Genomic DNA, 98,591 nt, shown 5'->3' with positions numbered 1-98,591 from the left:
TGCTGACGTCTCCCGTTCCGTTGACGTCAACATGCTACGTGAACATAGACCAGTTAACAACGGAACAGGACACTAGGTGGTAGCGGTCAGCACACCTCTTCTGGTTTCGCCGCTGCTGACGCTATTGCGTCCAACTTGGTCGAGCCGTACGACGAACAAGTAAAGGCGACGGCTGATGGTCCGGCAGGCTACCCCTACTACATCGAGACAACGGATGGTCGTGTGTTCCAAGGACGTCTCGACGCAAGCGGCATGTTACCGCGCGTCCATACGGGCCACAGCGCCGACGACTATACGGTCTACTGGGGTGACGACGCAATCGCCAAGCAGAATGCGGCTTAACATGCCTAACAAACCGCTGAAGGTACGCTCGAACAGTACGCGTGACTCGGTCAAGCCAACTCAATTGAAGTCAATTACGTTTCGAGAGCTTTGGAACGCCTACCCGAGCAAAGATCCATACGACGATAAGACAGGTCAGTATGAGAACCAGTGTGCCATCCGCATGAGCGTGACCTTTCACAACATAGGAAGCGATATGAAGTCGTTTTCGCAGAAGGTCGTAAAGCCCATGCCTGGAAAGAAAGTGTTGGGCCGTCTCATGCTTAATGACAAGCCTACGGCAACCCGTGCTTATGAGCTTGCAGAGTGGTTGAAACTGCAACCTTTGTTAGGACTCGGCAAACCGGAGAACATTACTGGCGCAGATTGGCAGAGCAAAGTGAAAGGCCGAACGGGGATCATTTACTTCTTTGGTTACTGGCGACAAGACGGTGATTCTTCCGATAACCTTAGCGGCGGTCACATCGACTTGTGGAACAAGGACACGCTGACGCCCAACTGGGCGTCGTTTCTACGGTTCCGCGTTGGCATGTCATCAATGCCCAATCCGTTGTCCTGGCTTCGCGGTCGACGAGACAACGCGTTCTCCGATCTAGCCAACTCGAAAGAAATCCTTTTTTGGGAAGTGAAATGAAGCGTATCGGGCTTGCGACGTTGGGGTTCGTGTGGGGCTTGCTGGTCACATGGGTGTCAGGCTACACATTCAGCCACATGCACTGGCCAACGCCTCCCTCACATTCAACCGGCTGTAACGACCTGGAGCATTGTGGCTCTCATGCCGCCTTTTTCCTGACGACGCTAGGACTGCTACTGTGGCCTGCCATCGTGTTCTGCGCGTTGAACGCAGTCGCCTATAAGCGATGGTCGAATCGGAGATGGGGCACCGTATTTGCCGTTGTGACGCTATTCGTCGTGTTGCTCTATCTCGCTACCTACGCAGTACCTTCGTTGGGCCTCTTCGGCTGACGCCGACGACTATACGATAGTCACCTAGATCGTGTTGCGACGTGCCAGAGCGCTCCATACCACACGCGCTCAGGCCACCACCACACTAGGGCGAACGTGGAAACCACCACGTCGAAGAAGCTGTATCGCATCAAGGCGGTCATGGATATGCTCGGCATCTCCCGAACCACCGTCTACGGCCTCGTCGACAAGGGGAAGCTGAAACTGGTCAAGATCGGGGAGCGCTTCAGCGGTATCACCGCCGAAAGCGTCGACGCGATCATGGCCGGCACGGACGCAGCTTAACTCTCCCCTCTGGCGCTCGGACCCGAGCGCCGCCCTCCCGCCTCATCTCCCCCTGAGCCCACTCATAGCTCGACATTGCGCTTGACAACCCGCTTTGCCCAAAATACTGTATGGATAACCAGCTGTATAACCAACCAGTATTTGAGGCGGCAGCACGAAGCTCGGCGCTACCGTCGACACCACTGGTTGGTGGCTCCAGGTCCAGAGCGGCCTTTCATGGTAGCTACAGTGGTAGCCAGACCTGACATATCGACGAAAACACCCCGGAGAGCCTTATGCAACAAGGGTCCCTGTTTAAAGTGGAACATCTGGTCCGTATCGTCAACGACACCGATCGCCAAGTGCTGGCATGGCTGCGTGCGCAGGTTGGCGACGCCCGCGTCGAGCGCGCGGCGCGCCAGCTCGGGCATACACGCAAGCCTTTCCCGTCGGCGGTATGCCGGTACCTGGGCATGAGCGCGCCGGCCACGCTGCGCCAGGCGGAACGGCCGCGTGCCGCACGCGACTTCTCGGTCGGCGATCGCTACCTGTCGCTGATCCGCCAGCACCTCGCCGCGCATGCGGTCAGCCGATGAAATCGCCGAAATCGTATCGTCGGCGCGTCGCCGTGCGGCGGCCGTTCAGGGTGAACGCGGCGTGCCGGATCGGCCGGCGCGTGCCCCCGTCACGACCGCCCAGCCCGGTAGCCAACGCGCGGGCCCGCTCCACACCTGTCCCGCTTACGCGGCGGCCGCCGCGTCGCGTATCAGCTGGCCGAGCGTTTCGATCGCCGCTTCGTGTGCCGTGTCGAACACCCGCGTGCAGGCAAGCCGGATATACGCGTCAAAGCGGTCGGAGTTCGAAAAGATCGCGCCTGGCGCGATCCTTACCCCGCGTGCCAGCGCCGCATCGAACAATGCTTCGGAACGCACGCCGTCCGGCAACGCGATCCACAGCAGCATGCCGCCGGGCGGCCGGTTCATCCGCGTGCCGACCGGAAAATGGCGCGCGATCGCATCGATCGTCACATCGCGCTGCACGCGCAGTTGCTCGCGAAACCGGTGCAGGTGGCGATCGAACGCACCCGAGCCGACGAATTCGGCCGCGACGGCCTGCAGCAACGCGGCGTTGTGCCGGCTGTGCGCGAACTTGAGCATCTTCACGCGCGCGTGCCAGCGGCCCGCGCTCATCCAGCCGAGCCGCATCCCGGGCGCCAGCACCTTGTTGAACGACGGGCAATAGATCACCGTGCCGTCACGGTCCCATGCCTTCACGGGCTTCACCACCTGCGGCGCTTCCACGAGCTCGCGATAAGGCTCGTCCTCGATCACGGCCACCCCGCGGCGCGAGCACAGCGCGACCAGCGCGGCCTTGCGTTCGTCGGGCATCACACTGCCGAGCGGGTTCTGCAGATTCGGCACGACGACCACGGCCCGAATGTCCGGGTACGCGGTCAGCGCCACGTCGAGCGCTTCGATCGAGAGTCCGGTCGTCGGGCTGGCCGGGATCTCGAGCGCACGCAGGCCGAGGCTTTCGAGCAGCTGGATCAAGCCGAAAAAGGCCGGCGATTCGATCGCGATCGTGTCGCCGGCGCGTGCCACCGCGCGCAGCGCGAGATTCACGGCATCGACGCCGCCGCTCGTCGACATCACGTCGTCCGGCGACACGGCCACGCCGTACGACAGCGCGCGCTTTGCCATCGTCTGCCGGAATTCGGGCGACCCGCCAACCGGCCCCGCGTCGGTCAGCAGCGTCGGCTTGCGCCGCAGCAACCGGATCGCCAGCGTCTGCAGACGCTCGGCCGGATACAGCGTCGCCAGCGCGGACGCGCCGCCGAGATTCAGCGCATCGGGCATCGCATTCGCGCGATCGATCACGCGCGACACGCGTTCATGCAGTCCCGCGAAGGGCGGCTCGACGCTCAGCGGCGACCCGTCGCTTTCCGGCAGCGTATCGAGCACGGCGGCCGCGCGCCGCCGCACGAAATAGCCCGAGCGCGGCCGGGCTTCGCACCAGCCTGTATCCTCGAGCCGCCGAAATGCCTGGATCGCGGTCGACAGGCTCACGCCGTGCTGTGCCATGAATGCGCGTACGGACGGCATCCGGTCGCCGGGCGACAAGGTACCCGCCGCGATGATGCGGCGGTAATGCTCGGCGAGTCGTTCGTAAAGCGGCTCGCCGGCCATCGGCAACGGTGTTCGGAACGAGTCTGTGATGAGCGTCATGCGGGTCATCGTGCCCGCGCGCCCCAGCACACGCCAGATACAGATTCAGGGGAAACAGACCGATACAGAGGATCAAGATCGTCGCCTGCACCGTAACAGATTCCCGTCCCCTGAATCTGTCCTGCCGGCACGCGTTTCCTTAACCTGATTGCACGCTGTCGCCCCGCCGTCGCCGGGCCGCGCAACCAGGAAAAGGACTCGCCATGCGGACGCAAGAGATCCGGCTCGACGCCGGGCAAAGCCACTTTGCGTGGTTCGACAAGGACAGCCAGGTCATCGTGATCGACGGCGCGCTCGCGGTCACGTTGCGTCACGGCGGGCTCGACTGGTTACCCGATACGCCGCATTACGTTCGCCGCGTGCTCGACGAAGGCGAATGCCTGACGATCGAGACAGCCGGTCACGTGGCATTGTCCGCAGCCGGTGTCGGGCCGGTCGCCGCAACCGTCGCGGAACCCGAGGCTCGGTCCGGCGGGTTCTCGGTGTGGCGCGCATGGCTGCACCGGGTGTCCAGGCAGCTACTCGGCGAGCGGCAAGTGCGCGAGCAACCCTGACGCGGCGGCTCGCACCATCGCCGATATCGTCATGTGATCGCCGTGTCGCCCCCCCGGCAACGAGCGTGAACTTGTCCCGGCGCCGTCGCCGCGCCGGGTCGACTCGACCGAGCCGACAACTTCGCCCGCAGCAACCCCACCCAGCTACCGCCCCTTCCGCGTGCGCTCGATCCACTCGAACAACGCCATCCCGATCAACATCGCGACGACGAACGCGATGCCCTTGACCGACCCGAGTCCGATCGACACGATTGCCGGCCCCGGGCAGAACCCGGCAAGCCCCCAGCCGATGCCGAACACGGCACTCCCTGCGACGAGGCGCACGGTAATCGTCCGCACGGTCGGCCACTGGATCGGCAGGCCGAGCAACGACCGCGTCCGGCGCTTCGCCCAAGCGAACGCGAACACGGCAACGCCGATCGCGCCGGCCATCACGAACGCGAGCGACGGATCCCAGCGGCCTGCCAGGTCGAGAAAGCCGAGCACTTTCTGCGGATTGGCCATCCCCGACACGATGAGCCCGGCGCCGAACAGCAGCCCCGCCAGAAACGCGAATCCTGCCTGCATGTCAGCCTCCGATCACGTGCCGTCGCACGAATACGGTCGCAAACCCCGCGACCATGAACACCGCCGTCGCGACGATCGATCGCGCCGCACCACGCGACAGCCCGCAGACGCCGTGACCGCTCGTGCATCCGCCCGCATAGCGCGTACCGATCCCGACCAGCAGGCCGGCCGTCAGCAACTCGCCCCAGCCCGCATCGACCTGCGGCGCCGCGGCGACACCGGCGATACGCATCATCAGCGGCGCGGCGATCAGCCCGGCGACGAATGCGGCACGCCAGTCGCGCTCAGCTGCACCGGCCGTGAACAAGCCGCCGACGATGCCGCTGATCCCGGCGATCCGCCCGTTGAACGCAACGAGCCACGCCGCCGCAAGCCCGATCAGCACACCACCTGCAAGCGACAGCCACGGCGTGAAATGAAGCACATCAAGCTGCATGGCGCGCCCCCTTCGCGGCCGTGCCGCAGAACTGTTCGTACAGCACGCCCATCACCGCGATCACGGCCGGGCTGTCGAGCGAATAGTGGATGTTCTTGCCTTCGCGGCGCGTGCGGACCAATGCGTTGTCTCGCAACACGCCGAGCTGCTGCGACAGCGTCGGCTGGCGGATATCCAGCCGCGCCTCGAGATCGCTCACGCAGCGTTCGCCCTGCGACAGCTCGCACAGCAGCAGCAACCGGTCGGGATTGGACAGCACCTTGAGCAACGCGCATGCCGATTCGGCGGCGGCGCGCATCTGGTCGGGCTGGGGCAGCCCGGTGGAAGGGTCGGCATTCATGAGGGTGACGGAATACGATTAACGAATCTACATTATATACATTTATATAATGTAGATTCGTGCTTTCGTTCGGTGCCGTCAGAGGACGGCGCCATCGGCAATGGCCGCCCCCCCCCTGCCTCCACTATGCCTGCTCGCCGGCAATTGCCTCGGCTGCCGCCGCGCGCTTCGCGCCAGCCCGGACCGCGCCAAGCACCAGCATTGCGATCCCGGCGATCACGCACGGCACCGCGACGATTGCGAACGCGGTCGGCAGCGGCAGCCCCATCGCGAGCATCGCGCCGCCCGCCATCGAGCCGACGACGGATCCGCCGCGGCCGATTCCGTTCGCCCAGCTCACGCCCGTGGTCCGGCATTCGATCGGATAGAACGCGGCCGACAGCGCATTCGCGCCGACCTGCGAGCCCGACACGCAGAAGCCGGCCGCGAACACGGCCAGTGCCGCGCCCGCCGGCGACGCGGCCAGCACCCCGATCGCCGCGACGAACACGCCCGCCGCCGCATAGCTGCACGCGAGCACGCGATGCGGATCGAAGCGGTCCATCAGCCAGCCGAGCACGATCGCGCCGAGCGTGCCGCCGACCTGGAACATCGCGGTCACGCGCGCGGCCGTCTGCAGCGTCGCGCCGGTCGTGCGCAACAACGTGGGCAGCCAGCTCGACAGCAGGTAGATGACGAGCAGGCTCATGAAGAACGTCAGCCACAGCAGCAGCGTGCCGCGCAGCAGGTCGGCGGCGAACAGGCGGCCGAGCGGCGACCCGGCCGGCTTGCCGCGCGGCACGATGAACGACGCGTGCACGAGTTGCGGGGCCGGTGCGATGCACGCGAGCATCGCCGCGATTCGCTCGCGCGACGCGCCGGTGTTGACGAGGTAGCGCACCGATTCCGGCAGTCGCCACGCGAGCACCGGCAGGAGCAGCAGCGGCGCGGCACCGCCGACGACGAGCACCGCGCGCCAGCCGTCTCGTTCGATCAGCGACGCGGCCGCGAGCCCGCCGAGCGCCGAGCCGATCGTGAAGCCGCAGAACATCGTCGTGACGAGCAGCGAGCGCCGCCGCGCGGGGCAATACTCGGACGTCAGCGTGATCGCGTTCGGCATCGCGCCGCCGAGCCCGAGGCCCGTCACGAAGCGCCACGCGATCAGTTCGTTCAAGCCGCCCGCACTTGCCGACGCCGCACTCGCGATGCCGAAGCACGCGACACAGGCGAGCAGCAGGCGCTTGCGGCCGAACCGGTCACCGAACGGCCCGAACACGAGCGCGCCGGCCATCAGCCCGGCGAGCCCCGCGCCGAATACGGGCGCGAGCTGCGCGGGCGACAGCCCCCATTCCGCGCGAATGACCGGAGCGATGAATCCGATCGATGCCGTGTCGAAACCGTCGATCGCGACGATCAGGAAGCACAGCACGACGATCGCGACCTGAAACGGCGCAACGCGATGCCGGTCGATCCATTCGCTGACGTCGATGGACAGCGTATCGGCCATGATGATGTCTCCTCCATGAAGGCGGTCGCGCGCGATGTCGTTGGAACGCGCGCCGCCGGATCCGGGCTGAAGCGCGTCAGGCGACGGTCTTCAGGCAATCCTCCGCACGCCAGCCGTGCAGCCAGTCGAGCGCGTCGTAGAACTGCGCCTGCGTGCGTCCGACCCACAGCGCGTTGCGCACCTGCCGCTCGACGCCCTTCGCGTGATAGATCCGTCCCATCTCGCGCGCCGAATACAGCACGCGCGCGGTGCGCGGAATCCGCACGTGTTCGTACAGCGCGAACGCGGCCTCGAAGTCGCCATCGGTCCGCGCGACGGCCGCGCCGAGCGTCACCGCATCCTCGAGCGCCTGGCACGCGCCCTGCGCAATGTATTGCGTCATCGGATGGGCGGCGTCGCCGAGCACCGTCGCGCGGCCCGCGCTCCAGCGTTCGACCGGGTCGCGATCGGCGGTCGCCCAGCGCTTCCACGACGTCGGCCGGTCGAGCATCTGCTTCGGCAGCGGATGGATGCCGTCGAAGTACGACAGCACTTCCTCCTTGCTGCCGTCGCGCACGCCCCAGGTTTCCTGCTCGCGGCTGTGGAACGTGACGACGAGGTTGTATTGCCGTCCGCCCCGCAGCGGATAGTGGACGAGATGGCAATGCGGGCCAGCCCACACGACCGGCGCATTGATCTGCAGATCCTTCGGCATGTTGTCGACGTCGACGACCGCGCGGTACACGACGTGCCCCGTCACGCGATGCGCGTCGCCGATCAGCGCCTGCCGGATCGCGGACTTCACGCCGTCGCAGCCGATCACCGCGTCGGCGCGATAACGCTCGCCATGCTGGTCGATCACGGTCACGCCGTTGCCATCCTGCTCGAACCCGCACACCTGCGTGCTGGTCCGGAATTCGATCAGCGGATGATCCTTGACCGCCTCGTAGATCGACAGGTGGATGTCCGCGCGATGGATCACCGCATACGGGTTGCCGAAGCGCGCGCGATACGCAGCGCCCGTATCGATGCACGCGACTTCCCGCGCATCGACCGCATCCATCAGTTGCAGCCGGTCGGTGAACACCGCGCGCCCGCGCGCGGCTTCGCCGACGCCCAGCGCGTCGAGCGCATTGAACGCGTTCGCGGCGAGCTGGATGCCCGCGCCGATCTCGCCGATTTGCGCGGCCTGTTCGAGCAGCTTCACGCGAATGCCCTGGCGCGCGAGCGCCAGCGCCGTCGCGAGCCCGCCGATGCCGCCGCCGATCACGAGTACGCGTCGGCCTGTCATGTTTGTCTCGCCCATGTCTGTCTCCTCCTTCGTGTTACGCGACGTAGTCCGGTTGCCGCTGTGGCTGCGCCGCTTCGAACGCCGGCTCGCGTCGCGCGTGTTCATGAACCGCGAGGCTGCGCGGATATGCGCTCAGGTCGCAATCCATCCGCAGCGCGTTCGCGACCTGCGGCACGAGGCAGATGTCGGCGAGCGTCGGCGCCGCGCCGAAACACCACGGGCCCGTGCCCGCGCGTGCGAGCAGGCGCTCGGCGCCGGCCATGCCTTCCGCGATCCAGTGCCGGTACCACGCACGCTTCTGCTGCGGCGTGACCTGCAGTTCGCTGTCGAGGTAGCGCAGCACGCGCAGGTTGTTGACCGGATGGATGTCGCACGCGATCAGCGTCGCGAGTTCCAGCACGCGTGCGCGCTGCCGCGGTTCCAGCGGAATCAGCCGCGGCGCCGGATGAATCTGGTCGAGGTAATCGATGATCGCGAGCGACTGGCCGAGACGAAAATCGCCATCGACCAGCGCCGGCACCGACGCCGACGGATTCACCCGCGCGACGTAGCCAGCCTCGCGGTGCTCGTCCGTGCGGATGTTCACGGGCAGCGTGTTGTACGGCAGTCCTTTCAGCGCGAGCGCGATGCGTACCCGATAGGATGTCGAACTGTTGAAGAAGCTATGCAGTTGCACGATGTGACCTTTCGAGGAAATCGAAGAACGCGCTTCAGACCACGCGCACGGCCAATTCGCCGAGACGCTCGACGCCGACCTTCATCACGTCGCCCTTGACCACCGGGCCGACGCCTTCCGGCGTGCCGGTGAAGATCACGTCGCCCGGTTCGAGGCGGAAGAACTTCGACAGGTCGGCCACCGTTTCCGCGACCGACCAGATCAGGTGCGACACGTCGCTCTTCTGCTTCGTCGCGCCGTTGACCGTCAGCCACAGGCCGGCCTGCTCGAAATGACCGACCTCGCTCGCCGGATGCACGGGGCCGATCGGCGCGGAACGGTCGAACGCCTTGCCGATTTCCCACGGACGGCCCATCTCGCGCATCTTCATCTGCAGGTCGCGGCGCGTCATGTCGAGGCCGACGGCATAACCCCAAACGTGCTCGAGCGCGCGCTCGAGCGGAATGTCGGAACCGCCCTTGCCGATCACCGCGACGAGTTCGGCTTCGTAGTGGTAGTTCTGCGTTTGCGACGGATACGCCAAATCGAGCGTTTCGTCGTAGGCAACCGGCACGATCGAATCGGCCGGCTTGCAAAAGAAGAACGGCGGTTCGCGATCGGGATCGAAGCCCATTTCGCGCGCATGGGCCGCGTAGTTGCGGCCGACGCAGTACACGCGGCGTACCGCGAAGCGGGCGTCGCTGCCGGCGACGGGAAGCGCCACCGGCGCTTCGGGCGGGAAAACATAAGTCATGAACGGCTCCAGCGTAGGCATGAAGGAAGGACCGCGCGCCGCCTTCGCGGCGCACCGGACGAATCGGGGATATCGGGAGAATCGGGCCAATCGGGCCAATCGGCGGCGTCAGTCGCGCGCTTCGCGCAACAGGTTCAGCGCGGACAGCACCGGCCGGTCGGAATAGCTGAACAGCACGCTGTCGGACGAGGCCGCCAGCCGCAACCGCGCCCATGACGGCGCGACGAAGATGTCGTGCGGCTCGAATGCGAACGCGTCGCCGCCGATGTACGCGGTGCCGCTACCTTCGACGACGCAGTAGATCGTCGCGTCGGTGCTGCGATACGTGCGGCCGTCGAAACCGGCCGGCAGGAACTGCATGAAGGTCGCGATCGTCGGCATCGGCCAGCCGCCCGTCGCGGGATTGACGTAGCGCAGCTTCACGCCGTCCCACGCGTCGAGTTCGCCGTTGCGGTACACCGCGTCAAGGGCCTCGCGGGTGCGTGCATACGGATAGCTGAACACCGGCGACGTCGGATCGCTCGCGCGATGGCGCACCGGCACCATGTTGTGGCCGAAGCGCGCGAAGCTGTCGCCTTCCGCGCGGCTGACGGGCTGCTCGGCTTCCGGGTAGTTCTCCGCGAAGCCTGCGTCGAGGTTCCCGACCAGCGGGATGTCGAGCCCGTCGAGCCACACGACCGGCTCGCCGCCGTCTTCCGCCGACGGGTTGCCGTGGTCGTGCCACGCCCACGACGGCGTGATGATGAAGTCGCCCGGATGCATCGTCGTGCGCTCGCCGTTCACCGCGGTCCACGCGCCCTTGCCCTCGATGATGAAGCGCAGCGCCGACTGCGTATGCCGGTGGCTCGGCGCGATCTCGCCCGGCAGGATCAGTTGCAGGCCCGCGTACAGGCTCGGCGTCATGCTCGACTTGCCGGGCAGCCCCGGGTTCTCCAGCACCAGCACGCGGCGCACGGCTTCTTCCGCGCTGATCACGCCGCCGGCCTGCATCACCAGGTCGCGCACCTGCGCGTACTTCCAGATCGCGGCCTGCGCGGCCGGCTGCGGCGCTTTCGGCACGAGGTTGTGCAGCGACTCCCACAACGGCGCGAGGCGCTGTTCGGCGATCCGTGCGTAATAGTCGGCGCGCGACGTATCCGGGTGTCGGCTGGTCATGATGTCTCCTTGGTGCGGCCGATCGCGGTCGGCGCTGTGTCGGGTCGGGGACCGCGTGCTTCGGTCCGTCAGCGCATTTATATTCGACGCAGACATACCCGGTAAAATGGCGAAATCATCTAGTCCATATTATTTTTGATATACCTTCCGACACGGAGCACGCGATGGACTGGACCTACCGGCTGCGATTGCGGCACCTCCAGGTGCTGCTGAGCCTGGCCAGCACGGGCAACCTGAGCCAGTCGGCGGCGGCGCTCGCGACCACCCAGCCCGCGCTGTCGAAATGGCTGAAGGAACTGGAAGAAGACGTCGGGCTGCCGCTGTTCGAACGGCACGCGCGCGGCCTGCGGCCGACGGCCTACGGCAATGCGCTGATCGAGCACGCGCGCCGCGTGGAGGCGCAGCTCGACGTCGCGCGTGACGACATGGCCGCGTTGCGTGAAGGCGGCAGCGGCCTGGTCACGATCGGCACGTCGGGTGTCGCGGCGGCCGATACCGTGCCGCTCGCGGTATCGCAGTTGCTGAAGCGGATGCCGCGCGCGCAGGTGCGGCTCGCGGAGAGCACGATGAACCAGCTGATGCCGCAACTCGCGCGCGGCGAACTCGACATCGTCGTCGGCCGCTCGGGCTCCGCGTCCGTCGATCCGCATCTGCACGCCGAAGCGCTGTACGTCGATCCGGTGGTGTTCGTCGCGCGGCCCGATCATCCGCTCGTCGGCGCGGCCGCTGTCGGCTGGGACGAGGTGCTGGCCCACTCGTGGATCGTCTGGCCGTCCGGCACACCGGTGCACAACGCGCTGCAGGTCGCGCTGACGGCCGCCGGCCGCGTGCAGCCGCCGCATTGCGTCGAATCGAATTCGTCGATCCTGAACCTCACGCTGCTGAACAACACCGACCTGCTGGGCGTCGCGTCGCATCGTGCCGCGCGGCGCTTCGAGCAACTGAACGCGATCCGCATCCTGCCGATGCGGCTCGAGGGACAGGGCGCGGTGTCGATGTACTGGCATCCGGACAGCGCGAATCGCGCGGCCGTGGCGGCCGCGATCGAGTGCCTGCGTGCCTGTGCGGCGCCGCAGGTGGGCGGATGGGAGAAAGTGAAGGTGGAATGAGCGGCGCGGCGGCCCGGCATGAACCGGGCCGTTTCACCGTGGCGCGTCAGGGGCCGTCGCAGGACACCGTGTCGTCCAGCATCAGCGTGCCGACCCGCGCGGGCACGAGCGGCGTGCGCGGGACCGGTGGCGTCCAGCCGAACAACGCCTGCGCGGCCGCACCGCACACGCGGCCCTGGCATGCGCCCATTCCGCAGCGCGTCTGCAGCTTCGCGGCCGTCCAGCCCGGCGCCGGCGCGACCGCGTCGAAGCGCACGTCCTCGCATCGGCACAGCAGCGTATCGGGCTGCGCGAGCCGGCGGATCGGCTCGCGGATCGCGAAGCGTTCGCGCACCGCGTCCGCGAATGCCTGCCAGCGCGCGCGCTGCGCAATCAGCCCGGCCATCGGTGCCGTCTGCCCGGTGGCCGCGCAGCCGGCGATCTCGCCTTCGACCATCGCCAGTTCGCTGCCGCCGACACCCGTGCACTCGCCTGCGGCGAAACAGCCGTCGCGGCTCGTGCGCTGGTGCGCGTCGACCACGACCGCGCCGTTCTCGATCCGGCAGCCGAGGTGGCTCGGCAGCACGGTGTTCGGCACGAGGCCAAAACCGCACGCGAGCCGGTCGCAGTCGACCTCGATTTCACGCTCGCCCTGCCGGATCCGCACGCGTTCGAGCCGCTTGTCGCCGAACGCTTCGACGACGTGTGCGCCGGGCCGATAGGCGGCCGTGACGAGCTTCGCGGCCTGCGCGAGTTTCGACGGCCAGCGCCACAACCCCGCGCCGAAACCGGCAACATCGCTCCACGCAGCCTGTTCGAGCACGTGCGACACCTGCGCGCCGGCCTGACGGGCCGTCGCCGCGCTCGCGAGCAGCAGCGGGCCGCTGCCGGCGATCACCGTGCGCTGCCCGCGCACGTCGAGACCGTACTTGATCAGCGCCTGCAGGCCGCCCGCGCCGGTCACGCCCGGCAGCGTCCAGCCGGGGAACGGCAGCAGCAGCTCGCGCGCGCCGCAGCACACGATCAGGGTGCGGAATTCGAGCAGGAACCCGCGCTCGTCGTCCTCCAGCAGCAGCGTGCCCGGCTGCGTCTCGGCGACGATGCGCGTGCCCGCCAGATGCGTGACGTTCGGCTGACGCAGCACGGCAAGGCGTTCCGCCGCGGCCGCCACCGGCGTCGCGGCCGCCGCCTGGCGCCAGATCTGCCCGCCCGCGCGCGGGTTGTCGTCGACGATCGCGATCGTCGCGCCGCTTCGTGCGGCGGCCCGCGCGGCCGACAATCCGGCCGGGCCCGCGCCGACGATGGCGACGTCGACGCTGAGTCGTTCCTGTTTCATCGCGTGCGCTCCACCCGCATCCCGTCGCGGCACAGCGTCTGGCAAGCCAGACGACGGCGGCCGTCGATCGTCATCCTGCACTCCTGGCAGATGCCCATACCGCAAAACGGCGCGCGCGCCGCACCCGTGCACGACACGCGCGTCGTGTCGTCGCCGCTCGCCGCGACGGCGGCCGCGACGGTCGCGCCGTCGGCCACCGTCAGCGCGCGGCCGTCCAGATGAATGATCATGAAGAAAGCGCTCCGGCTACGGGGGACGTCGTCAGGAAACGTCCCGGCAAATACGGTTCGATGTCGATGGGCGGCCGTTCGCCGGTCATCAGCGCGGCGACGAGCCGCGCACTGCCCGGCGCGGTCGTCACGCCGAGCCCTTCGTGCCCGACCGCGAGCCATACGCCCGGCCGCGCCGGATGCTCGCCGAGCAACGGCAGACCGTCGGGGCTCGCCGAACGGAAGCCCGTCCATGCGCGAATTCCGTTCAGGTCTGCCAGATCCGGCAGGTACCCGGCCGCGCGGCGCAGCATGCGCGCGAGGACCGGCGGCTCGACGCGCGTGTCCTCGGTGTCGAACTGGCGCGACGAGCCGATCAGCAGTTGGCCGGTAGGCCGCGGCTGGACGTTGAATGCGACCGACGTGCCGTCGCTCGCGTGGGCGCTCGCCGCATAGCCGAGCTCGACGAGCTGGTGCGACACCTGGCCCGGGTAGCGATCGGTGATGAGCAGATGACCCTTCTTCGGGCGCAGCGGCAATTCGGGCAGCAGCGTGCGCGCGGCGACGCCGTTCGCGACGACGACGCGCTCCGCGCGCAGCGTGTCGCCGCTCGCGAGCGTCACGCTCGGGCCGTCGACCGCCACCGCGCAATCGCGCCGCAACGTGATGCCCGGCGCGCGCTGCAACAGCCAGCTCGCGGCGACGGGCGCATAGAGAATCGCGTCGCCGGGGATCTTCAGCGCGCCGCCGAGGCCCGCGCGCAGCATCGGCTCCAGCCCCGCGAGCGTCGCCGCGTCGATCAGCTCGCCCGCCACGCCGTGCGCGGCGAGCGTCGCCTGCTTGGTGCGCGCGAGGTCCATCTCGTGCGCATCGGCCGCGAGCCACAGCGTGCCGCAGTTGCGGTAAGCGCAGCCTTCGGGCATCTCGCCAGCGAGCGCGCGCCACAATTCGATCGAGTAATGGCTCAGTGCGAGCTCCGCCGCGTTGTCGTCCATCGCGACGAGGTGCCCCATGCCGGCGCCGGTCGCACCGCCGCTCGCGTCGTCGACGACAAGCACGCGCAGCCCGCGCTGCGCGAGCTCATGCGCACACGCCGCGCCGACGATGCCGGCGCCGATCACGACGACGTCGGTCCGGGTCTCGCTCACGACACGATGCCCCAGCCGAACGGATCGTCTTCCTCGATCAGCAGCGTCGCTTCCGCGCTCAGGTGCGCGCTGCCGCGAATCGTCGGCACGATGCCGCCGTCGGCCTGCGCGTAGCTCGCCTGGAACACGCTGCCGATCACGCTCGCCTGCCGCCACACGACGCCCGGTTCGAGCTTGCCGTCGGCCGCGAGGCACGCGAGCTTCGCGCTCGTGCCGGTGCCGCACGGGGAACGGTCGTACGCATGGCCCGGGCACAGCACGAAGCTGCGGCTGTCGTGCTCGGGATCGTCCGCGAACAGTTCGATATGGTCGATCTCGCCGCCGTTCGCGCCGGTGATGCCCGCGCGTTCGAGCCCTGCACGCACCGCGGACGAATAGGCGGTCAGCGCCGCCACGTTGTCGCCGGCCACGCGCTGGCCGTGATCGCTGATCAGGAAGAACCAGTTGCCGCCCCACGCAATGTCGCCCTTCACGGGACCGTAACCGGGCACATCGACGTCGACGGCCTTCGCATGGCGGTACGCGAGCACGTTGCGCACGCTGACCGACAGGTCATCGTGCAGCGTCGCCTCGACGGTGCCGACCGGCGTTTCGATCTGGTGCACGCCCGGCTCGATGCGGCCCATGTGATGCAGCGTGCGCACGACGCCGATCGTGCCGTGCCCGCACATTCCGAGGTAACCGCTGTTGTTGAAGAAGATCACGCCGGCCGCGGCCTCCGGCGACACGGGTTCGCACAGCAGCGCGCCGACCAGCACATCGCTGCCGCGCGGCTCGAGAATGCATGCGGTGCGATAGCGATCGTGCTCGCGGGCGAGCACGTCGCGGCGCTCGGCCATCGTGCCGTTGCCGAGCGAGGGGAAGCCGGACACGACGAGCCGCGTGGGTTCGCCGCCCGTGTGCGAATCGATGATCTGGATGCGCTTCATCATGAGCCGTCCGAAGTGGGGAAAGGAGCATAGCTTCCTCCGTCACGCGTCCATTCGCTTGTGGCTTTTCGATGAGGACGGCGACGAAATCGGCATAGTCCGGAACGCGTTTCGCGACCCTTGCGGCCACTGTGCCGATTTCGTCATTTTGCTCCGCGATACGGCTCAAGCGTGATGGGTGTTTGCACGGCGATACTGGTTGCACGTCGACGCGCCTGTCGTCGGCCGATACGAAGCAGGAGATTGCAGTGAGCCGAAACGCCATCCAGCTGACCGGAGTTTTCCCCGCCCTCAGCAACCGGTTCGTACCGGGCGCTTCCATCGCTTTCGACGCCGCGCACCGCGCCGAACGGAACCGCGCGAACCGCTGACCGATTTCCCCCCGGCGGTGCGACGGCCTCCCCCCGTCGCATCGCCACTTCCGTGTCCGGCATGGCCGGCACGGGCCCGTTCGCCGCGGCGCCAGCCTGCGCCGCACTTGAACTGGCCCCGGCCCGCCCCGGCGGCCGTTCGAACCGGTCGCACGCCGGCCGGCAGGTGTTGCGCCACGGCTCGTCGGAGCGCGGCGCAAGCCACGCCTGCCCCGATATTTCCCAGGAGACAAACCTATGCCAGGTCAAGGCAACACACACCCGTCCGTCCCGCTTTCCCGCTCCGTGCCCGCCGACGGCGGTCACGGCAAGTTCAAGAAGCAGCTGTCGCTGACCGACCTGACGTTCATCGGCCTCGGTGCAATCTTCGGTTCGGGGTGGCTGTTCGCCGCGAGTCACGTGTCGACGATCGCCGGCCCGGCCGGCATCTTCTCGTGGCTGCTCGGCGGCTTCGCGGTGCTGCTGCTCGGCATCGTCTACTGCGAGCTCGGCGCCGCGCTGCCGCGTGCGGGCGGCGTGGTTCGCTACCCGGTGTTCTCGCACGGCCCGCTGCTCGGCTACCTGATGGGCTTCATCACGCTGATCGCGTTCTCGAGCCTGATCGCGATCGAAGTGGTCGCCGCGCGCCAGTATGCTGCAGCGTGGTTCCCGGGCCTCACCAAGGCGGGATCGAGCGACCCGACGACGATCGGCTGGCTCGTGCAGGCCGCGCTCCTGTGCTTCTTCTTTTATCTGAACTATTCGAGCGTGAAGACGTTCGCGAAGGCGAACAACATCATCAGCATTTTCAAGTTCATCGTGCCGCTGTCGGTGATCGCGGTGCTGTTCACGTTCTTCAAGCCCGCCAACCTCACCGCGCACGGTTTCGCGCCGTTCGGCATGCCGGGCATCGAGATGGCCGTGTCGGCCGGCGGCATCATCTTCGCGTATCTCGGCCTCACGCCGATCGTGTCGGTCGCGAGCGAAGTGCGGAATCCGCAGCGCACGATCCCGATCGCGCTGATCCTCTCGATCCTCCTGTCCACGCTGATCTACGTGCTGCTGCAGCTCGCGTTCATCGGCAGCATCCCGACCGACATGCTGGCCGCCGGCTGGCACGACGTGAGCAAGGCCTTCTCGCTGCCGTACCGCGACATCGCGCTCGCGCTCGGCGTGGGCTGGCTCGCGGTGATGGTGGTCGCCGACGCGATGATCTCGCCGAGCGGCTGCGGCAACATCTACATGAACGCGACGCCGCGCGTCGTCTACGGCTGGGCGAAGACGGGCACGTTCTTCAAGGTGTTCACGCGCGTCGACGAGGCATCGGGCATCCCGCGTGCGGGCCTGTGGCTCACGTTCGGCCTCGCGATCTTCTGGACCATGCCGTTCCCGTCGTGGGAAGCGCTGATCAACATCGTGTCCGCCGCGCTGGTGCTGAGCTATGCGGTCGCGCCCGTGTCGGTCGCCGCGCTGCGCCGCACCGCGCCCGGCCTGCCGCGGCCGTTCCGCGCGGTGGCGTTCGGCATCACCGGCCCCGCGTCGTTCGTGATCGCCGCGCTGATCGTCTACTGGTCGGGCTGGGGCACGGTGTCCTGGCTGCTCGGCCTGCAGATCGTCATGTTCGTCATCTATCTCGCGTGCCGCCGCTGGGTGCCGACCGCGCACCTGAGCCTCGCCGAGCAGGTGCGTTCGTCCGCGTGGCTGATCGCGTTCTATGCGGCCATGATCGTGCTGTCGTACTTCGGCGGCTTCGGCGGCACGGGCCAGCTCGCGCATCCGTACGACACGGTCGTCGTCGCGGCCGTCGCGCTTGTCATCTATTACTGGGGCGCCAACACCGGCATCCGTTCCGACAAGCTGCAGCTCGACGACGACGAAGACTGACACACCCGCGTTCCCCATTTCACTCCGGCCGGGTGCACCACGCCCGGCCCCGCATTTTCCGAGGAAAACCCATGCAACTCACAGGTCAGCTCCTGATCGGCCAGTCGGCCATCGCCGGACAGAACGGCACCCTTCACGCGATCGCCGCCGCGACCGGCGAACCGCTCGAACCCGCGTTCGGCGGCGCGAGCCTGCACGACCTGGAGACGGCCTGCGCGCTCGCCGACGAAGCCTTCGACACGTATCGCGAGACGCGCCCCGAGCAGCGCGCCGCGTTTCTCGATGCGATCGGCCGCAACATCATGGCGCTCGGGGACGACCTGATCGAGCGCTGCGTCACCGAAACGGGCCTGCCGCGCGCACGCATCGAAGGCGAACGCGGGCGCACGGTCGGCCAGCTCGCGCTGTTCGCGTCGCTCGTGCGCGACGGCGGTTACGTCGACGCGCGCATCGATCCGGCCCGCCCGGACCGCAAGCCGCTGCCGCGCGTCGACCTGCGCCTGCGCAACGTCGCGATCGGGCCGGTTGCCGTATTCGGCGCGTCGAACTTCCCGCTCGCGTTCTCGGTCGCGGGCGGCGATACCGCGTCGGCACTCGCCGCCGGCTGCCCGGTGATCGTCAAGGCGCACTCCGCGCATCCGGGCACGTCCGAGCTTGTCGGCCGCGCGATCCAGCAGGCCGTGCGCGAATGCGGGCTGCCGGCCGGCGTGTTCTCGCTGCTGTTCGACGCGTCGCGCGAAATCGGCCAGGCGCTCGTCGCCGATCCGCGCGTCAAGGCCGTCGGTTTCACCGGCTCGCGCCGCGGCGGCGTCGCGCTGATGAACATCGCCGCCGCGCGCCACGAGCCGATTCCGGTCTATGCGGAAATGAGCTCGATCAACCCGGTGCTGCTGTTCCCGGCCGCGCTCGACGCGCGCCACGACGCGATCGCGCCGCAGTTCGTCGCATCGCTCACCCTCGGCGCCGGCCAGTTCTGCACCAACCCGGGCCTCGTGCTCGCGGTCGACGGCCCGGCGCTGCGCGCGTTCGAAGCCGCGGCGGCCACTGCCGTGCAGGCGAGCGCCGCGCAGACGATGCTGACGCCGCACATCCACGCGAGCTATGCGCAAGGCGTGACCGCGCTGAGCACGCACGACGCGGTCGAACTGCTGGCGCAAGGCATGGAAGGCAGCCGCTACCAGGCGCGCGCGGCGCTGTTCGCGACCTCGGCGGACGCATTCATCGCCCACCCCGAACTGCGCGACGAAGTGTTCGGCCCCGCGTCGCTCATCGTGCGCTGCCCCGATGCCGACACGCTGCACCGCGTGCTGAAATCGCTCGAAGGCCAGTTGACGATCGCCGCGCATCTCGCCGACGGCGACGCCGCGCTGTTCGCCGCGCTGCGCCCGACGCTCGAGCGCAAGGCCGGCCGCATTCTCGTCAACGGCTTCGGCACGGGCGTCGAGGTCGGTCATGCGATGGTGCACGGCGGCCCGTTCCCGGCCACGTCCGACACGCGCACGACGTCGGTCGGCGCACGCGCAATCGAGCGTTTCCTGCGCCCCGTTTCGTACCAGGACGTGCCGGACGCGCTGCTGCCCGACGCCATCCGCAACGGCAACCCGCTGAACGTGCCGCAACGCATCGACGGCGTGCCCGCACCGCGGGAAGCGCGCGATGTCTGAGCCGCTCGCCGAAGTCGTCCTGTCGCTCGATGAGGTCCATGCGCTCGCGCTGCGGGTGCTGACGCACCACGGGATGTCCGATGCGCACGCGCGGGCGATCGCGCGTGTGATCACGCAGGGCCAGCGCGACGAGTGTCACTCGCACGGCGTGTACCGGCTGCTCGTGTGCGTGCGCTCGCTGAAGAAGGGCAAGGTCGACCCGCAAGCCGTGCCGACGTTGCGCCGGCTATCGTCGTCGATCGTCGCGGTCGACGCCCATCGCGGCTTCTCGCTGCTGAGCTTCGAAACCGGCCTGCCGGTGCTCGTCGAGATGGCCAAGCAGCACGGGATCGCCGCGATGGCGATCAACCACTGCTACCACTTCTCGGCGCTGTGGCCCGAGGTCGAGGCGATCGCCGCCGAGGGGCTCGTCGGCATCGCGATGAACCCGAGCCACAGCTGGGTCGCGCCGGAAGGCGGCCGCGAGCCGGTGTTCGGCACGAACCCGATCGCGTTCGCATGGCCGCGCCCGGACGGCGTGCCGTTCGTATTCGATTTCGCGACGAGCGCGATCGCGCGCGGCGACATCGAGCTGCATGCAAAACAGGGCAAGGCGATCCCGCCGCACTGGGCGATCGGCCCCGACGGCCAGCCGACCACCGATCCGAAGGCCGCGCTGCAGGGCGCGATGCGCACGTTCGGCGGGCACAAGGGCTCGGCGCTCGCGGCGATGGTCGAGCTGCTCGGCGGCGCGCTGATCGGCGACATGACGAGCCAGGAGTCGATGGACTTCGACGAAGGCGTCGGCGCGACGCCGTGCCACGGCGAGCTCGTGATCGCGTTCGACCCGAAAGTGTTCCTCGGCGACGACCTCGACGCGGGCCTCGCACGCGGCGAGCGGATGTTCGCGTCGATCACCGGACAAGGCGCGCGGCTGCCGTCGCAACGGCGCTTCGACGCCCGCGCGCGCAGCATCGCGCACGGCGTGCGGATTCCGAAGGCCTTGTACGACGAAATCCTGACGCTGCTCGACTGACGCACGATCGCGAGGCGCGGCGCCATCGCCGGCAGGACGGGCGATGACGCCGTCGTCCGGTTCGACCGGCGTGTCCCGCGCCCGCATCCTGGCGCCCCACCCGGCGCCCGCTCGCCCGCGCCTGCGGGCGCCGCACGCCCGGCGGCTGTGGGATAATCGTCGGGTTTGCCCAGGGCGCAGCTCAAGAGGTTGTTCGCACGGGCGCGCGAGAGGCCTCTATTCCCGTGCCTCCACCCTTTTCCGCGATATTTCTTCAGCCATCATCATGCCCACATACCGTTCCAAAACCTCCACCGCCGGCCGCAACATGGCAGGTGCGCGCTCGCTGTGGCGCGCCACCGGCATGAAAGACGACGATTTCTCGAAACCGATCATCGCGGTCGTCAACTCGTTCACGCAGTTCGTGCCCGGGCACGTGCACCTGAAGGATCTCGGCCAGCTCGTCGCGCGCGAGATCGAGGCCGCCGGCGGCGTCGCGAAGGAATTCAACACGATCGCGGTCGACGACGGCATCGCGATGGGCCATGACGGCATGCTCTATTCGCTGCCGAGCCGCGACATCATCGCCGACTCGGTCGAGTACATGGTGAACGCGCACTGCGCGGACGCGATGGTGTGCATCTCGAACTGCGACAAGATCACGCCGGGGATGCTGATGGCCGCGATGCGCCTCAACATCCCGGTGATCTTCGTGTCGGGCGGCCCGATGGAAGCCGGCAAGACGCGCCTCGCGAACCCGATCACCAAGACCGTCGAACTGAAGAAGCTCGACCTCGTCGACGCGATGGTGATCGCGGCCGACCAGTCGTATTCGGATGCCGACGTCGCCGAAGTCGAGCGCTCGGCCTGCCCGACCTGCGGCTCGTGCTCGGGCATGTTCACCGCGAACTCGATGAACTGCCTGACCGAAGCGCTCGGCCTGTCGCTGCCCGGCAACGGCACGGTCGTCGCGACGCACGCGGATCGCGAGCAGCTGTTCAAGCGCGCCGGCCGCCGCATCGTCGAGCTGACCCGCCAGCACTACGAGCAGGACGACATGCGCGTGCTGCCGCGCTCGGTCGGCTTCAAGGCGTTCGAGAACGCGATGACGCTCGACATCGCGATGGGGGGTTCGACCAACACGATCCTGCACCTGCTGGCGATCGCGCGGGAAGCCGGCATCGACTTCACGATGAAGGACATCGATCGCCTGTCGCGCATCGTGCCGCAGCTGTGCAAGGTCGCGCCGAACACGAACAAGTACCACATCGAGGACGTGCACCGTGCGGGCGGCATCATGGCGATCCTCGGCGAACTCGAGCGCGCCGGCAAGCTGCACACCGACGTGCCGACCGTGCACGCGCCGACGCTGAAGGATGCGCTCGACCAGTGGGACATCGTCCGCACGGAAGACGAAGCGGTCCGCACGTTCTACCTGGCCGGCCCGGCCGGGATCCCGACGCAGGTCGCGTTCAGCCAGAACACGCGCTGGCCGAGCCTCGACCTCGACCGCGCCGAAGGCTGCATCCGCTCGTACGAGCATGCGTTCTCGAAGGAAGGCGGCCTGGCCGTGCTGACCGGCAACATCGCGCTCGACGGCTGCGTGGTGAAGACGGCCGGCGTCGACGAAAGCATCCTCGTGTTCGAGGGCTCGGCTCACGTGACCGAATCGCAGGACGAAGCGGTCGAGAACATCCTGAACGACAAGGTCAAGGCCGGCGACGTGGTGATCGTGCGCTACGAAGGCCCGAAGGGCGGCCCCGGCATGCAGGAAATGCTGTACCCGACGAGCTACATCAAGTCGAAGGGCCTCGGCAAGGCATGCGCGCTGCTGACGGACGGCCGGTTCTCGGGCGGCACGTCCGGCCTGTCGATCGGTCACTGCTCGCCGGAAGCGGCAGCGGGCGGCGCGATCGGCCTCGTGCGCGACGGCGACAGGATCCGCATCGACATCCCGAACCGCACGATCGACGTGCTGGTGTCGGATGAGGAACTCGCGCGTCGCCGCGAAGAGCAGAACGCGAAGGGCTGGAAGCCGGCGCAACCGCGCCCGCGCAAGGTGTCCGCTGCGCTGAAGGCCTATGCGAAGCTGGTGATGTCGGCCGACAAGGGCGCCGTGCGCGACCTGTCGCTGCTCGACGACTGACACCGGGCGACGGGCCGCGCGAACGGCCCGCCTGTGTGAACCAGAAGCCGCTCTCCGGAGCGGCTTTTTTTCGTCCGGCGCCGGCCCGAAGCAGCGGCACCCGTGCCGCCAATCGATCAATGACGAAACTCGTCGGTGCCGCCCCATCCGGCTCCACCGCCGCCGCCGCGGTTACCGCCGCCGCCGTGATTCCCGCCGCTGTTTCCACCGCCTTGCGGCCGTGCGCCGTAACCGCCGCCGCCGCCCTGCTGGTACGTCGGCGGCGCCATCATCCGCGCCGCGCCCCCGCTGGGGGCGGGAGGCTGCGCCGGCGGCGGCGCGGGCTGACGAGCGCCGGGCATCGGCGCAGGCGCGGCCTGCGGCGCCGGCGCGCGGTTCGGGCCGTTCCAGCCGCCGCGCGTGGCCGACGGCCGCGCATCATGCCGCTCCGGTGGCGCACCGCCCGGCGCGCGCTGGATCGGCCCGCCCGGCTGCGGGTGCCCGTAGGCGGGCGGCATCCCGCCGGGGCCGATGCGCGGCTCGGCACGACGCTCCCAGCGGTCGCGATCGTGAAACCACGGCCGATGGCGGTAATAGCGATCCCAGTACGCGCCGATCGCAAACCCGGTCACCGGCACGCCGATGATCGCGCCGTATTCGAGCAACGGCACGTAATTGCCCTGGTACGGATAGTCGAGCTGGTCAGCGTCGATCCAGCCGCGCACGCCCGGCAGCGCGACGTCGCACCACGAGTAGTCGCTCAGGCAACCGAACACGTCCAGCGCGGTGCCGGGCGGAATCTGCGCGACGACCGGATAATCGGGTGCCGGCCCCGCATAGATTTCGGCCGGCGAGTTCGTGTACGCGCTGCTTTGCGCGTCGGCGACGCCCGGCACCGCGGCGATGCCGAACAGGACGACGCAGAGACTGCGGATGATCGTGTTGCTCATGATGCTCTCCCGCGCGGTGCCACCGCGCGTCATTCAGTGTCGATGGCCCCCGCCCCAATGGCCGCCTCCCCAGTGGCCGCCGCCCCACGGACGGTGCCAGTACCCGCCCCGGTAGCCGCCGCCCCAATGCCCCCAGAAACCGAGGCCAATCGAGACGGGCGGCCCATACCAGCCCGGGTAGTACCCGGGATAGTAGGCCGGGTAAGGCACGTAGGCCGGCGCGAGATACACCGGGGCCGGTACGTAGGTGTTATCGTCTGCCGGCGGCGGCATCGCGGGCGTCGGCGGCGCGACCGGTCCGGCGGTTGCCGGCGCCACCGGGATCTCGCGCTGCGACACCGTGGCAGGCACGGGTGCGTAATACGGCGCATAGCCGTATGGGCCGGTGTAATAACAGCCGCTCAGCGCGAGCATGGCCAGCGCCATGACGGCAGGCCGCGCGGCGGGAATCGGGTTCATTCGAGGCTCCGCAGGGAATGGTGCGTCGCCGCGTGGCGCGCGCCTGACTCTAGCTTACGTCCCCTGCATATTTCTGCGGGTTTGATCCGTTACTTTTTGTTTCGCGGCAACGAAGAACGGGGCGCGACCGAGCGGGCATGCCGCATGCTCGCGCGTCAGCCGCACCGGCGTTGAAGTTGGCGCAAATGCCCTCAAGTTGGATATCGAGTCAGGCTGGCCGGCGCGGACGGGCGTTCGCGGCCCCCGGGAGCCTGAAACCCGCGGACTTCGGCCCGCCCAGACAGGAACGCGGCTCGCGCCGCCATCGACATGACTACGCCACGCCCCACGCTTCGGGCGGACACGCCCCTCGATCCGATCATCCAGTTGCTGGCGCTTGCCGGCGAACAGGGTTATCTGACGCACGCCGACCTCGTCGACGCGCTGCCGCCGGAAAGCGACAGCCCCGACGCGCTGGACGTCGTGCGCGCCGCGCTTGCGGACATCGGCATCGCCGTGCTCGACGAACCCGCCGCGCCGGCGCCGTTCGCGGGCGCGGCACCGGTCGACGTCGATCGCGACGCCCTCGACGAGGGCCGCGCGCTGCTCGGCGATCTCGCCCGCGGCACCGGTGCATCGACCGATCCACTCGCGCTCTACATGCGGCGCATCCATGCGGTGCCGCTGCTCAAGCGCGAGGAGGAAATCGTGCTTGCCCGCGAGATCGAAACGGGCCGCCATCAGATCCTGCACGCGCTCGCCGGCTATCCGGCGGCCGTCGAGGCGCTGCTGGCGCGCCATGCCGCAACGCGTTCAACCGGCGCGGCCGCCAACGAAGGCGATGACGTCGACGACGGCGGAGGCGACACGCCGGCACCTGCGCGCTACGACACGCTGTATGACGCGATTGCGGCCGTGCGCGACGCATTGCACGCGCAGGGCTGCCGTTCGGCCGAGTATCGCGACGCGCGTAACCGTCTGGCCGCGCTGCTCGGTTCGCTCGCATGGGTTGCACCGGCCGTCGACGAAGCGAGCCGCGTCTTGCGCGCACTCGCCGCCGCACCGGTCGCAGCCGGGACGGACGCCCCCGCGTGCGCCGACGCCGCGTGCTTCGACCCGGTCGCGCGGCGCGCGCTCGGCGCCGCACTGAGCGACGGCCAGCAAAAAGTGCGTGACGGTACGCGCGCGATGCTTGAGGCGAACCTGCGCCTCGTGCTGTCGATCGCACGCAAGTACATGAACCGCGGTGTCGACCTGCCCGATCTCGTGCAGGACGGCTGCCTCGGCCTGATGCGCGCGATCGAGAAATTCGAATACCGGCGCGGCTTCAAGTTCTCGACCTACGCGACCTGGTGGATCCGGCAGGCGGTCGCGCGCGCGGTGGCCGACCGCTCGCGCACGATCCGCGTGCCCGTGCACGTCGGCGACCAGTACCAGCGCGTGCAACGCCATGCGCTGCGCGTGCGCCAGCGCACGGGCCGCCGCGCGACGCCGGCCGAACTCGCCGCCGAGACCGGGCTCGCCGAGGACAAGTTGCGCGCGGTGCTCGCGCTGCCGGCCGAGCCGCTGTCGCTCGACACGCCGCTGCCCGACGCGGATACCGGACTGGTCGACCTCCTCGAGGACCAGGCATCGGCGAGCCCGTTCGAGCGTCTGGCGGACACGCGCATGCGCGAATGCGTGACGTCGCTGCTGCGCTCGGTCACGCCGGCCGAGGCTGACGTGCTGCGCCGGCGGTTCGGCCTCGGCGGTGCCGAACCCGACACCTACGATGCGATCGCTCAGGACGCGGGGATGTCGCGCGAACGCGTGCGGCAGATCGAGAAGCGCGCGCTCGCCACGCTGCGCATGGCCGCGGAGGCCGAGGGCGCGCAGTCGTTCCTCGACGCGTAACGGGTCGCACGTTCGTGCTGCACGCCGGCACGAACGTGCGCGGACCGGTCCCGCCCGTGCAACGTTTGTCATTGATGCGCATCAAATTTTGCTCGTCGCTTGCCGTGACAATGTGCTGAAATAACACTTGGACCCGGGGCGTTGCGCACCGGGTCCGTTCCGTTTGCACATCTCCAGGCTCCGCACATGCAAACGACCATCGGCCAAACACACGAGGAAAACCGGCAGATCGCGGCCTGCTTGAGCGAGGCCGCGCAGTTGCTTGCCGACCAGGGCGCGAATCCTTATCGGGTGGCCGCCTACCGCGCATCGGCCGATACGATCGAGTCGCTCGAAGACGGTATCCGCACGCGGTTCGACGCGGGCGGCGTCGATGCGCTCGGCGCACTGCCGGAAATCGGCACGGGCGTCGCGCAGGCGATCGCCGAACTGCTGGTGACGGGACGCTGGCGGCTGCTCGACCGGCTGCGCGGCGACGCGGAGCGCACGTCCGCATTCGAAGCCGTGCCGGGCATCGGCCACGCGCTCGCGTTGCGGATTCACGACCAATTGCACATCGATACGCTCGAGGAGCTTGAACGCGCGGCCCGCAGCGGCCAACTCGACGCGATTCCGGGCGTCGGCCCGCGGCGCGCGGCCGGCATCCGCGCGGCGCTCGACGACGTGCTGAGCCGGCGCCGGCGCTGGCAAGGCCACGCGCGCGACGCCAGCCTCGGCACCGAGCCGCCGGTCGAACTGCTGCTTTACATCGACCGCCTGTACCGCAACAAGGCCGCCGCCGGCATCCTGCCCACGCTCGTGTCACGTCGCCTGAACGCGGACGTGAGCATTCAGCCGCCCGTGATGCACATGACGAAAGGCGGCTGGCATTTCACCGCGCTGTGCCCGTATCCCGTGCGTCCGCAGGCGTCCGGTCGCACCGCGGACTGGGTCGCGCTCTACTTCTACGATGCGTTGCAATGCGAGAACCAGCGGACCGTCGTCACCGAAACGCTCGGCTCGCTCGTCGGCAAACGCATCGTGCGCGGACGCGAGATGGAATGCCGCGTGTATTACGCGGGATGAGTCGCTCGGGAGGCCAGCCGCGGCAGTACGGCCGCCCCGTGGCACGCTCGAGCGCCCACGCTTCGACAAACCGGAACGCCTGACCGCTTACGCGCCTTCCGTCTTCGTGCGGCGCGCCGGATGACGATGCGCCACGATGCGCAACAGCTTGCGGAACGACGGACACTCGAGATGACTCGGCGCCGGGCAGACGGCCGCGTGCCGCAACGCGTCGCGCACCGCGCCGAGACGGCGGATCGTGCGATCGAGCTCGTCGGCCTTGTCGTCGAGCTTCGCGCGATCGATCGCAGGCCGGCCGTCCGCACCGAACATCGCGAGGATGTCGTCCAGCGAAAAGCCGGCCTCGCGGCCGAGCGCGATCAGCGCAAGACGCTCCAGCACCGACTCGTCGTACTGGCGCCGCAGCCCGTGACGGCCGTTCGGCGCGATCAATCCCTTTTCCTCGTAGTAGCGCAGCGTCGACGCGGGCAATCCCGAGCGGCGCGCGACTTCGGCGATATCCAGACGGCTCATGCTCGATCTCGAGTGAACTTGAAGTTGCAACATGGCCGCTCGACTCGTTCGACACAAGCCTGGACCGCCATGCCCCCGCCGAAACCGACGCGCGTCCCGACGTCCCGACACGCCGCGTCGCCGCGACCGTTCGGGCTGGCGGCGCTGGGTCGTCGAGCACCGCGCACCGCGTTCATTCGCCGCCGCTGTCGATCAGGTTGTGGCGCACGCGCCCGAGCAGGCGCACGAGCGTGTCGCGCTCGTCGCGCGTGAAGCCGCGCAACCCGTCGTCGGTGACAGTGTCGCCCACCTCCAGCATCTGCGGAAAGATGTCACGCGACTTGTCGGTCAGCCGGATCACGAACGCGCGGCGATCGTCGTCGTTCGCGATGCGTTCGATCCACCCGCAGCCTTCCATCCGGTCGAGCAGCCGCGTCAGCGAGATCGGCGTGATCTCGAGCCATTCCGCGAGCCGTGCCTGATTCATCTCGCCCTTCCACGTCAGGTATGCGAGGACGCGGCTTTGCGCGCGCGTCAGTCCGAGGCGCTTCGCGCGTCGGTCGAACAGGCGTCCTTGCAGACGGGCCACATCGGAAATCAGGTAGCCGATCCGGTTCTCGTAAGTCTTGTCCATGCGGCGATTATAGGGGCAGGCCGGAAATCGCCCGCGGCTCGGGTCAAGCGATGAGCACGAATATAATAAGCGTGCTTATAATTCGAGCCATACCGGATCGCCGCCCACGGCGACCGCCCCACGGAGACACCCGCTTGAATCCCGCCGCCGCCGACGCCGCCTCGCCGCCCGCCCTCAACCGGCCGATGCTGACCCTGTCGATCATGCTCGCGACGCTGATCCAGACCCTCGACAGCACGATCGCGAACGTCGCGCTGCCGCATATGCAGGGCACGCTGTCCGCGTCGCAGGACGAAATCACCTGGGTGCTGACCTCCTACATCGTCGCCGCGGCGATCGCGACGCCGCTGACCGGCTGGCTTTCCGATCGCCTCAGCATGAAGCGGCTGCTGACGCTCTCGATCGCGGGCTTCACGATCGCGTCCGCGCTGTGCGGGCTGTCCGAGTCGCTCGTGCAGATCGTCGGCGCGCGGCTGCTGCAGGGCGTGTTCGGCGCCGCGCTGGTGCCGCTGTCGCAGTCGATCCTGCTCGACATCAATCCACGCGAGAAACAGGGCCAGGCGATGGCGATCTGGGGAATGGGCGTGATGGTCGGCCCGATCCTCGGCCCGACGCTCGGCGGCTGGCTCACCGACAGCTACAACTGGCGCTGGGTATTCTTCATCAACGTGCCGATCGGCGCGTTCGCGCTGGCCGGCGTGCTGACCTTCCTGCCGGCGCGCGCGCCGCGTCCGCACGTGAAATTCGATGCGTTCGGCTTCGCGACGCTCGCGCTCGCGATCGGCGCGTTCCAGGCGATGCTCGACCGCGGCGAACAGCTCGACTGGTTCGGCTCGTACGAAATCCGCATCGAGGCGCTCGTCGCCGCCCTCGCCTTCGCATTCTTCCTCGTGCATACGGCCACCGTCGGCAAGGCGTCGTTCTTCAAGTCGGAACTGCTGCGCGACCCGAACTTCGCGACCGGCACGCTGTTCATCTTCGTCGTCGGCGCGGTGCTGTACGCGACGCGCGCACTGTTACCGCCGATGCTGCAGAACCTGATGGGCTATCCGGTCGCGACGACGGGCCTCGTCACCGCGCCGAGCGGCGCCGGCACGATGATCGCGATGCTGTTCGTCGGGCGCTTGTTGAAATACGTGGATGCGCGTGCGCTGCTGTTCGCCGGGCTGGCGATTTCCGCGCTCGCGCTGTGGCAGATGATGCAGTACACGATCGTGCTGTCCGAGGCGGACATCGTGTGGCCCGGAGTGGTCCAGGGCTTCGGGCTGGGGCTCGTGTTCGTGCCGCTGAGCGCGCTGTCGTTCTCGACGCTGCAGCCGGAGCTGCGCGCGGACGGCACGGCCACCTACAGCCTGATGCGCAACATCGGCAGCAGTATCGGCATCTCGATCGTGCAGACGCTGATGACGCGCAACACGCAGGTCGCGCATGCCGACCTCGCGACCCACATCACGCCGTTCGACCCGGCCGTGCAGGCGATGGCCGGCAGCCACGTCGACATCGCGCTGCTCGACCGCACGATCAACCAGCAGGCCGCGATGATCGCCTACCTGAACGACTTCAAGCTGATGTTCGTCGCGACGCTGCTGATGATCCCGCTGTTGCTCCTGATCCGCCCGCCGCAGAAAACGGCGAGCGCCGACATCGCGCACGCGGCGATGGATTGACGATGCGACGGGCGCATGCCCGCCGCGGGCCGCAACGTCAGGCCTTCATCGTCCCGGTGCGCACGTAGCGTTCGTGCCACGACAGCGCCTCGGCGAGCAGGTGCGGCGTGTGCTTGCCGAAGCTCTCGCGCGACGCGCGCTCGAAGTAGTCCTCGAGCATCGGCCGGTAGTCGGGATGCGCGCAGGTCGCGATGATCTTGCGTGCGCGCTGCTTCGGCGACAGGCCGCGCAGATCCGCGAGCCCCTGCTCGGTGACGACCACCGCGACGTCATGCTCGGTATGGTCGACGTGGCTCGCCATCGGCACGATCCGCGAGATCGCGCCGCCCTTCGCGGTGCTGGCCGACATGAAGCACGACAGGTAGCCGTTGCGGGCGAAGTCGCCCGAGCCGCCGATGCCGTTCTGGATCTTCGTGCCCATCACGTGCGTCGAGTTCACGTTGCCGTAGATGTCGGCTTCGATCATCCCGTTCATCGCGATGCAGCCGAGGCGGCGCACGAGTTCCGGATGGTTGCTGATCTCCTGCGGGCGCAGCAGGATCTTTTCGCGGAACGTCGCGATCTCGTCGGCGAATCGCTGCACGGCGGCCGGGCTCAGCGACAGCGCCGTGGCCGACGCGAAGCTCAGCGTGCCGTCGTCGAGCAGGTCGAGCATGCCGTCCTGGATCACTTCGGTGTACGCGGTCAGGTTCGAGAAGCCAGCCGAGCTCAGTTCCGCGAGCACCGCGTTCGTGATGTTGCCGACGCCCGACTGCAGCGGCAGCAGGTTTTCCGGCAGGCGGCCGCGCTTCACTTCGTGGCGCAGGAAGTCGATCAGCTGATGCGCGATCTGTTTCGACGTGGCGTCCGGCGCGGAGAACGCATTGCTGCGGTCCGGCGCGTCGGTCTCGACGATCGCGACGATTTTCTCGGCCGGGCAGCGCAGGTACGGCTCGCCGATCCGGTCGTCGCTTTTCGTCAGCGGAATCGGCTTGCGGTGCGGCGGCAGCGCGGTGCCGTAATAGACGTCGTGCATCCCGTCGAGACCGAGCGGCTGGCGCGAGTTGACTTCGAGGATCACGTGCTTCGCCTGCTCGAGCCACGTCTTGTTGTTGCCGATCGACGCGGACGGAATCAGCAGCCCGTCCTCGCGGATGCCCGCGACTTCGACGATCGCGACGTCGAGGTCGCCGTACAGCCCGAACCATGCGTATTGCGCGACGTGGCTCAGGTGGACGTCCTGGTAGTCGACTTCACCGGCGTTGATCTTGTCGCGCAGCGTCGGGTCGGACTGGTACGGCAGGCGCATCGAGATGCCGTTGGTGCGGGCGAGCGCGCCGTCGAGTTCCGGCGCGGTCGATGCGCCCGTCAGCACGTTGATCCGGAAGTCCTCGCCGCGCGCGTGGGCCGCGTCGATGTGGGCGGCGAGCGCGGCGGGCACGGCCTTCGGATAGCCCGAGCCGGTGAAGCCGCTCATGGCGACGGTCATGCCGGGACGGATCAGCGCGGCGGCTTCGTCGGCGGTGCGGACGAGCGAACGCAGGGCGGGAGCGAGGATGCGTGAAGAAGACATGGCTGTATATCTGACGCTTTTGGTCTGTCGTTGACGTCGCGGGGGGGTGTCTCCTGAGCGACGCGAAGCCCTTGGGGCCGCGAGGGGCGGCCCGGCACCACGGGCACGGTCGGAGTATCGCAGACGTCATCGCCGCGAAATGTCCGCTGGATGCAAAAGATACTTGCTGAATGCACCGGGTATCGAACGACAGTTCTGTGACAGCCGCAAACGCCTGCATCCGAAAGGTGCGCGAAAGCGGACCGCCAGTTTGCCGCGCGAAAATTACGAACGGCTGAACGTCAATCGACCGATACCTTTCCAGATTAGTCACATCAACGCGAAGAATCCGCATGCGACGGCCGGTCGTCGATCGACGCGGCTGATTGTCGCCCGACGCGGCTTTTGCAGGCCTGATGCACATCAACGCTCCGACGCGTGCGAATCGCCGCCAAACCCGCGCGCAAGGCCCGTCCGCCCTTGACAGCCGCGTGATGCGAACCACACTGGATCAGGTGAGGTCCGCCTGTGCGAACGCCGTGTCGCGCATCCGGTTTGCAACCTGCCGATGTCCGGAATGCGCGATAACACTCCCGTATGTCAGGACATTGGTCGAACAAAAAGCAACAAATTACAATTCCGTATATATTTCGCCGATGGACCAAAGAAAAACCTCTACACGTTCCGAACCGCCCCTGCCGCGCACCTGGGATGCACGGCTCGCGCGCGCGCTCGTCCGGCCGCTGATCGACACGCCCGTTACCCCGAATCACCTCACCACCCTTCGTCTGCTGATCGGCCTCGCCGGTGCCTGGTGCCTTGCGCAAGGCGGCTTCGGCTGGAGCAACGCGGGCGCATTCCTGATCGTGCTGTCGAACTTCGTCGACCACACCGACGGCGAACTCGCGCGCATCAGCGGCAAGTCCAGCAAGATCGGTCACTTTTACGACCTCGCGGCCGACGCGCTCGTGACGGTCGCGCTGTTCGTCAGCATGGGCGTCGGCATCGTCGCCCAGGGCGGCCAGATGGCCGCGTCGCCGGTACTGCTCGGCGCGCTGGCCGGCGCAGCCGTCGCGCTGATCTTCTTCCTGCGCATGCGGATCGAATCGATCGCCGGCAAGGCCGGCACCAAGCAGGCGTTCGCCGGCGGCTTCGAGACGGAAGACGTGCTCTACCTGCTGCCGATCGTGACGCTCGTCGACGGCGTCCAGCCGTTCCTGCTCGCGGCATCGATCGGCGCCCCGCTGTTCGCCGCGTGGGTCGTGATCGACTGGTGGCGCATCGTTCGGCGCGGCAACCTTCCGCACGAAAACACCGAGCAGCCCCAGGTTTTCGTGTCCCGCTCGGGGGGCCTGGCGCGCAGCGACAGGTCCGGGGGCGCTCAAAGTTCAACTGAAATCCAGGCTTCCAAATGACTCCTAGCACGCGCGACGACTCCGTGCTGAGCCCGGCACGCCCCGCGCCTGCGCGCGCGGCAGCGGCCGATCCCGATCGCACCGTGGCCGACTGCGTCGGCCGTCTCGACCTCGCGCGCCTGCGCGGCGACTACACGCGCCAGGGGTCGTTCCTGTATCTCGACGCATTCCTCCCGGCCGACGCGCACGCGAAGCTCGCGGCGGCCGCCCGCGCGATGCAGGCGGGCCTGAACCGCAATTACCTGCCCGGCCACAAGCAGGGCGGCAGCGTGAGCCGGCACACGATCGACGAACAGGCGCCGTACATCGCCGAACTGTACCGGTCGAAGGCGCTGATCGGTTTCCTCGAGAAGATCACCGGCGACAAGCTGATGCTGTCGCCGGACGACGATCCGCACGCGTACGCGCTGTACTACTACACGAAGCCGGGCGACCACATCGGCTGGCACTACGACACGTCGTACTACGACGGCCGCCGCTACACGCTGCTGATCGGCGTGATCGACGAGTCGTCGTGCCGGCTCGACTACGAACTGCATACGCGCAATCCGGACGTGCCCGACGAGCCGGGCTCCGTGCAGATCGCCGACGGCGGCATCGTGCTGTTCGACGGCGACAAGCTGCGCCATCGCGTCACGCCGCTCGGCCAGAACGAGACGCGCGTGTCGCTCACCTTCGAATACGTGACCAACCCCGGCATGCGGCCGTGGAAGCGCTTCATCTCGAACATGAAGGACGCGATCGCGTATTTCGGTTTCCGCCAGGTGTTCAAGCAGCTGGCCACGCGACGGTCGACCGGGTCATGACACGCGCCGGCCTGATCCTGCTGTCCATCGGAACGGCACTGTTCGTCGCCCTGCTCGCGTGGCAGGGCGTCGGCGCCGTCGCGTCGACGTTTCTCGCGGCCGGCTGGGGCCTCGTGCTCGTCGCGGCATTCCACGTCGTACCGCTCGTGATCGACGCGCTGGCGATCTCGGTGATGTTCCGCCACGGCCAGCCGGGCGCCGAGCTTGGCAACGCGCTGCGCGCGCGCTGGGTCGGCGAATCGGTGAACAGCCTGCTGCCCGCCGGGCAGATCGGCGGCCCGGTGCTGATGGTGCGCCACCTCGCGCAGCGCGGCACACGGATGGCCGATGCAGCCGCCGCGGTCACCGTCAGCACGACGATGCAGGCGCTCGCGCAGATGGCGTTCGCGCTGATCGGCATCGCCACGTTCAGCCTGTATGCGACGCACGAGTCCGTCGCCCACCTGCGCACGCCGGCGCTGATCGCCACCGGCGTGCTCGGCGCCCTCGCCGTCGCGTTCTACGTGGCGCAGCGGCGCGGGCTGTTCGGCCGCGGGCTGCGTCTCGCGTCGAAGCTGCTCGGCCCGCGCGACTGGTCGTCGCTGGCGACCCGCGCGGACGCGATCGACGACGCCGTCGGCGCGCTGTACCGCGATCGTGCGAAGGTTGCGAAGACCTTCGCACTGAGCCTCGTCGGCTGGATCGTCGGCACGGCGGAAGTGTGGCTCGCGCTGCACTTCCTCGGGCACCCGGTCAGCTGGCTCGACGCGCTGCTGCTCGAAAGCGTAGGCCAGGCGATTCGCGGTGCGGCATTCGCGATCCCGGGCTCGCTCGGCGCACAGGAAGGCGGTTACCTGCTGCTCGCCCCGCTGGTCGGCCTGCCGCCCGACGCGGCGCTCGCGCTGTCGCTCGCGAAGCGCGCGCGCGAACTCGCGCTCGGCCTGCCCGGCCTGCTCTATCTGCATTTCAGTGAAAGAAACTGGCAGCGGCGCCGCGCGCCGCAGCCCATCGCCGACTGATCGTTCAGATCCGTCGGCTTTTTGGTTGGAGAACCCATGCGAGCCATCATTCTTGCGGCAGGCCTAGGCTTGCGCCTGCAACAACCGCCCGAGGCGCAATTCCCGAAGTGCCTGCTGCGCTTCGACGACGTGTCGCTGCTCGAGCGCCATCTGCGCGTGCTCGACGCCGCCGGCGTCGATGAAATCGTGCTCGGGCTCGGCTTCCAGTCCGGGAAGGTCGAACAGGAACTCAAGCGCCTCGGCCGCAGCGCCGAGATCGTGCTGAACGAGCGCTACGACCTCGGCAGCGTGCTGACCGTGCACACCGTCGCCGATGCGATGACGCGCGGCGGCGACGTGCTGCTGATGGATGCCGACGTACTGTACGACGAGAACATCCTCCACGCGCTGGTAGCCGATCCGGACAAGTCGGTGGACCGCCTGCTGATCGATCGCGATTTCGAGGCCGGCGACGAGCCCGTCAAGCTGTGCCTGAAGAACGGCGTGCCGGTCGAGCTGCGCAAGCAGCTCGCGGTCGACCTCGAGTACGACACGATCGGCGAGTCGGTCGGCTTCTTCCGCTTCACCGAAGGCACCGCGCGCCGCCTCGCGACGATCGTCGCGGGCTACGTCGACAGCGGCCGCGCGAACATGCCGCACGAGGAAGCCGTGCGTGACCTGCTGCTCGAAGGCGGTCATTCGTTCGACGTCGCCGACGTCACGGGCTCGCCGTGGATCGAGATCGACTTCCCGAACGACGTCGCACGCGCCACACAAGAAATTCTCCCCCTGATTCAACGCACGACCGCAGGAGCCGCACGATGAACGCACGCGAACCCAACTTCTCCGAATCGCGCAGCGCACGCCTGCGCCGCATGCTCGTCAGCAGCGACCTCGAATTCCTGATGGAAGCGCACAACGGCCTGTCGGCACGGATCGTCCGCGAAGCCGGCTTCAAGGGGATCTGGGCATCGGGCCTCGCGATCTCCGCGCAGTTCGGCGTGCGCGACAACAACGAAGCGAGCTGGACGCAGGTCGTCGACGTGCTCGAGTTCATGGCCGACGCGAGCGACCTGCCGATCCTGCTCGACGGCGACACCGGCTACGGCAACTTCAACAACGTGCGCCGCCTCGTGAAGAAGCTGGAGCAGCGCGGCATCGCCGGGGTGTGCATCGAGGACAAGCAGTTCCCGAAGACGAACAGCTTCATCGACGGCGAGCGCCAGCCGCTCGCGGAGATCGACGAGTTCTGCGGCAAGATCAAGGCCGGCAAGGATTCGCAGAGCGATCCCGACTTCTCGATCGTCGCGCGCGTCGAGGCGCTGATCGCGGGCTGGGGGATGGACGAGGCGCTGCGCCGTGCGAACGCGTATGCGGAAGCCGGTGCCGACGCGATCCTGATCCACAGCAAGCTGTCGCGCCCGGACGAGATCCTGCAGTTCGCGCGCGAATGGAGCGGCAAGGCGCCGCTCGTGATCGTGCCGACCAAGTACTACAGCACGCCGACCGACGTGTTCCGCCAGGCCGGTATCAGCACCGTGATCTGGGCGAACCACCTGATCCGTGCGTCGGCATCGGCGATGCAGTCCGTCGCACGCGAAATCCACGAAAACCAGACGCTGATCAACGTCGAGGACCGCGTCGCGTCGGTCAACGAAATCTTCCGCCTGCAGGACGCCGACGAATACTCGGCAGCCGAGCGCATCTACCTGTCGTCGTCGTCGCGCGCGTCGAACGCGGCGATCGTGCTCGCAGCGAGCCGCGGCAAGGGCCTCGAAGCCGTGACCGAAGACAAGCCCAAGGTCATGCTGCCGGTCGCCGGCAAGCCGCTCTTGCGCTGGCTCGTCGACGGCTTCAAGAAGCACGGCGTGAACGACATCACCGTGGTCGGCGGCTATCGCGCCGACGCGATCGACACGTCGGGCATCAAGCTCGTCGTCAACGAGCGCCATGCGCAGACGGGCGAACTCGCGTCGCTCGCATGCGCGGCCGAACGCCTGACGGGCGACACCGTGATCTCGTACGGCGACCTGCTGTTCCGCAGCTACATCCTGCGCGACCTGGCGGAGAGCGAGGCCGAGTTCAGCGTCGTCGTCGATTCGTCGCTCACGGAGACCAACCAGAGCGTGCGCGACTTCGCGCTCTGCTCGGCGGCAGACGATCGCGGCCTGTTCGGCCAGAAGACGTATCTGCAACGTGTATCGAGCGACGTCGCCGCAGGCACGCCGCACGGCCGCTGGATCGGCCTCTTGAACGTGCGCGGCGCAGGCGTCGATCGCCTGAAGGCGATGCTCGCCACGCTGCAGGCGCGCCCGGATTTCGACACGCTCGACATCCCGTCCCTGCTCAACGAACTGATCGCCGCCGGCGAGAAGATCGAGGTGCAGTACGTGCACGGCCACTGGCGCGGCGTCAACGATCTCGAAGACTTCCGCCGCGCGGGCGACTTCGCGCACGGCCAGACGCCGCTGTCGGAGCCGGGTGCCGGCAACGGGAGCGCGCAATGATCGAAGCGGCCCAGTTCGTCGAGGCCGCGCGCGAACGCGGCTTCGACTGGTACGCGGGCGTGCCCTGCTCGTACCTGACGCCGTTCATCAATTACGTGCTGCAGGACCCGACGCTGAATTACGTGTCGGCCGCGAACGAAGGCGATGCGGTCGCGCTGATCGCGGGCGCGACGCTCGGCGGCAAGCGCGGCATTGCGATGATGCAGAACTCGGGGCTCGGCAACGCGGTGAGCCCGCTGACGTCGCTGACCTGGACGTTCCGCCTGCCGCAACTGCTGATCGTCACGTGGCGCGGCCAGCCGGGCGTGGCCGACGAGCCGCAGCACGCGCTGATGGGGCCGATCACGCCGGCGATGCTCGACACGATGGAGATCCCGTGGGAGACGTTCCCGACCGACCCCGAACAGGTCGGCCCGGCACTCGACCGCGCGATCGCGCACATGGACGCAACGGGCCGCCCGTACGCGCTCGTGATGCAGAAAGGCAGCGTCGCGCCGTATGAGCTGAAGGCGAACCCGGCCGCGCAGCCGCGTGCGCATGTCGCCGCGCAATCGTCGTCGCGCGCCGAAGCGCCCGCCGCGTGGCCGACCCGTCACGACGCGCTGCAGCGCGTGATCGCGCACACGCCGGTCGATTCGACCGTCGTGCTCGCATCGACCGGCTTCTGCGGCCGCGAACTCTACGCGATCGACGATCGCCCGAACCAGTTGTACATGGTCGGCTCGATGGGTTGCGTGACGCCGCTCGCGCTCGGCCTCGCGCTCGCGCGCCCCGACCTGCGTGTCGTTGCGGTCGACGGCGACGGCGCCGCGCTGATGCGCATGGGCGTGTTCGCGACGCTCGGCACCTACGGTCCGTCCAACCTCACGCACGTGCTGCTCGACAACGGCGCGCACGAATCGACCGGCGGCCAGGCAACCGTGTCGCGGCATGTGTCGTTCGCGGGCGTCGCGGCCGCGTGTGGCTACGCGTCGGCCGTCGAAGGCGATACGCTCGACGTTCTCGATGCGACGCTCGCGACGCAAGCCGACGGCGTGCAGTTCGTGCGCGTGGCGATCCGCACGGGCGTGCCCGACGGCCTGCCCCGCCCGACCGTCACGCCGGTCGAGGTCAAGACCCGTCTGATGCGGCACATCGGCGCAGCGCAGACCGAAGCCCACGTTGAAGGAGCCCATTGATGCTGCTGCTGAACCCTGGCCCCGTCACGCTCACCGAACGCGTGCGCCGCAGCCTGCTGCAACCCGACCTGTGCCATCGCGAAAGCGAATTCTTCGATCTGCAGGATGAAGCGCGTGCGCGCCTCGTCGCCGCCTACGCGCTCGATCCGGCCGAATGGGCGGCCGTGCTGATGACGGGCTCGGGCACCGCCGCCGTCGAGAGCATGATCGCCGCGCTCGTGCCGCAGGACGGCAAGCTTCTCGTGATCGAGAACGGCGTGTACGGCGAGCGCATCACGCAGATCGCGACGCAGTACGGAATCGCGCACGACGTGCTGAAGCACGAATGGATGCAGGCACCCGATCTCGCGCAGATCGCCGCGCGCCTCGACGCGGGCGGTTATTCGCACGTCGCGGTGATTCATCACGAAACGACGACCGGCCGGCTGAACGACCTCGGCGCGATCGCCGACGTGTGCCGCGCGCGCGGCGTGAAAATGCTCGTCGACGGCGTCAGCAGCTTCGGCGCCGAAGCGATCGATTTTGCCGGCGGCGTGATCGACGCGGTCGCCGCGACCGCGAACAAGTGCCTGCACGGCGTGCCGGGTGCCGCGTTCGTGATCGTGCGCCGCAGCGCGCTCGCGAAGGCCGCGAGCCGGACCTACTACCTCGACCTCGGCCGTCTGGCGAAGCTGCAGGATCAGCGCAACACGCCGTTCACGCCGTCCGTGCACGCGTATTACGCGCTCGTCGAGGCGCTGCGCGAATTCGACGAAGCCGGCGGCTGGCGTGCGCGCCATGCGCACTACAAGGCGCTCGCCGACCAGGCGCAGGCCGGGCTCGCGGCGCGCGGAATGCCGCTCGTGCTGCCCGAAGGCGCATCGTCGGTCGTGCTGCGCGCATATCGGCTGCCGCAGGGCGTCACGTACGAGACGCTGCACGACGGCCTGAAGGCGCGCGGCTTCGTCATTTATGCGGGGCAAGGCGGGCTGTCGAAAGAACTGTTCCGGATTTCGACGATGGGCGCGATTGGCGCGGCCGATGTCGAGCGGTTGCTGGAAGGGTTTACAGCGTTGACGCAATAAGCGTTGCTCCTTCGTCCATCAGAGGCCCGCAAGGGCCTTTTTTGTTGTTCGAGAAGTAGCGGGAGTATCGACCGGCCCCCCCTGCCCGCAGCCGTTCGACTTGCCGCCACGCCGCACGGATGTCGTCACAGCACTCAACTCTTGTCCGAACCTGTCGTTAACGCAGGGTGGCTGCCCTTGGGAGGGCGATGCTTCCGCGTCTGGATGCACTGGGCGTGCGATCGCCGAATGTGGTGCCGACGGTCTCGGCACCGCGCTCGCCGCCTCGAACGACGGGGCAATACCCCGCTTGCGAGTTCGATGAGTACGCAACCATTCGAGCGAGCGATATCGGATCTTGCCTGCCGCCGCAGACGAGCCCGCAGGTTGCCGGATCGCAATGCGCAGGCAAGGTTTTTCGTGTTGGTTAGAGAATGTATCCGAACAGTTACGATGTCCCGATTGCGCGCCTGGTCGCGCGTCAGATTCTGTCTTGCACACCTGCCACGCCGGTGCGAGAGGTCGCACGACGCATGTTCGCCGAGCACTGCAGCTCGATCGTCGTGATGCAGGACGACCAGGTCGTCGGGATCTGGACCGAGCACGATGCACTGTCGGCCGGCGACGATCCGCGCGGGCTCGATCGGCCGGTCGGCGAGGTGATGAGCCATCCGGTGCTGACGCTCGAGGCCAGTACGCCGCTGGGTGAAGCTGCGATGAAGTTCACGCAGTCGGGCGTGCGGCACTTCGTGGTGGTCCGGGATGGCGCCGCGATCGGTGTGCTGACGCAGACCGACGTCGTCGTGAACCAGGGGCCGGAATTCTTCCTCCACCTGAAGCCGATCGAATCGATCTCCGTCCATCCGCCCGTCGTCGTGCCCGAGCATGCCGCGCTGCATGCAGTCATCGCGCAGATGCGCACGCAACAGCTCGATGCGATCCTCGTCGGCTACGACGACGGCGAGCGCGGCATCCTGACCGAACGGGACGTCGTCCGGCTCCTGGCGGACGGCGGGGCCCAAGGCGCGGTCGGGGCCTTCGCCAGCAGGCCGCTGCAGATGCTGTCCGCCCGGCAGAGTCTGTATGCCGCGCAGCGCTTCATGACCGAGCACAATATGCGGCACGTCGGCATCCAGGACGAGGATGGCAAGCTCACCGGGCTGCTCTGTTTCGCGGACGTGCTGAAGAGCATCGAGCACGAATACGCGAACGAGCTGCGCAGCGCCTTGCGCGAGCGCGACGAAGCGCTGGGTCTCGCCCGCTTCAACCTGCGCATGGCGGATCGGGTGTTCGAATCGGCGCTCGAAGGCATCATGGTGACCGACCGGCATGCGAAGATCGAGCGCGTCAACCGGGCGTTCACGCGCCTGACCGGGTACACCGAGGACGAAGTGATCGGGCGCAACCCGGGCCTGCTGAGTTCAGGGCGCCAGACGCCCGAATTCTACAAGCAGCTGTGGCATTCGCTGACCACCGACGGCCACTGGCAAGGCGAAATCTGGAATCGCCGCAAGACCGGCGAGCTGTTTCTCGAATACCTGACGATCACCAGCATTCGCGACAACGCAGGCGAGATATCCCACTACGCGGCGATCTTTTCCGACATCACGCAGCGGCGCCAGGCGGAGGAACGGCTGGGCTATCTCGCCACGCACGACGTGCTCACCAATCTCGCGAACCGGGCGCTGTTCGAGGAGCGGCTCGCGCACGCGATCGTCCAGGCGAAGCGCCTCGGTCGCAAGGTCGCGGTGATGTACCTCGATCTCGACCGCTTCAAGCTGGTCAACGATACGCTCGGCCACAACGCCGGCGATGAGGTGTTGAAGATCGTTGCGGGACGCATCGTCGCGGAAGTGCTCGCGAACGACACTGTGGCACGCATGGGCGGCGACGAATTCGCGCTCGTGCTCGAGGAGTTCGACGACGTCCGCGACGTCGGGCGCATTGCGCGCAGGCTGCTGGACGAAGTGGCGCGGCCCATCGATATCGGCGGTCGCGAGGTCTTCGTCACACCGAGCATCGGCATCAGCATCTATCCGGACGACGGGATCGAGGCGGAGCACTTGATCCTGCTCGCGGACCAGGCGATGTACGGCGCGAAGAGTCGCGGCAGGAACGTGTTCCAGTTCTTCGAGAGCAAGATGACGTCGTCGGCGATCGAGCAGCTGGATATGCTCGGCGAGTTGCACCGCGCGCTCGAGCAGAATGAATTCCGCCTGTTCTACCAGCCGCAATTCGATCTGGCCAGCGGCCGGATCGTCGGCGTGGAGGCGTTGCTGCGCTGGTTGCATCCACGCAGGGGGCTGGTACCGCCGGGTGACTTCATCGGGCTCGCGGAGCGGTCCGCGCTGATCGTCCCGATCGGCCGGTGGGTGCTCCACGAAGCCTGCCGCCAGGCGTGCCGCTGGCTCGACGAGGGCTTCGAGTTCGGACGTGTGGCGGTGAACGTGTCGGCACGGCAATGCCTTACCGACCATTTTCTCAGCGACCTGACGACCATCCTCAGCGAAACCACGTTGCCGACCGAGTGCCTACAGCTCGAGCTGCTCGAAAGCATGGCGATGAACACCCGCGAGGAAATCGGCATCCTGCTGCGCGAACTGGCGATCCGGGGGATCAGCCTGGCGATCGACGATTTCGGGACGGGATATTCGTCGCTGGTGTACCTGAAGGATCTGCCCGTCGATACGCTGAAGATCGATCAGTCGTTCCTCAGGGACTGCGGTTCGGGCAGCACGGACGACGCGATCGTGCGCGCGATCGTTGCGATGGGCCGCGCGCTGGGGCTCGACGTCGTGATGGAAGGCGTAGAGACGGAAAAACAACTGGCCTTCCTGAAGGAGATCGGTTGCCATCAGGGGCAGGGTTTCCTGTTCGCGCGGCCACAGCCCGCCGACCAGTTCGTCGGGATCTTGTCGCACCACAGCGCGAAATTGCTGGTGGAGTGAGCCTTCCTGGCAGCGGGCACATGCGACTGCAAGCAGCGCTCAGAGATCTCCACGCACTTCACCGGTTCCGAGCGCGCTCCGCTGCCGGTTGACTTCCGCCCAAAGCTCATCGCTGTCGTCATCGCGCAGCAGGACCATGTTGTCCAGCTGATCGTCGGTCACGCCGAAGTATTCCAGGATTTCCCGGCGAACCGCGTCGATGAACTGCGCGTATTCCGGGGTTGCCTGGGCCTGCGCGTGCAGGGCGTCGTATTCTGCATCGTCCGCGCCGCCGCCGTGTTCGTCGATATAGCGCGAGATCCACTGGTCTCGTTCGCGGTCGTAATCGGCTTCGGCGCGCATCGCTTGCACAGCCGTGTAGAAATCCAATTGGGCAAACGCGGCGATCGCCGCAGTTGTCGCCTCGTCGAATGTAGTCGTCATTCCATCTCTCGTGTCAGTCATGGCAAATCATCGCACGGGCCGCATCCAGGCAGGTGCCTCGAATCCGGACCGCGCAAGACGCCGCGGTCGGGAGGCACGCGTTCCAGTGCGCCACTCATCGTGGCCGCCCGAGAGACAGGACACGCATTTTGCTGCACCGGAGGTACGGTGGGGAAAACAACTGGGTGCGGCAAATCGCAGAACGAGTTTCGAGCGTATCGCCGCAAGCGGCACTCCAGCGTTTAGGCACCAATGCGGGCGCCGGTCGTGCATGGGTCGTAGTGGCCGAAACGGGCGCTGTCGGATACCTCCCCGATGGTCTGTTACCGGCTCAGAACGACCCGGAGCGGCCGCTCGACGCGTCGCACCGGCAGTGGCTGCTCTGAAGGCCATGCGGCCATTCGCTCATGGAGATTTGGCGGCACGTCATTCAGCAACGCCGCCATCTCGCCTCCCTGATAACCATGTTTTGGGATGCTCCCCCGCCGAACTCTGCGCAATCGACGAATTGCGGTCAAATCGCGGTTGGATTGGCTTCGCGCTTCTCTACTACTAAATTGGCAAGGTCCTCCAGTCCAGCAAGCAGTTCCTCGTGGCCATCGCCTCCATACTCGACAAACCTCAGATTGTACGATTTTGTCGCAGCCGACTTCAGCGCTTCGTGCATTGAACCTTGGCGAACCACTGCATAATGCTGATGCGCGCTCGGAGCAGTGATATTGGTGTTTTCCAGTAATAGCTGAATGTCTGGATCACTAAGGCTGTACCCAATGAAAAGCAACGTGTGGGTAATGAACAGCGCATCTAGTATTTTAAAAAAATTAGGCGATTGCTGTCGCGCCTTAAAGTACTGATGCTTCGTCAGCACGCCCTTAGATGGGTCGGTGACACAGCCGTGTGCTTTGATAATAGACCGAACTGGCGAGCGAAGGTCGTTAATTAGATGAGTCTCATAATATCGGCAAACGTTATATCCAGCCGCAGCATCACCTGTTGCGCAATACCTTTCATAAATATCATCATAGTTTGTAGTAACTACAATCTTTGGATCCATCTTCAGGATCGACCGATGCGCACCAGAAGCTTGATATCTAGGCGCGACAAACTCTGCCCGCATTATTGCCGCAAAATCCGCCGCACTGACTCGCGAGCAGATAACTTCGGCAGCGTCGAGATATTCTTTGGCCTCAATCTTTGCAAGAGCAAAATCCTTGTCGCTTCCCAAAGGCATGGCCCCATGCAGAAGCCGCAGCAGAGCAGCCCAGTCGGGCGGCGACTTAGTCCCATCGGCGCTTCGACAACCGGCAGACACTCCCGACCCCATAAATACGATACAGCGTCGGGCGGCCAGTTCATCCACAAATGATTTATCCCATTCCATAGGTTACGCGGCCAGTGGATTGTTGATGTTCGACATAAGATTGTCGGCAAGACGACTCAATATTGACACGTATTCGTCTCGCTGCTGAAACTGAGAGCCAACCAGTCCATCCTGAGACTTCAGAGACATAATCGGCGCAGATACCGTTTGCGCCAATGGAATCAAGCTGTAGAGGTGCGGGATGTCACCGAGTTTTGCGTTCAAAAATTCATTTTTTGAACCCCAAAAATTCCCCAGAGATTTTTCAACCTCAGCAGGAACGTTATTAATAATCTCTTCATATGCTTTGGTCGGGCGACGAATTCCCTGCTTCGATTTCGTAATATATTGCTGAAGTGTATACCCGGAAAAACCGTGTTGTATCGACAGTGAAGTGGAAATCGGATAATTTTGAAGTCGATTCGGCGTTGCCTTTTCACAAAGTTTCAAGGCGTTTTCATAGAGACCCGCCCACGATTTGAGCCACTCGCCGATATTGCGAACACCGAGAATACTAAATATGTCCGTTCCCATAGGTGTCACAAAACGGTCGCAGCCGATGAGAATGCTGCGGTTTAGTGCGCCGAGACTTGGCCCAAGGTCGAAGAAGACAATGTCATATCGGTGTTGAATTACTCTGCACAGTGCGGTGCTCCAATTGGTTTGCCTGATGCCACCGAGATCTCCGCCTTTCAACGAATGCCAAGCTGCACCCAAACGATCTTCGACAATTGACAGCGCAGGATGACCAGGAATTAAATCCACTTGGAATCTGTTTTCACTTGATTTCACGGGGACAACATTCTCATTTATGTCGGAATCACCGTCCTCAATTTTTTGCAAAATCTCTTTGACCGTGGTTACTCCGTTGGTATCGGCATGATCCCAATAGAGTGAGGTCGCATAGGTCTCGCCCATAATTAGCTGCGTCGAATTGCACTGAGGGTCACAGTCGACGACTAACACGCGTTTGTGATACTTTGTCGACAAGAGAGAAGCGAGGTTACAGGTCAACGTTGTTTTGCCCACACCTCCCTTGTTATTAAACATGGATAGGGAGACCATTCCAGCTTGGGACTGCGGTTTTTTTGCCGCCATAGATACCTCTTGCTAGTTGTATGCGCATATTCTACTTTCGTCCGCGCCCGCCGGGGCCAGTTCGAGGACGGAACCCTGAGTTACGTGATTGCACTTCCGCTCAGAAGCTTTGGACTGGAACTAGGTACCGTGACTCAGTGCATTCGTCCACGATGCATTGCGAAAAAATAGCGCGCAGACGTCCAACACTTGGAGCAAAGCCGACATTCGAGTGTCAGATTGGGCGCTATGGCCAGCGTCTGTAGATGGCCGTTCAACGACATCCACCGCCCAAAAGACCATCCCCCACATGCCCCCGAGAATCCTCCATTTCGCCCCGCTTCTGGCGCTCGCCGCCTCCCCCCTGGTTCAGGCTGCCGGCGGTCAGCCGTGCGACGCCGCCGCCGTCACGGCCGTCGCCCGCTGGGCCGGAATCGCGGGCGCCACGCGTGGCGCGGACCAGCTCGTTATCGCATCGGCATGCAAGGTCATGCCGAACGCGCCGCAGACGACGATCGCGGCCATCGCGTTCGATTCGCTGCCGAAGAGCAAGAACCCAGACGACAGCAGCAAGCTGCAGGTCGTCGCGCTCGTCGAGGGCGGCAAGGTCGTCGCGGCCGAGCAGTCGATCGTCGAGGAAGATGCCGCCACCGAAGTCGGCCCGAACAGCTATCGCATCGATACCGCGCCGTACCGCCTGTCGCGCGACGTGCGTGCATTCGGCATCGTCTTCACGAGCAGCGCACGCGGGCCGAGCTGCCCCGATGCGAACGCAAGCGAAGAGCTGACGCTGTGGGTTCGCGAAGGAAATCGCATCCGCCCGGTATTCGGCACCAACCTGTACGGCTGGGTCAGCGTCGAGGGCGACGCGTGCGGCGCCGGCGCGGGCGACGCTCGCAGCGAAGACGCGAAGATGACGATCGCCGTCGAGCAAGCGTCGAGCCACGGCTTCGCCGACCTGTCGATCACCGCACACGTCACAGAGACGAAGCGCGCAGATGGCAACTACTCGGATACGGGCAAGCGAACCGCACGCACGATCGTCAGATACGACGGCAAGTCGTACGGGATCGACATGTTCCGGACCTTCTGGTATTCACCCGAGGCGCTGAAGCGTTTCAAGTGAAGCCGCAGGCAGCGCACGCCACGCCCGCCTACTCCGCCACCTTCGGCCCGATCGCATCGGTCTGCACCGGCATCCGCAGTGCATCGTCGCGCATGCGTCGCGTCTCGCGCGCGGTGTAGCGATCCTTCAGCCGAAGGAACGGTTTCTCGACGAGGAAATAGCTCGCCGTCGCGGCCAGCAGCGCCCACACGATCCCGAGCGGGAAGGCGTGCGGAACGGCCAGATCCGGATTCGCGAACGGCTGCTGCCACAGATACAGGCTGAACGAGATCGTGCCGACGAACACGACCGGCGCGGCGCGCAGCCACCGCGCGCACCAGAACTCGCTGCGGAAATTCAGCACGACGATCACGATCGCGATCAGCGCGGCCTCGAGCGTCACGCCGTAGGTCGCATTCCAGAAGCCACCGAGCCGATGCTCGGCAACGGGCATGCCGAACAGCACGATGAAGACGAGCGCCGTCACGATGCGCGTCTCGCCGCGCCACGAGCGGATCCATGCTTCGATCCGTTCACGGTTGAGCGCCGCGTAGCAGCCGATCAGAATCGGATCGACGCCCGTATGCAGCATCATTCCGAGCTGGCCGCGCAGCGCCGGCGCGACGAAATACGTGAGCGCGCGCACCAGCGGCACGGCCAGGATCAGCGCGGCCAGCCAGCGGGTGCCGCGACGGCGGGTGCCGTACACGAACAGCAGCGGCCAGAACCAGTAGAACTGCTCCTCGAGCGCGAGCGACCAGAAATGGCCGAGATACCACGCGCCGGCCGGATGCAGCGCGTTGTCGCCGGTCAGCCCGAACCACGCCGAGTAGTTCCACAGATGCAGCGCCGCATACAGCCACTGATGGCGATCGACGTCGAGCCAGCCGGCGATGGCGAGCACGCCGACGGTCGCGAGATACACGTAGCAGGCCGGCCAGATCCGCAACGCGCGGCGCACGTAGAACGACGTCAGCGCGATCCCGCCGGTGCGCGCGAATTCCGCGCGCAGCACGTTGGTGATCAGGAAGCCGCTGAGGACGAAGAAGATCAGCACGCCGAGCCGGCCGTCGGCGATCAGCCGCAGCGGCGCGAACCAGCCCGTATAGCCGCCCGGCAGCACGTGCTCCGCATGGCCGACGACGACCATCGTGACCGCGACGGCGCGCAACCCGGTCAGCTGCTTGACGCGATGGTTCATCGGCTCGTTTCCCGTTGGCACGGTGGAGGAACGGTATGAAGGCCGGCGCCCGCGACCGGCTCGCCGATATGTCGCCGGGATTTTGTCTGAAAAATATCGGAACGAAATTGCTTCAAAAAATTTCGGTGCGCCTGTCGGCCGAAATACCGCGCCGCACGCCCGGTGCCGGCCGGCGCACGGCGGCCGGAATGAATGGGCATAATGACAAGCCTTGTCCGGCGGCGGCCGGTCCGATGCAGACACAACGAATCTTGCGGCGCCGCAATATCCGCGATACCGGCGCTGCGGGATTCCGATCGCACACCGGCCCGTGCCTCGTCCGCCCTCCTGCCGACCCTCACCCGGAGCCTGCCTGTGTACCCACCGATCGAACCCTACGCCCACGGCCACCTCGATACCGGCGACGGCCACCGCATCTACTGGGAGCGCTGCGGCAACCCGTCCGGCAAGCCGGCGGTGTTCCTGCATGGCGGCCCGGGCGCCGGCTGCAGCCCCGACCATCGCCGCCTGTTCGATCCCGAGCGCTACGACATCCTGCTGTTCGACCAGCGCGGCTGCGGGCGTTCGACGCCGCATGCCAGCCTCGACAACAACACGACGTGGCATCTGGTGGCCGACATCGAGCGCCTGCGCGAGATGGTGGGCGCGGAACAATGGCTCGTGTTCGGCGGCTCGTGGGGCAGCGCGCTCGCCCTCGCCTATGCGGAAACACACCCGCAGCGCGTGAGCGCGCTCGTCGTGCGCGGCATCTTCACGATGCGCCGCGCGGAGTTGCTGTGGTACTACCAGGAAGGTGCGTCGTGGCTGTTCCCGGATCTGTGGGAGGAATTCCTCGCGCCGATTCCGGAAGCCGAGCGCGGCGACCTGATGGCCGCGTACCATCGCCGGCTGACGGGCGACGACGAAGCGGCGAAGCTCGAAGCCGCGCGCGCATGGAGCATCTGGGAAGGCCGTACGATCACGCTGCTGCCCGATCCGGCGCTGGCCGCGCACTTCGCGGACGGCCACTACGCGCTCGCGTTCGCGCGAATCGAAAACCACTACTTCGTGAACCGCGGTTTCGTCGAAGAAGGCCAGCTGCTGCGCGACGCGCATCGCCTCGCCGGCATTCCGGGCGTGATCGTGCAAGGCCGCTACGACATCGCGACGCCCGCACGCACCGCGTGGGACCTCGCGAAGGCATGGCCCGACGCGACGTTCGAGATCGTGCCGGACGCCGGGCATGCGTATAACGAACCGGGCATCCTGAAGGCACTGCTCGCCGCGACGGACCGGTTCGCTGCGTAAGCCGCCACGCCCAAGCGGCGCGTTGCAGCCGGCAACACCGGCCTGCACGCGCCGCCCGCTCAAAGCGCGGCTTCGACGATCGTCCGGCCGCTGATCGCGCGCTCGACGAGCTGTTCGTCGCCAACCTTGCGGATCGCATCGTCGAGCAATCCTTCCGGCTGCTCGGTCGCCACCTTCAGCAGACCCGACAGGCCGCGTGCGTCGAGCACCACGAGCGTCTCCATCGAATCCGCGCGGCTCACGAGCACGCGACGGAATGCGGGGCCCGCGCCGAAGCTCGCGCAGAGCGCGATCGTCTCGTTGCCGAGCGTGTAGTCGAAGTTCTTGATCATGTCTGCCGCCGTTGCAAGGGAATGGCCACGCGCGACGGCGCGGCGCCGTGACGTCGACGCACCCGTGCGTGCCGCCGGCGCCGGACCAGGATCCGGTCCGTTCGCCGGCATCCCCATGCTAGGCGGGCAGAATTAACGAAGACTTAAATGCTTGAAAGGCCGGCGAGCGCGGCGCCGGCCCGATCATGCCGCGTGGCTTACGGCGTATCGAGCGGCTCGACCGTCACGCCGACCTTCAGCTCCTGATCCGCGCCGCCGCCGCGGATCACGCCGCGCAGCGGCGTCACGTCCGCGTAGTCGCGGCCGATCGACAGCATCACGTAGTCGTCGCCCGGTGCACGGTCGTTGGTCGGATCGAGCTGCAGCCAGCCGTTGTCCTCGGGCCACGCCGGGTCGTACACCTCGACCCATGCATGCGACGCGTCCGCGCCGATCAATCGCGGCTGCCCGGGCGGCGGCTGCGTCAGCAGATAACCGCTCACGTAACGCGCGGCCAGCCCGAGCGAGCGCAGCGCGCCGATCATCACGTGCGCGAAATCCTGGCAGACGCCCTTGCGCAACCGCAGCGCATCGAGTGCCGACGTCGTGATGTCGGTGCTGTTCGGCGTGTACGCAAAATCAGCGTGCACGCGCCGCATCAGGTCCCATGCGGCCTGCACCAGTGGCCGCTGCGGCGTGAAGCTCGCGGCCGCATAAGCGGCGAGTTCGGGATCGCACGCGACGTGCGGCGAAGCAAACACGAATTCACTCGCTGCGTCGTAAGGCTGCCCCGCGCGGAACCGCAAGCGGTCGCGCACGGCTTCCCATGCAGTCGTGTGTTTTCCGTCGGGATGCGCGATCGCGGGCGGCGGCGCGCCGCGCGCACCGAGCGACCACACGGGCGGCGTCACGCACACCGTACTGCGGCTGCGCACGAGCAGCGCGTCGTGCGGCTGGTTCAGCGCGAACGATGCGCGCGCGTTGCCGAATGCGTCGATTTCCGTGCAGATCGATTCCGGCGCGGGCTCGATGTCGAGCGCGAACGACAGCACCTGCTGGCGCCGCGTCGCGAGCGGTTGCAGACGCGCCTGGTGCTGGGCGGATTCGACGCGTGCGGCGTAGCGGTATTCGGTGTCGTGCGTGACGCGCAGTACGCGGCCGGGCGCCCCAGCGGCCGGCGCGGCCGATGCCGGTGCCGCGGCCTGTCGTCCGTTGCCGGAACCGGCCGGCACCTTCGCCGCGTGTTTCGTCGTCACCATAGCGTCCGGCCCGCCTCGCGCACGTGGCTGAAATAGCGCTCGCCGATCCGGTTCGACAGTTCCCACACGGCCTTCACGGTCGCGTCGAGCGCATCGAGCAGCTTGCCGTGCCGGCCGTCGTCGCCGGTTTCGCACAGCTCGTGCAGCGACCACGCGGGCACGTCCGGAATCGTCTCGGCCAGTTCGGACAGCGCATAGCCCTCGCTGCGCTCGACCTTCGTCAGCCGGCCGCACAGCGCCTGCACGACCCAGCCGAGCGAGCGCGGGTTGTCGGTGTCGAGCACCACGAGCGACAGCAGCGGCGCGACGTCGAAACCGCGCTGGAAACGCGAGCGGAACGTGATCGTGCTGTCGAACAGCTCCAGCACGAGTTCGAAGCCGTCCTGCCGGTGCACCGCGCCTTCGTCGAACGCGAACTTCAGCACGCTGCACAGGAAGTCCAGCCGGTCGATCTGCCGGCCGATCGACAGCAGCCGCCAACCGTCGTCGCGCGTCATGTTGTCGGTCTGCGCGCCGGTGATCGCGCCGAGCAGCAGCCCCAGCCGCTCGAGCAGCTGCAGCGCCTCGTTGCCGATCTGCTCCTCCGCTTCCGGATGATCGGCGCTGTCGGCGAACAGTTGCGTCGCGTCGTCGATCAGCCGCCACTGATCGCTCGACAGCCGCTCGCGGATCGCGGCGGCGGCCGCGCGCATCCCGAACAGGCACGACGCGATGCCCGAGGTACGGTCCGCGCCGCGCGTCAGCGACGTCGCGAGCGCGTGCTGGAACGCGCGCGGCGCATCGACGGCGTTCGGCGCGTCGGGCGCGATCAGCCCCGTGTCGCGGCACAGCCTGTCGATCAACTCCAGATGCGCGGGACTGTCGACGTCGTCCTCGCCGCGCAGCCGCTCAAGCGCGGCGCGTGCAAGACGCATCAGGTTGGTCGCGCGCTCGGTGTAGCGGCCGAGCCAGAACAGGTTCTCGGCCGCGCGGCTCGCGATCGCGCGCGGGCGCTCGACCAGATCGTCGGGGCCGAGACGGGTCTGCAGCAGCGTCGTCGAATCGACGATGCCTTCGGTCATCACCCACGTATCGACGGTGCTGCCGCCGCGCGGCATCGGCGCGTTGAACAGCGTATCGCGCGTGCCGACCCGCGACAGCCCGCCCGGCAGCAGCCGCCAGCGTTGCGCGCCATCGGCGAGCGCGAAGACGCGCAGCAGCAGCGGCTTCGGCACGATGCGCGCGCCGCCGGCCCCGTCGGGCGCGTCGTGTCCCGGCCAGGTCGGCGCCTGCGACAGCGGCAGGTCGGCCTGCACCGTGTAATGCTCGGGCCGGGCCATGATTCGCGCACGCCATTCGGCCAGCTGCGCCGGCGTGAGCCGCGCGCCGATCACCGGGTCGAACGCGCCGCCGGCCTGCACGTCGGGCGGATACGACGGCTTCACGATGCTGCGCGCGAGCTGCGGCAGCGCGTCGTCGCAGGCTGCCGCCTCGCCGCACCACCAAGAATGCACGGCGGGCAGCGTCAGCGTTTCTCCGAGCAGCCCTTCCGCGAGGCGCGGCATGAAACCGAGCACGCCCGGCGATTCGAGGAAGCCCGAGCCCGGCGCATTCGCGAGCAGCACGTTGCCCGCGCGCACGGCCTGCAGCAGCCCCGGCACGCCGAGCAGCGAATCGGGTCGCAGTTCGAGCGGATCGAGCCATGCATCGTCGACGCGCCGCAGGATTCCGTGCACGGGTTCGAGCCCGCGCAGCGTCTTCAGGAAGACACGGTTGTCGCGCGCGGTCAGGTCGCCGCCCTCGACGAGCGTGAGGCCGAGGTAGCGCGCGAGATACGCATGCTCGAAGTAGGTCGCGCTGCGCGGCCCCGGCGTCAGCAGCACGATCCGCGAATTCTTCGCGGCCGGGCTGAGCGACTGCATGCTCTGCAGCAGCGCACGGTAGGCGGACGCAAGCCGCTGCACGCGCAGCCCGCGAAACCCGCGCGGAAAGAGCCGCGACACGATCAGCCGGTTTTCGAGCAGGTAGCCGAGCCCGGCCGCGCCCTGCGTGTGCTGCGCGACGATCCGCCACTGCCCGTCCGGGCCGCGCGCGAGATCGAACGCGACGACATGCAGCCACGTATCGCCCGGCACGCGTGCGCCGCGCATCGCGCGCAGGTAGCCGGGATGGCCCGTGACGAGCGCGGGCGGCAACAGCCCGCGCTGCAGGATCGTCTGCGGCCCATACAGATCGGCCAGCGTCGCGTTGAGCAGCCGTACGCGCTGCAACACGCCACGCTCGATCGCGACCCAGTCTTCGGGCGTGACGATCAGCGGCAGCAGGTCGAGCGACCACGGGCCGGCCGCGCCGTCGCCGGCGCGCTGCTCGTGCAACTGGTAGAACAGGCCGTTCTCGCGCATGCGCCGGTGCAGCGCGTCGGCGCGGCGGTCGAGGTCGGCCACGCCGTCGCTGCCGATCGACGTGAAGAAGCTGCGCCATGCAGGCGCGAGCAGCGGCGCGGTGAGGCCGGCGGCGCTGCCGCGCAGTTCGTCGTAGCGGCCGGCCGCGGCCGGCGCCGCGAGCGCGGCGGCCAGTTCCGCGGCATCCGGCTGCGCGCCGGTATCGAAGAGCGTGGGCATCGCGTCGGCGTCGGCGAGATCGTCGGGGTGAATGGGCGGCACGGTCGATATCGTTCCGTCGTCAGGGGGCGGACGCGCCCGCGCGCCGCCGCACCGGCGGCCGGGCGCGGCGGACGGCCGCGTTCAGCCCGCATCCTAGCACTCCGGCCGGCGCGCCGGGAGGTCGCGAACCGCGCATCGTCGTCCGTCCTTTCATCCGACGATCAGGGCCGTCGCAGGTCGAGCGTGAACGGGAATTCGCGGCTCGGCGCGGCGGCCGCCACGTCCATCCGCCCCGGCGTGTGCCCCATCGCGACGAAGCGCGCGAGCCGGCGGCTCTCGGCCTCGTACGCGTTGACCGGGAACGTCGCGTAGTTGCGCCCGCCCGGATGCGCGACGTGATACCGGCAGCCGCCGAGCGAGCGTTGCAGCCACGTATCGACGATGTCGAACGTGAGCGGCGCATGCACGCCGACGGTCGGGTGCAGCGCCGACGGCGGCGCCCATGCCTTGTAGCGCACGCCCGCGACATATTCGCCGACGGTGCCGGTCGGCTGCAGCGGCAGCGCGCGGCCGTTGACGGTCACCACGTGGCGGTTGTCGTTCAGCCCGGTCACGCGCACTTCGAGCCGTTCGACCGACGAATCGACGTAGCGCACCGTGCCGCCGGGCGCGCCCTCCTCGCCCATCACGTGCCACGGTTCCAGTGCGCCGCGCAGCGACAGTTGCATCCCGTTCACCGCGATCTGCCCGAACAGCGGGAAACGGAATTCGAAGTGCGGCGCGAACCAGGCCGGGTCGAACGCGAAACCGGCGTCGCGCAGCTCGGCCAGCACGTCGTCGAAATCCATCTTCAGGAACGCGGGCAGCATGAAGCGATCGTGCAGCGCGGTGCCCCAGCGCGTGAGCGGCGTCGTGTACGGCGCGGCCCAGAAGCGCGCGACCAGCGCACGCAGCAGCAGTTGCTGCACGATGCTCATCCGCGCATGCGGCGGCATCTCGAACGCGCGCAGTTCGAGCAGGCCGAGCCGGCCGGTGGACGAATCGGGCGAATACAGCTTGTCGATGCAGAATTCGCTGCGGTGCGTGTTGCCGGTCACGTCGATCAGCAGGTTGCGCAGCACGCGGTCGACGAGCCACGGCGGCATGTCCTGCCCGTACAGCAGCTTGTTGCGCTGGATTTCCGCGAATGCGATGTCGAGCTCGTAGACCTGGTCGTTGCGCGCCTCGTCGACGCGCGGCGCCTGGCTCGTCGGGCCGATGAACAGCCCCGAGAACAGGTACGACAGCGACGGATGGTTGTGCCAGTAAGCGATCAGGCTCGCGAGCAGGTCCGGGCGGCGCAGGAACGGGCTGTCGGCCGGCGTCGCGCCGCCGAGCACGAAGTGGTTGCCGCCGCCCGTGCCGACGTGCCGGCCGTCGACCATGAACTTCTCGCTGGAAAGACGCGACTGCCAGGCGGCGTCGTACAAGAATTCGGTCTGGCCGACGAGTTCGTCGAAGCTCTTCGCCGGGTGGATATTCACCTCGATCACGCCGGGATCGGGCGTGACCTGCAGCACCTTGAGCCGTGCGTCGCGCGGCGGCGGATAGCCTTCGAGCACGAGCTTCACGTCGAGCGCGTGCGCGGTCAGCTCGATCGCGGCGAGCAGGTCGAGATAGTCCTCGAGCGCGGCGAGCGGCGGCATGAACAGGTACAGGATGCCATTGCGCACTTCGGCGCACAGCGCGGTACGCGTGATCCACGCGGCCGATTCGAAGCGCTCGGGGCGGCGCTGCGCGTCCGGCGCGCCATGCGCGTGCCGTCCACCCGCAGCCGTGCCGTCGCCGCGCCACTGCATGACCGTTTGCACGGGTGCTTCGCGATGCGCGCCGGCCAGGTAGTGCGGCGCGTCGGCCGTGCCCGCATGACGCGCACGGAACGCGGCCGCGTCCGGCAGCGCGTCGCGCGGCGCGAACGGATCGCGTTCGACCAGGTACGGATAGTCGGCGCCAGCGACCCACGGCAGCGAATCGAGCGGCAGCCGATAGCCCATCGGCGAATCGCCGGGCACGAGGTACATCCGCTCGTCGCGGAAGAACCACGGGCCCGTCTGCCAGCGCGGGCCGTCGAGGCCCGGCCGATCGCGGCCCGGCGCGTCGTCCGTGCGCTTGATCGGCAGCACGTAGCCGACCACGCTGTCGAGCTGCTGCTCGAACACCTTGCGCAGCCGCGCGCGTTCGAGTTCGTCGTCGAGGCGCGAATCGAACGGATCGACGTTGACGGGCAGCCTGCGCTCGCGCCACAGGTAGTACCAGACGTCCTCGTAGCCGGGCCGCACGAATTCGTCGGTCAGCCCGAGGCGCGCGGCCAGCGCGTCGATGAAGCGCTTCGCGTCGTCGGTCGTGCACGCGGACGGCTCGCGTTCGTCGGCGAACAGCGACGGATCGTGCCACACGGGCTGGCCGTCGGCGCGCCAGAGGATCGACAGCGCCCAGCGCGGCAACTGCTCGCCCGGATACCACTTGCCCTGCCCGAAATGCAGGAAGCCGCCTTCGCCATATTCGGCGCGCAGCCTCTGCACGAGTTCGGTCGCGTAGCCGCGCTTGGTCGGGCCAAGCGCATCGGTGTTCCACTCGGCGCCGTCGCGATCGTCGATCGACACGAAGGTCGGCTCGCCGCCCTGGGTGAGCCGCACGTCGCCGGCCGTCAGCGCGCCGTCGACCTGCGCGCCGAGCGTGCGCACGGCGTCCCACTGCGACTCGGTATACGGCTTCGTCACGCGCGGCGATTCGTACACGCGCGTCACCGCCATCTCGTGCTCGAACGACACCTCGCACTCGTCGATCAGCCCTTCGACCGGCGCGGCGCTGGTCGGCTGCGGCGTGCACGCGAGCGGGATGTGCCCTTCGCCGGCGAGCAGGCCCGAGGTCGGATCGAAGCCGATCCAGCCCGCGCCCGGCAGATAGACCTCGCACCACGCGTGCAGGTCGGTGAAGTCGACCGACGTGCCGCTCGGGCCGTCGAGCGCCTTCACGTCGGGCGTGAGCTGGATCAGGTAGCCGGACACGAAGCGCGCGGCGATGCCGAGGTGGCGGCACAGCTGCACGAGCAGCCACGCGCTGTCGCGGCACGACCCGGATGCGAGTTTCAGCGTCTGCTCGGGCGTCTGCACGCCCGGCTCCATCCGCACGAGGTAGCCGATGTCGTGCTGCAGCTGCTGGTTCAGCGCGACGAGGAAGTTCACGGTGCCGGCCGGCATGCGGTCGACGCCGTCGAGATACGCGCGGAACAGCGGCGCCGCGCTCGTCTGCGGATCGCACGCGAGGTACGGCGCGAGTTCGGTCTTCAGCGCATCGTCATAGTTGAACGGATATTGCTCCGCGCTCGCTTCCAGAAAGAAGTCGAACGGGTTGTACACCGACATCTCGGCAACCAGGTCGATCGTGATCTCGAAGTGTTCGGTGCGTTCCGGAAACACGAGCCGCGCGAGATAGTTCGAGAACGGGTCCTGCTGCCAGTTGATGAAGTGCTGCGCGGGCTCGACCGTCATCGAATACGCGACGATCGGCGTCCGGCAGTGCGGCGCGGGCCGCAGCCGCACGATCTGCGGGCCGAGGTTGACGGGCCGGTCGTAGCGGTAGCGGGTGGTGTGATGCAGCGCGACGTGGATGGGCATGGGAGAGCCGCTCGGTTCGGGTTGGGCCGGCCGCGCGCGCCGCGTCGCCGTCGCTGCGGCGGCACGGCACGGCGGATTCGACGAAGGGGTGCGTCAGACCAGTTCCGGCGACTGCACGACGCTGATCTCGATACCGACGGTGCTCGCGCCGAGCCCCGTCACCGGCTGCGCGTCGCGAGCGTCGAGGCCGACCGCGATGCGCACGTAGCGCTCGTCCGGGCAGCGGTTCATGAACGGATCGAAGCCGACCCAGCCGAGCCCTTCGACGTAGGCCTCCGCCCACGCATGACCGGCCGGCTGCTGCATCAGCGCGGCGGCCTGCGGCTGCGCGCCGAGCGCCGCCTGCGGCAAGCCCTGCGACTGCGCGGCGTGCGATGCGCCGAGCGCCTGCTGCATGCCGTCGCCGCTCTGCAGCGCGAGCGCCTCCTCTTCCTCGTCGCCCGCCGCGCTCTGCTTCGCGTCGGCGATGCGCTGCATCGCGCTGTCGGCGAGCACGTAGCCCGAGATGTAGCGCGCCGGCACCTTCAGTGCACGCGCGGCCGCGATGAATGCATGCGCGTGGTCGCGGCTCGTGCCCTCGCCGCTTTGCAGCGCTGTTTCGGCATCGGCTGGCGCGTCGGCCAGGTTCGGCGCGTACGCGATGCGGCCGTGCACTTCCGTCATCAGCCAGTGCAGCGCGTCGAGGCTGTGCGGCTCGATCGGCAGCGCCTGCGTGAGTTCGCGCACGGTGTCGCCGGCCTTCGTGAGCGCGGTCTCGCGCTCGAAGATCCACGGCGGCGCATAACCTTCCGGATTGCCGAGAATGCCCGCGCGGTCCTGCGTCTCGACGACGCCGGCCGCGACGACGACGATCTCGGCCTTCGCGCCGCGGTCGTGACGCACGAGGTCGATCCGGTTGCCGAGCCCGTCCGTGTAGGACAGCGCCGGCTCGACGCCTTCGATCGTGACCTGCCACGCGCGCACCGTCTGCCCGGGGCCCGATTGCGGGCGCAGCCGCAGCCGTTGCAGCGCATGGGTGGCTTGATCGTCGAACTGATAACGCGAGATGTGTCGGATGGCGAGTCGCATGGCAAGTCTCAGTCGAAGTTGTAGGCCTGGGCGATATCGATCCCGAGGCTGTTGTTGCGGCCGATGAAGTCGGTCAGGAACTCGTGCAGGCCGCTCTTGAAGATCCGCTCGACCGAGGTGTCGGACAGCATCTGCAGAATCTTCGTGGCCGTGTCGTGACACGGGTGTGTCACGCCGTAATCCTTCGCGAGCAGATTCAGGCTCGACACCACGCGCCCGTAGCAATAGCGCAGCGAACGCGGCATGCGGCCGTTCAGGATCAGGTAGTCGGCGATGTTCATCGGCTTGTACTGCACGTCGTACACCCAGCGGTACGACCGGTGCGCGGCCACGCAGCGCAGGATCGTCTCCCACTGGTAGTTGTCGAGGATCGTGCCGACGTGCGACACCGACGGCAGCAGCAGGTGGTATTTCACGTCGATGATCCGCGCGGTGTTGTCCGCGCGCTCGACGAACGCGCCGATCTGCGCGAAATCGAAGATCTCGTTACGCAGCATCGTGCTGTAGAAGCTGCCGAGGATCAGCGCGGTTTCACGCTTCACTTCGTCGAGCACGGCCGGCAGTCCGCTCTCCGGCACCGGCTGCGCGAGCGCGTGACGCAGCGCGAGCCATGCGCCGTTCACGCTTTCCCATGCCTCGCGGGTGAGCGCCGTGCGCACCATGCGCGCGTTCGAGCGCGCGGCCTCGATGCACGACAGCACGCTCGACGGGTTGTCGCGGTCGCGCAGCAGGTAGTCGGTCACGGTATCGGCGGCATATGCGTCGTACTTCTGACGATAGCCCTCGTCCGCACCCGAGCTGACCAGCACCGACGACCATTCGGCCGGCGCGTCGGACGTGCGCGTGAGCGCCATCCGCAGCCCGGCATCCACGATGCGCGCGATGTTCTCCGCGCGCTCGATATAGCGGTACATCCAGTAGAGACCGCTCGCAGTTCGTCCCAGAAGCATCTCGTGTCCACTCCGTCTTCGTTCGGTTCGCGCGCCGGCTGCGGCGCGCGCGGTCGTGCCCGGCTCAGTCGGCCAGCACCCAGGTGTCCTTGGTGCCGCCGCCCTGGCTCGAGTTGACGACGAGCGATCCCTCCTGCAGCGCCACGCGCGTGAGCCCGCCCGGCGTGATGCGGATCCGGTCCGACACCAGCACGAACGGCCGCAGGTCGACGTGGCGCGGCGCGAGGCCGGCTTCGGTCAGGATCGGCGTCGTGGACAACGCCAGCGTGGGTTGCGCGATGTAGTTCGCGGGACGCGCGCGCAGCTTCGCGGCGAACGCCTCGAGTTCGGCCTTCGATGCACACGGACCGACCAGCATCCCGTAGCCGCCGGAGCCGTGCACTTCCTTCACGACCAGTTCATCGAGATGCTCGAGCACGTATTTCAGGCTGTCGGCCTCGCCGCAGCGCCAGGTCGGCACGTTCTCCAGCAGCGCCTTGCGGCCCGTGTAGAACTCGACGATCTCCGGCATGTACGAATAGATCGCCTTGTCGTCGGCGATGCCGGTGCCGGGCGCGTTCGCGATCGTGATGTTGCCGGCGCGATAGACGTCCATGATCCCGGCCACGCCGAGCACCGAATCGGGGCGGAACGTGAGCGGATCGAGGAACGCGTCGTCGACGCGGCGGTACAGCACGTCGATCGGCCGGAAGCCTTCGGTGGTGCGCATCGCGACGCGGCCGTCGACCACCTGCAGGTCGCTGCCCTCGACGAGGTGCACGCCCATCTGGTCGGCGAGGAACGAATGTTCGTAGTACGCGGAGTTGTGGATGCCGGGCGTGAGCACGGCGATGGTCGGGTTGTCGGCGTTGCCGCCCGGCGGGCACACGGCCGCGAGCGACTGCCGCAGCATCTGCGGATAGGTCTCGACCGGGCGCACCTTGACCTGCTGGAACAGCTCGGGGAAGAGCTGCATCATCGTCTCGCGGTTTTCCAGCATGTACGACACGCCCGACGGCGTGCGCGCGTTGTCCTCCAGCACGTAGAACTCGTTCTCGCCGGTGCGCACGATGTCGACGCCGATGATATGCGTGTAAACGTTCCCGGGCGGCCGGAAATCAATCATCTCCGGGATGAACGCCTCGTTGTGCGCGATCAGGTGCTTCGGCACGATGCCGGCGCGCACGATCTCCTGGCGGTGGTAGATGTCGTCGAGGAACGCGTTGAGCGCCATCACGCGCTGCTCGATGCCGAGCGACAGCCGGCTCCATTCCGCGCCCGAGATGATCCGCGGCACGATATCGAAAGGTATCAGCCGCTCGGCTGCCTGCGCGTCGCCGTACACGGCGAACGTGATGCCCGTCCTGCGGAACACGCCTTCCGCGTCGTGAGCTTTCTGGGCGAGGCTCGCGGGATTCTGCGTGTCGAGCCACTGCTTGAGGCGCGCGTAAGGCGCCCTCACCATGTCGCCGGATTGCAGCATTTCATCGAATGGCTTCATCGATCTTTTCTCCATCGATCGTTTTCCCCGGCATTGCGCATGCCGGACCGGCGTACTGACTGCCTTGCAAGGAACGTGCCTTGCGATATCCCCTCAGGTTCCCCCCTTTGTCGCGCAGCCGGCACGCCCCCGCGGCATGCCGCACCATGATGGTGCGATGCGCGCGACGCAGGACGCGCCAGAGGCGTGCCATGCCTGCGCACGGCCTCTGCTGCACCGCGCCTGTCAAACATAGTTCCCCTGCGTGTCACGACTGTGCAATCTGCACTGCACCATTCCTTCCCCGCCCGGCGCGCCGCCTCGATTACCGCGCTGCCGGCCGGCAGCGGTCCCGCGCCCGCGTCGGCAGGACTTCCCGCCGCCGTGCGGTCGCCCGCGCCCCGCCACCTCCCGCCCGGTCTTGCCGCACCGCAGCGAAGCGCGACGCGGCGTCGGCGGCCCGTTGCGGCGGCCCGCCCTGCACCGCGACGGGGATTGCGCCACATCCTTCGGTTGCCCGGGCGGAATAGCGAAAAGGCGAGCCGGCGCGCGCAGGTGCGCGGCCGGCCCTGGGGGGAAGTACCGTCTGCGGCAAGTCGGGCAGTTCGACGCGGTGAACTAACCAGTTAGCCGGGTCCGGCACCTCAACCGTATGTAGCCGTAATACCGCCGACAACGCCCATGCATATTTCGACTGACACCGATCGAAAAAAAACATCGGCTCCGATGCGCGAGGCGCGGTACGCTACAAAACCGGTTCAGTGAAATGGCGCCGCCGCCTTCCGGCGCCGACTATAAAAAGCGAAGATCAACATGGAAGCAAAGTGGCTGGAAGATTTCCTGAGCCTTGCGGATACCAAGAGCTTTTCCCGGGCCGCGCGTCATCGGCACCTCACGCAGTCGGCATTCAGCAGACGAATCGCCGCACTCGAAACATGGATGGATGCGAAGCTGGTCGACCGCAGCATCAACCCGATCACGCTGACGCCGGCCGGACAGATGTTCCGCGGGCTGGCCGCGGACATCCTGCGCAGCATGTATGCGGCACGCAACCTCGTGAACGGCTACGACCAGTTCGCGGCAAGCGACCAGGTCGTGCGCTTCGCCGTCGCGCATACGCTCGTGTTCACGCTGTTCCCCGAATGGCTCAAGCAGTTGAACGGCGAAGTCGGCCACGTGACCGCGCGCGTGAACGCGGTGAACGTGCCCGAAGGCGTGCAGCAACTCGTCGAAGGTGAATGCGACCTGCTGCTCGGCTATCACCATCCGCAACTGCCGATCGTGCTCGATCCGAACCACTTCCCGTTCGTCACGCTCGGCGTCGAGCGGATCCTGCCGGTGTCGACGCCCGACGCACGCGGCAAGCCCGTATTCGAACTGCCCGGCACGCCGGACGCGCCGCTGCCGCTCCTCGCGTATTCATCGGGCGCGTTCCTCGGGAACGTCGTCGAGATGCTGCTGCTGAATGCGTCCGAATCGTATGCGCTGCACCGGTGCTTCGAGACGCACATGTCCGAGGCGTTGAAGGGGATGGTCGTGGCCGGGCACGGCATCGGCTGGTTGCCCGAAAGCTGCGTGGCGAAAGAGCTCGCGGATGGTTCGCTCGTTCGTGCGGGCTCGGCGGACTGGATCACCGAACTCGAGATTCGCCTGTACCGGTCCGCGCGCAAGCGCGGGCTCGCGGCCGAACAGTTGTGGACCTACATCATGAACCGCCCGCGCGTCGCGGCCGAGCAGTCGATCGAGCCGGCCGTGCGCATCGCGCGCCGCAGCGCCGGCGGCAGCCGGTAACGCCCTTCACCGTTCCCTCATCGCCCGACTCGCCGGAGCGCCGCGCGGATGCAATCCGCGCGGCGCTCCCGTATTCCATTTTCGCCATCGCGAACCATTTTATTATCCCGATTCGTCTTCAATATACGCTCCGTACGCTCGATCAATTCCGCAATACTGCCAAACGTTTGCGAATCCGAGTAAATTGCCGACTCATATGACGGAAATACGCCGTTACACATCACATCAAAAATTTCGATTTTCATGTAACGACATTATCGCCAAAAACGTCATACCAGCCCTTTCGATTTACCTGACCGTACGTTCCATGATTCATCGTGAAGCCTCGATGGCAGAGGCAAGTCTTCCTTTTATCAGTCGTTATTTTTCGGCACAAACTTCGATACCACTTACGTCTTAAGTTTGCGAAATGGTCATTGCGACCGGTGAGCAAATTTCATGTCCGGCAATATCGACTTTGTTCAGTCTCAATTCATTTCGCCGAATCATCAACAATCCTATTTAAATAGGACATTTAAAGCATGTCCCATTCGGGCCACACGCGGTTGTTTGTTCAAAATCCATCGTGTATCAATACCATGTCGCGAAAAGAACGTCGCCAATTTCAAATCTGAATAAATACGCTCCCAGCGATTTCGGATGGAGGTTGCAATGTCTTCCTCGTTTGAACAGCATGCTCGCCCGCTCTTCGGCATCGCCGTATCCGCACTCTGCATCAATGCCGTGGCACAGACCCCGGCCCCGGCACCCGCGTCCGACCCCGGCTCCGGCCGATACGTGATTTCGTATATCTGCGGCGACGCGCGAATCGACGGTACGGCGCCGCTTCCCCCCGACGGCCGTCCTTACAACCTCGGTGTTTCGTTCGTATCGGGCGCCAGCGGGCAACCGCTGTCGAACGTGCAGGTGCGGCTGCGACGGCATGGACGCGTGCTCGTCGAATTCAAGGCAACGGGGCCACGCTGCCTGTTCAGCGTGCCCGATGCCAGTTATCGGGTCGAAGGGACTTATCAGGGCGCCACCCAGTTCGCGGTCGTCGAAACGGGCGCACTCACCACGCAGTTGCGGTGGTGAACGTCAGTCGAATCCGCGTGGCGCTGGCACGTGCTCGCTTCGTGCATTGCAATCCGTCGAATCGAGGAGGATTGAATGACTCGTGCAGAACGACCGGACGGCTCGCCCAACCGTCAGCCGAAACCTGCCTGGGGCCCCGGAAAGAATGCGGCGCTCAGCATCATTGCGTTTGCCGCGATCTTCGGCGGCTTTGCGTACGTCCAGCGCGACGCGGGAGTCGGCCATGCAACCATGACGCACGACATCGCCGGCATGATCGGCACCGCCGTCGGAAAGTATCGCGAGGCCATCGCGACCGCCACGACCAACGCCTCCGACACGGCGTCGACGATCGCGCAGGCGGAGCCGATTACGCCTGCCGTGCCGGGTACGCGGTATGCGTCGGCAACGCCTGCCGTGTCGGCCGCGGCAGCACCGGCCGTGCCGCCACGAACGATCGCCCGCGCCGCCGCGAAACACCCGCACCCCGCGCACGTGCCGTCCACGACGCTCGCGGCCAGCGCGCACGCAGCATCGGCCAGCGGCCGCGCGGCGCGCCCCGGCGACACGCACCGGACGTCGCGTTCGCAGACGCTGGCGCGCACTGAAAAACACACCGACCGCACGCCGCGACGGCAGCCGCAATCGTATATCGCCGATTCGGCGCACATGGAGGCCACCAGCATCACGCACGACGAACTGGAAGGCGCACGCGCACTGGCCCGGGCGCGCTGGTGCGCACGGGTCGACGAATGGAATTGCGTGGAGCAGAACGCGAGCCGCGCGCTCGCCATCGACCCGACGAACAGCGAATCGCGCGCGCTGCTCGGACAAGCGATCCGCAATCGCCTGTGAACCGGGCGTCGCCGGGCGTGCAACCGATGTGATCGTTTCAGAGTGAGGAGACATCGTGGCCAACAATCGTAGACAACAATGCACCATCGCCGCTCCGCCCAACCGGCGGATCCTCCTGCATGCGCCGTTGCTGTTGCTGCTCGTTGCGTCCGGCTCCTGCCTTGCCGCCGAAGGCGACGCGGAACCGGGCGGCGCGAGCGAAATCGCCGGCGCCCGCGGCGCGCCGGATGCGCTGTCGCCCGACATGCAACCGACGGCGGCGTCGCTGCAGGTCGCCCAGGGTCGGAGCGCCCTGCCCCCGCAAGCGCCGACGCCCATCGCGCAGGCATCGGATGCGTCGATGCAGATCGCACAGGCGTCGGATGCGCAACCGCAGACGATGCCGACCACGGTCGTCGTGGACCCGGACGTCGCGCAGCCGAGCGAACCGGCGCCGGGCGCGCAGCCGTCGAGCGTGCCGATCCAGATCGCCCAGGCGACCGATACCGCGCCGTCGAGCAGGCCGCCACCGGCCGAACCGACGCCGAGTGCCCCGATGCAGCCGACCCAGGCATCCGACACCACGCCGTCAAACACGCCGGCACCCGTCGCGCATGCATCGGACGCGCCGATCGGGATCGCTCAGGCCGCGAACCCGCAGCCGCCTGAAACACCCGTGCAAACTACGGCGACAACGTCCGGCACACCTGCGTCCAGTTCATCCGTCCCGGTCGCGCACACGCCGGAGCCGCCGCAACCTGCGCAGGCCGCAACCACCGCGCCGCCGAATGCGCCGACGCAAACCGCGCAGGCCTCCGGCACCCCGATGCCGGGCTCGCCTGCGCCCGTTACCCAGACACCGGGCTCGCCGCCCCCGTCGTCCCAGGCGCCGAATTCACAGACGCCCGGCGTCCAGCTGCCCGGCGAACCGACGCAACGATCGCAAGGCCCCGACGTCGAAACGCCGAATGCGCAGGCGCCGAACCTGCGTACCGCCGACGTCGCGACCGTGCGCAACGACGTGTTCGGCCTCGCGGCGGGCGGCGGCGCGATCAAGGCGCTCGAAGAAGCGAAGGCACGGCCCGATGCGTTCTCCGCCGTCGACGTCGCACAACTGGAAGAACTGGCGATTCGCCAGCAGGTGCGCGGCGGACGTGACAAATCCCGCTCGATGACGAGTTCCGACCGCTTCGACGGCCTCGACAGCGCGCTGCGTGCGGCGGACGACCTCGACAAGCGGATGCCGGCCACGCCCGATTATTCGCCGGTCAGGACGGCGCTCGCGGGCGACCGCACCGTCGCCCATGCGGCGCGCGGCGACATGAAGACGGCCGTCGCGACGTTCGAGACGATTCCGCCCGACGCGGAGATCTCGATCGACGCGCTGGCGGCCGTCGGCGACGCCTACCTCTACCTGAGCGAACCGGCCAAGGCGAACGCCGTGTACCAGCGCGCGCTGAAGCAGGCGACCGCGGCGCCGACCGACCGCGCGACCCGCGGCTTCCAGTACGGCGCGCGCACCCGTCCGATCGAACTGCGCGAAGGGCTGTTCTGGTCGTACGTCGACCAGGGACGCGCGGCGGACGCGCAGCAGGTGCTCGACGACATCGGCAAGTCGCTGCCGCCGGCCAAGGAGGTGCGCAACTACGGTCCGGAAGAAAGCGACTTTCTGCGCTACTACCGGCTGCGCGCGCAATACCTGATCTACACGGGCCGCGTCGACGAAGGGATCGCCGCGCTCGAGCAGCTCGAGCAGCAGGTGCCGTTCAACGCGGAGGTCCGTGCCGCGCATGCCGACGCGGTGTCGGGCCAGGCGCATCCGCGCCAGGCGATCGCGATGTATCGCGCTTCGCTGACCGACCACCCGGACAGCGTCGAAATGCTGGCGGGCCTCGGCCGCGCGGCGCTCACGGCGGACGACTACGCGACCGCGAAGTACGTCGACCAGACGCTGGACGACGTATTTCCGGACAGCGGCGCCGTGCGCGGTTTCAAGCGCGACTACAAGGCATACCGCAGCCCCGTGTTCACGACCGACCTGAGTTACGAGCACGGCAACAGCGCGCTGGCCGACAACAGCTTCACGTCGGACAGCTATGTGTACTCGCAACCGTTCGGCGACAACTGGCGCGTCTTCTCGCACACGTTCTTCGGCTACGCGCAGACCGACTCCGGCAACGTCAGCCGCACGCGCACGGGTGTCGGCGGCGACTACCGGCACGGGCCGCTCACCGTGCAGGGCGAAGTCACGCGCTCGTTCGGCTCGGACGGCCGAACCGGCGGCCGCGGGTCGATCGCGTACGTGCTGAACGACTACTGGACGGTCAGCGCCGGGCTCGACACCAACGACAACTCGCTGCCGTGGAAGGCGTATGCCGCGCACATCTGGGGCCGCTCCGCGAACGTCTCGGTCGTGTACAGGCAGAACGACCGTCGCGAGGTCAAGCTGAGCTACGGCGTGAGCCGCTACAGCGATTCGAACCTGCACCAGGAGATCTCGGCAACCGCCACGCAGCGCGTGTATACGACCGCCAACCAGCTCGTCAACGTATCGCTGGACCTCGGCACCGACAGCAACACGCGCCAGGACGCGCCCTACTTCAGCCCGGGCCGCGACTATGCGGCCGCCGCGACAGTCATGCACCAGCTGATGCTGTGGAAGAAGGGCGACATGGCGCTGCAGCAGCGCGTATCGGTGTCGGGCGGCGTGTACAACGAGCGCGGCTTCGGCACCAGCCCGCTGTGGAGCGCGCGCCTCGAGCACGCATGGACGTTCAAGCACGACATCACGCTGAGCTATGGCGTCGAAGTCAGCAGCCACGCGTACGACGGCCAGCGCGAGCGCTCCGAAACCGGCTTCATGTCGGTCAACCTGCCTTTCTAGCAAGGAGATCGCGAATGCAAACCAGACGGATCTTCATGTGCGGATGCCTCGGCACGTTCGCCGCCTGTTCGCTGTTCCCGGGCGTGTCGAACGCCCGGATGATCGACCTGCTGCCGCCGTCCGACCCGGCCGACGGCAAGACGTTTCGCGTGATCTGCATGCATGACGTGCGCGACAACCTGATGGCGTCGTTTTCCTCCGCGTCGGCGATGGTCGACCCGTTCGCGGTCGACACCGGCACGCTGACCGCGATCTTTTCATGGCTGCAGACCAACAACTACCACACCATCACGGTCAGGCAGATCGAGGAATCGCGGCACGGCGGCAAGCCGCTGCCGCCGCGCGCGGTGCTCCTCACGTTCGACGACGGCTACCGCAGCCACTACACGAAAGTGCTGCCGCTGCTCGAACGCTTCAAGTATCCGGCCGTGATGGGCATCGTCACGGCGTGGATCGATGCGCCGCTGGATGCACCGATCCGCATCAGCGACAAGATCCAGGTGCCGCGCGACTACTTCATGTCGTGGGACGAGGTACAGAAGGTCGGCCAGTCGCACCTCGTCGAACTCGGCTGCCACACCCACAACCTCCATCACGGCGCGGTCGCGAATCCGCAAGGCAACGAGTTGCCGGCGACCACGTCCCACCTCTACCTGCAGAACGAGAAGCGCTATGAAACCGACGCCGAATTCGAAGCACGCGTGCACGACGACCTGCAGACATGCGTGCGGCAGATCCGCGAACACACCGGCATCGTTGCACGCTCGATGGTGTGGCCATACGGCGCGGAAAACCAGCCCGTGCGCAAGATATCGACGTCGCTCGGCATGGACATCCAGTTCAGCCTCGATGCCGGCCCGAATACGCCGGACGTGCCGCTGGACCGGCTGAGGCGGATCCTGATGATGTACGACGTCGACATCGGCGGGTTCGAGCGCTCGATGCGCGAGCCGGCGTCCAACCGCGGCGACGTCGACGTGCCCGAGCGCATCGTGCAGGTCGATCTCGACCAGGTCTACGATCCCGATCCCGCGCGGCAGGAAGCGAATCTCGGCAAGCTGGTCGAGCGCATCTACCGGATGCAGCCGAAATCGGTGTACCTGCAGGCCTGTGCCGACCCGAAAGGCACGGGCGTGGCCGAAGCGGTGTATTTCCCGAATCGGCACCTGCCGATGCGCGCCGACCTGTTCTCGCGCGCCGCGTGGCAGCTGAACACGCGCTCCAACGTGCAGGTGTACGCGTGGATGCCGGTGCTCGCGTTCCGGCCGCCGCCGGGCAAGCATCAGGGGCTCGAGGCCGTCAGCGCATACAGCGGCGCGCCGGCCCGCGAGAACGGCACGCGCGTGTTCCGGCTGAGCCCGTTCGATCCGGAGGCACGGCTGATGATCCAGCAGATCTACGAGGATCTCAGCAAGCACGCGTCGTTCAGCGGCATCCTGTTCAGCGACGACGCCGTGCTCGACGACTACGAGGATGCGGGTCGGCATGCGCTGCAGACCTATTCGCAATGGGGGCTGCCGGCCGACGTCGGCAAGATCCGCGAGAACCCCGACCTGATGAAACGCTGGACGCGCCAGAAGTCGCGTTACCTGATCGACCTGACACACCAGCTCGAACAGATCGTGCTGGCGCACCAGAACGTGGGCGACGTGCTGAGCGCGCGCAACATCTTCGCGATGCCGGTGCTCAAGCCCGAGTCGGAAGCGTGGTACGCGCAGAACTACGACGATTTCCTCGCCAACTACGACTACGTCGCGCTGATGGCGATGCCGTACATGGAGCAGGCGAAGGATCCCGAGGGCTGGCTGGACCAGCTCGTGCGCGCCGTCCGTGCGAAGCAGCGCGGCCTGCAGCGCACCGTGTTCGAGCTGCAGTCGTACGACTGGCACGCGCACAAGGACGTGCCGGCCCGCACGCTGCTCGCACAGATGCGGCGGCTGCGCAGCGAGGGCGCGGTGAATTTCGGCTACTACCCGGACAACTTCCTGAACGGCCAGCCGGAGCTCGACGCGATGCGCGACGTGATGTCGCTGAAGTCGCGCCTCGATCCGACCTCGATCAACGCGTTGATGCAGATGCAGCATGCGCAGGGAACCAAAACGCCATGACCACCCACAACATCATTCAGCGCCTGCAGGATTTCGTCTTCTACTACCCGTTCTTCATGTCGTACCTGTGGATGATCGGCGGCGTCGTTCACTACTTCCTGCTCGAGGAAGGCCGCGAGCTGTCGACGCGCACGATCGCGGCGAGCGGCATCCCGAAGATCTCGATCGTCGTGCCGTGCTTCAACGAGGCGGCGAACGCGCGCAGCGTGATCCGCCACCTGAACGCGATGGACTACCCGAACTACGACATCATCGCAGTCAACGACGGCAGCAAGGACCGCACGGGCGAGATCCTCAACGAGCTGGCCGTCGAGATCCCGCGGCTGCTCGTGATCCATCACGCGTGCAACGAAGGCAAGGCGGTCGGGCTCACCACCGCGGCGGCCGTATCGAACGCGGAATACCTGCTCTGCATCGACGGCGACGCGCTGCTCGCGCATGACGCGATCGGGTGGATGCTCGAGCATTTCCTGACGGATCCGGGCGTCGGCGCGGTCACCGGCAACCCACGCATCCGCACGCGCACGTCGCTGCTGGGGCGCATGCAGGTCGGCGAATTCTCGTCGATCGTCGGGCTGATCAAGCGCACGCAGCAGGTGTACGGCCGCATCTTCACGGTGTCGGGCGTGATCACGATGTTCCGCAAGACCGCGCTCGCCGATGTCGGCTACTGGAGCTCGGACATGCTGACCGAGGACATCGACATCAGCTGGAAACTGCAGTGCCGCGACTGGCGCGTCGTGTACGAGCCGCACGCGCTCAGCTGGATCCTGATGCCCGAGACGTTGAAGGGGCTCTACCGGCAGCGGCTGCGCTGGGCGAAGGGCGGCATCCAGGTGCTGCTCAAGTACGCAGGCACGCTCGCGCGACCGACGCAGATGATGATGTGGCCGCTGTTCGTCGAGTATCTGATCGGCATCGCGTGGGCCTATTCGATGTCGTTCATCCTGCTGCTCGCGCTGGTCGACGTCGTCTACCCGCTTCCGCAGGACTGGCATGTGTCCGTGGTGCCGCACTGGCACGGGATGCTGCTGGTCGCGACCTGCATCCTGCAGCTGATCATCGGCAGCATGATCGATCGTCGTTACGACGAAAAACTCCTGATGTATTTCCTTGACACCGTCTGGTACCCCGTCGCGTTCTGGCTGATCAGCATGGTCACCACCGTCGTCGCCCTGCCCGCCGTCGTATTGCGGGGCCGCGGCAAGCGCGCCGTTTGGGTCAGTCCCGACCGAGGCATTCAACATGAAGAACGCACCGATTATTGACCTTTCCCTGCGCGCCCCGAGCGAACTGATCGCCGAACACGGCGGCGTCGTCGGGCCCGTGCTCGTCGCGTGGTTCCGCCTCGTGCGGCCCGCGCTGGTCGGGGGGGTGTGGGCGTCGATCTGCATCTACACGTACCGCTACCTGCTGCCGTTCAACCAGGCCGAGATGCCGATCGAGCAGATCGTGTTCTACGTGACGAGCATCGCGCTGATCGCCGGCACGATCGTCACGTGGCTGATCGCGGGACGCGTCGTGCATCCGCTCGCATACCGGTTGCGCGCATCGAAGATGCTGCGGCGCTCGGCCAGCGTGAAGACGCGCTCGGTGCCACCGACCGCGCTCGCGGGTGCCCGCCGGCGCGGCGCGCGGCGCACGACGCGCATTCTCGTCGCGTCCCACGACGCGAACGGCTCGATCTCCGGCATCGAATGGGTAGCCCACGCGGGGCCGCAGCCCCGCGAATAAGTCAGCGGAGACGCGCCGCGCCTGACGCGATGCATGCCGCGCGACGCGACACCGCTCCCGAATTCGCGCCGTCGCGTGTCGCGCGTCGGCCGGCAACTTCCTTTAGACGAGGTGAATCATGTGCGGAATCGTCGGAGCAAGCGGCCTGCACAATCAGGTGCCGCAACTGGTCAATGCACTGAGCCGACTCGAGTATCGCGGCTACGATTCGTGCGGCATCGCCGTGCAGGACGAAGGCCGCCTGCGCAGCGAACGCACGCTGCGGCGCGTGGCGGACCTGCAGGACCGCGTGCTGACGCTGGGCCTCGAAGCGCAGACGTGCATCGCGCACACGCGCTGGGCGACGCACGGCGCGCCGTCGGAAATGAACGCGCATCCGATCATGTCGGGCGACACGATCGCGGTCGTACATAACGGGATCATCGAAAACCACGATGCGTTGCGCGCCGAACTGAAGGAGCGCGGCTACACGTTTCGCGGCGAGACCGACACCGAGGTGATCGCGCACCTGATCCACAGCCTCTATCGCGACGACCTGTTCGATTCGGTCAGGCATGCCGTCAAGCGGCTGCACGGCGCGTATGCGATCGCGGTGCTGAGCGCGCGCGAGCCCCAGCGCCTCGTCGCCGCGCGCGCCGGCTCGCCGCTCGTGATCGGCATCGGCGCCGAACAGAACTACCTCGCGTCGGACTGCGCGGCGCTCGGCGACCTGACCGACCGCTTCGTCTACCTGGAAGACGGCGACGTCGCGCTGATCACGCCGGACCGCATCGACGTGGTCGACGCGATCGGGAGCGCGGTACAGCGTCCGCTGTGCCTGGTCAAGGCGCGCGATAACGACGCCGCGCTCGGCCCGTATCAGCACTTCATGCAGAAGGAGATCTTCGAACAGCCGAAGGCGATCGCCGCCACGATCGATGGCATCGACGCGATCTCGCCCGCGCTGTTCGGCGGCAGCGACAGCACGCGTGCGCTGCTGTCGAAGACCCGGAGCGTGCTGCTGCTCGGCTGCGGCACCAGCTACTACGCGGGCCTGACGGCGAAATACTGGCTCGAGGGCATCGCGGGCATTCCGGCGCAGGTCGAGATCGCGAGCGAATACCGCTACCGCGACACCGTGCCCGATCCGCGCACGCTGGTCGTCGGTATTTCGCAGTCCGGCGAAACCGCCGACACCATCGGCGCGATCGAGCGCGCGCGCGCGATGGGCCAGGATCTGTCGATGGCGATCTGCAACGTGGCGACCAGCTCGATCGCGCGCGGCGCGCCACTCAGCTTCCTGACACGCGCCGGCATCGAGCTCGGCGTCGCATCGACCAAGGCGTTCACCACGCAGCTCGTCGCGCTGTTCGTGCTGACGCTGACGCTCGCGCAGCAACGCGGCCGGCTCGATGCGGCGCATGTCGCGATGCACCTGAAGAAACTGCACGAACTGCCAGCGCGCATCGGTCACGCACTCGCCCTGGAAACGCAGATCATGGGCTGGGCCGCGAAGTTCGCGCGCACCGAGAACGCGCTGTTCCTCGGGCGCGGCATTCACTATCCGATCGCGCTGGAAGGTGCGTTGAAGCTCAAGGAAGTGTCGTACATCCATGCCGAAGGCTATCCGGCCGGCGAACTGAAACATGGCCCGCTCGCACTCGTCACGAGTGCGATGCCGGTCGTCACGATCGCGCCGGACGACCGCCTTTTTCAGAAGCTGAAGTCCAACATGGCCGAGGTGCGCGCACGCGGCGGACGGCTGTACGTGCTCGCGGGCCATCATCTCGAGATCGACGCCGACCGCGACACGCACCTGATCCGCGTGCGCGAATCGGGCGACGCGCTGTCGCCGATCGTCAACGTGATCCCGTTGCAGCTGCTCGCGTATCACGTCGGGTGCGCACGCGGCGCCGACGTCGACAAGCCGCGCAACCTTGCGAAATCGGTCACCGTCGAATGATGCAACGGCCGGTCACGACGCAGGTCGCCACCGTGCGCTCGCAGGCGGGCGGGCGCGCCGCCGCGTGGCGTGTCGCGACCGTACTCTGCGGTGCGTGTTGTGTCGTCGCAGCACTGACACGCGCGTATGCCGGCACGCCGGCCGTGCACACCGTCACCGTGCACGCGCCCGCATCGCCGCAGGACAGCGGCGACCCGCGGCGCTTCATGCACGGAATCGGCGTGGCCGACGCCGGCGACGGCCGGCGCTGGGTGTTCTTCAGCAGCTCCGGCATCGTGCCGCGCGGCGCGCGGCGCAACGGCAACTGGCCGCACGACGTGTACGTCGGCGAATGGCTGCCGGGCAAGCCGCGTCTGCTGCGCGTCCATCCATTCATCAGCCGTCCGGAAGCGCAGGAGCCCGTGTCGATCGCGCAGAATCCGCGCGGCGACATCTTCGTCACGTTCGAGGACGGCTGGAATACGCCGCAGGTGGTCAGCCAGCGCTATGGCGTCTATCGGCGCGACCTCAAGCCGATCAAGCCCTACCCGAACGACGTCGAGGCGGGCGGTCACTCCGGGCATGTCGCCTCGGTGGGCGAACGCTTCGTCGTGTTCTATTCCGCCGACTGGATCGACGGCGGCGGCGTCGACAACCTCGGCACCGGCAACGGCGTCTACGTAAAAACCTACGATGCCGACGGACGCGTGCTGAATCACGTGCCGGTCGCGCCGCACCATCGAGAATGGTGGCCCGTGGTCGCCGGCTCGCCGCACCGCGCGCTGCTCGTCTGGCAAAAATACATCGAGGGCAGCACGGATGCGACGCTCGAATACGCGATGTTCGATCCGGTCACGGCGAAGCTCGACAAGCTCGGGCCGCTGAGCGACGCGATCCAGTACTACGTGTATTCGTCCACCTACGTGCCGGCGATCGACCGCTTCGTCGTCGTCACGACGACGGCGGACAATCGCGGCGTCGCGACGCTGATCGACCCGGACGGCCGCCGCCTCGCGACGCTCGACTGCCTGCCGGCGTCGGTGCGGGAATCCGGGATCGCCGTCGACGGCACGCATGCGTACGTGCCGACCCGCGACGGACGGCTGCTGACGCTGGCGCTTTCGCCAACCGGCATGTCGGTGAGCGGCGCGCAGCGCTCGCCGATTCCGTGGGGCTCGACCGGCATCGCCGGGTTCACGGCACGCGGCGGGACGATGCATTTCGTGTCGCTGACGCCGTCCGGGACGCGCGAGGCCGATTTCGACACGGCACGGGAAACGCCGTTGCCGAAGGCCGACGCGCAGTGTTCGACGTATTGACGGCAACGCGAACGGGTCCGGACCGGCACGAACGCCCCGTGTGACTGAGCCGCCGGCCGAATCGCGCAACGCGATCCCGCACGCGTCGGGCAACTGGATAGCCCCCCGCACGCTGCCACCGGCCGGCGCAATCCCTGCCGCTGCGCCGATCCCGCGTCGAAGTCGCCAGCGCCGCGCGTACCGGATAGACTATCGCCCGATTCCATCCATCGGCCGCGTGCTCGCCCCCTGCCGCCGCCGGTACGCCCCCACGGAGAACGAATGCTGAAGCGCCGGTGGTTTTCGCTGTTGCTGATGACGGTGTGCCTGATCGCGACGCGCGCGTCCGCGCAGGACGCGCTCGAACTCGAGACCGACGGCACGCCTCGAGTGTTGACGCGCCAGGCGCTGCTCGCACGCGTCGACGCAACGGACATCCACGTGCCGCACGACATTGCGTACGGCCGGCCGATGACGTTCCGCGCGGTGCCGTTCGCCGCCCTGCTCGGCGACACGCCACTTCCCGCGAGCGGCGTGCTCGAAACGCGCGCGGCCGACGGTTTCGCCGCGCAGCTGCCGCTGGATCTCGCGCGCCGCCGTGCGCCGGCCGGCGCCGTCGCGTGGCTCGCGATCGAGGACCCCGCGCACCCGTGGCCGAAGCTGCCCGGCAAGCAGGTCGGCGCCGGGCCCTTCTATCTCGTGTGGCTCGGGCCGGACGCATCGTCGGTGCGCGGCGAGCAGTGGCCGTATCAGATCGTGCGCATCACGATCGAATCGTCGCCGCTCGCGCGCTGGCCGTCGCTCGCCGTCGATCCGGCGCTGCCGGCGAACGATCCGGCCCGTGCGGGCCAGCGCCTGTTCGTCACGCAATGCCTCGCGTGCCATCGCCTCGACGGCGCGGGCAGCAGCCATGCCGGCCCCGACCTGAATGCGCCGATGAATCCGGTCGACTACTTCCAGCCCGCCGCGCTGCGCCGCTACATCCGCAACCCGGCATCGGTGCGCGACTGGCCGGGCCGCGTGATGCCGGCGTTCCCGCCCGATCAGCTGAGCGACCGGGAGCTCGACCAGATCGTCGCGTATCTCGCGTATATGGCGCGGCGCAAGGCGGGCAAGTAAGCCGCGCCCGTCACGCGCGCATCACGCGCCCGGTTCCTGCGCGCTCCGCAACACCGCGCGCAGCAGCACGTCGGCGCCCGCCGCCGACCATTCCGGCGTGATCGCCTCGGCCTCGTTATGGCTCAGGCCGTCGACGCACGGCACGAAGATCATGCCGGTCGGCGCGACGCGCGCGATGTAGCACGCGTCGTGACCTGCGCCGGACACGATGTCCATGTGCGGCAGCCCGAGCGCCTGGGCTGCATCGCGCACCGCGTCGATGCAGCGCGGCGCGAACGGCACCGGCGGGTACGTGAAGATCTGCTCGATCCGCGCACCGAGGCCGGCGTCGGCCGCGACGCGCGCCAGTTCCGCACGCAGCGCCGTATCGAGCTCGTCGAGCACCCTATCGTCAGGATGACGAAACTCGACCGTGAAGAAGCAGCCGCCCGGCACCGTGTTGCGCGAATTCGGCCGCGCCTCGATCATCCCGACCGTCGCGCGCGCGTGCGGCGCATGGCGACGGCCGAGCGCATCGACGAATTCGATCATCCGCGCGGCACCCACCAGCGTGTCGCGCCGGAATTCCATCGGCGTCGTGCCCGCGTGCGCGTCGATGCCCGTCAGCGTCACCTCGTACCAGCGCTGCCCCTGCCCGGCCGTCACGACACCGATCGTCTTGCCGGCCCGTTCGAGAATCGCGCCCTGTTCGATATGCAGCTCGTACGCCGCATGCACCGGATAGCCGCCGACGGGCTCGGCGCCCGCGTAGCCGATTCGCGCGAGTTCCTCGCCGATCGTCCTGCCTGCGCCGTCGGTGCGCGACAGCCCGTATTCGAGCGGATAGACGCCCGCGAACACGCCGGCCGATATCATCGCCGGCGCAAAACGCGAACCTTCCTCGTTGGTCCAGATCACGACGTCGATCGGGCGCTCGGTCTCGATGCCCGCATCGTTCAGCGCGCGCACGACCTCGAGGCCGCCGAGCACGCCGTAGATGCCGTCGTAGCGGCCGCCGGTCGGCTGCGAATCGGCGTGCGATCCGGTCATGACCGGCGCGGCGTCGGGATTGCGGCCCGCGCGGCGCGCGAACACGTTGCCCATCCGGTCCACGCGCACCGTGCAGCCGGCATCGCGCGCCCACTGCACGAACAGGTCGCGCGACTCGCGATCGAGGTCGGTCAGCGCGAGACGGCAGACGCCGCCCTTCGGCGTCGCGCCGATCTGCGCCATCCGTTCGAGCGACGCCCACAGCCGCGCGCCGTCGACGCGCGGCGCGTCCGCGAGATCGTCACGCATTGCCGGCCTCCGGGGCATCGTCGCGCGGCGCCGCCTGCAGCGCATAACGGAAATCGCAGCGCTTGCCGCCCTGCATGATCGTGCTCGTGCGCGTGAGTGCGATGTCCGGCGCATAGCCCTGGATGAAATAGCTGTCGCGCGCGCAGCTCAGCAGGTGACCGATCTCGCCGAGCCCCATCGCGTGATACATCTCCGCATAGCTGCAGCGATGCACGTCGTAGTCGTAGTGCGCATCGTCCGCGCGATGCACCTCGACCTCGAGCGCATCGTCCTTCTCCCACAGCACCTGCAGCGCGACGAACGATCGCACGCTCGTGCCGTCGGGCTCCTGCGCGGCGAACGTGCGGCCCGCGTCGACGGCCGCGCCGCGCACGGCTTCCGCGATCACGGCCTGCGCGCGCTCGGTGCCGAATTCGCGCTTCATGATCTCGTAGATCGGCTTGATGATTTCCGCTTCGATGCGGCGCCGCGCGAGGATGCCGAGCCGCGTGTCCTCGGGTGCCGCCGTGGATGCATGTGTCGTGTTGGTCATGGGGTTCGTCTCCGTCGTCATTTCGTTGCGGGGTGCGCGCCGCCGAGCACGTCGACGACGGTCCACTTGCCGCCGCGCACCTGGTAGATCGTGAATGCCGGGTCCTTCAGATTGCCTTCGGCGTCGAACGCGACCCGGCCGGTCACGCCGGGCCGGTCGATCGCGTGCACGGCCGCGACCAGCTTCGCCGGCTGCGTCGTGCCGGCCTTCTGCGCGGCCGCGATCAGCGTGGCAGCCGCGTCGTACGCGAACGGGGCGTGCAGCTCGATCGGCGCGTGAAAGCGTGCGCGGTACTGCGCGTCGAACGCCTTGCCGCCCGGCATCCGGTCGAGCGGCAAGCCCGGTTCGAGTGCCGTCACGCCGTCGCCGTCCTTGCCCGCGAGCGACAGGAAGGTCTGGCTCACGAAGCCGCCCGCGCCGAGCAGCGGCGCGTTCACGCCGAGCTGGCGCATCCGGCGCGCGATCGGCGCGGCCTGCGCGTCGAGCCCGCCGAAGAACACGAGATCCGCGCGCTTGCCCTTGATCGCGGTCAGCACGCCGCTGAAGTCGGTCGTCTTGTCGTTCACGTACTGGCGATCGACGATCGTGCCGCCGTTCGCCTGCACGCCCTTGATGAACTGGTCGGCGAGCCCCGCGCCGAACGACGTGCGATCGTCGATCACCGCGATGCGCTTCGCCTTCAGCGTCTTCACCGCATAGGCGCCGGTGAAGTTGCCGCCCGCATCGTCGTGACCCATGATCCGGAAGGCCGTCGCGTAGCCCTGCTGCGTGTACGGGTGGCCGGTGGACGCCGGCGCGATCTGCGGAATGCCCGCATCGCGGTAGATGCGCGACGCCGGCACGCTGCAGCCCGTGTTCCAGTGACCGACGACGCCGATCACGTGCTGGTCGACGAGCTGCTGCGCGACCGCGACGGCCGTGCGCGGATCGGATTGATCGTCCGCCGCGACGAGCTTGTAGACGACCGGCTTGCCGCCGATGCTCGGATGCTTCGCGTTCGCGTCGTCGATCGCAAGCTGCGCGCCGTTCTGCAAGTCCTTGCCGATCCGGGCGGACGGGCCGGTGAGCGGCGCGGCGAGACCGATCAGGATCGTCTGCGGCGCGGACTGCGCGTAGGCGGGAGCGGCGGCGATCAGCGCGGCCGCGGAGAATGCGAGGCCGGCGGGGAGAAAAGCGATTTTCATGTGTGGGGATCGGTGATGTGGCTCAAAACATGAAAAATATTAAATATTCATCATCAGCACCCCAAATACTCAATTGTTGGATGCTTATGCCATTCCCGAAACAATAACGTAATACCATGTAAATACAGGATATTTTCATGTTGTCGCTTACCCTGATTTTTCGATAAAATTCGATACATGAAAAATATAGAACAATTGCCTCACGATCCACCGCTACGCGCCGTCCGCGCGTTCGAGGCATTCGCGCGTCTCGGCTCGGTCACCGCGGCGGCGCACGAGCTCGACATCACGCCGTCCGCGGTGAGCCACCAGCTGCAGCTGCTCGAAGCGTTCATCCAGACGCCGCTGACCGTGCGCGAAGGCAGGCTGCTCGCGCTCACCGATGAGGGGCGCGACTACTACCGCTCGATCAGCGCCGCGTTCTCGGTGCTGCGCAGCGCGACGCGCTTCGTGCGCGACCGGTCGTCGCTGCGGCAGATCACGATCAGCCTGATTCCGCTGCTCGGTATCGGCTGGTTCATTCCGCGGCTGCACGCGTTCCTCGCCGACAACACCGATGTCGACGTGACCGTGCTGTATGCGCATCACCGTAACTATCGAAGCGACGCGTCCGACCTGTCGATCCGCTTCGGCACCGGCGACTGGCCCGGCTACCGCTGCGAGCGGCTGCTGCCGGGCGCGATGGTGCCCATGTGCAGCCCGTCGTTCCTGAAGCGCCACGGGCCGTTCCGCACACCGGCCGATCTCGCGCGGGCGCCGCTCGTGCACGACGAGGATCGCAGCGCCTGGGTCAACTGGCTGCAGGGCGCCGGCGTGCGGCACGTGTCGCACGCGGTGGGGCCGATGTTCGAGGATGGCCAACTGACGCTGAGCGCGGCACGCGCGGATCTCGGCGCGGCGCTGCTGCGCGCGCCGCTGGTCCAGCGCGAACTGGCGAACGGCGAACTCGTGAAGCTGTTCGACCACGCGCTCGACGACGGGCGCGACTACTACCTGTGCACGCGCGAGGATGCGGACATGCCGGACGGCGCGAGACGGCTGGCGGAATGGCTCAGGCGGATGGCTGCATAAGCGCGCGGGCCGCTCGCAGGCGGGCCTTCGCACGATTCACAAGGCGCGCCGCATCCGCTTGTCCGATGCGATCGTCCGGGCATCCAGGCAAGTGAACCGCCTGCTGCTCGTAGCGCGCGACATGTGGGCCATCCCCGTCATCGAACCCGACGTGCGCGCACCCTGTCGGGTCTGGCAGGCGCGGTGCGTCGCGCGTACCACCGCCCGCCCTTGCGTCACACCGCCCGCCCCCATCCGCGCTCGACCGCATGGGCGACCGTCGCGCGCGCCAGCTCCTGCGTGCTGTCGACCAGCGCGAACGGTGCATCGGGCAACGCGCGCGCCGCGATCGGAATTTCCGTGCAGCCCATCACCGCCACGCCCACGTCCCGTCTTGCCAGTGCATCGAGCGCGCGCGACAGGCACCGCACGGACGCAGCGATCTTCCCCGCCTTGACCGCCGCGATGCACGCGGCAATATCGCGCTGCGCGGCCACGCCCGGCATCACCGGCTCGAACCCGCGTGCACGCAGCGCCGTCTGGTAGAAGCCCGACACCAGCGTGCCGCCCGTGGCGAGCACCGCGACGCGCCGCACGCCTGCCGGCAACGCGGCCACCGACGCATCGACGATATGCAGAATCGGCGCCGCGCTGTGTTCGCGCAGCGGTGCATACCAGTGATGCGCCGAATTGCACGGAATCGCGATCACGTCGACGCCGCAGCGGTTCAGCAGCGCGATGCCGTCGAGCAGCGCCGGCAGCGGATCGGTCCCGCCGTCGATGATCGCGCGCGAGCGATCGGGCGTTCGCGTCAGGTTCGCGACGATCATCGGCAGGTGCTCCTGGTCGCAGCGCGCGCGTGTCAGGCAAATCACGCGATGCATGAAGTCGACCGTGGCCAGCGGCCCCATTCCGCCCAGTACGCCGACGAGTGCCATGACGCCTCCTTCACGCGCGCGGCGGCCGCGCGCAGATCGCGGATACGACGGCCGAGTTGCCGATCACCAGCAACAGCGTCCGAAATATTTCGCAAAACGGATCGATCGCCGCGAACAACACCAACGCGGCCTCGAACGGCAGGTGCAGCGCCGCGCACACCATGCCGGCGAGCGACACCGTCACGACGCCCGACGTGCCCGTCGACGCGAATCCGGCGAGCACCGACGCGACCAGCACGACGCAAAGTTCGCCGGGGCCGAGCGACCGTTCGTAGAGTTGTGCGACGAACAGCGTCGCGCTCGCGTAATAAACCATCGGCCCGACGCGCAGCAGCGACACGGCAAGTGGAACGACCAACTCGACGCGCGCGCGGGCAAAGCCGAAGCCGTCGGCCAGGCATTCGATCATGCTCGGCATGCACGCCACGCTGCTGCGCGTGGCGAGCGCCATCGCGAACGGCGTGCGCAACCCGGCGAGTGTCTCGGCCAGCGTCGCGCCCGAGCGCTTCCAGATCACGACGATCGAGGCCGCGATCAGCACGAGCGCGACGACGGCGAACGCGGCGACGAAGCGGACCATCGCCTCGAGCGGCCCGAATCCCGACGTGCCGATCTGTGCGGCGCCGCCGCAGAACAGCACGATCGGCGTCGGATACGCGAGCCAGTGCATGATCTTCTGGCACGTGAAATAGACGGTCTCCAGCGTCTGGCTTAGCGCCGCCGAGATGCTCGCCGGCACGCGTCCCGATGCGAAGCCGAAGAATAGCGAGAACACCAGCGCCTTCAGTGTGTCGCCGCTCGCGAGCGCCGCGAAGAAGTTGCCGGGCACCAGCGCGATCAGCATGTCGGCAAGGCCCGACGACTTCTCGGCGGGATCGGTGCCGTACAGCGTCATCACGGTGTCGCTCGCCGCACCGTCGCTGCCGACCAGCGCGCCGAACGCCTTCAGCGTCGCGTTCGACAGATGCTCGCCCGGCCGCATCGCGACCAGAACGACCGCGCCGACCGCCACGACGAACACCGACGCGCAGCCGAAGATCGCGATCACGCGCATCACGAGATCCGACGCGCTGCCATCGCGCAGCAGTCGCTGCAGGCTGAAGATCACGGCGGCCGTCATGAATGGCAGCGCCGTCATCTTCAGCAGGCCGACGTACACCTGGCCGACGTAGTCGAACTTCGGCGCGGCGGCCGGCCACAGCACGCCCGCCATGATCCCGAGCGCGAGGCTGCCGAACACCGTCAACGGATGGATCGCGAGCGCATGCAGCCGCGCGATGCGGGGCATGATCCTGATGTTCTCGTCCATGTTCATGTCAGCGGCCCATCGCGTCGAGCAAGGATTTCACGTCGAGCCGCCTGCTGCGCTCGGCCAGGAACTGATTGACGAACGCGAGCAGCGTCGGCGTGGACACCGGCACGCCGACGGCAAGCGCGTCGGTGAGGTCATCGAAGGTCGCGACGCGCAAGCGGATCGGCGCGGTCGGGTCGTCCTGCATCACGAGCTTGATCGCGAGTTCGTCGCGATACACGGCCGTGACCGCGCCGGCGTTCAGTGCGTCGAGCGTCGCCGGCCAGCTCGGGTAGGTACGCACCCGCGCAGCCGGGAAGTCGGTGCGCACGTATTCCGCGTAGGCCGACCCGGCGACGACGCCGATCGTGCCGCGGTAATCGCGCACGACTTCCGGCAGCGGGCGCCCTTTCGCGAGTTCCGCGAAGCTGACGCGGTTGATCAGCAGCGCGCGCCGCAGGTTGATGTACGGCGTGCTGAAGCGGACCGCCTGCGCACGCGGCAACGTGCGCGACAGCTTGCTGATCGCGACGTCGGCCTGCCCGGTCGCGATCAGCTGAACGACGTCGTCGAAGGTGCGCGCAGCGCGGTCGAACTGCACGGACACGCCGAGCTTTTTCGCGAGTTCGTCGGCGAGATCGATGTCGACGCCCGCCAATGCGCCGTTGCGCGACATGAAGAACGGCGGCTGATCGACGCCGAGCACCGCGACGACGAGCGTGCCGCGCGTGACGATGCGGGCGAACTCGGGCGCGAGCAGCCGGCCGTCGGGCATCTGCACGAGCCCGGTCGACGTGGTGGCCGGCGTCGCCGTCGCGGCCGGCGCGGAGGCATCGAGGGCGAGCGCCGGCGCGGCGCACGACACGGTCACGAGTACGCAGGCCACACCGCGCAAGAGCCGATGCAGGCATCGCCCCTCGGGAACGATCTCGCGGAACCATGCAGGCAGTGCACGCATCGCGCGTCCGGAATAGAGATTCATGGCGGCAGTGGGACGGAGAGTGTCTGACGACCGCGCAACCGTTCGTGCCGAACGGGCGCCGGGCCCTTGCGCGGGGCGCGTCGCCGTCGCCCGGCGCCGCGCCCTCCCGCACGCCCAATGTGTCAGAAGCGCCGGCTGGCCGAAATCCGCCGGAAGGCCCGGCCCGGATGGCACGGGCCGACCGGACGGGCCGCCGCGACGGGGCCGGAAGCAGATAGAAATTCCCGATGCCGCGGATTAACACAAGCAATTTCACAAGCCAGGGGTGAACCCGGATACTGGCAACACTTCATCAACACCCAAGCAAAGGAACTCGCAAGATGCCGATCATCAACACCCAAATCAAACCGTTCAAGGCAACCGCATACCACAACGGCGATTTCGTGCCCGTGTCCGAAGAGAACTTCAAGGGCAAGTGGTCCGTCGTCGTGTTCTACCCGGCCGACTTCACGTTCGTCTGCCCGACCGAGCTGGGCGACCTCGCCGACCGCTACGCGGAATTCCAGAAGCTGGGTGTCGAAATCTACGGCGTGTCGACCGATACGCACTTCACGCACAAGGCATGGCATGACACGTCGGAGACGATCGGCAAGATCAAGTACCCGATGATCGGCGACCCGACGCTCACGCTGTCGCGCAACTTCGACGTGCTGATCGAGGAAGAAGGGATGGCGCTGCGCGGCACGTTCGTGATCAACCCGGAAGGCGAGATCAAGCTGTGCGAAATCCACGACAACGGCATCGGCCGCGACGCAGGCGAACTGCTGCGCAAGGTGCAGGCCGCGCAATACATCGCGGCGCACCCGGGTGAAGTGTGCCCGGCCAAGTGGACGCCGGGTGCGGAGACGCTGACCCCGTCGCTCGACCTGATCGGCAAGATCTGACGATCGCGCCGCGCGCCTCGCACGAGGCGCGCGCGTCACGCGAATGCGGGCCGTTTCGCGCGGCCCGCACCCTCCTCCGGCACGACGTGCCCGAACAGAATCATCAATACGGAATCCGAAACGCCATGCTCGACGCCAGTCTCAAGAACCAACTGAAGGCGTACCTCGAAAAGATCACGCGCCCGATCGAACTCGTCGCGTCGCTCGATGACAGTGCGAAATCGCAGGAACTGCTTGCGCTGCTGAACGAGATTGGGTCGCTGACGTCGCGCGTGACCGTAACCGAACGCCGCGACGATGCCGAGCGCAAGCCGTCGTTCTCGATCGGCGAACCCGGCAAGCCGGCCGGCATCCGCTTCGCCGGCATCCCGATGGGCCATGAATTCACGTCGCTCGTGCTCGCGCTGCTGCAGACGGGCGGCCATCCGCTCAAGCTCGACGACGACGTGATCGAACAGATCCGCGCGCTCGACGGCGACTACGCGTTCGAGACGTATTTCTCGCTGTCGTGCCAGAACTGCCCGGAAGTCGTGCAGGCGCTGAACGTGATGTCGCTGATCAACCCGCGCATTCGCCACGTCGCGATCGACGGCGCATTGTTCCAGAACGAGGTCGAAGCGCGCCAGATCATGGCCGTGCCGACGATGTTCCTGAATGGCGAATCGTTCGGCCAGGGCCGCAGCAGCGTGAAGGAAATCCTCGCGAAGCTCGACACGGGCGCGAGTGCCCGCGCCGCGAAGTCGCTCGAGAACAAGCCGGTGTTCGACACGCTGATCGTCGGTGGCGGCCCGGCCGGTGCGGCCGCCGCGATCTACTCGGCGCGCAAGGGCATCGCGACGGGCGTCGTCGCCGAGCGCTTCGGCGGCCAGGTGCTCGACACGATGGCGATCGAGAACTTCGTGTCGGTGCAGGAAACGGAGGGGCCGAAGTTCGCCACGGCGCTCGAACAGCACGTAAAGCAGTACGACGTCGACATCATGGACGTGCAACGCGCCGACGCGCTGATCCCGGGCGACGTGCACCAGATCCGCCTCGCGAACGGCGCGGTGCTGAAGGCGAAGACGGTCATTCTCGCGACCGGCGCGCGCTGGCGCGAAATCAACGTGCCGGGCGAGCGCGAATACCGCAACCGTGGCGTCGCATACTGCCCCCACTGCGACGGCCCGTTGTTCAAGGGCAAGCGCGTCGCGGTGGTCGGCGGCGGCAACTCGGGCGTCGAGGCCGCGATCGATCTGGCCGGCATCGTGAAGGAAGTCACGCTGATCGAATACGGCGCGCAACTGCGCGCGGACGAAGTGCTGCAGCGCAAGCTCCGCAGCCTGCCGAACGTGACGATCGTCACACAGGCACAGACGACCGAGCTGACCGGTGACGGCAGCAAGCTGAACGGGCTCGTCTACAAGGACCTGCGTTCGGGCGAAACGAAGCGCGTCGATCTCGAAGGCGTGTTCGTGCAGATCGGCCTCGTGCCCAACACCGAATGGCTGAAAGGCACGATCGAACTGTCGAAGCATGGCGAGATCGTCGTCGATGCGCGCGGTGCGACGTCGGTGCCGGGCGTGTTTGCCGCCGGCGACGTGACGACGGTGCCGTTCAAGCAGATCGTGATCGCGGTGGGCGAAGGCGCGAAGGCATCGCTCGGCGCGTTCGATCACCTGATCCGGCAAGACGCGACGCCGGCTACCGCCGACGCGCCGCAGGCCGAAGAGGCGATCGCCGCGTAACGCGCGACGCACCGCACAGGTTCGTCTCTCTTGGCCCCGCATGCCCTGGTCGGCGTGCGGGGCCCTTTTTCATCCGGCGTCGAGCGGCGCTGCGCGAGCGCGGCCGCTCCGTTCTCACTGAGCCCCGCCGGGCCCGGCACTCGCCGGTGTAGCCGACTTCAAGCTGCTCGACTGCCTGACCAGTTGATCGGTCATCGCGGCGGCAACCGGATTCGCGCCCGTCGACGCGTGCTGTCGATCGGCGCTCGGCGTCGCCACGTATTGCGGCGGCGGCAACGACGGATCGAGCTTTGCCGATTCCCGCACGAGTGCGGCGGTTTCAGGCGTTTCGGATTTCATCGCGGGTGTCGCGGCCGCGTGCCGCTCGAGCCCGTCGCGCTTGCGCGCCGCGCGCTGGGTCGGCTGCTCCGCCGGCTGACTCGGCCGAGCCGCCTGCGTCGCCTGGACCGGCGGTGTCGATTGCACGGGTTGCGCGGCTTGTACCGGCGCCTTCGCCGGCTGAGCGGGCTGGGCTTTCGGCGGGGTCGCATCCTCCGGCTCGACGGTCACGACGTGGACGGTCGGCGGCGGCGCACTCGTCTTCGCCGGTGGCGCCGGCGCGGCGACGACCGGCGCGACGGCAGCGGATGCCGGCGCCGCGCTCGTGCGCGCAGAGGCCGCGGATGGCGGCCGTACGGCCGCTGGTTGCGGGACGGCCTCGTCCATATGCGCGGCAGGGACGGCGACCGCCGCAGGCGGCGCGATCGCGCCTTGCGCGGTGTGGCCGTCGTTCGCCGCCGTCACGGCGGCGGCAGGGGTCGCGGAGTCACCGATGCCGGCCTCCGCGATCGCGCGGTGGTCCGCACGCAGGAGCATCACGTAGCCTGTGCCAGCCGCGGCAACCAGCAGGCCGCCGGCGATCATCAATGTCTTACGGGTACTAGTCATGCTTGCTCACCGATCTTATCGACGTGAACAAGCCATCATACGCGTGCGATCGCGGCTGATCCCGCACGAATACAATTGGTTTCATTGATGTCGACCCCAGAGCGGTGAGGCCTCGCAACACCGCGCTGCCCTATCGTCAGACGGTTCGACATCGCGAATCGCACACACGGGCACTTGAATGCACGATTGAGCCCGCCCGTGCGGTCGCCCGCGTCGTTGATGCGTAGCGCCTCGCGATATTTCATCGGACGGCGTGGGGGAAACTTCCTGCGCTGAAGTGCAGGCGGTGCGACGTGCGTCGGCAAGACGTCGCGAGGATGCCGCTCAGCCTGTGCCAACACGCCAAAAATCCCGTACAGACCGGCCTTTCGACGCAATCGGAACGCGCGCGCGGCAGGCCGCCGACGCACGCGCAAGCGGCGATTATTCCGGAAACGGTAGATCAGTTTGGCCATCCGCGCGCATGCCGAACGTGTTGAGCGTCATCGCCACGAGCGCGTAATAGCCGAGCAGCGCGACGAGGTTCACGACGGTCTCGTGGCCGAAACGCGCCTGCGCGCGCGCGAACGTCGCGTCGCTCACGCGCCGCGTGTCATACAGCTCGGTTGCGAACGCATGGATCAGCGCATCGTCGTCCGATTCGAACGCCGGCTCGACGCCACGGCGGATCGCGTCGGCCGTGGCGGCCGGCACACCGGCATCGAGCGCGATCGGATGGTGGATGTGCCACTCGGCCTGCGAGCGCCAGCGCGCGGCCGTCACGAGAATCGCGAGCTCCGACAGGCGCAACGGCAAACCCGTGCGATAGCGGCAGAACGCACCGAGCCGCTGCGCGTGCTGCGCGAGTTCGGGACTCGCGATCCAGCCGAGGAACGGCCCGTTCAGGTTGCCGCGCGGGCCGCTGAGAATGTCGGCGAGCACGGCCTTCTGCTCGTCGGTGGCCGATGCGGGATCGAAAGGAGGCAGTCTGTCGGTCATGGTGCGGATTGGGTGAGGTCGTGGTTCACGCGCCGGCCGATGCGAGCGCGGCATCGATCGCGCCGGACAGCCGTTCGACGATCGTGTCGATCTGCTGCGCGGTGCAGACGAACGGCGGTGCGATCAGGATGTGATCGCCGTGCACGCCGTCGATCGTACCGCCCATCGGATACACCATCAGGCCGCGCTGCATCGCCTCGCGCTTGACCGCCGCATGCAGCTTCAGCGCGGGATCGAACGTCACCTTGCTGTCGCGATCGCGCACGAGCTCGACGCCGACGAACAGCCCGCGGCCGCGCACGTCGCCGACATGCGGATGCGCACCGTAATGCTCGCGCAGCGACGCACGCAGTTGCTCGCCGCGCACCTTCACGTTGTCGAGCAGCTTTTCTTCGGCGATCACGCGCTGCACCTCGAGCGCGGCCGCGCAGGCCGTTGCATGACCGAGATACGTGTGGCCGTGCTGGAAGAAACCCGATCCGTCGACGATCGTCCGGTAGATACGATCGCTCACCAGCGTCGCGCCGATCGGCTGGTACCCTGCGCCGAGGCCTTTCGCGATCGTCAGCAGGTCGGGCGCGACGCCATCTTCGTCGCACGCGAACAGGTACCCGGTGCGCCCCATCCCCGACATGATTTCGTCGAGGATCAACAGCACGCCGTACTTGTCGCACACCGCGCGAATCTTCTTCAGGTAGGTACGCACCGGCGGCACCGCGCCGGCCGTCGCGCCGACCACCGTTTCCGCGACGAATGCCGCGACGTTTTCCGCACCGAGTTCGACGATCTTCTGCTCCAGCTCGTCAGCCAGGCGCTGCGCATAGGCTTCGTCGGTTTCGCCCGCCTGCTGGTCGCGATACGCGTAGCACGGGCTCACGTGATGGGCTTCGATCAGCAGCGGCAGGAACGGCTCGCGCCGCCATGCGTTGCCACCGATCGCGAGCGCGCCGAGCGTGTTGCCGTGATAGCTCTGGCGACGTGCGATGAAATGGCGACGCTGCGGCTCGCCCTTCTCGACGAAATACTGGCGCGCGAGCTTCAGTGCGGCTTCGATCGCCTCGGATCCGCCCGACACGAAATACACGTGTTCGAGACCGGCCGGCGCGGCCTCGACGAGCCGGTCGGCCAACTCTTCCGCCACGTCGGTCGTGAAGAACGACGTATGCGCGTACGGCAGTTGCTGCACCTGCCGCTTGATCGCATCGATCACGCGCTGGTTGCTGTGGCCGAGACACGATACGGCCGCGCCGCCGCACGCGTCGATGTAGCGTTTGCCGGTCGAATCGATGATCTCGATGCCGTCGCCTGCGACGGCGACGGGCAAGGTGGCGCGTGGAGCGCGATGAAAAACGGTCGTCATGCGTTGCCTCATGAATCAGGACGCGCTGCGCGCGAGCGCGGGCGGCACGATGCGCGTCGCGAAGCGCTGCGTGCCGTGCTGGTGAATGGCGAAGTCGATCGCGGTGTCGCGAATCGCGAACACGGCGGTCGCCAGCGTGTTTTCATCGTCGGGGTCGGCCGGATCGTCGCGATAGATCGGCAGCCCTTGCGGTGCGCGGTCGCCGAGCACGCGCAGCAGCGCGGCTTCGTCGATCGCGTCGATGCCCGGCGTCAGCGCATCGACACGCCGCTGACGATCACCGGACGATTGCGTGACGATCTGCGCTTCGTCCTCGCACCCCGGATGCACGAGATGATTCGCGTGACCGGCAAGACGCGCAACGTCGACGACCGAACAGCGCGCGACGCTCACCTCGATGCTCAGGAGCCGCGTATCGCCGGTTGCGCCGAGCGTGTGGTGAAAGCCGCTTGCGCGCGCATGCGTGCGCAGCACGTCGGCGGCCGCATCGAGCGACGTCGCGTCGAGCACGGCGCGCGCGAGGATCATCCGCGGCACGCCTGCCGCCGGCGTGCGGATCCGCAAGTTGTTGATCGCCTGCGCGATGCCGGCGCGGTTCGCGGCGAACGTATGCCCGGGCAGCGAGCCTGGGTAATAGAAACTGATGAAGCCCGGCTTGCCCTGCGGCTGCACGTCGACCAGCAGACAGCGCTCGCGCAGGTACGGATCGCCGTCCTCGTTGTGCGCGATCCAGCGCGTGCCGTGCGCGTCGCGTCCGGCGAGCGTCGTGCAGCCGTCCGGCGCGTGATGGATCAGTTCGCCGCGGCAGTTCCACAGAAAGATGTCCTCGGCCGGCCAGCCGACGCCTGCCGCGATCCCGTCCAGCTCCGCGACGAGTTCCGGGTACGCGGCCAGCGCGGCCTGCCGCAGCGCGGCCACGAACGGATGGCCGCGCCAGCGGCGAACGGCCTGCCATGCGCTGCTCTGCTGCATGTACGCATCGAACACGGGGCGGGCAAGCTCGCCGAGGCGCACGCCGATGTCGAACGGCGCGCCGGCGATGACGGGAGACAGGGAAAGCGGCATGTCGGATGGTTCGGTTTCGTTCAGGACACGTGTTTCAGGAATTCCTTCAGGCGCGGGGTCGGCGGCCGGTCGATCAGGTCGACCGGATGGCCGTCCTCGGCGATGCCGCCCTGATCCATGAACAGCAACCGCGTGCCGACCCGCTTCGCGAAGCCGATCTCGTGCGTGACGACGATCATCGTCATCCCTTCGGTCGCGAGATCCTGCATCACTTTCAGCACTTCGTGGCGCAATTCCGGATCGAGCGCCGACGTCGGCTCGTCGAACAGCATCAGCCGCGGCCGGATCGCGAGCGCGCGCGCGATCGCGACGCGCTGCTGCTGGCCGCCCGACAGCTCCGACGGGTAATGATTCGCGCGCGATTCGAGGCCGACCTTGTCGAGCAGCGCCATCGCCTGGTCGCGCGCATCGGCACGCGACGCACCGCGCACCTGGATCGGCCCGAACATCACGTTCTCGAGCGCGGTCATCTGCGGAAACAGGTTGAACTGCTGAAACACCATGCCCGCTTCGAGCCGGATGTTGCGGATCGTCGTCGCGTTGCCGCGCACGCTCTGGCCGTCGACCAGCAGCTCGCCGCCGGTGATTTTCTCGAGCGCGTTGATACAGCGCAGCATCGTCGACTTGCCCGAGCCCGACGGACCGATCACGACGACCACCTCGCCCGCATCGATCTTCAGGTCGATATGCTTCAGCACCGGCACATGGCCGAAGCTCTTCGACACGTTCTGGAATTCGATCATGCTCATAAGATCCGCATCCTCTTTTCGACGAGCCGAAGCGTCAGCGTCATCGCGCCGGTCAGCAGCAGGTAGATGACAGCCACTGCGGTCCAGATCTCGACCGCCTGGAAATTGCCGGCAATGATTTCCTGCCCCTTGCGCGTCAATTCGCCGACGCCGATGACGATGAACAGCGACGTGTCCTTGAGGCTCACGATGCACTGGTTGCCGAGCGGCGGAATCAGGCGCCGGAACGCGAGCGGCCCGACCACCTTCAGCAGCACGCGCGGCATCGACAGGCCCATCGCGAGCCCCGCTTCCGTCAGCCCCTTCGGGATCGACAGCAGCGCGCCGCGCACCACTTCCGCGAGATACGCGCCCGAATTCACCGTGATCGCGATGATCGCGGCCGTCAGGCCGTCGATCCGGATATGCGCGAGCAGCGGCAACGCGAAGTACAGGAACATCACCTGCACGACGATCGGCGTGCCGCGGATCAGTTCAATATAAACCTGTGCGAGCACGTTCATCGCCTTCGGTCCGTATGCGCGGAACATGCCCGCGATCATCCCGACGACGAATCCGCCCACCAGCCCGAAAAATGCGATGAACACCGTCAACCGGACCCCGTCCATCAGGTCCGGCAACGCCGCCCAGATCGCAGACCAATCGAAATTCACGTGTCGCTCCCCGTCCGATTCAAGACCGGCGCGGCCACCCGGCCGCGCCATGCTGTGCCGTCACGCTCACATCTTCGGCGGCTCGGCGCCGAACCACTTCTTGTAGATCTGCGCGTAGCGGCCGTCGGCCCGGATCTTCACGAGCGACGCGTTGACCTTCGGCACGAGCGCGCTGCCCTTCGGGAAACCGATCCCGTACTTGTCGCCGCTGACCGGCTGGCCCGCGACCTTCACCTTGCCCTTGCCCTCGTTGTTCACGAAGAACAGCACGTTCGGCGTGTCGTGCATCGCCGCGTCGACGCGGCCGGCCTCGAGCGCGAGGTACGCCTGGTCGATGTTCGGGAACTGGCGGATCTCCTTCGGCTTCAGGTGCGCCTTGATCCAGTCGATCGTCGCGGTGCCCGTCTTCGCGGCGATCACCTTGCCGTTCAGGTCGTCGATCGACTTGATCGTCGTGTTGTCCGTCTGCACCATCGCTGCCAGGCCGCTGTCGTAGTACGGCGCGGAGAAGTCGATCGCCTTCTTCCGCTCTTCCTTGATGGTCATCCCCGACAGCGCGACGTCGATGTTCTGGGTCTGCAGCGCCGGGATCAGGCCGGCGAAATCCATCGGCTGGATCGTGTATTTCCAGCCTTGGTCCTTTGCGATCTCCGCCCACAAGTCGAGATCGAAGCCGACGTACTTGTCGCCCTGCTTGAACTCGAACGGCATGAACGACGTATCGGTCCCGACGACGAGCGTCTTGGTATCCGCGTGCGCGATGCTGGCGCCGAGCGCGGCAACCACCGCGACGGCTTTCAGGAAGGAACGGCGACTCATGACTTTTCTCCGCATGGTTGAGCGATGTGACCGGCCGGCTGGCCGGGGAACGACGACATCAAGCCGCACCGCAACATGCGATGTTGAATTAAACCGTAGTGCAACAAGTGTTGTCAACACGGATACTACGACAACAAAAAAATACTCAACAGAAAAATGCGTTGAGAGAAACCCGAACCGGACGGACGGAATTGATCGGAGGAAAGGTGTGCGCGGACGGGCGTGCGGCAGCTGCGGCGGGAATGTGCTGCGGGATTGCGCCGCGCGGCGAGGGGGCAATGGCGTGGAAGCGGGGAACGTGTGGCGCCGCCGTCACCGCGGCGGGTGGACGTGTCGCCGTGCCGGCTCGCGCGCGACGACAACGATGGTGTGCGCCGCCGCATGATCGGACGGGCGCACGCCCGGTCATTCGGCGCGACCGGAAGGCCCCATGCGCCCCGGCACCGCGGCGATCGTGATGCCGGCCACCGCCGGCGAGGCTCAACGAACGGCGTGCACCGCGAGCGACACCGGCTCCTTCTCGAGCGCGCGCAGGCGCCGCGACGGCTAACCCGCCGTTCCCGCTCGCGAAGATCGTTGCGCCCGCATCCAACGACAGTCACGCGCGCGGCGCGGGCGGTGCAAAGCGAGCCCGCGCGCCAGGCCCGCGCGGGCGCCCCCGTTCATCCTCGCGTCACGGCGCGGCAAAGAACAGCGCGACGACGCAGGCCATCCCCGCGAACCACACGAGCGAGCGCAGCGACGCCCAGTTCAGCAGGTACATCAGCGCATAGACGACGCGAATCGCGACGAACCCCATCGCGAGCTGGTCGACGTGATGCGCATTCGCGCCGTTGTGCCATGCGACGACCAATGCGGCCGTAAACAGCGCCAGCGCTTCCCAGGCATTCTGGTGCGCGGCCTGCGCCCGCGCGCGCCAGCCTTCGAGCCTCGCCAGGTACTCGCGCGGCGCGTGGTTGTCGTAGCCTTTGCGGGCCTTGGCCAGGAACGTCATCGGGAACGGCAACAGCGCCACGATGAACAGGCAAATCTGGGACGTCGTCATCAAAGTCTCCTCCTTTATGATTACATTGATCAATGACAGGGTCGCGCAGAGCTTAGCATTGCGTCGAGCTGTTCGCGCACCGGTTTTCTAGACGGGAGTCTCGGCAAGGCAGCCTGCCGAACGCTGTGGCGGCAAGGATCCGACGCAACAATTTCCACCAAATCGCCGATAAAAACGTTAATTAAAACTGGCCGAACACCAATAAGATAGCGCTCAACACTGGCTCGGCGTGTTGCCGCGCCAGCCTGCTTACCTGCGCCGCGCCGCCGCGCGCGCCGAACGACTTTCGACCCGAGCCCGCCCATGCCCCGTCCCATCGTCGCCCATGTCCGTCCCGACGCCGTTCGCCACAACCTCGAATTCATCCGCCGCACCGCCGCGCAATCGCGCGTGTGGGCCGTGGTCAAGGCCAACGCATACGGTCACGGGATCGAGCGGATCTATCCGGGCCTCGCGGCTGCCGACGGCATCGCGCTGCTCGATCTCGACGAAGCCGTGCGCGTGCGGGAGCTCGGCTGGGACAAGCCGGTGCTGCTGCTCGAAGGGATCTTCGAGCCGGCCGATGTCGAACTGGCCGATCGCCACCGGCTGACGGTGGCCGTGCACTGCGACGCGCAGCTCGACCTGCTGATTGCCGCGAAGCCGCGGCAGCCAATCGACATCCAGCTGAAGATGAACTCCGGGATGAACCGCCTCGGCTACCGGCCCGACGCATTCCGCGCCGCGTGGGAACGCGCGGCGGCCGCGCCGTCGATCGGCAAGATCACGCTGATGATGCATTTCGCGAACGCCGACGAAGGCGAAGTCGACTGGCAGCTCGAGCAGTTCGATGCGGCCACGGCAGGGATTCCGGGCGAGCGCTCGACATCGAATTCGGCGGCCGTGCTCTGGCATCCGCGCGCGCATCGCGACTGGGTGCGGCCGGGCACGATCCTGTACGGCGCGTCGCCGACCGGCGCGGCGCGGCACATCGCCGACACGCCGCTGATGGCCGCGATGACGCTGACGAGCAAGATCATCGGTGTGCAGACGATCGCGCCGGAGGAAACGGTCGGTTACGGCCGTCGCTTCAAGGCAGACCAGCCGATGCGGATCGGCGTCGTCGCATGCGGCTACGCGGACGGCTATCCGCGCCACGCGCCGACCGGCACGCCGATCGCGGTGGACGGCGTGATGACGCGCGTCGTCGGCCGCGTGTCGATGGACATGCTGACCGTCGACCTGACGCCGTGCCCGAACGCGGGCATCGGCTCGAGCGTCGAGCTGTGGGGCGATCAGGTGAAGGTCGACGACGTCGCGGAAGCCAGCGGCACGATCGGCTACGAGCTGATGTGCGCACTCGCGCTCCGCGTGCCGGTCGTGACCGTGCCGCCCGGCGCGTCGGTGGTGCAGCCGGCGCTGCGCACGGGCAGCCACGGGCGTTGATCGACGCCGACGCTGCGGCGCACTAGCGCGCCGCAGCGCATGCCGCTTCACTTGCGGGCCGCCTCGGGCGGCCCGTTTGCGTTCCGGCGGACCGGAAACCCGAGCCGGAAAAAACGCGTTGGCTACGGCTCTTGCGCGCCGCTCGACATGCACATCCGGGGCGTGCGCCTACGAACGCCACACCGGCTCGCGCTTCTCCAGGAACGCGTCGATCCCCTCGCCGGCATCCTCTTCCATCATGTTGCGCGCCATCACGTCGCCCGCAAACGCGTACGCGTCGTCGAGCGGCAGTTCGCGCTGCCGGTAGAACATCTGCTTGCCGTAACGCACGGCCGCCGGGCTCTTCTTGACGATCTCCGCGACCTTGCGCGCGACGGCCGCGTCGAGCGCGTCCTCGGGCACGGCCTCGTTGACGAGCCCCCAGGCAGCAGCCGTCGCCGCATCGACGAAACGCCCGGTGACGAGCATGTCGAACGCGCGCTTCGCCGACACGTTGCGGCTCAATGCGACGGCAGGCGTCGAACAGAACAGCCCCACGTTGATTCCGGATACCGCGAAGCGCGCGGTGTCGGCTGCGACGGCGAGATCGCACGCGGCGACGAGCTGGCAGCCGGCGGCCGTCGCGATGCCGTGCACGCGTGCAATCACCGGCACCGGCAGTGCGCGCATCGCGAGCATCACGCGGCTGCATTGCGCGAACAGCGCGCGGTAGTAATCGAGTTCGGGCCTGGCGCGCATCTGCCGCAGGTCGTGGCCCGCGCAGAACGCCTTGCCCGCCGCGGCGAGCACGACGCAACGCACGTGCGGATCGGCAGCCAGCGAATCGAACGCGTCCTGCAGGCTCGCCAGCATCGCCTCCGACAACGCGTTGAACTGTTGCGGCCGGTTCAGCCGCAGCGTGACGACGCCGTCGCGCACGTCGCGCAACAAGATCGGCTCGGGTGTTTCGTGACGGGATTCCATGATGCTCCGCTCGACGGGGTTCGATCGAGCGCGAACCGGTAGCACGGGCGGCACACGCCCGGATTCGCGATCGACATGATCACGAATCGTCCTCCACATTGCGCGCGGCGTCCAGCGGAGCCGACCGGCCGGCCGGCGAAGCCGGCTTGCACGCCGCCTCACCGCGAAGCGAAGGCCGCGCCGGCTGCGCGTTGATTGCCGCTTAGCGGTGACGCATCGCCCGCGTGCGCGCTCAGCCCGCGAGCTTCTTCAGCGCGTCGAGTACCGCGTCGCCCTTGAACGGCTTCACGATCCAGCCCTTCACGCCGGCGGCCTTGCCCCGCTCCTTCATCGCCGGACTGCTTTCGGTCGTCAGCATCACGATGTTGACCGACGCGTTCGCCAGTTCGCCGCGGATCTTCTCGACCATCGTCAGGCCGTCCATGTTCGGCATGTTCACGTCGCTGATCACGAGGCGCACGCCGGGCGTCGCCTTGAGCTTCGCGAGCCCGTCCTTGCCGTCCACCGCCGTCGCGACGTCGAGCCCGTGATTGCGCAGGAAACCCGCGACTTCGTCGCGCACCGTGCCCGAATCGTCGACCACCAGAATCTTTGCCATCGTCTTTCCCTTTCGTTGTTGCCGACTTCAACAGTCGATATTCAAAACAGTTCGAGTTCGCCCGATTCGACCATCGGCCCGACGTCCTGCACCAATTCGCGGAAATCCTCCGGCGACCAGCTCAGGCTGAACACGAAGCGCTGGTCGAGCCGCACCGACCGCCCCGAGGCGGGATCGGTCATCCGGTACTTGAAGCAGAGTTGCGGACAGTCGCCGCCGAACGAGATGAACTTCTGCTTGTGATTGACGACGAGCGGCACCTGCACCGGATGGCGCGCGAGCGCCTCCGCGTCGCCGAGATAGCGGTTCTTGAACGCGCCCCACACGAGATTGGTCAACTCGCCGAGCACGCTGTTCACGTCGCGGAAATCGGGTGCCCGGCCGTCGTCGCGAGTGCCGCCGATCATGTCGAGCAGCGGCTGCTCGCTCGTCTGCAGCAGCATGTAGCCGCGGCACCACGCGCTTTCCAGCGCGATCAGGCTGAACACCTCGCCGAAGATGATCTGGTCGCGCACGATGCACGGCCTGTCGCACTCGATCGTCATGCCCGGGAACAGGCTGTCGAGCCGCGCCTCCGTGATCTCCGCGATGCCGCGCACGAGCGCATTCGGGTAGTCGCGTCCGAACAGGTATTCGTCGATCGCACGCTTGAGCGGTGTCAGGTCGTCGGCGACGTAGGCCGCGCACGCAACGCGCGCGAGGGCATCGGGCAGCCCGTCGCGCGACGCGTCCGCTGCATCCGACATGCGGCGCAGGATGATCGGCAGCTCGGGCCGCAGCGCATCGATCTGCGTCGCGATGATCGCGCTCTCGGCCGGCGAGCCGCCGTAGTCCTCGGCAAGCAGGATCGCGCCGAGATCGATGTTCGAGCGCAGCACCTTGAGCAGCCGGTTGCGCCGCACGGTCAGGCCGATCAGGTTGTGCTCGTCGCAGAAGCGCTTGATCGTCGCCGCATGCGCGCGGCTGTCGTCGAGCACGAGCACCTTGCTGACGGGTTGGTCTACGGTCATCTCGCGAAATCCTCTGAATCGGTCAAAACAGTTCGAGCTCGCCGCCCGTGTCCACGCTCGCCGCTTCCGGCACGTGGAAATCGACCGGCGCGTTCGCGCACACGCACAGCGTCGCGCCGATCCGCACGTCGCCGTCGAGCGTCACGTCGTATGCGGCCACGTGATCGGGGTTCAGCGCCGGCAGGTAATCGACGCTCGCGCCGCTCAGCAGGTAAGGCGTCGACATCCCGAGATCGGGGAACGGTGCGGTCAGCGCCTGGTTGATCGCGCCGCAGCACAGGTTCGCGACTTCCATGAACGCTTCGGGCAGCGGCCGCTGCGTGCTCGCGCCCGACGCTGCCGCGGCGAAATGGCGGCGCGTCGGATCGTCGTCGCGAAAGCGCAGGGCGAGCAGCAGCCGGAAGTGCAGCGCCGAGATCGTCAGTACGACGACGTGTTCGGCGAGCTTCGGCGTCGCCCGCGACCTCGCGCGCGACGGATCGTGCGACGCGTCGTGCGCATCGCCGGCGGCCGGCCGCATCTCGCACGCACCGCCGGACGCGAGCCGCGTGCGCGCCGCGTCGAAGAAGATCCGTTCGAAGCCGGCCCGGGCCTGCGCACTGATCACGCCGCCTCTCCTTCGATCCGCGCGTGCAACTGCCCGGCCAGCGTCTCGAGCGTCGCGAGCGCGGCCGTGATCATCTTGCCGCCGGCCTGGATGTCCTGGAACGTCGCGGCCGTCACGAGATCGTTGCGATTCAGGCTGTCGCGATAGCTGTTCGACAATTGCTGCGAACGCGCGGCGAGCCCGCGCACCTCGCTCGCCACGATCGAGAAGCCGCGCCCTGCCGCACCGGCGCGCGCGGCCTCGATCGACGCGTTCAGCGACACGATCGACACGTGCGCGACGATCGACGACAGCTCCTGGTTCTTCGCCCGCATGTCCTGGTTCTGCGTGGTCAGCGAGATCATCTGCTCGTGCCAGCGCTCGAACGTGCCGGCCAGCCCGCGCAGTCGCGCGGCTTCGTCGGCGAGTTTCGTCGCATGCTGCGACAGTGCGGCGCGCTCGGCCGCGAGCGCCTGGAGCGCGTCGCGCTGCTCGCCGGCGCCGGCCGCCTCGCGCGCCAGCGTTTGCTCGAGCTCCGCCTCGCGGCGTGCCCATGCGTCGGCCGCCTCGGCATGCGCCGCAAGTGCTTCAACGGCACGCGCGTCGGCTGCGCCGAGCGCATCGCGCAATGCGTCCGCTTCGCGCGTCATCGCGGCAACGAGCCGCGCGCGCGCAATGCGGCCCACGATCGCGGCGATCACCGCGGCGGCCAGGCCGCCCGCCAGCGCGGCGCCGACCGGAATCATCCACGCTTGCACGATCACTCCGGTGCGTCGACGTTCGCGATGCGGGCGCGGGCCGGCTGCCCCACGTCCTGCACCGCACCACCGTCCGCCGCGAAACGCGCCGGCAGCGACACGATCGTCTCGAACGCGCGATACGGCGAGCCCGTGCGATCGTCGGTGAAGCGCAGCGCAATGTCGCCGCCGTCGCGCTTCAGGAAGTTGCGCACCGCGTCCATCCCGACGCCGCGCCCCGACACTTCGGTCACCGCACGCGCGGTCGAGAACCCCGGACGGAAGATCAGCTCCGCCACCGCCTCATCGGTCAGCGCGGCTTCGGCGCCGGCGTCGAACCAGCCGCGCTCGCGCGCGATCCCGCGAATCCGGTCGAGCGCGAGGCCGCGGCCGTCGTCGCCGAGCACGAAACGCAACGTGTCATTCTCGACATCGACCGCGATGTCGATCTTGCCGGCCGGCGCCTTGCCGGCGGCGCGCCGCTCTTCCGACGTTTCGATCCCGTGGTCGATCGCGTTGCGCAGCAGATGCATGAACACGTTCTTCAGCGTCGCGCCGATCTCGCTGCGCACGCGATGGCCGTTGCTGTCGATATGCACGACGGGCGCCGGCTTGCCGAGTTCGGCCGCGAGCGACGGCAGCGATTCGATCACGCCGCCCAGCGCATCGCCGATGCCCTGCGTGCCGAACTGGCTCAGCAGGCGGCGCACCGAATCGCGCGCCGCGTGCCAGTCGCTTGTGTTCGCCGGATCGGCACCGTCGAGCATGCGCAGGCTCTCGCTGATGTGCGCGCGCTCGACCATCAGGTAGTCGGCACCGCCGTGCTGCGCCGCTTCGCCATGGCGGCCGAGCGTGACCGCGTTGATCGTCGCGTAGTGCTCGACCGCCTGGCGCACGCGGGCCAGATCGTCCATCAGCGCATCGCGGTTCCACTCGGGGCCGCCGTCCGCGTGGCGCAGCGATTCGTACGCCTGCTCCGCCTCATGCACGATGTTGGTCAGATGCTGCAGGCTGTACGTGCGCGCATTGCCCTTGATCGTGTGCATGT

The 98,591-nt window shown here is 67.5% G+C and carries 87 protein-coding genes (1 of these 87 only partly in view); 37 read left to right on the top strand and 50 right to left on the bottom strand.

What is annotated here, in order from left to right:
- Positions 1–343: 343 nt before the first annotated feature.
- The 3 genes from BTE28158_RS12485 to BTE28158_RS12475 all read left to right on the top strand — a co-directional run bounded on the left by BTE28158_RS12485 (position 344) and on the right by BTE28158_RS12475 (position 2,168).
- Complete coding sequence (locus tag BTE28158_RS12485; protein WP_151051333.1) at positions 344–976, top strand: type VI secretion system amidase effector protein Tae4; 633 nt, start codon at positions 344–346, stop codon at positions 974–976.
- 428 nt (positions 977–1,404) lie between these two features.
- Positions 1,405–1,593 (top strand): helix-turn-helix transcriptional regulator, encoded by a 189-nt coding sequence (locus tag BTE28158_RS12480; RefSeq protein WP_151051337.1) that lies wholly within the window; start codon positions 1,405–1,407, stop codon positions 1,591–1,593.
- A 299-nt stretch (positions 1,594–1,892) separates the two neighbouring features.
- On the top strand, positions 1,893–2,168 hold the full coding sequence (locus BTE28158_RS12475) for a CppA family protein (protein ID WP_057928306.1): 276 nt from the start codon (positions 1,893–1,895) through the stop codon (positions 2,166–2,168).
- A gap of 144 nt (positions 2,169–2,312) precedes the next feature.
- On the opposite strand, the gene BTE28158_RS12470 is transcribed toward BTE28158_RS12475, so the two are convergent.
- Entirely contained in the window at positions 2,313–3,806 is a 1,494-nt protein-coding gene (locus BTE28158_RS12470) for an aminotransferase-like domain-containing protein (RefSeq protein ID WP_151051339.1), read from the bottom strand.
- 194 nt (positions 3,807–4,000) lie between these two features.
- Here BTE28158_RS12470 and BTE28158_RS12465 point away from each other — a divergent pair, with 194 nt between their 5' ends.
- Positions 4,001–4,351 (top strand): hypothetical protein, encoded by a 351-nt coding sequence (locus BTE28158_RS12465; RefSeq protein ID WP_151051341.1) that lies wholly within the window; start codon positions 4,001–4,003, stop codon positions 4,349–4,351.
- A gap of 144 nt (positions 4,352–4,495) precedes the next feature.
- On the opposite strand, the gene BTE28158_RS12460 is transcribed toward BTE28158_RS12465, so the two are convergent.
- The 8 genes from BTE28158_RS12460 to gtdA form a co-directional block, all read right to left on the bottom strand.
- The gene (locus BTE28158_RS12460) at positions 4,496–4,918 is read right to left on the bottom strand and encodes a DUF6691 family protein (RefSeq protein WP_059607847.1); all 423 of its coding nucleotides are present in this window, start codon (positions 4,916–4,918) and stop codon (positions 4,496–4,498) included.
- A gap of 1 nt (position 4,919) precedes the next feature.
- Positions 4,920–5,354, bottom strand: a complete 435-nt coding sequence (locus BTE28158_RS12455) for a YeeE/YedE family protein (RefSeq protein ID WP_151051343.1) — start codon at positions 5,352–5,354, stop codon at positions 4,920–4,922.
- The gene (locus BTE28158_RS12450; RefSeq protein WP_124628716.1) at positions 5,344–5,694 is read right to left on the bottom strand and encodes an ArsR/SmtB family transcription factor; all 351 of its coding nucleotides are present in this window, start codon (positions 5,692–5,694) and stop codon (positions 5,344–5,346) included. The genes BTE28158_RS12455 and BTE28158_RS12450 overlap by 11 nt, the downstream gene beginning before the upstream one ends.
- 124 nt (positions 5,695–5,818) lie before the next feature.
- Positions 5,819–7,180: an MFS transporter gene (locus BTE28158_RS12445; RefSeq protein WP_151051345.1), complete on the bottom strand. Its 1,362-nt coding sequence runs from the start codon at positions 7,178–7,180 to the stop codon at positions 5,819–5,821.
- A gap of 76 nt (positions 7,181–7,256) precedes the next feature.
- On the bottom strand, positions 7,257–8,465 hold the full coding sequence (locus tag BTE28158_RS12440; RefSeq protein ID WP_124628720.1) for a 3-hydroxybenzoate 6-monooxygenase: 1,209 nt from the start codon (positions 8,463–8,465) through the stop codon (positions 7,257–7,259).
- Between the two features lie 19 nt (positions 8,466–8,484).
- A complete protein-coding gene (gene maiA / locus BTE28158_RS12435; RefSeq protein WP_151051347.1) occupies positions 8,485–9,126 on the bottom strand; it encodes a maleylacetoacetate isomerase in 642 nt (213 codons plus the stop codon).
- A gap of 34 nt (positions 9,127–9,160) precedes the next feature.
- Positions 9,161–9,859 carry a fumarylacetoacetate hydrolase family protein gene (locus tag BTE28158_RS12430; protein ID WP_059607841.1) on the bottom strand — a complete coding sequence of 233 codons (699 nt, stop codon included), beginning with the start codon at positions 9,857–9,859 and terminating at the stop codon, positions 9,161–9,163.
- Between the two features lie 108 nt (positions 9,860–9,967).
- Positions 9,968–11,014 carry a gentisate 1,2-dioxygenase gene (gene gtdA / locus BTE28158_RS12425; RefSeq protein WP_151051349.1) on the bottom strand — a complete coding sequence of 349 codons (1,047 nt, stop codon included), beginning with the start codon at positions 11,012–11,014 and terminating at the stop codon, positions 9,968–9,970.
- Positions 11,015–11,178: 164 nt separating this feature from the next.
- On the opposite strand from gtdA, the gene BTE28158_RS12420 reads away from it, so the two are divergent.
- Positions 11,179–12,123 carry a LysR family transcriptional regulator gene (locus BTE28158_RS12420; RefSeq protein WP_151051351.1) on the top strand — a complete coding sequence of 315 codons (945 nt, stop codon included), beginning with the start codon at positions 11,179–11,181 and terminating at the stop codon, positions 12,121–12,123.
- 46 nt (positions 12,124–12,169) lie between these two features.
- On the opposite strand, the gene BTE28158_RS12415 is transcribed toward BTE28158_RS12420, so the two are convergent.
- The 4 genes from BTE28158_RS12415 to BTE28158_RS12400 are packed head-to-tail and all read right to left on the bottom strand — an operon-like array spanning position 12,170 to position 15,724.
- Positions 12,170–13,438 carry an NAD(P)/FAD-dependent oxidoreductase gene (locus tag BTE28158_RS12415; RefSeq protein WP_174919900.1) on the bottom strand — a complete coding sequence of 423 codons (1,269 nt, stop codon included), beginning with the start codon at positions 13,436–13,438 and terminating at the stop codon, positions 12,170–12,172.
- Positions 13,435–13,668, bottom strand: coding sequence for a 2Fe-2S iron-sulfur cluster-binding protein (locus BTE28158_RS12410; RefSeq protein WP_011658575.1), 234 nt, complete (start codon positions 13,666–13,668; stop codon positions 13,435–13,437). Before BTE28158_RS12410 ends, BTE28158_RS12415 begins: the two co-directional genes overlap by 4 nt.
- The gene (locus BTE28158_RS12405) at positions 13,665–14,795 is read right to left on the bottom strand and encodes an NAD(P)/FAD-dependent oxidoreductase (RefSeq protein ID WP_151051760.1); all 1,131 of its coding nucleotides are present in this window, start codon (positions 14,793–14,795) and stop codon (positions 13,665–13,667) included. The genes BTE28158_RS12410 and BTE28158_RS12405 overlap by 4 nt, the downstream gene beginning before the upstream one ends.
- The gene (locus BTE28158_RS12400) at positions 14,792–15,724 is read right to left on the bottom strand and encodes a 4-hydroxyproline epimerase (protein ID WP_059607857.1); all 933 of its coding nucleotides are present in this window, start codon (positions 15,722–15,724) and stop codon (positions 14,792–14,794) included. The genes BTE28158_RS12405 and BTE28158_RS12400 overlap by 4 nt, the downstream gene beginning before the upstream one ends.
- A 248-nt stretch (positions 15,725–15,972) precedes the next feature.
- Here BTE28158_RS12400 and BTE28158_RS32785 point away from each other — a divergent pair, with 248 nt between their 5' ends.
- The 5 genes from BTE28158_RS32785 to ilvD all read left to right on the top strand — a co-directional run bounded on the left by BTE28158_RS32785 (position 15,973) and on the right by ilvD (position 22,762).
- Positions 15,973–16,095 carry a hypothetical protein gene (locus tag BTE28158_RS32785; protein WP_257792068.1) on the top strand — a complete coding sequence of 41 codons (123 nt, stop codon included), beginning with the start codon at positions 15,973–15,975 and terminating at the stop codon, positions 16,093–16,095.
- Between the two features lie 237 nt (positions 16,096–16,332).
- The gene (locus BTE28158_RS12395) at positions 16,333–17,958 is read left to right on the top strand and encodes an APC family permease (RefSeq protein ID WP_059607834.1); all 1,626 of its coding nucleotides are present in this window, start codon (positions 16,333–16,335) and stop codon (positions 17,956–17,958) included.
- A 71-nt stretch (positions 17,959–18,029) separates the two neighbouring features.
- A complete protein-coding gene (locus BTE28158_RS12390) occupies positions 18,030–19,622 on the top strand; it encodes an aldehyde dehydrogenase (NADP(+)) (RefSeq protein WP_151051758.1) in 1,593 nt (530 codons plus the stop codon).
- The gene (locus BTE28158_RS12385) at positions 19,615–20,637 is read left to right on the top strand and encodes an Ldh family oxidoreductase (protein WP_151051756.1); all 1,023 of its coding nucleotides are present in this window, start codon (positions 19,615–19,617) and stop codon (positions 20,635–20,637) included. Before BTE28158_RS12390 ends, BTE28158_RS12385 begins: the two co-directional genes overlap by 8 nt.
- Positions 20,638–20,902: 265 nt before the next feature.
- Positions 20,903–22,762, top strand: coding sequence for a dihydroxy-acid dehydratase (gene ilvD, locus BTE28158_RS12380; protein ID WP_059607831.1), 1,860 nt, complete (start codon positions 20,903–20,905; stop codon positions 22,760–22,762).
- Between the two features lie 116 nt (positions 22,763–22,878).
- Here the strand turns inward: ilvD and BTE28158_RS12375 are convergent, their stop codons facing one another.
- Positions 22,879–23,691: an SH3 domain-containing protein gene (locus BTE28158_RS12375; protein WP_174919898.1), complete on the bottom strand. Its 813-nt coding sequence runs from the start codon at positions 23,689–23,691 to the stop codon at positions 22,879–22,881.
- 33 nt (positions 23,692–23,724) lie between these two features.
- The gene (locus tag BTE28158_RS12370; protein WP_124628736.1) at positions 23,725–24,150 is read right to left on the bottom strand and encodes a hypothetical protein; all 426 of its coding nucleotides are present in this window, start codon (positions 24,148–24,150) and stop codon (positions 23,725–23,727) included.
- Between the two features lie 309 nt (positions 24,151–24,459).
- On the opposite strand from BTE28158_RS12370, the gene BTE28158_RS12365 reads away from it, so the two are divergent.
- Positions 24,460–26,022, top strand: a complete 1,563-nt coding sequence (locus BTE28158_RS12365; protein ID WP_059607830.1) for a sigma-70 family RNA polymerase sigma factor — start codon at positions 24,460–24,462, stop codon at positions 26,020–26,022.
- A gap of 186 nt (positions 26,023–26,208) precedes the next feature.
- On the top strand, positions 26,209–27,087 hold the full coding sequence (locus BTE28158_RS12360; protein ID WP_174919896.1) for a helix-hairpin-helix domain-containing protein: 879 nt from the start codon (positions 26,209–26,211) through the stop codon (positions 27,085–27,087).
- 87 nt (positions 27,088–27,174) lie between these two features.
- Here BTE28158_RS12360 and BTE28158_RS12355 read toward each other — a convergent pair whose 3' ends face one another.
- Together BTE28158_RS12355 and BTE28158_RS12350 are read right to left on the bottom strand one after the other, a co-directional pair.
- Entirely contained in the window at positions 27,175–27,600 is a 426-nt protein-coding gene (locus BTE28158_RS12355) for a helix-turn-helix domain-containing protein (RefSeq protein ID WP_059607828.1), read from the bottom strand.
- 172 nt (positions 27,601–27,772) lie between these two features.
- On the bottom strand, positions 27,773–28,213 hold the full coding sequence (locus BTE28158_RS12350) for a MarR family winged helix-turn-helix transcriptional regulator (RefSeq protein WP_059466290.1): 441 nt from the start codon (positions 28,211–28,213) through the stop codon (positions 27,773–27,775).
- Positions 28,214–28,347: 134 nt separating this feature from the next.
- Between BTE28158_RS12350 and BTE28158_RS12345 the strand changes: the two genes are divergently transcribed.
- On the top strand, positions 28,348–29,880 hold the full coding sequence (locus tag BTE28158_RS12345) for an MDR family MFS transporter (RefSeq protein ID WP_151049740.1): 1,533 nt from the start codon (positions 28,348–28,350) through the stop codon (positions 29,878–29,880).
- Positions 29,881–29,917: 37 nt separating this feature from the next.
- On the opposite strand, the gene scpC is transcribed toward BTE28158_RS12345, so the two are convergent.
- Positions 29,918–31,432 carry a succinyl-CoA:acetate CoA-transferase ScpC gene (gene scpC, locus BTE28158_RS12340; protein ID WP_059607826.1) on the bottom strand — a complete coding sequence of 505 codons (1,515 nt, stop codon included), beginning with the start codon at positions 31,430–31,432 and terminating at the stop codon, positions 29,918–29,920.
- A 635-nt stretch (positions 31,433–32,067) separates the two neighbouring features.
- Here scpC and BTE28158_RS12335 point away from each other — a divergent pair.
- From BTE28158_RS12335 to BTE28158_RS12300, 8 genes are all read left to right on the top strand, one after another.
- On the top strand, positions 32,068–32,826 hold the full coding sequence (locus tag BTE28158_RS12335; RefSeq protein WP_059607825.1) for a CDP-alcohol phosphatidyltransferase family protein: 759 nt from the start codon (positions 32,068–32,070) through the stop codon (positions 32,824–32,826).
- Positions 32,823–33,632, top strand: coding sequence for a HalD/BesD family halogenase (locus tag BTE28158_RS12330; RefSeq protein ID WP_059607824.1), 810 nt, complete (start codon positions 32,823–32,825; stop codon positions 33,630–33,632). The genes BTE28158_RS12335 and BTE28158_RS12330 overlap by 4 nt, the downstream gene beginning before the upstream one ends.
- Positions 33,629–34,630, top strand: a complete 1,002-nt coding sequence (locus BTE28158_RS12325) for an HpnL family protein (protein WP_151049738.1) — start codon at positions 33,629–33,631, stop codon at positions 34,628–34,630. Before BTE28158_RS12330 ends, BTE28158_RS12325 begins: the two co-directional genes overlap by 4 nt.
- A gap of 36 nt (positions 34,631–34,666) precedes the next feature.
- On the top strand, positions 34,667–35,434 hold the full coding sequence (locus tag BTE28158_RS12320) for a phosphocholine cytidylyltransferase family protein (protein WP_124900598.1): 768 nt from the start codon (positions 34,667–34,669) through the stop codon (positions 35,432–35,434).
- Positions 35,431–37,116: a phosphoenolpyruvate mutase gene (gene aepX, locus BTE28158_RS12315; protein WP_151049736.1), complete on the top strand. Its 1,686-nt coding sequence runs from the start codon at positions 35,431–35,433 to the stop codon at positions 37,114–37,116. The genes BTE28158_RS12320 and aepX overlap by 4 nt, the downstream gene beginning before the upstream one ends.
- On the top strand, positions 37,113–38,294 hold the full coding sequence (aepY, locus tag BTE28158_RS12310) for a phosphonopyruvate decarboxylase (protein ID WP_124628754.1): 1,182 nt from the start codon (positions 37,113–37,115) through the stop codon (positions 38,292–38,294). Before aepX ends, aepY begins: the two co-directional genes overlap by 4 nt.
- Positions 38,294–39,358: a 2-aminoethylphosphonate aminotransferase gene (locus BTE28158_RS12305; RefSeq protein WP_059607819.1), complete on the top strand. Its 1,065-nt coding sequence runs from the start codon at positions 38,294–38,296 to the stop codon at positions 39,356–39,358. The genes aepY and BTE28158_RS12305 overlap by 1 nt, the downstream gene beginning before the upstream one ends.
- A gap of 413 nt (positions 39,359–39,771) precedes the next feature.
- Positions 39,772–42,285 (top strand): EAL domain-containing protein, encoded by a 2,514-nt coding sequence (locus tag BTE28158_RS12300; RefSeq protein WP_151049734.1) that lies wholly within the window; start codon positions 39,772–39,774, stop codon positions 42,283–42,285.
- A gap of 39 nt (positions 42,286–42,324) precedes the next feature.
- Here BTE28158_RS12300 and BTE28158_RS12295 read toward each other — a convergent pair whose 3' ends face one another.
- The 3 genes from BTE28158_RS12295 to BTE28158_RS12285 all read right to left on the bottom strand — a co-directional run bounded on the left by BTE28158_RS12295 (position 42,325) and on the right by BTE28158_RS12285 (position 45,118).
- A complete protein-coding gene (locus BTE28158_RS12295) occupies positions 42,325–42,708 on the bottom strand; it encodes a hypothetical protein (RefSeq protein WP_059684678.1) in 384 nt (127 codons plus the stop codon).
- 514 nt (positions 42,709–43,222) lie between these two features.
- Positions 43,223–44,089 (bottom strand): SIR2 family protein, encoded by an 867-nt coding sequence (locus BTE28158_RS12290; RefSeq protein ID WP_151049732.1) that lies wholly within the window; start codon positions 44,087–44,089, stop codon positions 43,223–43,225.
- 3 nt (positions 44,090–44,092) lie between these two features.
- Positions 44,093–45,118, bottom strand: a complete 1,026-nt coding sequence (locus tag BTE28158_RS12285) for a ParA family protein (protein ID WP_239007260.1) — start codon at positions 45,116–45,118, stop codon at positions 44,093–44,095.
- Positions 45,119–45,455: 337 nt separating this feature from the next.
- Here BTE28158_RS12285 and BTE28158_RS12280 point away from each other — a divergent pair, with 337 nt between their 5' ends.
- Complete coding sequence (locus tag BTE28158_RS12280) at positions 45,456–46,271, top strand: PA3715 family protein (RefSeq protein ID WP_151049728.1); 816 nt, start codon at positions 45,456–45,458, stop codon at positions 46,269–46,271.
- 28 nt (positions 46,272–46,299) lie between these two features.
- Here the strand turns inward: BTE28158_RS12280 and BTE28158_RS12275 are convergent, their stop codons facing one another.
- The gene (locus BTE28158_RS12275) at positions 46,300–47,451 is read right to left on the bottom strand and encodes an acyltransferase family protein (RefSeq protein ID WP_151049726.1); all 1,152 of its coding nucleotides are present in this window, start codon (positions 47,449–47,451) and stop codon (positions 46,300–46,302) included.
- A gap of 354 nt (positions 47,452–47,805) precedes the next feature.
- Here BTE28158_RS12275 and pip point away from each other — a divergent pair, with 354 nt between their 5' ends.
- Entirely contained in the window at positions 47,806–48,738 is a 933-nt protein-coding gene (pip, locus tag BTE28158_RS12270; RefSeq protein WP_151049724.1) for a prolyl aminopeptidase, read from the top strand.
- A gap of 59 nt (positions 48,739–48,797) precedes the next feature.
- Here the strand turns inward: pip and BTE28158_RS12265 are convergent, their stop codons facing one another.
- The 7 genes from BTE28158_RS12265 to BTE28158_RS12235 all read right to left on the bottom strand — a co-directional run bounded on the left by BTE28158_RS12265 (position 48,798) and on the right by BTE28158_RS12235 (position 60,044).
- Positions 48,798–49,070: a hypothetical protein gene (locus BTE28158_RS12265; protein ID WP_059607812.1), complete on the bottom strand. Its 273-nt coding sequence runs from the start codon at positions 49,068–49,070 to the stop codon at positions 48,798–48,800.
- A gap of 197 nt (positions 49,071–49,267) precedes the next feature.
- Entirely contained in the window at positions 49,268–50,308 is a 1,041-nt protein-coding gene (locus tag BTE28158_RS12260) for a transglutaminase family protein (protein WP_124628768.1), read from the bottom strand.
- A complete protein-coding gene (locus BTE28158_RS12255) occupies positions 50,302–52,908 on the bottom strand; it encodes a circularly permuted type 2 ATP-grasp protein (protein WP_174919904.1) in 2,607 nt (868 codons plus the stop codon). Before BTE28158_RS12255 ends, BTE28158_RS12260 begins: the two co-directional genes overlap by 7 nt.
- Positions 52,909–53,111: 203 nt before the next feature.
- The gene (locus BTE28158_RS12250; protein ID WP_151052100.1) at positions 53,112–56,546 is read right to left on the bottom strand and encodes a transglutaminase family protein; all 3,435 of its coding nucleotides are present in this window, start codon (positions 56,544–56,546) and stop codon (positions 53,112–53,114) included.
- Between the two features lie 93 nt (positions 56,547–56,639).
- The gene (locus tag BTE28158_RS12245; protein ID WP_151052102.1) at positions 56,640–57,614 is read right to left on the bottom strand and encodes a transglutaminase family protein; all 975 of its coding nucleotides are present in this window, start codon (positions 57,612–57,614) and stop codon (positions 56,640–56,642) included.
- A gap of 8 nt (positions 57,615–57,622) precedes the next feature.
- Complete coding sequence (locus tag BTE28158_RS12240; protein WP_151052104.1) at positions 57,623–58,564, bottom strand: alpha-E domain-containing protein; 942 nt, start codon at positions 58,562–58,564, stop codon at positions 57,623–57,625.
- A gap of 64 nt (positions 58,565–58,628) precedes the next feature.
- Positions 58,629–60,044 carry a circularly permuted type 2 ATP-grasp protein gene (locus BTE28158_RS12235; RefSeq protein WP_059679130.1) on the bottom strand — a complete coding sequence of 472 codons (1,416 nt, stop codon included), beginning with the start codon at positions 60,042–60,044 and terminating at the stop codon, positions 58,629–58,631.
- A 792-nt stretch (positions 60,045–60,836) separates the two neighbouring features.
- Here BTE28158_RS12235 and BTE28158_RS12230 point away from each other — a divergent pair.
- Positions 60,837–61,814, top strand: a complete 978-nt coding sequence (locus BTE28158_RS12230) for a LysR substrate-binding domain-containing protein (RefSeq protein WP_124628774.1) — start codon at positions 60,837–60,839, stop codon at positions 61,812–61,814.
- A gap of 17 nt (positions 61,815–61,831) precedes the next feature.
- Here BTE28158_RS12230 and BTE28158_RS12225 read toward each other — a convergent pair whose 3' ends face one another.
- On the bottom strand, positions 61,832–62,059 hold the full coding sequence (locus tag BTE28158_RS12225) for a hypothetical protein (RefSeq protein WP_151052571.1): 228 nt from the start codon (positions 62,057–62,059) through the stop codon (positions 61,832–61,834).
- Between the two features lie 406 nt (positions 62,060–62,465).
- Between BTE28158_RS12225 and BTE28158_RS12220 the strand changes: the two genes are divergently transcribed.
- The 9 genes from BTE28158_RS12220 to BTE28158_RS12180 all read left to right on the top strand — a co-directional run bounded on the left by BTE28158_RS12220 (position 62,466) and on the right by BTE28158_RS12180 (position 74,765).
- Positions 62,466–62,888, top strand: a complete 423-nt coding sequence (locus BTE28158_RS12220; protein WP_151052569.1) for a hypothetical protein — start codon at positions 62,466–62,468, stop codon at positions 62,886–62,888.
- A gap of 75 nt (positions 62,889–62,963) precedes the next feature.
- Entirely contained in the window at positions 62,964–63,722 is a 759-nt protein-coding gene (locus BTE28158_RS12215) for a hypothetical protein (protein ID WP_174919894.1), read from the top strand.
- Positions 63,723–63,777: 55 nt separating this feature from the next.
- Positions 63,778–66,585 (top strand): poly-beta-1,6 N-acetyl-D-glucosamine export porin PgaA, encoded by a 2,808-nt coding sequence (gene pgaA / locus BTE28158_RS12210; protein ID WP_151050331.1) that lies wholly within the window; start codon positions 63,778–63,780, stop codon positions 66,583–66,585.
- Between the two features lie 14 nt (positions 66,586–66,599).
- Entirely contained in the window at positions 66,600–68,693 is a 2,094-nt protein-coding gene (gene pgaB, locus BTE28158_RS12205) for a poly-beta-1,6-N-acetyl-D-glucosamine N-deacetylase PgaB (protein WP_151050333.1), read from the top strand.
- Positions 68,690–69,961 (top strand): poly-beta-1,6-N-acetyl-D-glucosamine synthase, encoded by a 1,272-nt coding sequence (gene pgaC, locus BTE28158_RS12200; RefSeq protein WP_124900570.1) that lies wholly within the window; start codon positions 68,690–68,692, stop codon positions 69,959–69,961. Before pgaB ends, pgaC begins: the two co-directional genes overlap by 4 nt.
- Complete coding sequence (locus BTE28158_RS12195) at positions 69,939–70,427, top strand: hypothetical protein (protein WP_059607801.1); 489 nt, start codon at positions 69,939–69,941, stop codon at positions 70,425–70,427. The genes pgaC and BTE28158_RS12195 overlap by 23 nt, the downstream gene beginning before the upstream one ends.
- 118 nt (positions 70,428–70,545) lie before the next feature.
- On the top strand, positions 70,546–72,369 hold the full coding sequence (glmS, locus tag BTE28158_RS12190; protein ID WP_151050335.1) for a glutamine--fructose-6-phosphate transaminase (isomerizing): 1,824 nt from the start codon (positions 70,546–70,548) through the stop codon (positions 72,367–72,369).
- Complete coding sequence (locus tag BTE28158_RS12185; RefSeq protein ID WP_151050349.1) at positions 72,369–73,667, top strand: hypothetical protein; 1,299 nt, start codon at positions 72,369–72,371, stop codon at positions 73,665–73,667. The genes glmS and BTE28158_RS12185 overlap by 1 nt, the downstream gene beginning before the upstream one ends.
- A 261-nt stretch (positions 73,668–73,928) precedes the next feature.
- Positions 73,929–74,765, top strand: a complete 837-nt coding sequence (locus BTE28158_RS12180) for a c-type cytochrome (protein WP_151050337.1) — start codon at positions 73,929–73,931, stop codon at positions 74,763–74,765.
- 21 nt (positions 74,766–74,786) lie between these two features.
- On the opposite strand, the gene BTE28158_RS12175 is transcribed toward BTE28158_RS12180, so the two are convergent.
- Genes BTE28158_RS12175 through BTE28158_RS12165 form a run of 3 tightly spaced genes read right to left on the bottom strand, consistent with a single transcriptional unit; the run spans position 74,787 to position 77,759 of the window.
- The gene (locus BTE28158_RS12175; protein ID WP_151050339.1) at positions 74,787–76,043 is read right to left on the bottom strand and encodes a Zn-dependent hydrolase; all 1,257 of its coding nucleotides are present in this window, start codon (positions 76,041–76,043) and stop codon (positions 74,787–74,789) included.
- On the bottom strand, positions 76,036–76,575 hold the full coding sequence (locus BTE28158_RS12170) for an L-2-amino-thiazoline-4-carboxylic acid hydrolase (RefSeq protein ID WP_124628288.1): 540 nt from the start codon (positions 76,573–76,575) through the stop codon (positions 76,036–76,038). Before BTE28158_RS12170 ends, BTE28158_RS12175 begins: the two co-directional genes overlap by 8 nt.
- Before the next feature lie 17 nt (positions 76,576–76,592).
- Positions 76,593–77,759, bottom strand: coding sequence for a branched-chain amino acid ABC transporter substrate-binding protein (locus BTE28158_RS12165; protein WP_151050341.1), 1,167 nt, complete (start codon positions 77,757–77,759; stop codon positions 76,593–76,595).
- A gap of 177 nt (positions 77,760–77,936) precedes the next feature.
- Here BTE28158_RS12165 and BTE28158_RS12160 point away from each other — a divergent pair, with 177 nt between their 5' ends.
- Complete coding sequence (locus BTE28158_RS12160; protein ID WP_124628292.1) at positions 77,937–78,830, top strand: LysR substrate-binding domain-containing protein; 894 nt, start codon at positions 77,937–77,939, stop codon at positions 78,828–78,830.
- Positions 78,831–79,045: 215 nt separating this feature from the next.
- On the opposite strand, the gene cuyB is transcribed toward BTE28158_RS12160, so the two are convergent.
- From cuyB to BTE28158_RS12145, 3 genes are read right to left on the bottom strand one after another with little or no spacing between them, the layout of a single operon-like run.
- Positions 79,046–79,747, bottom strand: a complete 702-nt coding sequence (gene cuyB, locus BTE28158_RS12155; protein ID WP_124900558.1) for a cysteate racemase — start codon at positions 79,745–79,747, stop codon at positions 79,046–79,048.
- Between the two features lie 10 nt (positions 79,748–79,757).
- On the bottom strand, positions 79,758–81,062 hold the full coding sequence (locus tag BTE28158_RS12150; protein WP_151050343.1) for a dicarboxylate/amino acid:cation symporter: 1,305 nt from the start codon (positions 81,060–81,062) through the stop codon (positions 79,758–79,760).
- Position 81,063: 1 nt separating this feature from the next.
- A complete protein-coding gene (locus BTE28158_RS12145) occupies positions 81,064–82,020 on the bottom strand; it encodes an ABC transporter substrate-binding protein (RefSeq protein WP_151050345.1) in 957 nt (318 codons plus the stop codon).
- A 320-nt stretch (positions 82,021–82,340) separates the two neighbouring features.
- On the opposite strand from BTE28158_RS12145, the gene ahpC reads away from it, so the two are divergent.
- Positions 82,341–82,904, top strand: a complete 564-nt coding sequence (gene ahpC, locus BTE28158_RS12140; protein ID WP_059607791.1) for an alkyl hydroperoxide reductase subunit C — start codon at positions 82,341–82,343, stop codon at positions 82,902–82,904.
- A gap of 125 nt (positions 82,905–83,029) precedes the next feature.
- On the top strand, positions 83,030–84,628 hold the full coding sequence (gene ahpF, locus BTE28158_RS12135) for an alkyl hydroperoxide reductase subunit F (RefSeq protein WP_151050347.1): 1,599 nt from the start codon (positions 83,030–83,032) through the stop codon (positions 84,626–84,628).
- Between the two features lie 114 nt (positions 84,629–84,742).
- Here ahpF and BTE28158_RS12130 read toward each other — a convergent pair whose 3' ends face one another.
- From BTE28158_RS12130 to BTE28158_RS12095, 8 genes are all read right to left on the bottom strand, one after another.
- Positions 84,743–85,555, bottom strand: a complete 813-nt coding sequence (locus BTE28158_RS12130) for an extensin (RefSeq protein ID WP_174919892.1) — start codon at positions 85,553–85,555, stop codon at positions 84,743–84,745.
- A 423-nt stretch (positions 85,556–85,978) separates the two neighbouring features.
- Positions 85,979–86,533, bottom strand: a complete 555-nt coding sequence (locus BTE28158_RS12125) for a carboxymuconolactone decarboxylase family protein (protein WP_059679148.1) — start codon at positions 86,531–86,533, stop codon at positions 85,979–85,981.
- 25 nt (positions 86,534–86,558) lie between these two features.
- On the bottom strand, positions 86,559–87,893 hold the full coding sequence (locus tag BTE28158_RS12120) for an aspartate aminotransferase family protein (protein WP_151051501.1): 1,335 nt from the start codon (positions 87,891–87,893) through the stop codon (positions 86,559–86,561).
- A 15-nt stretch (positions 87,894–87,908) separates the two neighbouring features.
- Complete coding sequence (locus BTE28158_RS12115; RefSeq protein ID WP_151051499.1) at positions 87,909–88,958, bottom strand: C45 family autoproteolytic acyltransferase/hydrolase; 1,050 nt, start codon at positions 88,956–88,958, stop codon at positions 87,909–87,911.
- Between the two features lie 20 nt (positions 88,959–88,978).
- Entirely contained in the window at positions 88,979–89,707 is a 729-nt protein-coding gene (gene glnQ, locus BTE28158_RS12110; RefSeq protein WP_059237091.1) for a glutamine ABC transporter ATP-binding protein GlnQ, read from the bottom strand.
- A complete protein-coding gene (gene glnP, locus BTE28158_RS12105; protein ID WP_174919890.1) occupies positions 89,704–90,411 on the bottom strand; it encodes a glutamine ABC transporter permease GlnP in 708 nt (235 codons plus the stop codon). The genes glnQ and glnP overlap by 4 nt, the downstream gene beginning before the upstream one ends.
- 15 nt (positions 90,412–90,426) lie before the next feature.
- A complete protein-coding gene (gene glnH / locus BTE28158_RS12100; protein WP_059507215.1) occupies positions 90,427–91,179 on the bottom strand; it encodes a glutamine ABC transporter substrate-binding protein GlnH in 753 nt (250 codons plus the stop codon).
- Positions 91,180–91,852: 673 nt separating this feature from the next.
- Positions 91,853–92,224, bottom strand: coding sequence for an MAPEG family protein (locus tag BTE28158_RS12095; RefSeq protein ID WP_059607783.1), 372 nt, complete (start codon positions 92,222–92,224; stop codon positions 91,853–91,855).
- A 303-nt stretch (positions 92,225–92,527) separates the two neighbouring features.
- Here BTE28158_RS12095 and alr point away from each other — a divergent pair, with 303 nt between their 5' ends.
- Positions 92,528–93,649, top strand: coding sequence for an alanine racemase (gene alr, locus BTE28158_RS12090; RefSeq protein ID WP_151051498.1), 1,122 nt, complete (start codon positions 92,528–92,530; stop codon positions 93,647–93,649).
- Positions 93,650–93,817: 168 nt separating this feature from the next.
- Here the strand turns inward: alr and BTE28158_RS12085 are convergent, their stop codons facing one another.
- From BTE28158_RS12085 to BTE28158_RS12060, 6 genes are all read right to left on the bottom strand, one after another.
- Positions 93,818–94,612: an enoyl-CoA hydratase gene (locus BTE28158_RS12085; protein ID WP_059607781.1), complete on the bottom strand. Its 795-nt coding sequence runs from the start codon at positions 94,610–94,612 to the stop codon at positions 93,818–93,820.
- A gap of 232 nt (positions 94,613–94,844) precedes the next feature.
- On the bottom strand, positions 94,845–95,210 hold the full coding sequence (locus BTE28158_RS12080) for a response regulator (RefSeq protein ID WP_006759394.1): 366 nt from the start codon (positions 95,208–95,210) through the stop codon (positions 94,845–94,847).
- A gap of 41 nt (positions 95,211–95,251) precedes the next feature.
- The gene (locus BTE28158_RS12075; protein WP_151051496.1) at positions 95,252–96,220 is read right to left on the bottom strand and encodes a chemotaxis protein CheX; all 969 of its coding nucleotides are present in this window, start codon (positions 96,218–96,220) and stop codon (positions 95,252–95,254) included.
- 22 nt (positions 96,221–96,242) lie between these two features.
- Complete coding sequence (locus tag BTE28158_RS12070; RefSeq protein ID WP_151051494.1) at positions 96,243–96,827, bottom strand: hypothetical protein; 585 nt, start codon at positions 96,825–96,827, stop codon at positions 96,243–96,245.
- Positions 96,824–97,564: a methyl-accepting chemotaxis protein gene (locus BTE28158_RS12065; protein WP_174919887.1), complete on the bottom strand. Its 741-nt coding sequence runs from the start codon at positions 97,562–97,564 to the stop codon at positions 96,824–96,826. The genes BTE28158_RS12070 and BTE28158_RS12065 overlap by 4 nt, the downstream gene beginning before the upstream one ends.
- A gap of 2 nt (positions 97,565–97,566) precedes the next feature.
- Positions 97,567–98,591: the 3' end of an MCP four helix bundle domain-containing protein gene (locus BTE28158_RS12060; protein ID WP_151051480.1), read on the bottom strand. Its footprint extends 1,369 nt past the window's final position; 1,025 of the gene's 2,394 nt are visible here — the last part of the coding sequence; its start codon lies off the right edge, out of view; the stop codon is at positions 97,567–97,569.

Origin of the sequence: Burkholderia diffusa, from assembly GCF_902499115.1 — a bacterium.
GTDB lineage: Bacteria > Pseudomonadota > Gammaproteobacteria > Burkholderiales > Burkholderiaceae > Burkholderia > Burkholderia diffusa.
The sequence above is the reverse complement of the archived record's forward strand: the minus strand, read 5'-3'. Positions and strand labels throughout refer to the sequence as shown.

Excerpts from the sequence above, each read along its gene's own strand:
- BTE28158_RS12375 (WP_174919898.1), bottom strand. The coding sequence starts at position 23,691 with ATGAGCAACACGATCATCCGCAGTCTCTGCGTCGTCCTGTTCGGCATC.
- BTE28158_RS12385 (WP_151051756.1), top strand. The coding sequence starts at position 19,615 with ATGTCTGAGCCGCTCGCCGAAGTCGTCCTGTCGCTCGATGAGGTCCAT.
- BTE28158_RS12080 (WP_006759394.1), bottom strand. The coding sequence starts at position 95,210 with ATGGCAAAGATTCTGGTGGTCGACGATTCGGGCACGGTGCGCGACGAA.
- BTE28158_RS12160 (WP_124628292.1), top strand. The coding sequence starts at position 77,937 with ATGAAAAATATAGAACAATTGCCTCACGATCCACCGCTACGCGCCGTC.
- BTE28158_RS12220 (WP_151052569.1), top strand. The coding sequence starts at position 62,466 with ATGTCTTCCTCGTTTGAACAGCATGCTCGCCCGCTCTTCGGCATCGCC.
- BTE28158_RS12445 (WP_151051345.1), bottom strand. The coding sequence starts at position 7,180 with ATGGCCGATACGCTGTCCATCGACGTCAGCGAATGGATCGACCGGCAT.
- BTE28158_RS12255 (WP_174919904.1), bottom strand. The coding sequence starts at position 52,908 with ATGCCCACGCTCTTCGATACCGGCGCGCAGCCGGATGCCGCGGAACTG.
- BTE28158_RS12420 (WP_151051351.1), top strand. The coding sequence starts at position 11,179 with ATGGACTGGACCTACCGGCTGCGATTGCGGCACCTCCAGGTGCTGCTG.
- BTE28158_RS12230 (WP_124628774.1), top strand. The coding sequence starts at position 60,837 with ATGGAAGCAAAGTGGCTGGAAGATTTCCTGAGCCTTGCGGATACCAAG.
- BTE28158_RS12245 (WP_151052102.1), bottom strand. The coding sequence starts at position 57,614 with ATGCGACTCGCCATCCGACACATCTCGCGTTATCAGTTCGACGATCAA.
- BTE28158_RS12115 (WP_151051499.1), bottom strand. The coding sequence starts at position 88,958 with ATGCCGCTTTCCCTGTCTCCCGTCATCGCCGGCGCGCCGTTCGACATC.
- BTE28158_RS12235 (WP_059679130.1), bottom strand. The coding sequence starts at position 60,044 with ATGAAGCCATTCGATGAAATGCTGCAATCCGGCGACATGGTGAGGGCG.
- BTE28158_RS12460 (WP_059607847.1), bottom strand. The coding sequence starts at position 4,918 with ATGCAGGCAGGATTCGCGTTTCTGGCGGGGCTGCTGTTCGGCGCCGGG.
- ahpF (WP_151050347.1), top strand. The coding sequence starts at position 83,030 with ATGCTCGACGCCAGTCTCAAGAACCAACTGAAGGCGTACCTCGAAAAG.
- BTE28158_RS12410 (WP_011658575.1), bottom strand. The coding sequence starts at position 13,668 with ATGATCATTCATCTGGACGGCCGCGCGCTGACGGTGGCCGACGGCGCG.
- BTE28158_RS12275 (WP_151049726.1), bottom strand. The coding sequence starts at position 47,451 with ATGAACCATCGCGTCAAGCAGCTGACCGGGTTGCGCGCCGTCGCGGTC.
- ilvD (WP_059607831.1), top strand. The coding sequence starts at position 20,903 with ATGCCCACATACCGTTCCAAAACCTCCACCGCCGGCCGCAACATGGCA.
- BTE28158_RS12085 (WP_059607781.1), bottom strand. The coding sequence starts at position 94,612 with ATGGAATCCCGTCACGAAACACCCGAGCCGATCTTGTTGCGCGACGTG.
- BTE28158_RS12125 (WP_059679148.1), bottom strand. The coding sequence starts at position 86,533 with ATGACCGACAGACTGCCTCCTTTCGATCCCGCATCGGCCACCGACGAG.
- BTE28158_RS12330 (WP_059607824.1), top strand. The coding sequence starts at position 32,823 with ATGACTCCTAGCACGCGCGACGACTCCGTGCTGAGCCCGGCACGCCCC.
- BTE28158_RS12350 (WP_059466290.1), bottom strand. The coding sequence starts at position 28,213 with ATGGACAAGACTTACGAGAACCGGATCGGCTACCTGATTTCCGATGTG.
- BTE28158_RS12300 (WP_151049734.1), top strand. The coding sequence starts at position 39,772 with ATGTATCCGAACAGTTACGATGTCCCGATTGCGCGCCTGGTCGCGCGT.
- BTE28158_RS12440 (WP_124628720.1), bottom strand. The coding sequence starts at position 8,465 with ATGGGCGAGACAAACATGACAGGCCGACGCGTACTCGTGATCGGCGGC.
- BTE28158_RS12455 (WP_151051343.1), bottom strand. The coding sequence starts at position 5,354 with ATGCAGCTTGATGTGCTTCATTTCACGCCGTGGCTGTCGCTTGCAGGT.
- BTE28158_RS12465 (WP_151051341.1), top strand. The coding sequence starts at position 4,001 with ATGCGGACGCAAGAGATCCGGCTCGACGCCGGGCAAAGCCACTTTGCG.
- BTE28158_RS12360 (WP_174919896.1), top strand. The coding sequence starts at position 26,209 with ATGCAAACGACCATCGGCCAAACACACGAGGAAAACCGGCAGATCGCG.
- glnP (WP_174919890.1), bottom strand. The coding sequence starts at position 90,411 with ATGGCGCGGCCGGGTGGCCGCGCCGGTCTTGAATCGGACGGGGAGCGA.
- BTE28158_RS12130 (WP_174919892.1), bottom strand. The coding sequence starts at position 85,555 with ATGACTAGTACCCGTAAGACATTGATGATCGCCGGCGGCCTGCTGGTT.
- aepX (WP_151049736.1), top strand. The coding sequence starts at position 35,431 with ATGAACGCACGCGAACCCAACTTCTCCGAATCGCGCAGCGCACGCCTG.
- BTE28158_RS12395 (WP_059607834.1), top strand. The coding sequence starts at position 16,333 with ATGCCAGGTCAAGGCAACACACACCCGTCCGTCCCGCTTTCCCGCTCC.
- BTE28158_RS12285 (WP_239007260.1), bottom strand. The coding sequence starts at position 45,118 with ATGTTTAATAACAAGGGAGGTGTGGGCAAAACAACGTTGACCTGTAAC.
- BTE28158_RS12355 (WP_059607828.1), bottom strand. The coding sequence starts at position 27,600 with ATGAGCCGTCTGGATATCGCCGAAGTCGCGCGCCGCTCGGGATTGCCC.
- BTE28158_RS12295 (WP_059684678.1), bottom strand. The coding sequence starts at position 42,708 with ATGACGACTACATTCGACGAGGCGACAACTGCGGCGATCGCCGCGTTT.
- BTE28158_RS12485 (WP_151051333.1), top strand. The coding sequence starts at position 344 with ATGCCTAACAAACCGCTGAAGGTACGCTCGAACAGTACGCGTGACTCG.
- BTE28158_RS12430 (WP_059607841.1), bottom strand. The coding sequence starts at position 9,859 with ATGACTTATGTTTTCCCGCCCGAAGCGCCGGTGGCGCTTCCCGTCGCC.
- BTE28158_RS12170 (WP_124628288.1), bottom strand. The coding sequence starts at position 76,575 with ATGACCAACACGACACATGCATCCACGGCGGCACCCGAGGACACGCGG.
- BTE28158_RS12175 (WP_151050339.1), bottom strand. The coding sequence starts at position 76,043 with ATGCGTGACGATCTCGCGGACGCGCCGCGCGTCGACGGCGCGCGGCTG.
- BTE28158_RS12280 (WP_151049728.1), top strand. The coding sequence starts at position 45,456 with ATGCCCCCGAGAATCCTCCATTTCGCCCCGCTTCTGGCGCTCGCCGCC.
- glnQ (WP_059237091.1), bottom strand. The coding sequence starts at position 89,707 with ATGAGCATGATCGAATTCCAGAACGTGTCGAAGAGCTTCGGCCATGTG.
- BTE28158_RS12335 (WP_059607825.1), top strand. The coding sequence starts at position 32,068 with ATGGACCAAAGAAAAACCTCTACACGTTCCGAACCGCCCCTGCCGCGC.
- BTE28158_RS12370 (WP_124628736.1), bottom strand. The coding sequence starts at position 24,150 with ATGAACCCGATTCCCGCCGCGCGGCCTGCCGTCATGGCGCTGGCCATG.
- BTE28158_RS12400 (WP_059607857.1), bottom strand. The coding sequence starts at position 15,724 with ATGAAGCGCATCCAGATCATCGATTCGCACACGGGCGGCGAACCCACG.
- ahpC (WP_059607791.1), top strand. The coding sequence starts at position 82,341 with ATGCCGATCATCAACACCCAAATCAAACCGTTCAAGGCAACCGCATAC.
- BTE28158_RS12215 (WP_174919894.1), top strand. The coding sequence starts at position 62,964 with ATGACTCGTGCAGAACGACCGGACGGCTCGCCCAACCGTCAGCCGAAA.
- BTE28158_RS12075 (WP_151051496.1), bottom strand. The coding sequence starts at position 96,220 with ATGACCGTAGACCAACCCGTCAGCAAGGTGCTCGTGCTCGACGACAGC.
- BTE28158_RS12415 (WP_174919900.1), bottom strand. The coding sequence starts at position 13,438 with ATGAAACAGGAACGACTCAGCGTCGACGTCGCCATCGTCGGCGCGGGC.
- BTE28158_RS12305 (WP_059607819.1), top strand. The coding sequence starts at position 38,294 with ATGCTGCTGCTGAACCCTGGCCCCGTCACGCTCACCGAACGCGTGCGC.
- BTE28158_RS12185 (WP_151050349.1), top strand. The coding sequence starts at position 72,369 with ATGCAACGGCCGGTCACGACGCAGGTCGCCACCGTGCGCTCGCAGGCG.
- BTE28158_RS12095 (WP_059607783.1), bottom strand. The coding sequence starts at position 92,224 with ATGACGACGTCCCAGATTTGCCTGTTCATCGTGGCGCTGTTGCCGTTC.
- BTE28158_RS12145 (WP_151050345.1), bottom strand. The coding sequence starts at position 82,020 with ATGAATCTCTATTCCGGACGCGCGATGCGTGCACTGCCTGCATGGTTC.
- BTE28158_RS12150 (WP_151050343.1), bottom strand. The coding sequence starts at position 81,062 with ATGAACATGGACGAGAACATCAGGATCATGCCCCGCATCGCGCGGCTG.
- BTE28158_RS12365 (WP_059607830.1), top strand. The coding sequence starts at position 24,460 with ATGACTACGCCACGCCCCACGCTTCGGGCGGACACGCCCCTCGATCCG.
- BTE28158_RS12180 (WP_151050337.1), top strand. The coding sequence starts at position 73,929 with ATGCTGAAGCGCCGGTGGTTTTCGCTGTTGCTGATGACGGTGTGCCTG.
- BTE28158_RS12165 (WP_151050341.1), bottom strand. The coding sequence starts at position 77,759 with ATGAAAATCGCTTTTCTCCCCGCCGGCCTCGCATTCTCCGCGGCCGCG.
- glmS (WP_151050335.1), top strand. The coding sequence starts at position 70,546 with ATGTGCGGAATCGTCGGAGCAAGCGGCCTGCACAATCAGGTGCCGCAA.
- BTE28158_RS12240 (WP_151052104.1), bottom strand. The coding sequence starts at position 58,564 with ATGCTTCTGGGACGAACTGCGAGCGGTCTCTACTGGATGTACCGCTAT.
- BTE28158_RS12265 (WP_059607812.1), bottom strand. The coding sequence starts at position 49,070 with ATGATCAAGAACTTCGACTACACGCTCGGCAACGAGACGATCGCGCTC.
- BTE28158_RS12470 (WP_151051339.1), bottom strand. The coding sequence starts at position 3,806 with ATGACCCGCATGACGCTCATCACAGACTCGTTCCGAACACCGTTGCCG.
- BTE28158_RS12390 (WP_151051758.1), top strand. The coding sequence starts at position 18,030 with ATGCAACTCACAGGTCAGCTCCTGATCGGCCAGTCGGCCATCGCCGGA.
- gtdA (WP_151051349.1), bottom strand. The coding sequence starts at position 11,014 with ATGACCAGCCGACACCCGGATACGTCGCGCGCCGACTATTACGCACGG.
- pgaC (WP_124900570.1), top strand. The coding sequence starts at position 68,690 with ATGACCACCCACAACATCATTCAGCGCCTGCAGGATTTCGTCTTCTAC.
- scpC (WP_059607826.1), bottom strand. The coding sequence starts at position 31,432 with ATGTCTTCTTCACGCATCCTCGCTCCCGCCCTGCGTTCGCTCGTCCGC.
- BTE28158_RS12450 (WP_124628716.1), bottom strand. The coding sequence starts at position 5,694 with ATGAATGCCGACCCTTCCACCGGGCTGCCCCAGCCCGACCAGATGCGC.
- BTE28158_RS12325 (WP_151049738.1), top strand. The coding sequence starts at position 33,629 with ATGACACGCGCCGGCCTGATCCTGCTGTCCATCGGAACGGCACTGTTC.
- BTE28158_RS12320 (WP_124900598.1), top strand. The coding sequence starts at position 34,667 with ATGCGAGCCATCATTCTTGCGGCAGGCCTAGGCTTGCGCCTGCAACAA.
- BTE28158_RS12195 (WP_059607801.1), top strand. The coding sequence starts at position 69,939 with ATGAAGAACGCACCGATTATTGACCTTTCCCTGCGCGCCCCGAGCGAA.
- alr (WP_151051498.1), top strand. The coding sequence starts at position 92,528 with ATGCCCCGTCCCATCGTCGCCCATGTCCGTCCCGACGCCGTTCGCCAC.
- glnH (WP_059507215.1), bottom strand. The coding sequence starts at position 91,179 with ATGAGTCGCCGTTCCTTCCTGAAAGCCGTCGCGGTGGTTGCCGCGCTC.
- cuyB (WP_124900558.1), bottom strand. The coding sequence starts at position 79,747 with ATGGCACTCGTCGGCGTACTGGGCGGAATGGGGCCGCTGGCCACGGTC.
- BTE28158_RS12120 (WP_151051501.1), bottom strand. The coding sequence starts at position 87,893 with ATGACGACCGTTTTTCATCGCGCTCCACGCGCCACCTTGCCCGTCGCC.
- BTE28158_RS12260 (WP_124628768.1), bottom strand. The coding sequence starts at position 50,308 with ATGGTGACGACGAAACACGCGGCGAAGGTGCCGGCCGGTTCCGGCAAC.
- BTE28158_RS12290 (WP_151049732.1), bottom strand. The coding sequence starts at position 44,089 with ATGGAATGGGATAAATCATTTGTGGATGAACTGGCCGCCCGACGCTGT.
- aepY (WP_124628754.1), top strand. The coding sequence starts at position 37,113 with ATGATCGAAGCGGCCCAGTTCGTCGAGGCCGCGCGCGAACGCGGCTTC.
- BTE28158_RS12225 (WP_151052571.1), bottom strand. The coding sequence starts at position 62,059 with ATGAAAATCGAAATTTTTGATGTGATGTGTAACGGCGTATTTCCGTCA.
- BTE28158_RS12250 (WP_151052100.1), bottom strand. The coding sequence starts at position 56,546 with ATGCCCATCCACGTCGCGCTGCATCACACCACCCGCTACCGCTACGAC.
- pgaB (WP_151050333.1), top strand. The coding sequence starts at position 66,600 with ATGCAAACCAGACGGATCTTCATGTGCGGATGCCTCGGCACGTTCGCC.